We start from the raw sequence: 115343 nt of genomic DNA on the forward strand, positions 1-115343 counted from the left end.
GAGCAGTTGACTTTTAATCAATTGGTCGCAGGTTCGAATCCTGCACGACCCACCAGCCTGAATAGATTTGCAGTACATCCCGCAAGGGGTCGTTAGCTCAGTTGGTAGAGCAGTTGACTTTTAATCAATTGGTCGCAGGTTCGAATCCTGCACGACCCACCAATGTAAAAAAGCGCCCTAAAGGCGCTTTTTTGCTATCTGTATTCCGCATATTTTGACCTTGCAGGTCGGCTCCGGCGAAGTCGCCATCCGATGCGTGCTACGCACACCTATTTCCGGTGACTTTTTCTCGCAAATTCGCTATCTTGTTTAGTATACAAAACACATTTGCCGTCCGTTTTGCTATGTCATGCAAAAGAAAGGCAATAATGTTAAGCCAGTAAAACGAGAAGCCATAATGAGCGTGATGTTTGATCCAGAAGCCGCAATCTATCCCTTCCCGCCAAAGCCTGTCCCGCTGAGTCAGGATGAGAAGCAGTTTTACCGTGAGAAGATCAAACGTCTTCTCAAAGAGCGAGATGCAGTGATGGTTGCACATTACTACACCGACCCGGAAATCCAGCAACTGGCGGAAGAGACCGGGGGCTGCATCTCTGACTCTCTGGAGATGGCACGCTTTGGTGCCAGACATCCTGCTTCCACGTTACTGGTCGCAGGCGTTCGCTTTATGGGTGAAACCGCAAAGATTCTCAGCCCTGAAAAAACCATTCTGATGCCAACGCTACATGCGGAATGTTCACTCGACCTCGGCTGTCCGATTGATGCGTTCTCGGCCTTCTGCGATGCCCATCCGGACCGTACCGTGGTGGTCTATGCCAATACCTCTGCCGCAGTGAAAGCGCGGGCAGACTGGGTCGTGACGTCAAGCATCGCCGTTGAACTGATTGAGCATCTGGACAGTCTGGGCGAGAAAATCATCTGGGCGCCTGACCGCCATCTCGGCAATTACGTGCAGAAGCAGACCGGCGCTGACGTGCTTTGCTGGCAGGGTGCCTGTATTGTTCATGATGAATTTAAGACGCAGGCGCTCTCGCGCATGAAGGCGCTTTACCCGCACGCTGCGGTCCTTGTTCACCCGGAATCACCGCAGTCCATTGTCGACATGGCGGATGCCGTGGGATCCACAAGCCAGCTTATCAATGCTGCCAGGACGCTGCCGCACAAGCAGCTCATCGTGGCAACCGACCGCGGTATCTTCTATAAGATGCAGCAGGCCGTGCCTGAGAAAGAGCTGCTTGAAGCACCAACGGCGGGCGAGGGGGCGACGTGTCGTAGCTGCGCGCACTGCCCGTGGATGGCGATGAACGGCCTGAAAGCTATTGCTGAGGGGCTGGAGAAAGGCGGAGCAGCGCATGAAATCCATGTGGATGCTGCTCTGCGTGAAGGTGCGTTAATTCCGCTTAACCGCATGCTGGATTTTGCGGCTACACTACGTACTTAATTCAATACGCCCTGGGGAAAAGATGGATTTTTTTAGCACACAGAACATTCTGGTTCATATACCGATTGGTGCAGGTGGCTATGACCTGTCATGGATTGAGGCCGTGGGTACGCTGGCTGGGTTATTGTGTATCTGGCTGGCAAGTCTGGAGAAGATCAGCAACTACGCGTTCGGGTTAATTAACGTTACGCTCTTTGCGATTATCTTCTTCCAGATCCAGCTGTACGCCAGCCTGCTTTTGCAGTTGTTCTTCTTTGCGGCGAACATTTATGGTTGGTACGCGTGGTCGCGGCAGAACAGCCAGCAGGAGGCAGAGCTGCAAATCCGCTGGCTGCCCTTACCGAAAGCTATCGCCTGGTTTGTCGCCTGCGTTGTCGCCATTGGTTTAATGACCGTCTATATCAACCCGGTGTTTGCATTCCTGACCCGTGTCGCGGTGTCGGTTATGTCTGGCCTCGGGCTGAATGTCGCTATGCCATCACTCCAGCCGGATGCTTTCCCGTTCTGGGACTCCTGCATGATGGTGCTGTCGATTGCGGCGATGATCCTGATGACCCGTAAATACGTTGAGAACTGGCTGCTCTGGGTCGTCATTAACGTCATTAGCGTGGTTATTTTTGCACTTCAGGGCGTCTATGCGATGTCGCTGGAGTATCTGCTGCTGACCTTCATTGCCCTGAACGGGAGCCGGATGTGGATTAACAGCGCGCGTGAGCGAGGCTCTCGCGCGCTTTCGAACTAATGATGGTGATGATGTGAATGTCCGGACTGCGCCTCGTTCAGGTGGCAGTCCGGGCCGTTACAGGGCTGGTACTCCATCTGGATGGTGGCGTGGCCAATCTCATAGTGATGTTCGAGAAAGTGCTGGATGCGCTCAAGCAGGCCATCATGGTCATGGGTAGGGATCACCTGGACGTGCAATGTCATGACCGGTTTCTCACCCACCAGCCAGACGTGAACATGATGCACATTGCGCACTTCGGGTACGGAACGACGCAGGTTGCGTTTAAGCTCGGCAATGTCCACGGATGCCGGCGCCCCTTCAAGCAGTTCATTCACGCTCTCCTTCAGCAGCCGCCAGGCACTGCGCAATACCAGACACGATACCAGCACGGAAAGAATCGGGTCGACGGGCGTCCAGCCGGTATAAAGGATCACCAGCGCGGCCACAATGGCGCCGACGGAACCCAGTAAATCGCCCATAACATGCAGAGCCGCAGCGCGCACGTTGAGGTTCTTTTCCCCGCTGCCGCGATGCAAAATCCAGAACGCCAGAAGATTCGCCAGCAGACCTGCTACGGCGATAACCATCATTGTCGCTCCGGCGACCGGCTGAGGGTGACGAAAGCGCTGTATGGCTTCCCAGACGATAAGAAGGGTGATAACCACCAGAGCAATAGCGTTAACAAACGCCGCCAGGGTGGTCAGTCGCAGCCAGCCAAAGGTATGACGCGCGTTAGGCGGACGACGGGCAAACTGCACGGCCAACAGGGCAAAGAGCAGGGCGGCGGCATCGGTAAGCATATGTCCGGCATCCGCCAGAAGCGCCAGAGAGCCGGAAACCAGGCCACCAATGACCTCGATAACCATAAACGTTGCCGTGACGCCGAAGGCCAGCATAAGGCGTTTAGCGTTGTCATCGCCAGAAGATGGGGTGTGTGAATGCGTGTGCGCCATATCAGCTTTCCTTTTTGTTATTGTTTTTAGTGTAGCGTTTTTAATGGCTTACTCCAAAAAGAAAGGAGAGCCAGAGCTCTCCTTTTACGTTTACATCCGTCACGGATTATTGGGTTGTGCCATCCGTTTTGGTATTGGCATCGTCGCCCACTTTGTCATTCGAATTCGGACACTTACCGTCTTTGCACATGGTGTTCTTATGCATCTCATCGGTACTCATCGTGTCATGATTCATGGTGCCAGAGCCGCTACTGTCCGGATGCAACATCGTGCCTCCGGTATTGGTGTTCCCGGTATTGATCTGGCTGTTATCGACATTATTCGGGGCGATATTCTGTTTTGCATCAGGGGCGACCTGTCCCGCCGCCGCCGCGGCATTCGCGTCACCGTTGTTATCTGTTGAGCCCGTCTCAGCAGCAAGGACGCTGCCGCTTGCCAGGGTGAGGGAGGCTGTGAGGAAGAGGGTTGCCAGTTTCGTCATTTTCATCTTGGTGCTCCTGTTCTTGTCGTTACGCTGGATAACATTTTCCAACAGTGCATCTTTTTCAGAGGCGAAAGATTCCGTCATACGGACTTACGTCAGTATGGAATCGCGTTTAATCAAACAAAAGTGGTTGTTACAGTTAAAAAGCTTAGGTTAGATCTCGTTTTTCGCTATTTTGTGGCGATTTTTAGGTGAATTCCAGGAATTATCTGCGTGAAGTGTAAAACCGTGTTTACACTTTCTGGTCGGCAAGTTAGATTGAAAGGATTGCTTTCATTACTAAAGATATGGCAGAGCTGGAAAGAAAATGAATTATCAGAACGACGATTTACGTATTAAAGAGATCAATGAGTTATTACCTCCTGTAGCACTCCTTGAGAAATTCCCCGCCACTGAAAATGCCGCAAACACGGTGTCTCATGCTCGTAAAGCGATCCATAAGATCCTGAAAGGTAATGACGATCGTCTTCTGGTGGTGATTGGCCCTTGTTCAATTCACGATCCTGCTGCGGCCAAAGAGTACGCAGCAAGGTTGCTTCAGCTTCGCGAAGAACTGCAAGGCGAGCTGGAAATTGTCATGCGTGTTTACTTCGAAAAGCCGCGTACGACCGTTGGCTGGAAAGGGCTGATTAACGACCCGCATATGGATAACAGTTTCCAGATCAACGACGGTCTGCGTATTGCGCGCAAACTGCTGCTGGAGATCAACGACAGCGGTTTGCCGGCTGCCGGTGAGTTCCTCGACATGATTACGCCGCAATATCTGGCGGATCTGATGAGCTGGGGCGCAATCGGTGCGCGTACTACAGAATCTCAGGTTCACCGCGAACTGGCGTCAGGTCTCTCGTGTCCGGTTGGTTTTAAAAACGGTACCGATGGCACCATTAAGGTGGCAATTGACGCCATCAATGCCGCCGGGGCACCGCACTGCTTCCTGTCCGTCACCAAATGGGGTCACTCCGCCATTGTGAATACCAGCGGTAACGGTGACTGTCATATTATTCTGCGTGGCGGTAAAGAGCCGAACTACAGCGCAAAACATGTCGCAGACGTGAAGGTCGGGCTGGAAAAAGCGGGTCTGCCACAACAGGTGATGATCGACTTCAGCCATGCCAACTCCAGCAAGCAGTTTAAAAAGCAGATGGAAGTCGGCGCCGATGTTTGTCAGCAGATTGCCGGCGGTGAGAACGCGATCATTGGCGTGATGATCGAAAGCCATCTGGTGGAAGGTAACCAGAATCTGGAAGGCAGCGAGCCGCTGGTCTATGGTAAGAGCGTCACGGACGCCTGCATCGGCTGGGACGATACGGATGCGCTTCTGCGTCAGCTGGCGAATGCGGTAAAAGCGCGTCGCGGCTGAGTTTCCGGAGCCAAATAAAAAAGCGTGGATTGCTCCACGCTTTTTTTATGTCCAGCGAAAATTATTTCGCTTTACCTTGGTTCGCTACAGCCGCGGCTTTTGCAGCGATCTCATCAGCGTTGCCCAGATAGTAATGTTTGATTGGTTTGAAGTTTTCGTCGAACTCATACACCAGCGGAACGCCAGTTGGGATGTTCAGTTCGAGGATCTCGTCTTCACCCATGTTGTCCAGGTATTTCACCAGCGCACGCAGGGAGTTACCGTGAGCTGCGATGATCACGCGCTCGCCGCTTTTCAGGCGTGGCAGAATGGTTTCGTTCCAGTAAGGCACAACGCGGTCGATGGTCAGCGCCAGGCTCTCGGTCGTTGGCAGCTCAGCATCCGTCAGTTTCGCGTAACGCGGGTCGTGGCCCGGGTAGCGCTCGTCATCTTTGGTCAGCTCTGGTGGGGTTACCGCGAAGCCGCGACGCCACTGTTTAACCTGCTCGTCACCGTATTTTTCAGCGGTTTCCGCTTTGTTCAGACCCTGCAGCGCACCGTAGTGACGCTCGTTCAGTTTCCAGGATTTCTCAACCGGCAGCCAGGCCTGATCCAGTTCGTCCAGAACGTTCCACAGAGTATGGATGGCACGTTTCAGCACAGAGGTGTAAGCAAAATCAAAGCTGAAGCCTTCAGCCTTCAGCAGTTTACCTGCTGCTTTTGCTTCGCTTACGCCTTTTTCTGACAGATCAACGTCGTACCAACCGGTAAAGCGGTTTTCGTTGTTCCACTGGCTTTCGCCATGACGCACCAGGACCAGCTTAGTTACAGCCATATCGTACTCCTCATAAGCTTTATTGAATGATAACAATTCTCATTATATTGCCGTGACAGTGCCAGCAGCAACGCTTAACCCTAACCATAGCGAAAATAGTCTCTGAGTGTAAGATGCTTGTGAATCCAGGGTTATGATTTTGTCTGCGATCGGCGCTATTTTCAGCAAGACGGAGAGAAAAAGCCCTCCGCAAGGAGGGCTGGGAATTATGAATGCGGGATGAAATGATATTCTGTCACGCTAACGTACTCTTCACCCGGGCGCAGCACACAGTCCGGCTGTGGCCATTCTGGATGGTTCGGGCTGTCCGGCAGGAACTCGCTTTCCAGCGCCAGCCCTTGCCAGTCGCTGTACTCTTCATGTTCGCGTGCCGTGGTGCCGCCAAGGTAGTTGCCTGAATAGAATTGCAGGGCAGGGGCCGTGGTGTAGACCGTCATCTGCAGTTTCTCATCCGCAGACCAGACCTGCGCGGCAGGCTGAGTCACATCGCCTTTCGCCTGCAGCAGAAACGCGTGGTCATAGCCTTTCACCTTGCGCTGATCGTCATCGCTCAGGAAATCCTGCGCGATGGTTTTTCCGCTGCGGAAATCAAAGCTGGTACCGCTGACGGCCTTGAGCCCCTGATACGGGATCCCCATTTCATCCACCGGCAGATAGGCATCTGCCAGGATCTGGAGCGTGTGATTACGCACGTCGCACTGGTTGCCGTCCAGGTTGAAATAAGCGTGGTTGGTCAGATTGACCGGGCACGGCTTATCAACTTTCGCGCGATATTCAATGGCGATACGGTTATCGTCAGCCAGCGTGAAATGCGCGAACGCGGTGAGGTTACCGGGGAATCCCTGGTCACCGTCACGCGAGTCCAGTGAGAACAGCACTTCGCGGTCGTTTTGCTGAACGATTTTCCAGCGGCGCTTATCGAACCCTTCAGGTCCACCGTGTAACTGGTTTTCGCCCTGACTGGAAAGCAACGAGTAACGCTCGCCATCAAGTTCGAAAGCGCTTTTCGCGATGCGGTTAGCATAACGGCCGACAGACGCGCCAAGATAGGCGGACTGATTGACATACTGCTCAGGCGACGCGCAGCCAAGCAGGGTTTCACGTACGCTGCCATCAGGCATTGGTACGCGAGCGGATAGCAAAGTGGCACCCCAGTCCATTAACGTAACCACCATTCCTGCGCTGTTGCGCAGGGTTAACAGGCGATACGGCAGGCCATCCGGGGCAAGGGTTGGCGTTTCGTTTAGCACTGTCCTGCTCCTTGTGATGCTTTACACACGTAGAAAGTTTCTTTAATACCTGTTTTCGCTTCGTACTGTTTTTCCACCGCCTGCTGGACGGCAGGGACGAGCTCTTCCGGCATCAGGGCAACAATGCAGCCACCGAAGCCGCCGCCGGTCATGCGCACACCGCCTTTATCGCCAATCGTGGCTTTGACGATGTCCACCAGGGTATCGATTTGCGGAACGGTGATTTCAAAATCATCGCGCATGGAGGCGTGAGATTCTGCCATCAGTTCACCCATACGTTTCAGGTCACCTTTCGCCAGCGCGGACGCCGCTTCAACGGTACGGGCATTTTCCGTCAGCACATGACGAACACGTTTCGCCACTACCGGATCCAGTTCGTGCGCCACTTTATTGAACTCGTTGAGCGAAACGTCACGCAGCGCAGGTTGCTGGAAGAAACGTGCGCCGGTTTCACACTGCTCGCGGCGGGTGTTGTACTCGCTGCCCACCAGCGTGCGTTTAAAGTTGCTGTTAATAATTACCACAGCTGCGCCTTTTGGCAAGGGAACGGCTTTGGTGCCCAGAGAGCGGCAGTCGATAAGCAAGGCATGCTCTTTTTTACCCAGCGCAGAGATCAGCTGGTCCATGATGCCGCAGTTACAGCCCACAAACTGGTTTTCCGCTTCCTGACCATTCAGGGCGATTTGTGCCCCGTCCAGCGGCAGATGATAAAGCTGCTGGAAGACGGTACCCACGGCGACTTCCAGCGACGCGGATGAGCTTAATCCGGCACCCTGAGGCACGTTTCCGCTGATGACCAGATCAGCGCCGCCCACGTTTTTATTACGTTTCTGCAGGTGTTTTACCACGCCGCGCACGTAGTTAGACCATTGCTGGCTGTCGTGGGTAACGATGGGTGCATCGAGGGAAAACTCATCCGTCTCATTATTGTAATCCGCTGCAATAACGCGGACTGTGCGGTCATCGCGCTTAGCGCAGCTAATGACGGTCTGGTAATCAATGGCGCACGGCAGAACGAAACCATCGTTATAGTCGGTATGTTCACCAATCAGGTTCACGCGGCCAGGCGCCTGAATGACATGGGTGGCAGGGTAGCCAAATTTCTCAGCAAACAGGGATTGTGTTTTATCTTTCAGACTCATTTTTTAGACTCCTGATTCGCGATAATGGACGTCACTCACAGCACGCAGGCGTTCTGCAGCCTGTTCTGCCGTCAGGTCACGCTGGGTTTCTGCCAGCATTTCATAGCCCACCATGAATTTACGTACCGTCGCAGAGCGCAGCAGCGGCGGATAGAAATGGGCATGCAACTGCCAGTGTTGATTCTCTTCACCGTTAAACGGAGCGCCATGCCAGCCCATTGAGTAGGGGAAGGAGCACTGGAACAGGTTGTCATAACGGCTGGTCAGTTTCTTCAGTGCCAGGGCGAGGTCATCGCGCTGTGCGTCGCTCAGATCGGTGATGCGCAGAACCTGTGCTTTTGGCAGAAGCAGCGTCTCAAAAGGCCATGCTGCCCAGTAAGGTACGACGGCCAGCCAATGCTCGGTTTCCACCACCGTTCGGCTGCCATCGGCCAGTTCACGACGGGTGTAATCCACCAGCATCGGCGATCCGTTTTCCGCGAAATAGGCTTTTTGCAGACGGTCTTCACGCTCGGCTTCGTTTGGCAGGAAACTGTTGGCCCAGATCTGACCGTGCGGGTGCGGGTTAGAGCAGCCCATTGCCGCGCCCTTGTTTTCGAACACTTGTACCCACGGGTAGGTCTGACCCAGCTCAGCAGTTTGCGTCTGCCAGGTGCTGACGACCTCTTTCAGCGCGTCAACACTCAGCTCCGGCAGCGTTTTGCTGTGGTCGGGCGAGAAACAGATAACACGGCTGGTGCCGCGCGCGCTTTCACAGCGCATCAGCGGGTCCTGGCTATCCGGCGCGTCGGGCGTGTCGGTCATCAGGGCGGCAAAATCGTTGGTGAAAACGAAGGTGCCTTTGTAGTCCGGGTTTTTATCGCCCGTCACACGCGTGTTGCCCGGACACAGGAAGCAGTCCGGGTCGTGCTGGGGAAGCGTCTGTTTTGCAGGCGTCTCTTGCGCCCCCTGCCAGGGACGCTTGGCGCGATGCGGAGAAACCAAAATCCATTGCCCGCTTAGCGGGTTAAAACGACGATGCGGATGATCGACGGGATTGAACGAAGTCATGACGGATCCTTAGTCCGGATAACCTTGTGGATGGCGAGACTGCCAGTGCCAGGTATCCTGTGCCATTTCATCAAGCGTGCGGGTGACACGCCAGTTAAGCTCTTTATCGGCTTTGGAGGCATCGGCCCAGTAAGCCGGGAGGTCGCCTTCACGGCGCGGTGCGAAGTGATAGTTCACAGGTTTACCGCAGGCCTTACTGAAGGCATTCACGACGTCCAGCACGCTGCTGCCGATCCCGGCGCCGAGGTTATAAATATGCACGCCTGGCTTATCGGCCAGCTGCTGCATTGCCGCCACGTGGCCGTCGGCCAGATCCATGACGTGGATATAATCACGCACACCGGTACCGTCTTCGGTTGGATAATCATTACCGAAAATAGCCAGAGACTCACGGCGGCCAACGGCCACCTGGGCGATGTACGGCATCAGGTTATTCGGGATGCCCTGTGGATCTTCACCCATATCGCCTGACGGATGGGCGCCAACCGGGTTGAAGTAGCGCAGCAAGGCGATGCTCCATTCAGGCTGTGCTTTTTGCAGATCGGTGAGGATCTGCTCCACCATCAGTTTGCTTTTGCCATACGGGCTTTGCGGCGTACCGGTCGGGAAGCTTTCAACGTAAGGGATTTTTGGCTGATCGCCGTAGACGGTTGCGGAAGAGCTGAAGATAAAGTTTTTGACGTTCGCTGCGCGCATGGCGGAGATCAAACGCAGGGTACCGTTGACGTTGTTGTCGTAATACTCCAGCGGTTTCGCGACGGATTCACCCACCGCTTTCAGGCCGGCGAAATGGATCACCGTCTCAATGGCATGGTCGTGAAGGATCTCGGTCATCAACGCTTCATTGCGGATGTCGCCTTCCACGAAGGTCGGTTGTTTACCGCCAAGACGTTCAATCACAGGCAGCACGCTGCGCTTACTATTGCACAGGTTGTCGAGGATGATGACATCATGACCGTTTTGCAGCAGCTGCACGCAGGTATGACTACCAATGTAACCGCTACCACCTGTTACCAGAACTCGCATATTTCGCTCCATTGGGCTTATGGTATGTAATAACCATAGCATAACAGAGACGCGAAAAGTGTGACATGGGATAAAATAGTGGAATCGTTTACACTGCTTTTAAAATCCGTTTTTTGGCGGCAATGCGACATTGTAGATCAAAGGGATAGTGAAGTCTTTGTGCAGGTTATCCGAAAAAACGGAGGGGCAGAGCCCTCCGGAGTTAATCGATTTTGCTCAGCAGGTACTGATAGCGTTCACCGTCGGGCACAAACTCGAGGCGATGCGTAATGCAGGACGGGGCATCTTCGGCATGATGGGAAACGAACAGCAGCTGCGTTTCGCCTTCGCTAATCAGGACATCCACAAAACGGCGGATCAGCTGGCGGTTTAATGGGTCCAGCCCCTGTAGCGGTTCGTCGAGGATCAGAAGGGTCGGGTGTTTCACCAGCGCGCGAACGATCAGCGCCAGACGTTGCTGTCCCCACGAAAGGCTATGAAACGGCGCGTCAGCGACCCGGTTATCCATCCCCAGAATATCCAGCCACTGCTGGGCCAGCTTATGCTGTTTGTCCGAGACCGCCTGATAAATGCCGATGGAATCAAAATACCCGGACAGGATCACATTGCGCACCGTGGTGCTGACCCGGTAATCCAGATGCAGGCTGCTGCTGACATAGCCGATATGCTTTTTGATATCCCAGATCGTTTCACCGCTTCCGCGGCGGCGGCCAAACAGGGTGAGATCGTTACTGTAGCCCTGAGGGTGATCGCCGGTGATCAGGCTCAGCAGCGTTGATTTTCCCGCGCCGTTGGGGCCAACAATTTGCCAGTGTTCACCCGGGTTGACCGTCCAGTTGAGATGATTAAGGATCGGTCGATCGTCATACGCTACCACGCCATCACGCAGCACGATGCGCGGCTGGTGGGGATCTAACGCGTGGCGGGCAGAAGGTGCGTCCGGTTCCGGCAGCGTGATGCCGTCCAGGTTTTCACTGTGCGCCAGTTGGGCAATTAACGCCTGCTTAAGTAACGCCGATTTTTCGCCGGTTTCAGTCAGGTTGCAGTCAGCGAGCACGCCGGCGTTCTGAATAAACTCAGGAATTTCATCAAAACGGTTAAGCACCAGTACCAGCGTATAGCCCTGCTGGTTAAGCGAGCCGAGCAGGGTGGCCAGCTGTGCGCGGGACTGCACGTCGAGACCGTCGAACGGTTCATCCAGAATCAACAGTTCCGGCTCGCTCATCAGCGCCTGACACAGCAGCGTTTTCCGGGTCTCACCGGTCGAAAGGTATTTAAAGCGCCGGTTCAGCAGGGAGGTGATGCCAAACTGTTCTGCCAGATACGCACAACGGGCAGGATTGTTGACCTCATCCTGAATAATGTCTGCCGTCGTGCGGCCCGTATCCTCTTCACCCGGGCTGAGTAAATCGGTGTTATTGCGCTGCCATTCATCGCTCACCAGCTTTTGTAGTTGCTCGAATGACAGGCGCGTCAGGCGCGTAAAGTTACACTGGTATTCACCTTTAAGATGCGCGAGCTCTCCGCTCAGCGCACGGGCCAGCGCTGATTTCCCGCTTCCGTTTGTACCGACAAACGCCCAGCTTTCACCGGCGCGTATTGTTAAATCAGAAATCGTCAGCGTTCGGGTGTCGCTAAGACGAAACGTGCCTTGCGAAATATGCAATGATGACATGACTTATCCCATTTTTTGCAGCAACAGATGTCAGGGATACTCACTGTCGACACGCTTGTCAATGTGCTCAGCACAATGTGGCGATAATCACCCGGTCGGCGTTGAAATATGCGGTCACCACAGCACCTTCTTCTAATTCTGCGGCATCGCTGAGGGGAAGGGTTGCGCAGAGTTCTTGCCCGTCCGGCAGGGTCATCAGTACTTCACACTGCTCTTCACCGCGTTCAACGTGGCGGATGGCACCGCGTAGCTGGTTATCAGCGGCTTTTGCTTTTTCGGCATCGGCAGTGATATTCACCCATGGCGCTTTCAGTAACACCAGCACCTCTTTACCTTCATTCAGCGCCAGTCGGTCTGCGCTTTGTGCGGTAATCGCGGCTTTCAGACGGGTTGTTCCATCGGCAAGCAGGATCTCAATATGACGCTGCACCTGGGCGTTATCGCCCGCCATCACCGTACCAAACCACTGGTTACGGGCGCTGGTTTGCAGCGAAAAGCGGGAAATGGCAGCCAGCAGGCTGTCCAGCGGGAGATTATCGTCGTCACTTAACACATCAAATGCTTTTTGCTGGATCTGCGCCAGCAGATCATACAGTTGAACCAGGCGCTGGCCGTAACGTGTCAGGATCGCACCTCCACCGCCTTTGCCGCCCGTGGCCCGGTCAACCAGCGTTTGCTCGCTCAGGGTGTTCATGTCGTTGATGGCATCCCAGGCGCTTTTATAGCTAATGCCAGCGTTCTTAGCCCCCTGGCTTATTGAACCGGTTTGTTCTATTTGTTTAAGCAGGGCGATACGTCGCGGATCGGCGAAAAGCTTCTGCTGTAGTCGTAGAGTGAGGAGAATTTCGGCCTGCATAACACTGTCCTGGCAAAAAGTGCATTGTGACCCAAATGGCGAAGGTCGCAAAGGGCACCGCACAAAAGGGGATGTTTTTCTCACTTTTCAGGGTAGAATAAGCCATTCACAATATCTGGAGAAAACCATGTTGGAATTGTTGAAAAGTCTGGTATTCGCCGTGATCATGGTACCAGTAGTGATGGCCGTTATCCTCGGTGCCATCTACGGCCTGGGTGAAGTGTTCAACGTATTTTCGAACATTGGTCACAGAGACCAGGCTAAAAAGCAGCATTAATTTCCCCCCGAAACGCCCGGCTTGCCCGGGCGTTTTGCTCTCAAGTATTTCCCTTTCTCGCCGATATTATTTAAAGCATCAGCTTGCTGTACCCCTTGAGCGGTACGATTTAACGCTGGGATCTCCCCGGAGTTACCGTTATATTAGTGTGTATATAACGATACTCACAGGAGCTACAAATGGCACGTACATGGGTACGCCTTTTCGCAGGGGCAACGCTGACACTTTCGCTGAGCGGACTCGCGCTGGCTGACGAGGGTAAAATTACCGTCTTTGCGGCAGCGTCGTTGACTAACGCGATGCAGGATATCGCGACAGCGTATAAAAAAGAGAAGAACGTCGAGGTGGTCTCCTCTTTTGCTTCTTCATCGACGCTGGCACGTCAGATTGAAGCGGGAGCGCCGGCCGATCTGTTCATCTCTGCAGACCAGAAGTGGATGGATTACGCGGCTGAAAAGAAATCGATTGATGCGACTACCCGCGAAACATTGCTGGGGAATAGCCTTGTCGTGGTGGCGCCGAAAGCCAGTCAGCAAGGCGAAATCACTATCAACAACGAGACCCCCTGGACCCGGTTGCTGAACGGAGGACGCCTGGCCGTTGGCGATCCGGAGCATGTACCGGCGGGGATCTACGCCAAAGAAGCATTGCAAAAACTGGGTGCCTGGGAGACGTTATCGCCCACACTGGCTCCGGCTGAAGATGTGCGCGGTGCTCTGGCGCTGGTTGAACGTAATGAAGCGCCGCTGGGGATAGTCTACGGGTCGGACGCCGTCGCCAGTAAAGGGGTGAAAGTGGTTGGTACGTTCCCGGAAGACTCCCACAAGAAAGTGGAATATCCTGTTGCGATTGTTGATGGACATAAAAATGCGACCGTGACGGCCTTCAGCGAATACCTGAAGGGACCCGAAGCGTCCGCAATCTTTAAACGTTACGGATTTACGACTCACTAATGATATTGACCGATCCTGAATGGCAGGCTGTCCTGCTGAGCCTGAAAGTCTCTTCCCTGGCGGTTGCGCTGAGTTTGCCCTTTGGGATCTTCTTTGCCTGGTTACTGGTTCGCTGTAAGTTTCCCGGCAAAGCCCTGCTGGATAGCGTTCTTCATCTTCCCCTCGTGTTGCCACCGGTGGTGGTTGGCTACCTGCTACTGGTGTCGATGGGGCGGCGCGGTTTCATTGGCGAATGGTTATATGACTGGTTTGGGCTGACGTTTGCGTTTAGCTGGCGAGGGGCGGTACTGGCGGCGGCGGTGATGTCATTCCCGCTGATGGTCAGGGCCATTCGCCTGGCGCTGGAAGGGGTTGATATCAAACTGGAACAGGCTGCCCGCACGCTGGGTGCCGGGCGCTGGCGCGTCTTTTTCACCATCACGCTCCCGCTTACGCTGCCGGGCATTATTGTCGGCACGGTACTGGCGTTCGCCCGCTCGCTGGGTGAGTTTGGTGCCACGATTACCTTTGTGTCGAATATCCCCGGTGAGACGCGAACGATCCCGTCAGCAATGTACACCCTGATCCAGACGCCGGGTGGAGAAGGTGCCGCGGCGCGGCTGTGCATTATCTCAATTGTGCTGGCGCTGGTCTCGCTGCTGGTTTCGGAATGGCTGGCGCGACTCAGTCGCGAGCGGATGGGGAAATAGTCATGCTCGAACTTCAGTTCACCCAGACGCTGGGAAATCATACCCTGACCCTTAACGAGACGCTGCCTGCGAGCGGCATTACCGCCATCTTTGGCGTATCAGGTGCAGGGAAAACCTCATTGATCAATGCCATCAGCGGACTGACGCGACCGCAGTCCGGACGGATTGTGCTCAACGATCGTGTCTTAAACGACGTTGAGAACAAAATTTACCTGGCACCGGATAAGCGGCGAATTGGTTATGTTTTTCAGGATGCGCGATTATTTCCGCATTACAGCGTGCGCGGTAATCTTCGCTACGGCATGGCCAAAAGCATGGCCGCGCAATTTGATAAGCTGGTGGCGCTGCTGGGCATTGAGTCACTGCTGGACCGTCTCCCTTCATCGCTTTCTGGTGGTGAAAAACAGCGCGTGGCGATAGGCCGCGCGTTGCTCACCGCGCCAGAACTGCTGTTGCTCGACGAACCGCTGGCCTCGCTGGATATTCCGCGAAAACGTGAACTGCTGCCCTATCTTCAGCGACTGGCGCGTGAAATCAATATCCCGATGCTCTACGTCAGCCATTCGCTGGATGAGATCCTGCATCTGGCCGATAAAGTGCTGGTACTGGAAGAGGGCAGCGTTAAGGCATTCGGTCATCTGGAAGAGGTGTGGGGCAGCAGCGTGATGCACCCGTGGTTACCGAAGGAGCAGCAGAGCAGCATCCTTAAGGTGAGCGTGCTGGAACATCACCCGCACTATGCGATGACCGCGCTGGCGCTGGGCGACCAGCATCTGTGGGTCAACAAAATCGACAAACCGCTGCAGTCTGCGTTGCGTATACGTATTCAGGCTTCAGATGTCTCTCTGGTGCTGCAAGCGCCGCTGCAGACCAGTATTCGCAATATCCTGCGCGCGAAAGTGGCGGAGTGTTTTGATGATGACGGTCAGGTTGAAGTGAAGCTCGAAGTGGGCAGCAAGACGCTCTGGGCGCGCATCAGTCCGTGGGCCAGAGATGAGTTAGGGATCAAGCCTGGCCTGTGGCTTTACGCACAAATCAAGAGCGTCTCCATCACCACCTGATTACAGCAGGTGGGTATAAATATACTGCGCGATGCTGTCGGTGGTGTTATCACCAATCACGACGTTAGCACGCGCTTTTACCGCATCGTCGGCGTTGCCCATTGCCACGCCTGTACCGGCGGCCTCCAGCATGCTGATGTCGTTGTAGTTATCGCCAAAGGCAATCACATCCTGCATTGACCCGCCCTGAGACTCCACGAACTGTGCCAGACGTTTGCCTTTGCTGTTGCCTTTGCGGGCGATATCGACCTGGTCGTGCCAGGACCACTCGCACTCCAGACCCAGCGTTTGTTCAACGTGCGTCGCGAAGGCATTCAGTTTGGTGGTATCTTCATCCGTCAGCGCAAATTTCCAGATAGCATCGACATCCTGAGCCGCCTGGCGCAGGGAGGAAACCTGGGTAAAGACCGGACGCTGCGCTTCAGGCAGAGACAATGCCCAGTTGCTGGTGCGGATCACGTGGCCTGTCGGACGTTCATACACCATTGCGTTATCCACATACATCAGGCCGTGAATGGCATGCTCATCAAGCAGATCAATCAATTGCAGCGCCTGAGGCACGGGCAGCGGATCGGATTCTAAAACCTTTTTTGCTTGATAATCATACAAATAAGTGCCATTACAACAAATTGCAGGTGTATCTAACGCCAGTGCCTGATAAAAAGGATGAATGGCAACGTGATGTCGACCCGTTACGATAAGGAGTTGATATCCCACTTCCTGCGCGCGTTTGAGTGCTTCAAGGGAAGAGGGGAGAAGGGTTTTCTGCGGAGTAAGTAAGGTACCGTCTAAATCCAGAGCTATTACACGCGAGGTCATTTGTTTTTCCGGGTTAATATTGAATTTACGTTCTGAAGGGATGGTACACCGAGAGGCAAAGGCTTCAAAATTCCCGATGACAATTCAGCATTCACCGTCAAAAGTTAACTACTTTCATGCGCAGTGAGGAGTGAATATTCATGAAACAAACCGTTTATACCGCCAGTCCTGAAAGCCAGCAGATCCACGTCTGGCGTTTAAATACCGAGGGTACCCTCACGCTGGTTCAGGTTGTTGATGTGCCAGGTCAGGTGCAGCCGATGGTTATCAGCCCGGATAAACGTTTCTTGTACGTGGGTGTGCGCCCGGAGTTTCGCGTGCTGGCCTACCGCATCTCGCCGGACGACGGCGCGCTGACTTACACTGCGGAAGCACCTTTGCCGGGCAGCCCAACGCATATCTCCACCGATCGCAAAGGCAACTTCATCTTCAGCGGCTCTTACAATGCGGGCTGTGTCAGCGTAACGCGTCTGGAAGCGGGCCTACCGGTTGAAACCGTGGAGGTGGTTGAAGGGCTGGAAGGTTGCCACTCGGCGAATATTTCTCCGGATAACCGTACGCTGTGGGTCCCTGCGCTGAAACAGGATCGTATCTGCCTGTTTACCCTGAGCGATGACGGTCACCTGGTGGCGCAGAATCCTGCAGAAGTGACCACCGTTGAGGGCGCGGGCCCGCGCCATCTGGTGTTCCACCCGAACCAACAGTACGCCTATGTGGTGAACGAGCTGAACAGTTCTGTGGACGTATGGGAACTGAAAGATCCTAACGGCAAGATTGAGTGCGTGCAGACGCTGGATATGATGCCGTCTGACTTCTCTGACACCCGCTGGGCGGCTGATATTCACATCACACCGGATGGGCGTCATCTGTATGCCTGCGACCGTACCTCCAGCCTGATTACGGTATTCAGCGTTTCTGAAGACGGTAGCGTGCTGGCGATTGAAGGTTTCCAGCCTACCGAAACCCAGCCACGCGGGTTTAATATCGATCACAGCGGTAAATACCTGATTGCGGCGGGGCAAAAATCCCACCACATCGCGCTGTACGAAATCAAAGGTGCGCAGGGGCTGCTGGAAGAGAAAGGGCGTTACGCCGTCGGCCAGGGGCCAATGTGGGTGGTGGTAAACGCACACTAAAAGGCTTAAAACAAAAAACCTCGCATTTGCGAGGTTTTTTTATGCCCGGTGGGCACCGGGCGAGTAAAGCAAAAGACATCAACGCATTCTTTTATTGCTTAGGCTCAGCAACCACTTTGCTACCCAGACCGCGGTTGTTGTATTCCCACATGCGGTTGAAGTTAGCGTCATTCAGGTTGCGCTGCACGTTACCTTTATCATCCACGCTACCGGTATTGCCGGAGAAAGGACGTTTGGAGATAGCGGCATCGGCCCATGGCTTAGCCATGTTGAAACCTTCGTTGATCACGCTGTCACGAATAACAACCTGACCGTTGGTGGCAGAGTCCACATCCAGCGAGCGGCCCAGCTGCGCGACGCCGTCACCGGACGCGTTAAAGCGGCTGTTAACGGCCAGGAAGCCGTAGAACAGGTTAGATTGCGTGGCCGGGGCAAAAACATAACCTTCCTGCTGAGTGCGTGAATTCACCACGCGGAAATCGGTGTTCTCAAACACCACCGCGCCGCGACCGGAGACCAGATCCACGTCACCTTCAACGTAGCTGTTAGTGACCAGCGTACGGGTCAGACGGTTATTCTGCAGCGTGTTCTGAACACCGCTGTTCGTCACGAAGAAGGTGTTCTGACGGCCGAGAATATTCACGTTGTTGATCTGCACTTTATCGCCATCGCTACGCAGTGCAACGGCCTGGTGGTTACCCGCATCAACGCTATCGCCCAGGGTATTCTGAATGGTCAGGTTCTGCAGCTGCAGGCCATTATTCTGAGACCAGACGACCGCAGAACACATCACGCCGATGGTAGCTGCACGCTTGCTCTGGCAGTTGTCAAACATGTACCACGCCGGTTTGCCTGGCATGTATTTACCCGCCGGGTTGACCAGGCGACGCCAGGTGTTGCTGTCGATTTCAGAATCAATCGCCAGACCAATTTTCACGTCGACCGCTTTCTCGCCCGTCCCGTAAAGGGTGATGCTGCCCGGTGCTGCCGGAACGTAAACGGTGCCTTCATATTCCCCAGGCAGGATCGCGATGTACTGGCGAGAGGCGCTGTGTTTGGTGATAGCCGCGTCAACCGCAGCCTGAATCGTCGTGTGCGTCACGCCCTGCGTGCCTGCCGGACCGACAACGAAGTCAGGTTGTTTCGGCAGGTTAATAGAAGACGGTGTCCACGGCGCAGCGTTAGGGTCCATCGCCGAGAAGTAGTGTGCACGGTCAAAGTTCTTCGCTTCATCAGCGGACAAAATCGGACGAGAGGCGGTACCCGGTGCAACCTGCTCAGAAGGCTGCTGGTCCGGTGGGGTAGAACTGCATGCGGATAATGTCACGCCAAAGGCGAGCGCTAACGCCAGACGGGAAATCCTGGAAATGTTCAAGGTAAAGCTCCTGGGTATGCAAGTCTTAACGGGATAGACGAAATAGCCTGCTTTTTTATACTAAGTTGAGCGAAACGGGAAGATAAAAAGGGTAAAAGATGCATTTTTTACCCGCGGGAGGCGGGAAAGTCATCACAAATAAATAACATTTTCCGCCAGAGCGGTTGACAGCAGGGGGCAGATGAAAATAAATGTCTATACAACTCATGACAAGTGGAATGCCCATGCAGCAGCTTCATCCCGACGATGTAATATGGCGCAATGCGCGACTGGCGACAATGATCCCGGACGACAGCACGCCTTATGGCCTGAAAGCGCAGCACGCCCTGGTGGTGCGCGGCCAGACGATTCTGGCCGTTATTCCCGAATCTGACATCCCTTCCAGCCACCGTCACTGTGTCGATCTGCACGGTCGTCTGGTCACCCCCGGGCTGATTGACTGCCATACCCACCTGGTGTTCGGTGGCGATCGTGCGGCAGAGTGGGAGCAGCGTCTGAACGGCGTCTCTTATCAAACCATCAGCGCGCAGGGCGGCGGGATTAACGCGACCGTGACGGCGACGCGGAGCAGTTCGCCCGAGACCCTGCTCAGACTGGCGCAACAGCGTCTGCAGCGGCTGATCGATGAAGGGGTGACCACGGTTGAAATCAAGTCGGGATATGGTCTCAACGCCGAAGCGGAAGAGAAGATGCTGCAGGTCGCCCGCCAGCTGGGCCAGAACAATCCGGTAGAGATCAGCCCAACGCTTCTGGCTGCGCATGCGGTTCCGGCGGAATACCGCCATGACGCGAACGCGTATCTCACCACGGTGTGCGAGCAGATGATGCCCACGCTGTGGCAAAAAGGCTTATTCGAAGCCGTGGATGTGTTTTGCGAAAATGTCGGCTTCACGCCAGCGCAAACCGAGCGGCTTTTCCGCGCTGCCACTGCCCTGGGGATTCCGGTCAAAGGACACGTGGAACAGCTTTCAAATCTTGGCGGCGCGGCGCTGGTCAGCCGCTTTAAGGGGCTTTCCGCCGATCATATTGAATATCTCGACGATGACGGTGTTCAGGCGATGGCGCACAACGGCACGGTTGCGGTATTACTGCCGGGGGCATTCTATTTTCTTCAGGAGCGCCAGCGTCCGCCGGTTGAACAGCTCAGAAAAGAGGGCGTTCCCATGGCTGTCGCCACCGACTATAACCCCGGCACCAGCCCGTTCGCGAGTATTCATCTCGCGATGAATATGGCCTGCGTGCAGTTTGGCCTGACGCCTGAAGAGGCCTGGGCTGGCGTGACGCGACATGCTGCCCAGGCGCTGGGACGCGGGGCCACGCACGGGCAGCTGCAGTCTGGATTCGTGGCTGACTTTGTCGTCTGGGATGCACATCACCCGGTCGAAATGGTCTATGAGCCGGGACGCAATCCGTTGTATCAACGTATTTTCCGTGGGGAGAGCGTATGAGACTCTGGCGGCCGGTTGCCGAGACCGTCTGGCAGGGGCGTGACGACAGCGCCGAGGCCAGCAATGCAAAACGTATTTTTCAGACCCTGCGACAGACGCCGGTATTTACCCCTCAGTCATCCGGCATCGCTTTGATAGGGTTTGAATGTGATGAAGGGGTAAAACGCAATCAGGGCAGGCCCGGCGCCGTACAGGCCCCGGAGGTGCTTCGCAAAGCGCTGGCGAACATGGCAAGTCATCATGGACATGACCGGCTGGTGGATATGGGATCGGTGTATGTCGAGGGCGATAACCTGGAAGCGGCTCAGCGGGCGTTAAGCGATGCCGTGCAGGCCTGCCAGCAGTCCGGCATGCGTACGCTGGTTTTTGGCGGGGGACACGAGACCGCCTGGGCGCATGGCCGCGGGGTTCTGGATGCTTTCCCGAACGTGCGCGTGGTGGTGATAAACCTGGATGCACACCTTGACCTGCGCAAGGCGGACCACGCGACCTCCGGCACGCCGTTTCGTCAGCTGGCACACTACTGTGCGGAACAGGCGCGCGATTTTCAGTATGCCTGCCTGGGCGTCAGCCGGGCGGCGAACACGCAGGCGCTGTGGGATGAAGCTGAGCGACTAAACGTCACGCTGGTGGAAGACCTTCATTTCAGGCGAGATGCGTTATCGGCTCTGGACAAGGTCCTGGCCCAGGCCGACCGCGTTTACCTCACCATTGACCTCGATGTTTTGCCTGCTGGCGAAATGCCAGCCGTCTCAGCGCCCGCGGCGTTAGGGGTACCCGCGCTGGATCTTCTGCCGGTGATTGAACACATCTGCCGCAGTGGAAAACTGCAGGCTGCCGATCTGGTAGAATTTAACCCGCAGTACGATCGGGACGGACAGGGGGCAAAGCTTGCCGCCCGTCTGGCCTGGCAAATTGCTCACTGGTGGGCATAACAACGTTTAAGGAGTCAGGATGTTTTCACGCTCACCGCTGTCGCAGTCCAGCCCTCCCGCGCCTTTCTACGAAAAGGTGAAGCAGGCTATCAGCGAAAAAATCGCAACCGGCGTCTGGCGGCCGCACGATCGCATTCCGTCCGAGGCCGAACTGGTCGCACAGTTTGGTTTTAGCCGAATGACCATCAACCGGGCGCTGCGCGAGCTGACCGATGAGGGCCTTCTGGTGCGTCTGCAGGGGGTCGGGACCTTCGTCGCGGAGCCGAAAGGGCAATCGGCACTGTTTGAGATCAGAAGTATTGCCGATGAGATAGCCTCGCGTAACCATCAGCATCACTGTGAAGTGCTGGTGCTCGAAGAGACACAGGCCAGCGCCGAGCAGGCCGTGGAGCTGAATGTCAAAGAGGGAAGCCGCATCTTTCATTCCGTGATGGTGCATTATGAAAACGACATCCCGGTGCAGATTGAAGATCGCTGCGTGAACGCCGATCGGGTGCCCGAGTACCTGGATCAGGATTACACCCAGACCACGCCGCATGCCTATCTTTCGCTCATCGCGCCGCTGACGGAAGGGGAGCACATCGTGGAAGCCGTTCGCGCTACGCCGCAGGAGTGCGAACTGTTGCGGATCAAAGAGCACGATCCTTGCCTGCTCATTCGTCGCCGTACCTGGTCTTCGTCGCATATTGTGTCGCATGCCAGACTGCTGTTCCCGGGAAATCGATACCGGCTGCAGGGCCATTTCATGTCGTAAGGGTCATACGTTTTAAAAGCGTGATAGCTAACGCAATATAACAAAATTGTATCTTTTTTGTTAAATCCGACCTTGTGTGTGCTTGTCTATACAAGTATATCTGAATACATCATCTGTCCCGTATGAGGAGCACACAATGTCGTCAGGTAAATACCGCCAGCAGGATGTCCGCGCCGCGCGCGGCACCACACTTACCGCCAAAAGCTGGCTCACCGAAGCCCCGCTGCGCATGTTGATGAATAACCTCGATCCTGAGGTCGCGGAGAACCCCCACGAGCTGGTGGTGTATGGCGGCATAGGCCGCGCCGCGCGCAACTGGGAGTGCTATGACGCGATTGTTGAATCCCTGACTCATCTGGAACATGACGAAACCCTGCTGGTGCAATCCGGCAAACCGGTCGGCGTGTTCAAAACCCACAAGAATGCACCGCGCGTGCTGATCGCCAACTCTAACCTTGTCCCGCACTGGGCGACCTGGGAACACTTTAACGAGCTGGACGCCAAAGGGCTGGCGATGTATGGCCAGATGACGGCGGGAAGCTGGATCTACATCGGCAGTCAGGGGATTGTGCAGGGCACCTACGAAACCTTCGTGGAAGCCGGTCGTCAGCACTATAACGGTTCGCTGAAAGGTCGCTGGGTACTGACTGCCGGTCTGGGGGGAATGGGGGGCGCACAGCCGCTGGCCGCGACCCTTGCCGGTGCCTGCTCCCTGAACATCGAATGTCAGCAGAGCCGCATTGATTTCCGTCTGCGTACCCGTTACGTCGATGAACAGGCTGAAAACCTGGATGACGCGCTGGCACGCATCAAAAAATACACGTCAGAAGGCAAAGCGATGTCGATTGCGCTCTGCGGCAACGCGGCTGACATTCTCCCTGAACTGGTGGCCCGTGGTGTACGCCCGGATCTCGTCACCGACCAGACCAGCGCGCACGACCCCCTTCACGGCTATCTGCCATCGGGCTGGACGTGGGAAGCGTATCAGCAAAACGCCGAAAGTGACCCGGAAGGCACGGTGCTCGCCGCTAAACGTTCCATGGCGGAGCACGTGAACGCCATGCTGGCCTTTAGCCAGATGGGCATTCCGACATTTGATTACGGCAACAATATTCGCCAGATGGCGAAAGAGATGGGCGTGAGTAACGCCTTCGACTTCCCGGGGTTTGTGCCTGCCTATATTCGCCCGCTGTTCTGTCGCGGTATTGGTCCGTTCCGCTGGGTGGCCCTGTCCGGCGACCCGGAAGATATCTACAAAACTGACGCCAAAGTGAAGGAGATCGTCGCCGATGACGAACATCTGCACCACTGGCTGGATATGGCTCGCGAGCGCATTAACTTCCAGGGCTTGCCGGCGCGGATCTGCTGGGTCGGGCTGGAGTGGCGACAAAAACTGGGTCTGGCCTTTAACGAAATGGTGCGCAGCGGTGAAGTCTCCGCGCCGATTGTTATCGGACGCGACCATCTCGACTCGGGCTCTGTTGCCAGCCCGAACCGCGAAACCGAAGCCATGCGCGACGGCTCCGATGCCGTGTCCGACTGGCCACTGCTGAATGCCTTACTGAATACAGCCAGCGGGGCGACCTGGGTGTCGCTGCATCACGGTGGTGGCGTAGGGATGGGCTTCTCCCAGCACTCGGGAATGGTCATCGTGTGTGATGGTACGGATGAAGCGGCAGCGCGTATCGCTCGCGTGCTGCATAACGACCCGGCAACCGGCGTAATGCGCCACGCGGATGCCGGTTACGAGATTGCGATTGAATGTGCCAAAGAGCAGGGCCTGAACCTGCCGATGATCCCTGCCACACAAGGAAAGCATTAATGAACGCCTTAACCCTCACTCCCGGCTCACTGACGCTCAAACAGCTGCGTAACGTCTGGCGTCAACCGGTCACGCTCTCACTTGATGAAAGCGCCCACGCCGCGATTAACGACAGCGTTGCCTGCGTTGAAGCCATTATTGCCGAAGGACGTACCGCCTACGGCATCAACACCGGATTTGGTCTGCTGGCGCAGACGCGTATCGCCACGCACGATCTGGAAAATTTACAGCGCTCGCTGGTGCTTTCGCATGCGGCGGGTGTCGGTCAACCGCTGGATGATGACATTGTCCGCCTGATGATGGTGCTCAAAATCAACAGTCTGGCACGTGGGTTCTCCGGAATTCGCCTCAGCGTGATCGAGGCGCTGATGGCGCTGGTGAATGCGGAAGTCTATCCGTGGATCCCGGCAAAAGGTTCCGTCGGTGCATCCGGCGATCTTGCGCCGCTGGCCCATATGTCGCTGCTGCTGCTCGGTGAAGGTCAGGCTCGCTGGAAGGGCGAGTGGCTCCCTGCGAAAGAGGCGCTGAAAAAAGCCGGGTTAACCCCGATAACGCTGGCGGCGAAAGAGGGGCTGGCGCTGCTTAACGGGACCCAGGCCTCGACGGCGTTTGCGTTGCGTGGTCTGTTTGAAGCCGAAGATCTTTTCGCCTCCGCGGTCGTGTGCGGTGCGCTGACCACCGAGGCGGTGCTTGGCTCACGTCGTCCGTTTGACGCCCGTATCCACGAGGTGCGCGGCCAGCGCGGGCAGATTGACGCCGCGGCGATGTACCGTCACCTGCTGACCGAGACCAGCGATATTGCAGACTCTCACCATAACTGTGACAAGGTACAGGATCCGTATTCGCTTCGCTGTCAGCCCCAGGTGATGGGAGCCTGTCTGACGCAGCTGCGCCACGCGGCAGAAGTGCTGCTGGTGGAGGCGAATGCGGTGTCTGATAACCCGCTGGTGTTCGCTCAGGAAAACGAAGTGGTCTCCGGGGGGAATTTCCACGCCGAGCCTGTGGCGATGGTGGCGGATAATATCGCGCTGGCGATTGCGGAAGTGGGGGCCTTATCCGAACGTCGCATCGCGCTGATGATGGATAAACATATGTCCCAGCTGCCACCGTTCCTGGTCCGCAACGGCGGGGTTAACTCCGGTTTTATGATTGCCCAGGTGACGGCCGCGGCGCTGGCGAGCGAGAACAAGGCCCTGTCGCATCCGCACAGCGTGGACAGTCTGCCAACGTCAGCGAACCAGGAGGATCATGTCTCGATGGCCCCGGCCGCTGGACGTCGTCTGTGGGAGATGGCCGCCAACACCCGTGGCGTGCTGGCGGTGGAATGGCTGGCCGCATGTCAGGGCGTTGATCTGCGTGAAGGTCTGAAGTCCAGCCCGCTGCTGGAACAGGCGCGTCATCTGCTGCGTGAACAGGTCGCGCATTACAATGATGACCGTTTCTTTGCGCCGGATATTGATAAAGCGATCGCGCTGCTGGAGAAGGGAAGCCTGGTGGGCTTACTGCCTTCGGTGCTCTAAGATTTGCCCGGTGGCCCGGACACGTTCAGGCCACCGGTTTTTTTACGAATACATCGCCGTGATCGATGCGCTGCCCAGCGAATGAAAATGGACGTTAAAGCCGACCATTGCGCCACTCGCGCCCTCATCCACCTCAATCTTGTCCACATCCAGCGCGTGAACCGTGAAGATATAGCGGTGCGTTTCCCCTTTTGGCGGCGCGGCGCCACCGTAACCCGCTTTGCCAAAATCGGTTCGGGTCTGGATAGCGCCTTCAGGCAGCGCCACCAGGTCAGAGCCGGAACCTTGCGGCAGAACGCGCGTATCCGCAGGCAGGTTCGCCACTATCCAGTGCCACCACCCTGAGCCTGTAGGGGCATCCGGGTCATAGCAGGTGACAACAAAGCTTTTGGTTCCCGCCGGAACATCGTCCCACGCCAGATGCGGAGAGATATTATCCCCCTGATAACCCATGCCGTTAAAAACGTGGCGTTCAGGCAGTTTTTCCCCGTCGCGCAGATCTTTACTGATGATTTTCATACGATTTACCTCGGTACCCGATTATGCAAAAAGTGTAATGCATAAACAGAGTACCGACGTTAACGCTCAGGGTTAAATCGCAAAATGTGCGGGAATGTTAACGGCGTCAACTACCGCAGCCGTTAACTGACGTAGCTGAGCCGGCGAGATAACATAAGGTGGCATCAGATAGATAAGCTTGCCGAAAGGACGCACCCACACCCCCCGTTCCACGAAGAAACGCTGCAGCGCCGCCATGTTAACCGGATGGGTAGTCTCAATCACGCCGATGGCACCCAGCACGCGCACATCCGCCACGAATTCAGCCGCTGACGCTGCGCTCAGCTCCTGGCGAAGCTGCGCTTCAATCGTCGCGACCTGCGTTTGCCACTCGCCGCTCTCGAGAATGGCCAGGCTTTCGCTCGCCACCGCGCAGGCCAGCGGGTTGCCCATAAACGTCGGGCCGTGCATAAAGCAGCCCGCGTCGCCGTCGCTGATGGTGTCGGCAACGTGGCGCGTTGTCAGCGTGGCGGACAACGTCATGGTGCCGCCGGTCAGCGCTTTACCCAGACACAGAATATCCGGTGCGATCCCCGCATGCTCGCAGGCGAACAGCTTGCCGGTGCGGCCAAAGCCGGTGGCGATCTCATCGGCAATCAGCAGAATGCCCTCGCGATCGCACATCTTACGAATGCGCGTCAGCCACGCCGGGTGGTACATCCGCATCCCGCCTGCACCCTGCACAACCGGCTCAAGAATAACGGCGGCAATCTCATGGCGGTGGGCAGCCATCAGCCGCGCAAAACCGACCATGTCCATTTCATCCCACTCCCCGTCAAAACGGCTTTGCGGTGCCGGGGCAAAGAGGTTCTCTGGCAGATAGCCCTTCCACAGGCTGTGCATGGAGTTATCCGGATCGCACACCGACATCGCGCCGAACGTGTCGCCGTGATAGCCGTTGCGGAAGGTGAGGAACCGCTGGCGGGCCTCACCTCTGGCGTGCCAGTACTGCAGCGCCATTTTCATCGCCACTTCCACGGCAACAGAACCGGAATCTGCAAGGAAAACGCACTCCAGCGGGGCCGGGGTCATCGCGACCAGACGCCGGCACAGGTCAACCGCAGGCTGATGGGTGATACCGCCAAACATCACGTGCGACATCTGGTCAATCTGCGCTTTCATCGCCGCATTCAGACGCGGGTGGTTATACCCGTGAATAGCCGCCCACCAGGATGACATGCCGTCCACAAGCGACTCACCGCTGCTCAGGGTCAGTTCGCATCCGTGAGCCGAGGCGACCGGGTAAACGGGTAGGGGGCGGGTAGTGGAAGTGTAAGGGTGCCAGATATGCTGCTTGTCGAAGGCGAGATCGTCCTGGGTCATAATCGACTTGTAAACCATTTTGAAAAGTTTTAGGTTTACGAGTATAAACCGATCTGAAAATTAACAAAACCCTTTGGAGAAGCCCCATGGCTCACCACGCACGCTGGACGATGTCGCAAGTTACTGAATTATTCAATAAACCTTTCCTTGAGCTGATGTTTGAAGCCCAACAGGTGCATCGTCAGCACTTCGATCCACGCCATGTGCAGGTCAGTACGCTGCTGTCGATCAAGACCGGCGCATGCCCAGAAGATTGCAAATACTGCCCGCAAAGTGCGCGCTATAAAACCGGGCTTGAATCTGAACGACTGATGGAAGTGGAGCAGGTGCTCGACTCCGCCCGTAAGGCGAAAAATGCAGGCTCAACCCGATTCTGTATGGGCGCGGCATGGAAAAACCCGCACGATCGCGACATGCCGTATCTGGAGCAGATGGTGAAAGGGGTGAAAGAGATGGGGCTGGAAGCCTGCATGACCCTTGGCACGCTGAACGAAGAGCAGGCGCAACGCCTTTCCGCAGCGGGGCTGGATTACTACAACCACAACCTCGACACCTCCCCTGAATTTTACGGCAATATCATCACCACGCGGACCTATCAGGAGCGTCTCGACACCCTGGATAAAGTGCGTGACGCCGGCATCAAAGTCTGTTCAGGCGGGATTGTGGGACTGGGTGAAACGGTGAAAGACCGTGCGGGTCTTCTGCTGCAGCTGGCGAACCTGCCCACGCCGCCGGAAAGCGTGCCGATCAACATGCTGGTGAAAGTTAAAGGTACGCCACTGGCGGATAACGAAGACGTGGATGCATTTGATTTTATCCGCACCATTGCGGTCGCGCGTATCATGATGCCGACCTCCTACGTGCGCCTCTCGGCGGGTCGTGAGCAGATGAGCGAGCAGACGCAGGCGATGTGCTTTATGGCCGGGGCCAACTCCATCTTCTACGGCTGCAAACTGCTGACCACCCCGAACCCGGAAGAGGACAAAGACGTCCAGTTGTTCCGCAAGCTGGGGCTGAACCCGCATCAGACCGACGTCCTGACGGGGGATAACGAGCAACAGCAGCAGCTGGAGCAGCAGATTTTCAACGCCGATACTGACCAGTTCTACAACGCGGCAACCGTATGACCTGGCAGGCACGTATCCATTCCGCGCTCGAAGAACGGCGGGCGGCAGATGCCTTTCGCGTTCGCAACGTGGTAGAAAACGGCGCAGGCCGTTTTCTCACCCGCGAGGGCCGGCAGTTTTGCAATTTCTCCAGCAATGATTATCTCGGGCTGAGCCAGCACCCGGCAATCGTCCGCGCCTGGCAACAGGGGGCGGAGCGGTTTGGCGTCGGCAGCGGCGGTTCGGGGCATGTCAGCGGCTACACCACGGCGCATCAGGCGCTGGAGGAGGCCCTTGCCGACTGGCTGGGGTATCCGCGTGCGTTGCTGTTCATTTCAGGTTTTGCCGCCAACCAGGCGGTCATCGCTGCGCTAATGGGCAAGGACGACCGCATTGTTGCCGACCGCTTAAGTCACGCCTCGCTGCTGGAAGCGGCAAGTTTAAGCCCTGCGCAGCTCCGCCGCTTTGCCCATAACGATGCGGCTCAGCTTGCTGGCCTGCTCGATAAGCCCTGCACCGGACAGCAGCTGGTGGTCACAGAAGGGGTGTTCAGCATGGACGGCGACAGCGCACCGCTGCGTCCGCTGCATGAGACGGCGCAGCGACAAAACGCCTGGCTGCTGGTTGATGATGCCCATGGTATTGGCGTGATGGGTGAGGAAGGGCGCGGTAGCGTCCATCAGCAAAACGTGAAGCCGGAACTGCTGGTGGTGACTTTCGGGAAAGGTTTTGGCGTGAGCGGGGCGGCCGTGTTGTGCAGCGAGTCTGTCGCCGACTATCTGCTGCAGTTCGCCCGTCATCTCATTTACAGCACCAGTATGCCGCCCGCACAGGCCGTGGCGCTGTCTGCATCACTGGCGGTGATCCGCAGCGCTGAAGGTGCGGAACGACGGGCGCGTCTGGCGGAACATATTCGGCGTTTTCGCCAGGGGTTACGCCATCTCCCGTTCCAGAGCACCGATTCGCAGAGCGCAATCCAGCCGGTGATGGTGGGGGAAAACGGTCTGGCTCTCACGCTGGCGCAGACGCTTCGCGAGCGGGGGATATGGGTGACGGCTATTCGTCCACCAACCGTACCGCCAGGCACTGCCCGGCTGCGTCTGACGCTCACGGCGGCGCACGAAGCAGAGGATATCGAGGCACTTCTGGAGGCGCTGCATGACACCCGTGAATAAACAGGCGATCGCGGCGGCATTTGGCCGGGCCGCGCGCAGCTATTCGCAGCACGATGAACTCCAGCGTCAGAGCGCGCAGGGTCTGCTTGCTTTACTCAACGAGACCCGGTTCTCTCAGGTGCTGGACGCCGGGTGTGGGCCGGGTGCCAATAGCCGACACTGGCGTGCGGCCGGCAGCGAGGTGACGGCTATCGATCTGTCGCCCGATATGCTCGAGGAGGCCCGTCAGCAGCAGGCCGCGCACCACTATCTGGTTGCCGATATTGAGTCCATTCCGCTGCCGGATGCGCGGTTTGATCTGGTCTGGAGCCATCTGGCGGTACAGTGGTGCAGTAGTCTCCCGCAGGCATTAAACGAGCTTTATCGCGTGGCGCGCCCGGGCGGATGCGTGGCCTTCACCACGCTGCTGGAAAGCTCTTTACCGGAGCTCAATCAGGCGTGGAAAGCGGTGGATGAACAACCTCACGCTAACCGTTTTTTGCCGCACGAGCAGGTCATCCACGCGCTGGCGGGGTGGCGCTATCGCTGTGCTGAGCAGACCATTACGCTGAATTTCGACGATGCCTTCAGCGCCATGCGCTCCCTGAAGGGCATTGGCGCGACCCATCTGCATGCGGGGCGTGAAAAGAAACCTCTTACCCGCGGCCAGTTGCAGCGTCTGGAGCTGGCGTGGCCGCAGCAGCGGGGGCAGTTCCCGCTCTCATATCAACTTTTTCATGGGATTATTGAACGTGACTGAACGTTATTTTGTCACCGGAACAGATACCGAAGTGGGCAAGACGGTTGCCAGCTCAGCGCTGCTGCAGGCGGCGCGCATGCAGGGAAAAACCACCGCCGGATACAAGCCTGTCGCCTCCGGCAGCGAGATGACGGCGCACGGGTTACGCAATACCGACGCGCTGGCGCTCCAGCGTAACAGCACGCTTGAACTTGCCTATTCAGCGGTGAATCCGTATACCTTTGCCGAGCCCACCTCGCCGCATATTATCAGCGCCGATGAAGGTCGCCCGATTGATTTTGCCGTGCTTTCTGCCGGGTTACGCGCCCTTGAACGCCAGGCTGACTGGGTGCTGGTGGAGGGCGCCGGTGGCTGGTTTACGCCACTTTCGGCGGACCAGACCTTTGCTGACTGGGTGCAAATCGAGCAGCTGCCGGTAATCCTGGTGGTAGGGGTCAAACTCGGCTGTATCAACCATGCGATGCTGACTGCCCAGGCCGTTCAGCAGGCCGGGCTGCGCCTGGCCGGCTGGATAGCCAACGACGTGGTTGCGCCGGGCAGGCGACATCAGGAGTATCTGGCAACGCTGAAGCGGGTGCTTCCTGCGCCGTTTCTTGGGGAGATCCCGTGGCTGGCTGACACTGCCGGGTGCGCTGAAACCGGGCATTACCTCGATCTCAGCGTCTTGCCTCCAGCGACATCCAGTGGGCGATAAGCTCGTCGTCCAGCTCGTTAACGTGGCCCTGGGCCACGTTACGCCCGCGATACAGCATGCAAAAGCGCTCCGCGACCCGGCGGATAAACGACAGCTGCTGCTCAGCTAACAACACCGTCATTCCCAGTTCCCGGTTTAACCGCACCAGCAGCTGGCTCAGCTTCTGGGCGAAGCTGTGGCCCGCGCCATGCATCGGTTCATCCAGAATCAGCATCCGCGGACGGATGACCAGTGCATTGGCCAGCGCCAGCTGATACTGGTCGTCTGGCGAAAGCGTGTTGGCCCGGGTTTGTCGCAGCGCATAGAGTTCCGGAAAGAGGTCGTAAACGTCACTTTTCGCTTCAGGGTCTGGTTTCCCTGTCGCCCGCATGGCGATATGCAGATTTTCATCAATGGTTAACTGGGAGAAAATCCGCCTGTCCTGCGGGACATAGCCTATTCCCGGGCCAGCGAAGGGTTCTGGCGTCTGGCTAAGCAAATCTCGCGGCGGTGCACCGGCTTCGTGCCAGATGATGGTGCCGCTGTCGACAGGCACTTTCCCGGCGATGCAATTCATCAGGGTCGTTTTGCCCATCCCCGGCAGGCCAACAACGCCTGTACACATGCCTTTGGGAAAATCTAAATCCACGTTCCATAGCGTATGTTGGCTTCCGTAAAACTGGTTAACTGCACGCAGACTCAACATCTTTCTCTCCTTAAAAATCTGTGTGGATGAGGCTCATTGTGGGATGTGCAAAACTCCTGCCAGAAACCCTAAATTGATTAAAAAAGAGACTTTTTTAGGAATTTATCCGGGATAAGCGGTGTGTGATTACCCCCCTTTGCACATCCGCGGTGCCGGACGTGATGAGTTGTGGTGCAGGGTTAAAATGGTGGAAATGTGAGCAAGATCGCATCGGTTGGTTATGAATGACACAACTGTTTATCAGCAAAAAATAGCTATAAAAAATTTTTGCTGCCGTTTCGTGGGAAAAGTCGGGAATTTGCTGAGCGGCGGTCTGCACGGGCTGGAAGCAGTTATCCACTATTCCTGTGGATAACCATGTGCATTAGAGTTAGAAAACACGCGATAAGCGAGAGAAGACGCGGGTTACGACCAAATTGGCGCGAAACGCGGCTTTAGAAAATATCGCTTAATATTTAATTGGTTAGATAAAAGCAATTGCCGTAATGAAAGTGTCACCTGTTGCCATAAAACTATCATTACCTGGCTTGACAAATGTTAAAAAAGAAAAAGTTCTGGGGATAACCCGTCCTGACTGGTGTTTTATGTTGTCACGGTCCAAATTTTGACCGCTATCGCGCTAATCACCCTGCCGGTACTCTAAATATCCTGACATGCTACTGGTTTTTCATCCAGTGTTTTTTACTGGCATTCCTGGCAGCAACGAGTAAAATTACTCACCTGCCGCTTATAACGTCATCAGGTTGTCGCCCATGAGTAAACCGTTCAAATTGAATTCTGCATTCCGTCCTTCCGGCGATCAGCCTGAGGCGATCCGACGTCTCGAAGAGGGGCTGGAAGATGGGCTGGCGCACCAGACGCTGCTGGGGGTAACCGGTTCGGGCAAAACGTTTACCATTGCCAACGTTATCGCCGATCTGCAGCGCCCCACGATGGTGCTGGCCCCAAACAAAACCCTGGCCGCTCAGCTTTACGGTGAGATGAAAGAGTTCTTCCCGGATAACGCCGTGGAATATTTTGTCTCCTACTACGATTACTACCAGCCTGAAGCGTATGTCCCGAGCTCTGACACCTTCATTGAGAAAGATGCCTCGGTGAACGAACACATTGAGCAGATGCGTCTGTCGGCGACGAAGGCGCTCCTTGAGCGTCGCGATGTGGTGGTGGTGGCGTCAGTGTCGGCTATCTACGGTCTGGGCGATCCGGATCTCTATCTCAAGATGATGCTGCACCTGACCCAGGGGATGATCATCGATCAGCGCGCTATTTTACGCCGTCTGACAGAGCTGCAGTACACCCGTAACGATCAGGCGTTCCAGCGCGGTACCTTCCGCGTGCGCGGCGAGGTGATTGATATCTTCCCGGCAGAGTCGGACGATATCGCCCTGCGCGTTGAGCTGTTTGACGAAGAAGTTGAACGCCTGTCGCTGTTTGACCCGCTGACCGGCCACGTCGAGTCGGTTGTTCAGCGCTATACCATCTACCCGAAAACGCACTACGTGACGCCACGCGAGCGTATCGTGCAGGCGATGGAAGAGATCAAAGTTGAACTGGCAGACCGCCGTAAGGTGCTTCTGGCGAATAATAAGCTGCTGGAAGAGCAACGCCTGAGCCAGCGCACCCAGTTTGACCTGGAGATGATGAACGAGCTGGGCTACTGCTCCGGTATCGAAAACTACTCACGTTTCCTCTCCGGGCGTGGTCCGGGCGAGCCACCGCCGACGCTGTTTGACTATCTGCCGGCAGACGGTCTGCTGGTGATCGACGAATCTCACGTGACTATCCCGCAAATTGGCGGGATGTATCGCGGTGACCGGGCGCGTAAAGAGACGCTGGTGGAGTATGGTTTCCGTCTGCCATCGGCGCTGGATAACCGTCCCATGAAGTTTGAAGAATTTGAGGCGCTGGCACCGCAAACCATCTACGTCTCGGCTACGCCGGGCAACTACGAGCTTGAAAAATCGGGCGATGAGGTGGTTGACCAGGTGGTGCGTCCGACCGGGCTGCTGGATCCGATTATCGAGGTGCGTCCGGTCGCCACTCAGGTTGACGATCTGCTGTCAGAAATCCGTATCCGCGCGGCCATCAACGAGCGCGTGCTGGTAACGACGTTGACCAAGCGCATGGCGGAAGATCTCACCGAGTATCTTGAGGAGCACGGTGAGCGGGTGCGTTACCTCCACTCGGATATCGATACCGTCGAGCGTATGGAGATCATCCGCGACCTGCGTCTGGGCGAGTTTGACGTGCTGGTGGGTATCAACCTGCTGCGAGAAGGCCTGGATATGCCAGAAGTCTCGCTGGTGGCGATTCTGGATGCCGACAAAGAAGGCTTCCTGCGTTCTGAACGCTCCCTGATCCAGACCATTGGCCGTGCCGCGCGTAACGTTAACGGTAAAGCGATCCTTTACGGTGACAAAATTACCCCGTCAATGGCGAAAGCAATTGGCGAAACGGAGCGTCGTCGTGAGAAACAGCAGCGTTACAACGAAGAGCACGGCATTACGCCGCAGGGCCTGAACAAGAAAGTGGTGGATATTCTGGCGCTGGGTCAGAACATTGCGAAGACCAAAGCGAAAGGGCGCGGGAAAGCGCGTTCAGTGGTTGAGCCGGATACCGTCGAGCTGACGCCAAAAGCGCTGCAGCAGAAAATCCACGAACTGGAAGGGCAGATGATGCAGCATGCGCAGAACCTCGAATTCGAAGAGGCCGCGCAAATCCGCGACCAGCTGCATCAGCTGCGCGATCTGTTTATCGCCGCCTCCTAGGTAAAAGCAAAATGACAGCCGCAGGCTGTCATTTTTTTAGTGGTTGCACTCTCCCGTGGGAGAGTGGTCGGGTGAAGGCTAATCTCTATCCCAGGTCCTGAATCGCCTTCTCCAGCGCTTCACGCAGCAGGTGACGGTCGTGGCGATATTTGATATCGCTCGCTTCCAGCGGCTCCTGCACCACCACGCGATCGCCAATTCCTGATACATCAACTTTCGGGCCGACCACCACGCCATCGATGATTTTCTTCCCGACGTACTGCTCCATCAAATTCAGTTTGTCCGCCAGCGACAGGCTGGCCGCCGCCGGGCTCAGCTCACGGCCTAAATTGCCGATGTAAACCATGGGGGCGGGCGTTCTGCGCAGGGCCTGTGCCAGCTCTTTGACCAGTAAAATGGGCATCAGACTGGTGTAAAAACTGCCCGGCCCAATCAAAATCAAATCCGCTTCGCCGATGGCCTCAATGGCTTCACGCGTGGCGGGCACGCTTGGGTAGGTCATCAGCTCTTTTGGCGGCACGGTAAGCTGGTCGATGTTTACTTCGCCATAAACCTCGTGCCCTTCCGCATCGATCGCCATTAAATCGACCGGTTGTTCGGACATTGGGATCAGGAACGCGTCAACCTTGAGCAGGTTTCGGATCAAATTGATGGCTTCCAGCGGGCGCACTGACAGGTGATCCAGCGCTTTAAGCATCAAATTTCCAAGGTTATGGCCGGAAAGTTCGCCGTTACCGCCAAAACGGTACTCAAACATCGCCGAAGCGACGCTCGGCTCGGTAATTAGCTGGTTCAGACAATTACGCATATCGCCCCAGGCGATACCCCCTTCCGCGCGTCGAATACGCCCGGTGGAGCCGCCATTATCCGTGGTTGTCACTATCCCTGTCAGCCTTGAGCCAAGTGAAGACAGAGAAGACATCACTCGCCCCAGACCATGGCCTCCGCCAAGAGCGACAACACGGTCAAGATCCGCAAAAGTGCGATTGCGCATACACATTCCTTATCACGTTCGATCTGCGTAACACTACCCTAACTACCCCTAAAAGACGATGCCTCACCCGGCGCAAAATGACGTATATCAATGTGAATATGCTGTTTTTAGGTATTCTGTAGCGAAAATACACGATTATGTCGTTATGTACATGGTTATATAGCGTTAAGTGATAATGGCGAAGGGAAGATTTCCGCGCTACTATCGCCATAACCACGTTTTCAAATTTGAAAACATACACTCGAGCCCTGGCGCCTGTGTCGAAAGATATGGCGTCCTGGCCGTGGCGAATATGCCACCAGGGTACAGAAAGAAATGACTGTGCCTCCCGTCTCTGGAAAGGTGTACATGGCTTCACAACTTACTGATGCATTCGCGCGTAAGTTTTTTTACTTACGTCTGTCGATTACCGATGTGTGCAACTTCCGTTGCACCTACTGTCTGCCCGATGGCTACAAACCGGGCAGCGTCACCAATAACGGCTTTCTCTCCGTGGACGAAGTGCGCCGCGTCACGCGCGCATTCTCTGAACTCGGCACGGAAAAGGTCCGCCTGACCGGAGGGGAACCCTCTCTGCGTCGTGATTTCCCCGATATCATTGCTGCGGTGCGTGAGAACGATCGTATCCGTCAGATTGCGGTCACCACCAACGGGTACCGCATGGCCCGTGACGTTGCAACCTGGCGCGACGCGGGCTTAACCGCCATCAACGTCAGCGTGGACAGCCTCGATGCCCGCCAGTTTCATGCCATTACCGGCCAGGATAAATTCCGCCAGGTGATGGATGGAATTGACGCGGCGTTCAGTGCCGGGTTCCAGAAGGTCAAAGTCAATACGGTGCTGATGCGTGACGTCAACCATCACCAGCTTGATACCTTCCTGGCGTGGATCAAATCCCGCCCCATCCAGTTGCGTTTTATCGAGCTGATGGAAACTGGCGAGGGCAGTGAGCTGTTCCGTCGGCATCACATCTCCGGGATGGTGTTGCGAGATGAGCTGCTGAAACGCGGCTGGATCCACCAGATCCGTCAGCGCAGCGACGGCCCGGCGCAGGTTTTTTGTCACCCGGATTACGAAGGGGAAATCGGGCTTATCATGCCGTATGAGAAAGACTTCTGTGCCAGCTGTAACCGTCTTCGCGTCTCCTCCGTTGGTAAGCTGCATCTGTGCCTGTTCGGGGATGGCGGTGTCGACCTTCGCGATCTGCTGGCGGAAGACGCCCAACAGGCCGCGCTTGAAGCGCGGATTTCTGAAGCTCTGACGCACAAAAAACAGACCCACTTCCTGCATCAGGGCAACACCGGCATTACTCAGAACCTGTCCTACATTGGCGGGTAATCAGGCTTAAGAAGGAACCAGAAGATGAGTCAGGTTAGCGCGGAATTTATCCCGACACGCATTGCTATTCTTACCGTTTCCGACCGCCGCGGTGAAGAGGATGACACCTCCGGCCACTGGCTGCGCGATGCGGCACATGATGCCGGGCACAGTATTGTTGATAAGGCGATCGTGAAAGAGAACCGTTATGCCATTCGTGCACGGGTCTCTCAGTGGATTGCCAGCGATGAGGTGCAGGTGGTGCTGATCACCGGTGGCACCGGTTTTACCACAGGCGACCAGGCTCCCGAGGCGCTCGTCCCGCTGTTTGACCGGGAAGTGGAAGGCTTTGGTGAAGTGTTCCGCATGCTCTCGTTTGAAGAGATTGGCACCTCCACGCTGCAGTCGCGTGCGGTGGCCGGTGTGGCGAACGGCACGTTGATTTTTGCCATGCCAGGCTCGACAAAAGCGTGTCGCACCGCGTGGGAAAATATCATTGCGCCGCAGCTGGATGCCCGTACCCGTCCGTGTAATTTCCATCCCCATTTAAAGAAATAAGTTATGTCGCAACTGACCCACATTAACGCCGCTGGCGAAGCACATATGGTGGATGTCTCCGCCAAAGCCGAAACGGTGCGTGAGGCGCGTGCTGAAGCCTTCGTGACCATGTTGCCAGAGACCCTGGCGATGATTATTGACGGCAGCCATCACAAAGGCGACGTCTTTGCCACCGCCCGCATCGCCGGGATCCAGGCTGCGAAACGCACCTGGGACTTAATTCCGCTCTGCCACCCGCTGATGCTGAGCAAGGTGGAAGTTAACCTGCAGGCGCAGCCGGAGCACAACCGCGTGCGCATCGAGTCGCTCTGCCGCTTAACCGGGAAAACCGGGGTTGAGATGGAAGCCCTGACGGCGGCCTCTGTCGCCGCGTTGACTATCTATGACATGTGCAAAGCGGTGCAGAAAGATATGGTGATTGGCCCGGTTCGTTTGCTGGCGAAAAGCGGTGGTAAATCCGGTGATTTTAAGGTGGGCAACCATGATTAAGGTGCTCTTTTTTGCTCAGGTCCGCGAGCTGGTGGGCACCGACAGCCTGACGCTTGATGCCCACTTTGACACCGTTGCCGACCTGCGTGCGCATCTTGCCGCGCAAAGCGACCGCTGGGCGCTGGCGCTGGATGAAGGCAAGCTGCTGGCCGCGGTTAACCAGACGCTGGTGGAGCTGACTCATCCGCTGACGGCCGGGGATGAAGTGGCCTTCTTCCCGCCGGTGACAGGAGGCTAAGATGGCTGAAACCCGAATTCTGGTAGGTCATGATCGTTTCAGCGTGGGTACAGAATATGACTGGCTGGCAGAGCGTGACGAAGACGGTGCGGTTGTCACCTTCACCGGCAAAGTGCGTAACCATAATCTCGGCGACAGCGTAAAGGCGCTGACGCTGGAACACTATCCGGGCATGACGGAGAAATCCCTCGCGGAGATCGTTGAACAGGCGCGTGGCCGCTGGCCGCTCGGGCGAGTGACGGTTATCCACCGTATTGGTGAAATGTGGCCTGGCGAGGAAATCGTTTTTGTCGGCGTGACCAGTGCCCACCGTAGTAGCGCGTTTGCAGCCGGGGAGTTCATTATGGATTACCTCAAAACCAAAGCGCCATTCTGGAAACGTGAAGCGACGCCGGAAGGCGACAGGTGGGTTGAGTCGCGTGACAGCGACAAAGAAGCCGCCAGTCGTTGGTAGTCGGTTTGCGTGGATGTGTTAGTCTTAACGTGTGTGTCTACTTAATCAGGAGTGAATCATGGACCGATTTCCGCGTTCCGATTCAATAGTACAGCAGACCCGTACCGGGCTGCAGACGTATATGGCTCAGGTTTATGGCTGGATGACGGTCGGTTTACTGCTGACCGCCTTTATCGCATGGTATGCAGCCAACACGCCTGAGCTGATGATGTTTATCTTCTCAAGCAAAATCACCTTCTTTGGGCTGATCATCGCGCAACTGGCGCTGGTCTTTGTTCTCTCCGGCCTGGTGCAGAAGCTGAGCGCCGGAATGGCGACCACGCTGTTTATGCTCTATTCGGCACTGACGGGGCTAACGCTCTCCAGCATCTTCATCGTGTATACCTATTCCTCCATCGCCAGCACGTTTGTGGTCGCTGGCGGGATGTTTGGTGCGATGAGCCTCTACGGCTACACCACGAAGCGTGACCTGAGCGGTTTCGGCAGCATGCTGTTTATGGGGCTGATTGGGATTGTGCTGGCGTCGCTGGTAAACCTGTGGCTGAAGAGTGAAGCGCTGATGTGGGCGGTGACCTATATCGGGGTGGTGATCTTCGTCGGTTTGACGGCCTACGACACTCAGAAGCTGAAAAATATTGGCGAACAGATTGACGTACGCGACAGCTCAAACCTGCGCAAATACGCGATTCTGGGCGCCCTGACGCTGTATCTGGACTTTATCAACCTGTTCCTGATGTTGCTGCGTATTTTAGGCAACCGTCGTTAAGGGTATTTCCCTTACCCGACCTGCGTTGCGCAGGCCGGGTAAGTTCCCTCGCCAGACCTCACTTCGCTAACGCTTTCTCATTCTTCGCCCGCAGTTTCTTCGCCCGACTCTCCAGCACCAGATAACATACCGTTGCCAGCGCCAGCGGCAGGAAGTAATAGAGCATACGGTAGGCCAGCAGGGCGGCAATAATCGTACCCTGTGAAACATGCTCTCCGGCGAGCAGGGCGATAAATACCGCCTCCAGCACCCCAATCCCCGCCGGAATATGCACGATCACACCGGCAATGCTGCTGACCAGCAGCACACCCAGCACAAAGAAGTAATTCACATCTTCACCAATGAGCATCCAGATAATCGCCCCCATCGCCATCCAGTTGGCGCTGGACACGGCCATCTGCAGGACCGCGAATTTCCACGAAGGCAGTACCAGTTTTTGCCCCTTGATGGTCATGTGTCGGCGTTTGGCAAAGGCGCAGGCCCAAAGATAGAGCGCAATGATGAGCAGTAATGCAAAGCCTAAAATCCGCAGCGTGGTTTCATCGATGTACCAGTGCGCAGGCAATTGCACTACGCCGATGGTGAAAATCACCCCGCCGAGCAGAATGTAACCCAGCCAGTTGGTGGTGATGCTGAGGGAAAAAATGCGCGTAATGGTCCCACCCGGCAGGCCGAGGCGCGAGTAAAGGCGATAGCGCATGCCGATCCCGCCCACCCAGGTACTCAATGTCAGGTTAAAGGCGTAACAGATAAACGACACCAGCATGACCTGGCGCTTCGCAAGCTTATGGCCGCAGTAGGCGCGGCCCAGCAGGTCATAGCAGCCGTATATGAGGTAGCTTACAATCACCAGCCCCACCGCGCCCAGCAGCACCAGCCGGTTGTAGTTGCGGATAACTTTCCACACCTCTTCCCAGTCAACTTTCTGGGCGTAAACCACCAGCAGAACCGCGACGGCGATGAAAAACAGCCAGGTGAGGATCTTTTTAGCCAGCCGCCAGCGTGGATGTGATTTCGACATCAGGTTTTCCCTCCATCTTCCGCTTCAACGCGGTCCTGGGTTTCCATTTCGGGCTGGACAGGCGGATCCACCAGCGCAAGTTTTGGCGTGTGCGCCGGCAGCCAGCCCACCATCGCCGGGAAATGACGCAGAAAGTGGAACACCACCACGCTAATGCCCAGATTCCACCAGGTGCGTTTGGGCACCATGGATTCGTCCACGCGCACGCAGTCGTTCACGATCAACGCCTGCAGGTTATCCCTGAGAGTCTGGTTGAACTGGCGATCGTGGATGATCAGGTTAGCTTCAAGGTTCAGTGACAAACTCAGCGGGTCGAGATTGCTGGAGCCCACGGTGGCCCAGTGATCGTCCATCAGGGCTACTTTGCCGTGCAGCGGCCGGCGGCGATATTCGTAAATTTGTACGCCACCTTTCACCAGATAGTTGTACAGCAGCCGGGCACCGATTTTGACAATCTGCATGTCCGGCTCGCCCTGAACAATGAGCTTCACGCGCACGCCGCGTCGGGCCGCATTGCGCATGGCATGCAACAGGCGATAGCCCGGGAAAAAGTAGGCGTTGGCGATAATCACTTCGCGCTTCGCATTCGCCAGCATCTTCAGGTAATGCCGCTCAATGTCGTCCCGGTGCTCACCGTTATCCCGCCAGACAAACAGCGCCTGCGCTTCACCGGGGTGACGGTTCTCTTCCGGACGATGATGGCGGCGCTGCCACCAGCGCCGGGCAGCCTCTTTACCGGGCAGGTTTTCCAGCTCAAAGAGCAGGATATCCTGCACCACCGGTCCTTCAATGCGAATCGCGTAATCCTGCTTGGCTTCCGGGCCGTAATCGGACATATGTTCAGCGGAGTAGTTAATGCCGCCAACAAACGCTACCGTCTCATCCACCACCACAATTTTGCGGTGCATCCGGCGGAAAAGATTGGTACGCATGCCGAAAAGGCGAGGGCCAGGATCGTAATAACGGAACACGACGCCTGCTGAGGTGAGCTCATTGACGAACGCATCACTGAGGTCCGGTGAGCCATAGCCATCCAGCAGCACTTCGATTTTGACGCCACGCAGGGCAGCACGCAGCAGCACGCTGTGCAACTGCTTACCGACGTCGTCTTCGAACCAGATAAACGTCTCAAGGATCACTTTCTGCTTTGCGTGGTCAATCGCGTCAAACACCGCGGGGTAATATTCATCCCCGTTGACCAGCAGCGTGATCCGGTTGCCTTCCTGCCATGAACATTTCATAAGTGGATCTCCGCGCTGAGCGGCGCATGGTCGGAAAGATGTCGCCACTTAAGTAACGCCAGTGCGGTCGGGCTGCTGGCATGGGCGTTTTTTACGTAGATTCTGTCGAGTCGCAAAAACGGGAACCGTACCGGAAAGGTGCGTGCAGGCCTGCCGTTTGCACGGGTGAAAATCTCCTCAAGCCCCGCATCAACCTTCAACGGATGGTTAGCCCGCTGCCGCCAGTCGTTGAAATCACCGGCCACGACCACGGGTTCACCTTCGGGCAGGGCATTGGTCCATTCGGCCAGCATTTTTAGCTGTGCCTGGCGATGGGCTTCGCGCAGGCCCAGATGAACACAACCCACGTGCACCGGGAACGCCAGGTCCGGCGGGGCGATACGGCAGTAAAGTAGCCCGCGTTTTTCACTTTCACCCACAGAGACGTCGCGGTTCTCGTAATGTTCGATGGGAAAACGTGACAGCACCGCATTACCGTGATGCCCTTCCGGGTACACCGCGTTGCGCCCGTAGGCGTAATCACTCCACATGGTGTCGGCCAGGAATTCGTAGTGCGGGGTGTCCGGCCAGTTTTCAAAGTGAAGCGGATGCACTTCGTGCGCGCCCATGACTTCCTGAAGGCAGACAATGTCCGCGCTGACGGTGCGTACCGCGTCGCGCAGCTCCGGTAAAATGAAGCGGCGGTTAAATGCTGTGAAGCCTTTATGAATGTTTATCGTCAGCACTTTAAGCGAGAAATGCTGCATTTTTTTGGTCATACGTTCCTTCCAGTGTGACTATCCCGATGAAAATAAAGTGTAGTAGGCGTCACAAAAAGATGCGGTGTTACGGAATTTTCCGTAAAGTGCGGTAGTCTGATTAAGCAGAGAAAAATCCTTCAGGAGAGAAGCCATGAAGTGGCAACAACGCGTTCGTGTCGCAACTGGCCTGAGTTGCTGGCAGATAATGTTGCATTTACTGGTCGTGGCCGTACTGGTGATGGGCTGGATGAGCGGCACGCTGGTGCGGGTCGGCTTAGGGCTATGCGTCCTCTATGGCGTCACCGTGCTGTCGATGCTGTTTTTACAGCGCCACCACGAAGCACGCTGGCGTGAGGTGGGTGATGTGCTCGAAGAGCTCACCACCACCTGGTACTTTGGTGCGGCGATGATTGTGCTTTGGTTGCTGTCGCGTGTGCTGCAAAACAACCTGCTGCTGGCCCTGGCCGGTCTGGCAATCCTCGCAGGGCCTGCCGTGGTCTCGTTACTGACCAAAGAGAAAAAGCTACGCGATGTTTCGTCTAAACATCACGTACGCCACTGAGCCCGTCGTGGCCGCTATGATCAGTAGCGGCCACAAACTTCCCCAGACAATGTCCAGACTCGCATCCTTCAGATAGATCTGCTTGGTGATATCCGTGAAGTGCCGAATTGGGTTTATCCACGTCAAATCCTGTAACCATACCGGCATGTTCTCGACGGGCGAGACGTAGCCCGAAAGCAAAATCGCCGGCATCATAAAGACGAACACGCCAATAAATGCCTGCTGCTGGGTAGAGCAGAGCGCGGAAATCAGCAGTCCAAACCCGACCAGCGACAGCCCGTAAATCACCATCGTGAAGTAGAACAGCGCCAGCGAACCGGCGAACGGGATCTGGTAGGCCCATATTCCCACGCCCAGCACGATGGTGGCCTGGAAGGTCGCGACAATCAGCGCCGGAACCGCTTTGCCGACGAAAATTTGCCATGTTGCGAGCGGGGAAACCAGCAGCTGATCGAGCGTCCCCTGTTCGCGCTCACGGGCGACGGAGAGCGACGTTACGATCATCACTCCGATGGTGGTGATCATGGCGATCAGCGATGGCACCACGAACCATTTGTAATCCAGATTCGGGTTATACCAGTTGCGCACCACCAGCTCGCTGTTGTTGGGTTTCGGTTTCCCGTCCATCAACTCCTGTTGGTAATCTTTCACCACTTGCTGAAGATAGTTGGCTGCAATCTGTGCGCTGTTGGAGTTGCGCCCGTCGAGGATTAACTGCATTGGTGCCGTCTGGAAGGTATCCAGGTTGCGGGAAAAATCGGCCGGAAAACGCACCAGCAATAACGCTTTTTGCGTATCGATGGTGGGCTGGATCTCCTGCGGGCTTTTCAGCAGCAGGATGTGGGTAAAAGCCTTCGCCCGGGCGAAACGCTGCGTCAATTCGACGGAATGTTTGCCGTTATCTTCGTTGTAGATAGCAATGGTGGCGTTAGTTACCTCCAGCGTGGCGGCAAACGGGAAGAGCAACACCTGAAGCAACACCGGTAATACCAGAATGGCGCGCGTCTGCGGCTCGCGCAGCAGCGACTGCAGCTCTTTGCGTATCAATGTCCATAAACGGTGAAACATGTTCGCTCCTTAATCCAGACGCCGTTTGGTCTTTATCCACGTCAGCCCAATAAACATCGTTGCCGATGCCAGCAAAAACAGCGTGTTGATGATCAGCACCACCGGAATATTCCCCGCCAGGAACAGGCTTTGCAGCGTACTCACGAAGTAGCGCGCCGGAATAATGTAGGTCACGGCACGGATCACGGCGGGCATGCTGTCTATCTGGAAAATAAACCCGGACAGCATAATCGACGGTAAAAAGGCGGCGTTCAGGGCCACCTGCGCGGCGTTGAACTGGTTACGGGTGATGGTGGAGATAAGCAGCCCCATCCCGAGGGTGCTCAGTAAAAACAGACTGGTGATAAAGAAGAGCACCACCAGCGATCCGCGGTACGGCACGCCGAGGATAAACACCGAGACCAGCATGCAGAGCAGCATCGCCAGCATGCCGAGGAAGTAGTAGGGGATAAGCTTACAGAGCAGCAGTTCAACCCGTGTGACCTCGGTAGACAGCAGCGCCTCCATGGTGCCGCGTTCCCACTCGCGGGCAATCACCAGCGAGGTCAAAATGGCGCCAATAACCGTCATGATGATGGTCACCGCACCCGGGATAATAAAATGCTGGCTAATGGCCGCAGGGTTAAACCAGTAGCGCGTCTGCACGTCGATCAGCGGTTCGAAGGTTTCCCCGCGATCTTCGGCGCGCTGCATTTGCCACAGCTGCCAGATGCCCTCCACATAGCCTTGTACAAAGTTCGCGGTGTTTGGCTCGCTGCCGTCGGTGATCACCTGCACCGGCGCACTGGCATCGGTGCGCGCCATGTTGGCGGCAAAATCCACCGGGATCACCACCAGCCCGCGTATCTTCCCGGCCTGCATCATCTGGATTAACGCCTGCCGGTTGTCGCTGATGGTGGCGTCGATGTAAGGGGAGCCGGTCATGGTGTGGGTGAAATCAAGCGCCTCTTCGCTCTGCTGCTCCAGCAAAATCCCGACCCGCAGTTTGCTGGAGTCGAGGTTGATCCCGTAGCCAAAGATAAAGAGCAGCAGCAGGGGGATCACCACAGCGATCAGCCAGCTGCTGGGGTCACGCACGATCTGGCGCGTCTCTTTGATACACAACGCACGCACCCTGCGCCATGAAATGGCGTTATTGCGCATGGGCATTCTCCTTATCCCAGTCATGGATGAGGGTAATAAACGCCTGTTCCATGGTCGGGTCCGGCACCTCGTCATCGGCGGCCTGTTCTTTCAGGTCGTCCGGCGTACCGTGGGCAATCAGCTTGCCGCGATACACCAGCCCGATGCGGTCGCAGTATTCCGCCTCATCCATAAAGTGGGTGGTTACCATGACCGTGACCCCTTTCTCCACCATGCTGTTAATATGCAGCCAGAACTCGCGGCGGGTGAGGGGGTCAACGCCGGAGGTCGGCTCATCGAGAAACAGGATATCGGGCTCATGCATTAATGAGCAGGCCAGCGCCAGCCGCTGCTTGAAACCGAGCGGCAGTTCGTCGGTGGCATGGGAAGCAATGCCCGTCAGGCCAAAGGCCTCGCTCATGCGGTGGATTTTCTCGTTCTGCGCGCGGCCCCGCAGGCCGTACACGCCGGAGAAAAAGCGCAGGTTCTGCTCGACCGTCAGGTTGCCATACAGCGAGAATTTTTGCGCCATATAGCCCAGATGCTGACGCGCCTTGCCGGAGCTGACCTTCAGGTCCATGTCGAGCACCAGCGCTTTCCCCGAGGTCGGTACCAGCAGGCCGCACATCATCTTAAAAGTGGTCGATTTCCCGGCGCCGTTTGGCCCGAGCAGGCCAAAAATCTCACCGCGTTTCACCGCGAAATTGACGTTATCGGTGGCGGCGAAATCCCCAAACTTTTTGGTGAGGGATTTGGCTTCAATCACCGTTTCACCCGGCGTGCCTTCAACCGTGTGCAGGATCGCGGCGAGGGGGGATTCTGATGTCCCTGCGCCGCCGAGCAGATCGATAAACGCATCTTCAAAGCGTGGCGCGGTCTCCTCCATCTCAATTTCAGGCATTCCCGGTGCACGGCGTATATCGTCCGCGGTCGCCTCTTTCGTGAGGATCACGCGCACCGAACGGCCCTGAATCATTCCGTCGCTGACCTGAGGCAGCTTTAGCACCCGCTGCAGCAGCTGACGGTTGGAGGCCTGGGCGCTGTGCAGCAGGAAGCTGCGTCCAGCCATGCTCTGCGTCAGCGTGGTCGGCTCTCCCTGATAAAGCAGTTCACCTTCGTTCATCAGCAGAACGTCACGGCACTGTTCCGCTTCATCAAGGTACGAGGTGCTCCAGAGGATCAGCATCCCATCGCCGGCTAACTCATGCACCATCTGCCACAGCTCGCGGCGCGAAATCGGGTCGACGCCCACGCCGGGTTCATCGAGCAAGAGAACCTTCGGCTCGCCCACCAGCGTACAGGCCAGCCCCAGCTTTTGTTTCATCCCGCCGGAGAGCTTGCCCGCCAGCCGGTCGGTGAAGGGGCCAAGCGAGGTAAATTCCAGCAAACGGGCAAAGGTCTTCTGACGGGTTTCGCCAGTGACGCTGCGCAGGTCAGCATACAGATTGAGGTTTTCCATCACCGTCAGGTCTTCATACAGACCAAACTTCTGCGGCATATAGCCCAGCATGGCATGGAGCGCGCCATCGTCTTTAATCGGGTCGAGTCCGAGCACGCTGGCGGTTCCTTCATCAGGCTTTAACAAACCCGCCAGCATCCGCATCAGCGTCGTTTTGCCTGCGCCGTCCGGGCCAACCAGCCCGGTCACATAGCCTTTCTGAACGGTACAGTTCAGCGGGGCGACGGCAGGTTTTTCCATCCCCGCGAAGCGTTTGACCAGATTGTTGAGCTGAATAACCGCGTCATTCATGTCGTTCCCCGTCGCTGACTTTTACGGTGACAGGCATGCCCTGGCGCAGCGCGTCGTCGGCATCGGTCACGATGATGCGCAGGCGATAAACCAGGTCGGTACGCAGATCCGGCGTTTCAACCGTTTTAGGCGTGAATTCAGCCGTCGGTGACACAAAGCCAACTTTGCCATGATACGGTTTATCCGGCCGACCGTCGGTGTAGAGCAGCAGCTCGCGTCCCGGCTGCATCTGGCCGAGATTAGGTTCATCAATGTAGGCGCGCACCCATACCGGACGCGTCAGAGAAAGCGTCAGGACGGTGCTTCCCGCGCTTAACATGCTGCCCGGCTCCACGGCGCGGGTCATCAGCGTGCCGTCAGACGGGGCAATGAGCGTGGTGTCGTGCAGATCCAGTTCCGCCTGCGCCAGCTGCGCCTGCGCCTGTTCCAGGCTGGCTTTTGCCTGCGCGATGTCCTGCGGGCGGTTACCGGTGTGGTACTGGCTTAATTTATCCTGGGCGGATTTCAGCGTCGCCTGGGCCTGGTCGCGGGAGGAGCGGGCGTTTTCCAGGTCGTTGGCGGAAATGGTGCGGCTTTTCCACAGCCCCTGCTGACGGGCATAGAAGTTTTGCGCGTAGTCATAGGCGGCCTGCGCCTGTTTGACCGCGGCGGCGGCCTGAGCAATCTCTTCGTCACGGTAGCCGGCCAGCATCAGGTCATATTGCGCCTGCGCCACGGAAACGCCTGCTTTCGCCTGCATCAGCGCGTTCTCGTACGGGGCCTTGTCGAGCATCCCCAGCATCTGACCGGTTTTGATGGTATCGCCTTCATCAACGGTGAGGGAGGCCAGGCGCCCCCCGACGCGGAAACTCATATTCACGGTGCGAATATCGACGTTACCGTACAGCGTCAGGCCTCTGTCCTGGTGACTTTGATACCACAGCCAGCCGCCGATACCTGCGGCAAGCAGAACAACGACCACCAGAATGATGGCGACAGGTTTTTTCATGACTTCAGGCTCCTTTGCGTTAAGCCTTGCAGGATCAGATCGAGATGACAGGTGATGACCTGGCTAATCTGCGCGGCTTTATCCTCATCAAATTGTGTCCAGCCGGTGCGTAACAGGATCGTTTCGCGCCCAAGACGGAAGGCGAGAATTTCACCCAGCAGGGCGTGGGTATGCAAAATAGTCTCGGTATCGTCGGCGTCTCGTCCGGTATAGGCCGCGATCAGCCGGGTCAGGTGCGTATGCATTGGGGCAATCACCTGATCGTGCACTCGCTGGTAAGCCGCTGTAGGGGAGAGCTGCTCACGGGAGATGAACTTACTCAGGCTCAGCGTCTCGTCGTGGGTCAGCAGGCGAATCATATTGTCGCAGGCGCTGATAATCAGCTGCCTGATGGCGGCGCGATCCGGCGATGGCTGGCTCAATAGCCCGCTGGCCTCTTCAACGTGTGGCCGAAAATGGTTACCGATAAAGTCGGCGATCCACTGGGCACAGGCGAGGTACAAATCCTCTTTTGAGCCAAAATAGTAGGTAATGGCCGCAATGTTTTGCCCGGCCTGCGCCGCGATGTCCCGCGTGGTGGCGTGCAGACCATATTCGCCAAACTGCGCCAGCGCGGCGGCAATAAGCTGGTTTTTGGCCTGTTCACCTTTCGATGTCGTTGGGTTCGTATTCATGGCGGTTTTAAAAATTAATCAATCGATTGATAAACATTATGCCCGGTTGCCCTTTTTGTCCAGTGACCACACGGCGGGAAATCTTTCGTCAACGCAGCGCTGCGGGATATTTTATGCGCCACGTCACAAAACCTGCTACACTCCGCTGCTTCACGACATTGTGGTTTTTGTCCTTCCCTATTCGTTATATCTCCCTGAAAACTACACCTGTGATGGTCGGGGCGGTTCGGAGTTTTTATGTCTTTTGATTCCCTTGGCCTGAACCCTGAAATTTTGCGCGCTATCGCAGAGCAGGGCTACGTCGAGCCAACCCCAATCCAGCAGCAGGCTATTCCGGCCGTTCTGCAGGGCCGCGACCTGATGGCCAGCGCCCAGACCGGTACCGGTAAGACCGCGGGTTTTACCCTGCCGCTGTTAGAACTGCTGGTAAAAAATCAGCCGCACGCCAAAGGACGTCGTCCGGTGCGTGCCCTGATCCTCACCCCAACGCGTGAGCTGGCGGCCCAGATTGGTGAGAACGTGCGTGAGTACAGCCGCTATCTCAACATTCGCTCGCTGGTGGTTTTCGGTGGAGTAAGTATTAACCCGCAGATGATGAAGCTGCGCGGTGGCGTGGACGTGCTGGTGGCAACGCCGGGTCGTCTGTTGGATCTTGAGCACCAGAATGCCCTGAAGCTTGATAGCATCGAAATCCTGGTGCTGGACGAAGCTGACCGCATGCTGGATATGGGCTTTATCCACGACATTCGTCGCGTGCTGGCTAAGCTGCCACCGCGTCGTCAGAACCTGCTGTTCTCTGCCACCTTCTCTGATGAGATCAAGGCGCTGGCGGAAAAACTGCTGCATAACCCGCTGGAAGTGGAAGTGGCGCGCCGCAACACCGCCTCTGAGCAAATTACCCAGCACGTGCACTTCGTTGATAAAAAGCGTAAGCGGGAACTGCTCTCCCATATGATTGGTCAGGGCAACTGGCAGCAGGTGCTGGTCTTTACCCGTACCAAGCACGGTGCTAACCATCTGGCGGAGCAGCTGAATAAAGACGGTATCCGCAGCGCGGCGATCCACGGCAACAAAAGCCAGGGGGCACGTACCCGCGCGCTGGCTGAATTTAAATCCGGTGACATTCGCGTCCTGGTTGCCACCGACATTGCTGCCCGCGGTCTGGACATTGAAGAGCTGCCGCACGTCGTCAACTACGAGCTGCCAAACGTACCGGAAGACTATGTTCACCGTATCGGTCGTACCGGTCGAGCGGCGGCAACCGGTGAAGCGCTCTCGCTGGTGTGTGTGGATGAACACAAACTGCTGCGTGATATCGAACGTCTGCTGAGAAAAGAGATCCCGCGTATCGAAACCCCGGGCTATGACGTGGACCCGTCCATCAAGGCGGAGCCTATTCAGAATGGCCGTCAGGGCGGCGGCGGTGGTCGTGGTCAGGGTGGCGGGGGGCGCAGTCAGCAGCCGCGTCGTTCTGAAGGCGGTGCACCGAAAGCCGCGGGCAAACCTCCGCGTCGTAATACAGAGGCTAAGCCAGGCGGTGAAAGCCCATGGCGTAGCGGCGAGGGGAAACCGGCAGGGGAAGGGCAGCGCCGACGCCGCCCGCGTAAACCTGCTAACCCGCAGTAGTCTGGAAGCCCGGTCGTAAAGCCGGGCTTTTCTTTTGCGGCAGCGGAAAGAAAGTGCCACAATAGTGGCTGTTTATACAGTATTTCAGGTCCTCCGATGGCTTTAACCGCGGCGCTCAAAGCGCAAATTGGCGCCTGGTATAAGGCGCTACAACAGCAGATCCCCGATTTTATCCCCCGAGCGCCTCAGCGGCAGATGATTGCTGATGTGGCAAAAACGCTCTCCGGGGACGACGGACGACATCTGGCGATTGAAGCCCCGACGGGTGTCGGGAAAACCCTTTCGTATTTAATCCCGGGCATTGCCATCGCGCGGGAAGAGCAAAAAACGCTGGTGGTCAGCACCGCTAACGTGGCCCTGCAGGATCAAATCTTCAGCAAAGACCTGCCGCTGCTGCGCAAAATTATCCCTGAACTGCGATTTACAGCCGCCTTTGGCCGCGGGCGTTATGTGTGTCCGCGCAATCTCGCGGCTCTCGCCAGCAGTGAGCCCTCTCAGCAGGATCTGCTGGCCTTCCTGGATGATGAACTGACGCCGAACAACAAAGAGGAACAGGAGCAATGCGCGAAGCTAAAAACCGAGCTCGACAGCTACAAGTGGGATGGCCTCCGCGATCACACCAGCCATGCCATCAGCGATGATTTGTGGCGCAGGCTCAGCACCGATAAAGCCAGTTGCCTTAACCGCAACTGCCACTACTACCGCGAGTGCCCGTTCTTTGTCGCACGGCGGGAGATTCAGGAAGCGGAGGTGGTTGTCGCTAACCACGCGCTGGTCATGGCCGCGCTGGAGAGTGAGGCCGTCCTGCCGGAGCCCAAAAACCTGCTGCTGGTGCTCGATGAAGGCCACCATTTGCCGGATGTGGCGCGGGATGCGCTGGAAATGAGCGCCGAAATCACCGCGCCGTGGTTCCGCCTGCAGTTGGATCTGTTCTGCAAGCTGGTGGCAACCTGTATGGAGCAGTTCCGCCCGAAAACCACGCCGCCGCTGGCGGTGCCCGAGCGGCTGAGCGAACATTGCGAAGCGGTCTACAGCCTTATTGCTTCCCTGAATAACATCCTCAATCTTTATCTCCCGGCGACCCAGGAAGCAGAGTACCGCTTTGCGATGGGAGAGCTGCCCGACGAAGTGATGGAGATCTGCCAGCAGCTGGCGAAGCACCTTGAAAAGCTGCGCGGGCTGGCGGAGATGTTCTTAAACGATCTCAGTGAGAAAACCGGTAGCCACGACGTGGTGCGTTTGCACCGCATTCTGCTGCAGATGAACCGTGCGTTGGGCATGTTCGAAGCCCAGAGCAAGCTCTGGCGTCTGGCCTCGATGGCGCAGGCGTCCGGTGCGCCGGTCACCAAATGGGCAACCCGTGACGTGAAAGACGGACAGGCGCACCTGTTTTTCCACTGCGTGGGGATTCGTGTTGCCGATCAGCTGGAAAAGCTTATCTGGCGCAGCGTGCCGCACGTGGTAGTGACTTCCGCGACGTTGCGTTCCCTGAACAGTTTCTCCCGTTTACAGGAGATGAGCGGGCTGAAAGAGAAAGCTGGCGATCGTTTTGTGGCGCTGGATTCGCCGTTTAACCACTGTGAACAGGGCAAGCTGGTCATTCCGCGCATGAAGTATGAGCCGCTTATCGACAACGAAGAACAGCACATTGCCGAAATGGCAGCGTATTTCCGCGAGCAGCTGGAGAGTGAAAAATATCCCGGCATGCTGGTCCTGTTTGCCAGCGGAAGGGCGATGCAGCGTTTTCTGGAGCACGTTACCGACCTGCGATTGCTGTTGCTGGTGCAGGGCGATCAGCCCCGCTACCGGCTGGTAGAGCTGCACCGCAAACGCATTGATAACGGGGAACGTAGCGTGCTGATCGGGCTGCAGTCATTCGCGGAGGGGCTGGATCTGAAGGGGGATTACCTGACGCAGGTGCATATCCATAAAATCGCCTTCCCGCCCATCGACAGCCCGGTCGTCATCACCGAAGGTGAATGGCTCAAAAGCCTCAATCGCTATCCGTTCGAGGTCCAAAGCTTACCCGCGGCGTCGTTTAATCTGATTCAGCAGGTGGGACGTCTGATCCGTAGCCACAGCTGCTGGGGAGAGGTGGTGATTTATGACAAACGTCTGCTCACCAAAAATTACGGCCAGCGGTTACTCAACGCTCTGCCTGTTTTTCCGATTGAACAGCCGGACGTGCCCGACGTTAAAAAACGTCCGGCAAAACCTGCCGCCGGACGGCGTAAAAGCATCCGTACGAAGGGGCGCGGGCCTACTGGTAAGTAAAGGTCACCTGGACCACACTGTTAAACGTGCCGGCGGTGACGGGCAATGCGCTGGCATAATAGCGGGCAGCCAGAGGAAACGTTGCCGTGTGGTCCGCTGAGTTAACCGGAACGTTAAAGGCTGCCTGCGGGGCAATGAGTATATTGTCCTGGCGGTCTGCCAGTTCCAGAGCCAACCCTTTCGCACTGCCGATATTGGCGAATTTTGTCGGGTGCGTACTGTCGGCCTGACCATAGAAAAAGGCGGTCGCCAGCGCAAGTGTGGGAGGGCAATGTGAGACCGAGAGTGTAAAGTCTTTCCACGCGCCGGTATCGCCCACATTTTTAAAATCCCCTGATACCGCCTGGCCTAAATCCACCGTCAGGTTGCGGCTGGCGCTGTCAATAATGCAGGTGTTGGCGTAAATATTGCCTGTCATCTGGATCTGAATATCGTCCGCCTGTGCCCGGGCAATCAAGCCGAGAATCAGGATCGCAAGTGTCTTTTTCATGTTGGTCACTTATAAGCCAGAGTGATCGTCGCCACGGTATTGGCCGGCCCCGGTGTCACCACGTTGCTGACCTGTTCGTAACGAACCTCGAACGGTATTCGCAGGGTTTCGTTGGCGATGGCCTGGCTTCGGGTGCTGACATAGGTGTCAAAGGTGGCGAGATGGTCATCAAAGAGCATTCTCACGCCCACGCCGGTTGCCATGCCGTTCTGCTGAGTCAATTTGATCACCCCTTCGAATGCCGTTTCGTAGCCGTTTGCGCTGGTCACCTTTAGCTCAGGCTGGACGGTGCTGTCGCAATTAATCGTGACGTCAAAGTTTTGTGCAGGGCTGGATAGCAACCCGATACTGATAAAATCACTGACGGGAAAATCGCCCAGGTTCACGGTGAGATTTTTGGGCAGGACAGAGCAGGTAACCGTTTCGAGATTCACATTGCCCGCATAGGAAATCGTATTGGGATCGCTGATGCCTTCATGCTGATAAACCCCGACGCCAAATTTAGACTCCGCCTGAGAAAGCGAACCTGATTTGACCGTATTGCTCGTTTTCACCAGTTCCAGTGTGACATTAAAGTTAAAGGCCTCAGAAATGTCGTTGGAGACATAGCCCAGCGGCGTGCCGCTTGAATTACAGTAAATTCCCCCGGCACCGGTAATTCGCTGGCCTTTGTCATTCATCAGCGCTACGCCAATTCCTTCCAGCCCTGATTCATACACCCCAGAAAGACCGGGGATCTCCAGACCTGCGCCGTAATAGCACGCAACAATCGGAAGCCCGAAGTCAGAAGGGTTATAGCAGTTGCCCGCCACGTGAACGGTCTGTTCGGTGCCCGGAATGGTGGCACCTACCGGCAACGTGCTCGAGACGGATACGGAGGTCACATTAATCTGTTTTGGCAGATCGGATGAGGTACAGAGCGCGTTAGCATGAGGCATAAATAACGCGGCGGTTCCCAGGACCAGGAAGAAAAAGCACTGTTTAATCATTTGCATAATGGTTTGCCTAACGGTGAATCAGTGGCACTGCGCAGCAGCGTTAAGGATGTTGGTTTTCTCTGTCTCATCCGTAAGGACGTAGTCGGCCTCGCAGTGCTCGCTCGCATCCTGTCCCCAGGTGACGGCGAGATGCCCTTGCTTTGGCAGGCCGGAGAGATAGGTCTGGCCGTCATTGCCGACAATAAATTCGCTGTCCTTATCCTCCGTTGTTACCGTCGCACCGAAGGGCAGCGGTTTACCGTTGTGCGTCAGCGTCATCAGGACCCGGCTGCCCACGCGGGTATTAAAGCTGGCGCGCACCACGGCCCCGCGTGTCGGGGTCACAACGTACGCCGCGTGCGTCACGTCGGCCTCGTCGGGCAGGGTTTCGGTATCCAGCGCAATGGTATTGTGGCGATAAGGGGTAACAAACGGCACGATGGTATAGCCGCGGAAGTCGGTCTCAACGCCCGTCTGATTGGCGATATGCGTACCGTGTGTTCCCGGTGCTTTCACCAGGGCGATGGTCTCTCCGAGCGGCTGGCTCAGGGTTATGCCGTTGGCGTGCACGATCGCGCCACCCTGCAGCCCGACGTTTACGGTTTGCTGATATTTATCCTGGCTTACCCCGCCGCTCACTTCGCCATAGGTCGCTTTATAATCGGCGTTCATGCTGGTGGAGTTTCCGCTACCGGTGCTGCTCAGCCCCTCCTGAATATTCCAGTTCAGGTTGTCTCCCTTCAGCGCGGTACCGTTAAGGCCGATGTTCTGCGTCGTACCGTCTTTGGTGTTGTTGAGGTTGTAGGTGGCCCAGGTGTTATGCATCCAGCGATCCAGTGGAACGGAGACGTTTAACGAGAACTGGTTGTCGTTCATCACATCGTCACCGTTCGCATCGCTGTCCTGGGTGTTTTTGTTCATGCTGTAGCTCAGGCTGTAGCTGACGCCGTGCCAGCTGTTGTTGTAGCTGACGCTCATGGAGGTCATATCCTGGCTCTGGCTCCAGTAGGTCTCTTTGACCAGGCTCAGGGTGACAGAGCCCCAGCCCGCGGGCAGCGTCTGGTCGACGGTGGCTTCTGTTCGGGCACGTCGCTGTTGCGGCGCAGACCCGTCGTCTGAACGGGTGTAAGACTCCATCGTGTCTTCCAGGGTGTAAAACCCTTTGCTGTTGTAGCGATAGCCCGCCAGGGAGAAGTGAGTGCCCGAGGCGACAAAATCTTTGCTGTAGCGAACGCGCCAGGATCGGCCTTTGCTGGTCTGCTGTTTTTTCAGCAGCGCTTTGGCGCGGGTGACATCAAGGGAGAAAGCACCCAAATCGCCCAGGTTTTTCCCGACGCCCAGCGCCCGGGACTGATAATGGCGACTCTGCTGCGCACCACCGTAGGCGGTGAAACCCAATGGCATGCCGTAGATGGCGCTGCCCTCGGCAAACGGGGTTTGTTCGACGTCTTTGTCGTAAGACCGGTAACGCCCGGCGGTCACGCTGTAGCGGAGATTCTTTTCACGCTGCAGTACCGGGACCGAGGCGTAAGGCACGACAAAGTGACTTTCGCTGCCGTCGGTCTCTTTCACGGTGACCTGCAGATCGCCGCTGCTGCCGGTGGGATAGAGATCGTTAATTTCAAACGCACCGGGTGCAACCGTGTTCTGATAAATGACGTAACCGTTCTGACGAACCATCACCAGCGCATTGCTGTGGGCAGTGCCGCGAATAATCGGCGCATAGCCTTTTTCACTGTCCGGGAGCATGTCGGTATCGGATTTCAGCTCAACCCCGGTATAGGGCACGCTGTCGAAAACGTCCGACGGGGAAGTGCTTTGCCCGACGGTCATATCGCTTTTCATCGCCACGATATCGCGTTGAGCATAGGTGTAGACGGAGGAGAACCTGTGCTCTTCCTCGTTGCCCGTTGTACTGCGATTCCACGTGGAATAATTGCGTATGCGCCAGGCGCCCACATTGAGGCCCGGGCGCAGGTTAACGTACTGGCTGCTGTTATCCTGCTCTCCCTGTACACGGGCATGGCTCTGGCTGGCGGTGGCGCTGTAGTTCAGCAGACCTGCGGTGATCCCTTCGTCGAACGTTTTCGGGTCGATATACCCGCGCGGGACCTGGCCCAGCGCCGTTTGTGGAATACTGAGCAACAGTTGCTGATGACGAACCTGAAACGTTGCGGATGCCGCGGGAATGGCGCTTATATCGGCGCACAGGCCTTTAGCCATCAGCGCCGGATACTGCCGGGTTTTGATCCCAAGGTTTTTTAGCTCATCCAGGCTAAAGCAGGGTTGAAGAGAATGATTGCCCTGCGCGTCTTTTATTAATTTGAACGTGACATCACGGGTATCAATTTTATTATTGTTGATGAAAATGTTGACCTGATATTTCCCGGGGGCTTGTCCCGGTCCTTTTTCATAAACAGACAGGTCGGTTTTCCCCTGTTGAGGATTATCAATATCCAGTAATGCCGGGTTGAAATAATCATCAGCCATAACCTGCTGCGCAAAGCTCGCCAGTGCCAGGCCACATAAAATGACCAGCATTGAAGAAAGGCGATGGATGAACGGCTTTTTATGGCTGTACATGATGATATTAATAGCCTGAGTGGGTGTTAATGAACGGATGCCGACCAGGTCTGACTGATGCTGCCGTAATCAGTAATAATGGAGTAGGTGACGGTCGACCCGCTGGCATTATCGGGTAAGGCAAAGTGCGTTTCCGTTTTGGGGACTGCCCAGGTGGCTTTATCCACTTTATGGCCGTTAAGCATCACCGTCTGGAAATTCATATAGAAAGGCGTCGGGTTATTCACAACCAGGTCGTGACCTTCACGATGCCACTGAAGCTTGTCCGCCACAGCGTCGGGTTTGCCTGTTATTGCTGACGGGCGATACAACAATTTAATGCGTGTATTAATGGCAATCTGCAGGGTATTTACCCCCTCGACGTGCTTTGATGAGGGAATAGCTTTGATATTAAGCCAGTAGAGAGACTCACGATCCTCGGGCAAATTTCCGCCGGTGCGCACGACACGCAGGACGTTATCCTCTTTTGCATCGAGACGAAACAGCGGTGGGGTGATCAGGAAGGGGGCTTTAGCCGGGTTTTTACCGCCAGAATCAACCCAGGACTGTACCAGATAATCCGTGGCATCTGGGTTTGAAAGACCCAGAGACGACTCCTTTTTGTCGCCCTGATAGACCAGGCGTGTGCCATTAATAACGACACCGGCATGGGAAGTGGCGGCTACCAGTAAAAGAGCACTCAGTAAATAACCGTGGCGCATAAAGGTATCTCGATAAAAGAAGAGATATTAACTCCCAGAACAGAGCTAATATCTCAGAATGGATAATATCAGTTATAAATAACGGTGAAGGTCGACACGGCGTTTGCCAGGCCTGCGGTGATTGCGGCCTGGGTCTGAATATAACGGGCTCCAAACTCCAGGTTATTGACCGCCGTACCGGAGGCTAACGGATATTGCTGAGAGGGCGTATACAGACTCACCGGTTGCTCAGACGCGTCCACCAGTTGAATAGCGACACCTGTTGCAGCATCTACATCCGGCGTTAATGCAAGCGTAGTGTTGTTATCCGGATCCGGCGTGCCACCGAAGTTAATGGCGGCGGAAGTCACGGTCTCCGGACAATTCTTTAATTGAATATCAAACTTCGTTGATGTGCTGGTAGATCCAGTCCCGGTAAATACCGTTTTAGACACTTTGCCTAACTGAACATTTAATGGATTACTTAACCCGTTCACTACCTGACAAGCAGAATCAATAATTTCACCGGTGAAGTTAATCTGACCTTCACCGTTTGTTGCCGCAAATGCGGATGCAGAACATCCTGCCGTTGCGGCGATAAATAAACTTATAGCAACCTTGTTCATAACAAATCCTGGTATGTTTCTGGTGAGAACGTTGCCTGGACGTTTTCACCGTTGACCTTAAATGATTTTCCGTTGGTTATTTAATCAGAAACGGGTGGGGTAAGAATCTTCAACGGCAATCACAAATAATTGAAATAGTGCTTGAGTTTCTTTTTTCATCATAAAAACAGAAGGATGATCCGGTTCAAAAACACTAACGGCCAGACGTTCTTCAGGGCTATATTGTTAACAAGATGAAGCTGTCAGGAGAGATGTCGTGGATTATCGCAAAATTATCAAAGAGGTAGGACGAGGGAAAAATCATGCCCGCGATCTGGACCATGAAACCGCTCGTGCGCTCTATACCCATATGCTCAACGGTGACGTACCCGACCTTGAAATGGGCGGTATCCTGATAGCGCTGCGTATCAAAGGAGAAGGCGAAGCGGAGATGCGTGGCTTCTACGAAGCAATGCAGGCGCAGACCCTGCGCTTAAACGCGCCAGTGGCAAAACCGATGCCGATTGTGATCCCGAGCTATAACGGGGCACGCAAGCAGGCCAACCTGACGCCGCTGCTCGCTATTTTATTGCACAAGCTGGGCTTCCCGGTGGTGGTGCATGGCGTAAGCGAAGATCCAACCCGCGTGCTGACCGAAACGATTTTCGGCATGCTGGGTATCGAACCCACACGGCATGCCGGCCAGGCACAGGCGAAGCTTGATGGCCATCAGCCGGTTTATATCCCTGTCGGAGCCCTTTGCCCCCCGCTGGAGAAGCAGCTTGATATGCGCTGGCGCATGGGCGTGCGTAACAGCGCGCATACGCTGGCGAAACTGGCTACGCCGTTTGGCGAAGACGCGGCTCTGCGTCTTTCCAGCGTCTCTCACCCGGAGTACGTGACGCGCGTGGGGAAATTCTTTGAAGACATAGGCGGCAGGGCCTTGTTGATGCACGGCACGGAAGGCGAGGTGTATGCTAACCCGCAGCGCTGCCCACAGATGATGCTGATTGATTCCGCTGGCACGCGCGCCATTCTCGAGCGAGGGGAAGAGCGTTCCGACGCGATCCTGCCTGACGCAAAAGATCCGCATACCACCGCCCACTGGATTGAGCAGTGCCTGGCCGGAAAGGTTCCGGTACCGCACGCGATCAAGCTGCAGATGGCCTGTTGCCTGCTGGCGACCGGTGAAGTTGAATCCGTAGAGGCAGGGATGGAACGCGTCGGGAAGACGTTTTAAGCCCAAAAAAAAGCCCGTCCAGTGGCGGACGGGCAAGCAAGGGTAACAACAACAGGGTCAATGAGGGTTGGAGCAGCTCACCAGAGGGTATGGCGAGGGTGGAGCATTCAGTCAATTACTTATAGATAACCGCAGTACCGCTCAGTTTGTTATTGGTGTTAGCGGAGGTGATGGTGTATCCGCTTGCACCGGCAGCAGCAGCTTTCTCAGCCAGTTTCGCTTCCAGACCGTCCAGAGTGGTCGCGCCTTCAGCACTTACCACACCGAGTTTGTTCATGCTCTGCGCCTGAGATGGAGAAACAGGTTCTGCAGCAAAAGCGCCGAAAGACAGAGCGGACAGGGCAACAGCAGCAACAGCATATTTGATGGTTTTCATAATTAATCTCTCGCAGGTGATTCTGTTAAGGGGACGATGTTCCGTCGATGTGATAAGTATCACGTTTTTTTATGCGAGAGAAAATCGAAGAGAATTGACGTGGTTGCTCAAAAAAATTGAATGACAAATAACTTATTGAATATTAATAAATTCAGAGGACGACTTTACACTTCTTGTAGCTGCGCTTTACAGAAGCGACGAGAAGGGCACATTTTGCTACGCGGTTCGCAAAAAACCGTGAGCGTAAAGGTAACCGCTTGCGCCGTTAACTTCGGTAAAGGAAAGTCAACGTAGCTGGCTGTCTTTCGATCCCCTGCGATTATATCCTGAGTGCGCGCTATTTTTCGAATCTTTCTCCTGCTGGCAGGCGATACATAACCGTACGCCCGGTATGGCTTTGCGCCGCGCTTCCGGGATCACTTCTCCGCACTCTTCACATTCATAGAGACTTTCACCGCGCGGAATTTCACCGCGAGCGCGTGCAACCGCATCTTCAATTGTACTGTTGATTTGTTCGTTAACGGCGTCATCATTCGCCCAACCGGAAGCCATGGTTTACTCCTGGAATCTGTTAAACCCTGTTTTTAATATGGGGTGAAAAAACGTGCAGTCAAGGCAGAGAGGAACTGCATCTGTCAGGCAGATGCAGTTTGTTTATAGAAAGAGACGTTATTTATAAATGGTCGCCGTGCCATACATATGGTTATCCCCGCCCGCGGCGTTAACCACGAAACCTTTAGCCCCTTCCTGGCGGGCTTTTTCGGCGAGTTTATTCTGGAGATCGTCAAGGTTACTTGCGCGGCTTACCGAGACGGTGCCCGCAGGCTTAAGCTGGCTGGTGTCTGTATTGTCGGTCAATGACTGTACCGCCATGGCAGAGAATGACGCGGTAGCCAGTGCACCCGCGAGAACAACAAGGGTCAGGTATTTTTTCATAATCACATCCTCATGAGGAAACAACAGGTGATTCCCTTTAAGTTTAGAAGCCTGGCGAGTGTGATTTAGCGCAAAAATTTGATGATGATCTGCTTATTTTTTGAACGATAAAAACTGACGTTTTACTGACAGATCATAGACATAAAGGTGTTTGATTTATGACGGGTTTTTGAGCGTCGCAGAGAAATATTTACCGTTGAGCCTGCAAAGGGTATCTTACGCCGCTGTTTAAAGGAGAAAGCCATGACTTCCCAAAAGCCGGGATTGCACCCACGAAATCGCCATCGTAACCGCTATGACATGAATGCGTTGTGTCAGAGCTGTCCTTCGCTGCAGGACTACATTGTGCAGACACCTGCCGGTGAACCTTCGGTCAACTTTGCCGATCCGCAGGCGGTTAAAATGCTCAATAAAGCCCTGCTGGCACACTATTACGGTGTGGCGCACTGGGATATTCCGGAAGGCTTTCTCTGCCCACCCGTGCCGGGGCGGGCCGATTATCTCCACCATCTTGCCGATCTTCTCGCTGACGATCGCAACGGTGTCATCCCTGAGCAAGCATCCGTGCTTGATATCGGTACCGGGGCGAACCTGATTTATCCGTTGATTGGCGTTCATGAATATCACTGGCGCTTTACCGGCAGTGAAATCGGTAATGAGGCGTTTTCCAGCGCACAGGCGATTATCAACGCCAACCCTGGGTTAAGCCGGTCTGTCCGCTTGCGTCGGCAGAAAGATGCCGCATCGATCTTCAACGGGATTATCCACAAGAACGAAAGCTACGATGCCACCCTGTGTAACCCACCGTTCCATGACTCCGCGGCCACCGCCCGTGCGGGCAGCGAGCGCAAACGCCGCAATCTAGGTCAGGCGGAAGATGCCGCGCTGAACTTTGGGGGGCAGCAACAGGAACTGTGGTGCGAGGGGGGAGAAGTGGCATTCATCCTGCGAATGATTGAGGAAAGTAAAGTATTTGGCCGTCAGGTTAAATGGTTCACGACGCTGGTATCCCGTGGGGATAACCTGCCCCCCCTCTACCGTGCACTGACCGATGTGGGTGCCGTTAACGTGGTGAAAAAAGAGATGGCGCAAGGCCAGAAGCAGAGCCGCTTTATCGCCTGGTCATTTATGGACGCTAACAAGCGCAGTAAATAACCCACAGGCAGGCCGGGTAAGGCGACGCCGTTACCCGGTCCCCACGCTATAAGGTGGGCTCCTGTGGCGGTGTGGGGGACGCCGGTGAGGGTAATACCTGATAGGTCTGCACCGGCATCCGCACCGCGGCCAGGTCAAAGTGTTTTTTCACCATACTGTCGAGCGCAAAGCGCACCGTCCACTGCTTCAGTGGCTGCGTGGTGAACGACACGCGCAGGGTAAATGCCGTGTTCGTCAGGCCGACAATACCGGCAAACGACGGCTCTCCAATCACCAGCCCGCGAATATCCTCCATCGCCATCATCTCTTCCACGGCGTCCCGTAGCGCCTGTTTCGCTTTATCTGCATCTTCATGACGGTCAACGTCGTAGTTGGCCACTACCGAGCCAATGCCTCGGACAAAGTTAGCGAAGGTGGTTATCGATGACCATGGAATTATGTGGTACGCCCCGGTGTCCTGGCGCACGCCGACGGAGCGAATGGACATGCGCTCTACCGTGCCGGTTAACGGCCCAATCGTGACCAGATCCCCGGTGTTCATCCCGTTCTCAAACTGGATAAAGACACCGGTGATTATATCCTTCACCAGGGTTTGCGAACCAAAGGAGATAGCCAGCCCCAGCGCGCCGGCACCTGCCAGCAGCGGCGCGATGTTCACGCCGATTTCCGAGAGCACAATCATGATGGTAATGGTGCTGATAATAACCGCCAGCGCATTGCGAAACAGCGTCAGCAGGGTGCGGGCACGGGCGCTGGGCAGGGGGCGGCCGTGAATGTCGGAGACCAGACGGTTCTCGATAAGGCTCGCCAGCAACGTCCAGCCAACCGCAGAGAAGAAGAGGATCAGCGCGATGCGAATTAAAATATCGACGGTCTTTTCGCCCGCGCCGTTGTGCAGCCAGTTCCAGAAGTCAAACAATCCCCATGCGTTAAGCAACAGCATAATCGCCACGCAGACGGTGAGAATGCGCGCCACTTTCAGTGATACCGAGATCCAGCCGTTGACCCTTTTTTGCAGTTCCGGATAACTGCGCTGCACCTGTGGCGAGAGGGTGAAGGTTTTCGATAGCCAGCGCGACAGCAGGCCAGAGACAAATGCCGCAATGCCAATGATGGCCAGGCTCTTGAACGTCGCCCCCATCATAAATTTCAGGCTGTTGCCCGGGTCGAACAGCGAGAAGAAGCACAACACGATAAAGTAGGCGCTCGCCAGCCAGTGCCACACCAGCGCGAAGGCGCGGATAAAGAGACTGAAAAACGACAGGGAACGATCGGCCAGATGCAGCAAGCTTTGGGTAATGGTCTTTTTGTTATGGAAGATAAGGTACAACGCCCAGACGGTAATGCAGATCATAATCAGCACATTCGCCAGGGCGCCAAACTGCACGTTGACCTGGTTGGAGATGATCGGCACGGCAACCAGCAGACCGTAACCAATCAATCCACTGAGCACACTGAGGCGCAGCGCCCAGTATCTGGCGCTCTCATCCCGAATCGAGAAGGGACGAAGATCCGGTACGTGCGGGCAAAATATCAAACGCAGCAGCGCCTTAAAGAACTCGATCAGCGCAAAGGCGTTGAGGAAGAGCGCCTGCTGGAAAGCGATGGTTTTATTGCCGGCGTTAAGCCTGTCGGCCAGGACCTGGCCCATAAACAGCGTCAGCGCCAGCAGCAGTAAATCGATGATAAACGCCGACGCTATCATCAGCGGCAGGTGTAACCAGCTGCTTTTCTGCTGGTTCTTCTTGCGCCCCCATTGCCCCATCTTACGGTAGAGCGGCCATGCGCACAGGCGTACCAGCCAGTAAAACAGAAATACAGCGCCCGCCAGCATCAAAAACTGCGTGGCGGCTGTCGTAAACGTATGGGGATTAAACGGTTTATGGGGCGAACCAATCAGGTTGCGATAGAGCTGGGCAAAGCGCGAGGAGAGCTCGCTTCCATAGTGACGGCTCACGTCGGTGACATTTTCCAGCACCGTTTTTTGTTCTTCCACTTGCGGAGGGGTAATTGTCGGCACCGGTTCCTGCGGCGGCGTGGCGGCGACTTTTCGCAACTGTCCGATTAACTCCTGCCGGGAGGTATCGTTTTCAAGCACATCGGCAAGGGCACTGTAGGCGGCTTTTTTCTGTTCAACATCCGGCTCTGGGGGCGGTGTCGTTTGCTGTGTGGCGGTCGTGCCGGTGGTGACGCCGGGGATGGAAACGGCGAACGATGGCGCACAAAACAGGCTAAGCAACAGCAAGATCCACGGCACGGCATCCTCCGGTGAAAATAATGAACAAAAAGATAAGTATAGAGGGCGAGGCGCGCGGGAGGATTTTTGGGAACAATCTGGCGTAAAAAAGCCGGGCATGCCCGGCTCAGAATGGCGTAGCTGAAGCGCTATCAGGAGACGTGCTGCAGGAACTCCTGCAGGCGCTGGCTCGGTGGATTGGCGATCAGCGCTTGTGGGTTACCGTCTTCAGCGATACGGCCCTTATCAATAAAGATCAGGCGGGAAGCCACTTTCTCAGCAAAGCCGATTTCGTGGGTCACGATAACCATCGTCATCCCTTCTTCAGCCAGATCCTGCATGACTTTCAGCACTTCGTGACGCAGTTCCGGGTCAAGCGCCGAGGTTGGCTCATCGAACAGCATCATCTTCGGTTTTACCGCCAGTGCGCGGGCGATAGCCACACGCTGCTGCTGTCCACCGGACAACTCAGAAGGGTAGTGATGAGCCCGTTCCGCGAGGCCGACTTTAGCCAGCAGATCTTTAGCCAGCGTTTCCGCCGCCGCTTTGCTGGCACCACGTACGCGCAGTGGACCAAACATTACGTTTTCCAGCGCCGTCAGGTGCGGGAACAGGTAGAACTGCTGGAACACCATGCCGGCTTCCTGACGAATCAGACGGTCGTCGACTTTCGGGTCATTCACCTTCAGGCCATCGACAATCAGATCGCCGCTGGTGATCTCTTCCAGCTTGTTGATGCAGCGCAGCAGGGTCGATTTACCGGAACCGGATGGCCCGATAATGACCACCACTTCACCCTGTTTGATGTTCAGATCGATATTGTGCAGCACCTGGGTTGGGCCAAAGTGCTTAGAAACGTTTTTAAATTCAATCACAGGATTTTCATCCTTCTTTCAAGACGACGCAGAACGAAACTCAGAACCAGAGTGATGATCAGGTAGACAACGGCTACCGCACTCCAGATTTCCAGCGCACGGAAGTTGCCCGCAATGATCTCCTGGCCCTGACGGGTCAGCTCAGCAACGCCGATAACGATGAACAGCGACGTATCCTTAATACTGATGATCCACTGGTTCCCCAGCGGTGGCAGCATGCGGCGCAGGGCCAACGGCAGAATGACGTGGCGGATCGTTTCGCGACGAGAAAGGCCTAACGCCAGACCCGCTTCACTGAAACCTTTATGAATCGACAGGACCGCACCACGGGTAATTTCCGCGATATAGGCACCTGAGTTGATCATAATGGTCACGACAGCGGCGCTGAACGGGTCAATGCGCAGGTCGGTGAAAGCCATTGGCAGGGCGAAGTAGATGAACATGACCTGAACGACAATTGGGGTGCCGCGGATCACTTCGATGAAAACCAGTGCGATGTGGTTTGCAATCCAGCCGCCGTAGGTGCGGGCGAAACCGGCGACAAGACCGATAATCAACCCACCAACCAGACCGAGGACCGAAATCCACAGGGTCATTTTAGCGCCTTCAAGCAAGATAGGAATGGCAGGCCAGATGGCGCTCCAGTCAAACTGCATGATAGTTTCCTGTTACTGTTACCGTGTTTCTAAAATAGCAGGGGCGAAAGGTCGCCCCCGAGTGAACGTCATTTTTAAGAATTATTATTTAGGCTCGGTACCGAACCATTTTTTATAGATTTCGTTGTAGGTGCCGTTCTCTTTCAGGGTTTTCAGCGCGCCGTTAACTTTCGTACGCAGGTCGTCGCTGCCTTTCGGGAACGCAATACCGTACTGCTGAGCTTCCAGAGAATCACCGACGGCTTTGAACTTGCCGTTGCCCGCCGTTTTGATGAAGTACAGGATGTTAGGGGTATCGTGCAGCACCGCGTCAGCACGGTTGGTACCCAGCTCCATGTAGGCGTTATCGATGTTCGGGAACTGACGCAGGTCTTTGGTTTTGATGTTTGCTTTCGCGTAATCAACAGAACCGGTACCGCCTTTCACCGCGACGACTTTACCGTCGAGGTCTTTCACGCTTTTTACATCGTTATTATCGGCTTTCACCATCACCAGCAGGCCGCTTTTGTAGTAGCCGTCAGAGAAGTCGATCGCTTTTTTACGTTCTTCAGTAATGGTGATACCGGCCAGGGCCAGATCAACGTTTTTCGTTTGCAGTGCCGGGATGATGCCGCTGAAGTCCATTGGCTTCAGGGTGTAATCCAGTTTGAGTTCTTTTGCGATAGCAGCCCACAGATCAACATCAAAGCCAACGTACTTATCACCCTGTTTGAATTCAAACGGAACGAACGCCGTGTCGGTCGCCACAACCAGTTTGTCGGCAGCCTGGGAAGAGACCGCAAAAGCCAGGGTAAGTGCAGCCAGTGAAACTTTTAATACAGACTTCATAGCATTTCCTTTTATATCCACGGGGCGATCCCCTGCGAGAACGAGTGGCACAATGAAAAAATCGTGCCAACTTTACAAGCTGTTGTTTTACAAAGGGGATGATGTCATGCATTGCACAGAAAACGGGGCAATGAACTTTTATTGCACCAAAGTGGAGCGCCGTTTTGGTGCGCGTCATTTGGCTCAACAGACGAAGCGTTATTTAGCGTAAATTCTGACGAAAAAACAATCTTCCGTTAACGGTTGTGTGAGGTGATTATTACAATTTTTTCACTTTTGCAGCGTCTCAGGCCAAAAACGTGCACCATAGATGTGCAAAACCCTCACCGGAGGGCGAGGGTTGTATAGGAAATTCTTATGAATTATTCGATGTTGGACTCTATGAACCACAGGAACTGGTCCAGGTCGCGGGAAGCGGCGGTGAAGATATCAGCAGTATCTTCGTCTTTCGCTTCACCGATAGCTTTACGCACATCATTAGCCACTATCGCATAGCGGTCTGCCAGCTCTTTCAGGTGATCCTGAACGGTATGGATATCCAGCGGATAACTTTTCAGTGGCGTCTTGCTGTTAATCACCTGCGTGGTACCCAGTGCCACACCGCCTAACTGTACGGCACGTTCGGCCATGGTATCGAGGTGGGTAACCAGTGCTGTGCGGAAGCCATCCAGCATTTCATGAACGGCAATAAAGTTTGCACCGCGCATATTCCAGTGGGCCTGTTTGGTGATCAGCGAAAGATCGATGAACTGGATCACCTGGCGATTCAGCAACTCAATGGTCGCTTTTTTGTCGCTATCCGATACATCGTTACGGGTATAAAGCAGATTAGACGCTTTCGTTTTCACCAGTTTAGCGGTACTCATAATCTCATATCCTCTTGATGTTTGTGTCCCAGGTAATTGCGGGATTAAGTATAGCACCGGATTTTTTCCCTGCGGGGAGGCTCTGCCTATTAGTTTAATAGTGAGAAGGACGTTGTGTTTACAATGTTATGAAATTAAAGGGATTATTTAAAATTGATGCAGATCAATCCTAATTCAGGAAAACGTTATCGACAGCGGGGGAAATATTTCACGAAGAGTGCAAAGTATGTAAAAAAATATTTTAAACGGGAAACTGGCCTTTATTCTGCATGGCTATAAAGCCACGCAGAATATAGGGCGCTAATTGAGGTCAATTTTCTCAACTTTAGGTTCCGGGCGCATCGTTAGCGTTGAGCCCATTGAGGCGGCGATAATCGAACACAGGGCCAGCGTCTGGGTGAAGGTCAGGGTTTCCCCGAGGAAGACCATCCCTGACAGGGCGGCGAGCGCGGGCTCCATGCTCATCAGCGTGCCGAAAATGCGCGTCGGCAGGCGCGTAAGGGCTATCATCTCTAAAGAGTAGGGGAGTGCTGTGGAAAGAATGGCGACCGCCAGCCCGATGGGCATGACTGACCATTGCCAGATGGACTCGGTGGCCTGAGCCATACCCACCGGCACAAAGATGATAGCGGCAATCAATGAACCGAGTGCCACCGTCGCCGGGCCATGCTCTTCCCCGGCGCGCTGTCCGGTCACTATATAGATAGCCCAGCAGGCACCCGCCCCCAGAGCCAGCGCCGCGCCCGTGAGATCAATCTCTGAGACGCTCTGACCCAGCGGCAGTAGGAACCACAGGCCAAGAACGGCTAAAATTACCCAGATAAAGTCAATGGGACGACGGGACGAGAAAAGCGCTACCGCCAGCGGGCCAGTAAACTCCAGTGCCACGGCAATCCCCAACGGAATTGTCTGGATGGAGAGATAGAACATGTAGTTCATCGCTCCCAGGGACAGCCCGTAAAAAAGCAGCGGTAAGCGTTGTTCTTTTTTAAAGCGTAAACGCCAGGGTTTGAAAATCACCACCAGGATCGCGGTTCCGAGGGCAATACGCAGGGCCGTGACCCCAGGCGCACCGACCAGCGGAAAGAGGGATTTGGCCAGCGAGGCACCGCTTTGAATGGACAACATGGCGATGAGTATGACGACAACCGGCAACCAGACCGACGACGAGCGGGATAACCCAGGCATCCTTTCTCCTGTCAACTTATGTCAAATGAAGTAAAGGTTGCAGTGTAAAGGAAATAAGCTGCAACGGTTGAGAGACCGTTGAAAAAAAAACGTGTAAATTCCGTAAAATGGTTAAGCGCTGGTGGATTTATCGCCTGTCAGATTAGGAATAATCTGGATGAATGTAACGGCGCAGACGCGCAGTATGAGCGTTTTATAGCGAAAATTGTATGTGATTTGAATGAGATAGCTGACGCTGGAAACGTTCTGTTACAGGAAAGGTTCAGTTAGACATCACGAATCACAAAGAGTTTCGCAAATTTTTTTGATATATTTAAAACTTACGGACTTACTTGAAGCACATTTGAGGTGGTTATGAAAAAAATTGCATGTCTTTCAGCACTGGCCGCTGTACTGGCTGTTTCCGCAGGTACCGCTGTAGCTGCTACTTCTACTGTAACTGGTGGTTACGCTCAGAGCGATATGCAGGGCGTGATGAACAAAGCTAACGGTTTCAACCTGAAGTATCGTTACGAGCAGGATAACAACCCACTGGGCGTGATCGGTTCTTTCACCTACACCGAGAAAGATCGTTCTGAAAACGGCGCATACAACAAAGGCCAGTACTACGGCATCACCGCTGGTCCAGCTTACCGTCTGAACGACTGGGCAAGCATCTACGGTGTTGTAGGTGTTGGCTACGGTAAATTCCAGCAGACCGAAAACCAGGGTCTGAACCGCACTGCAAGCAACAGCGACTACGGCTTCTCCTATGGCGCGGGTCTGCAGTTCAACCCAATCCAGGACGTCGCTCTGGACTTCTCTTATGAGCAGAGCCGTATCCGCAACGTTGACGTTGGCACCTGGATCGCGGGCGTAGGTTACCGCTTCTAATCACTTCGGTGAGCCAGTAAAAAATCCGCCCAATGTGGCGGATTTTTTTTACGTTAACCCCTCGCCTTGCAGGAGAGGGTAGCAGATTGCCCGGATTATTTACTCTTAATATCGAAGATATCGGTTCCCAGATGGTTATAGTCAACTTTCTGTAACTTGAAGTTGGTAACGTAAACTGGGGGAGCCTTCTTGTTAGAGACAAACGGGTACGCATTTTTTATCTGCTGTGCCGAAATCCCCGTCCACTGCGAGAAGAAGGTCAGGAAATCATTGGCCGAACGCCGCGCTTTAATAATGCGATGCGTTTTATCATCACTCGACACAACCATAAACGGTACCTGGAAGTTCTGCTGGAACTTGTCGTCGTGCGCCAGATACTGCACCTCTTTACCGCGCTCTTTAAACGCCAGCCCGTGATCCGAGAAGTAGACCATCGAGAAACTGTCACCCGTATTGCGTAACTGATCGTACAGTTTGCTGAGCAGGTCGTCGGTTTGCGTCATGGTGTACAGATAGCATGAGGTCTCCTTGGACTGCACAAACTCTGCGTATTTACCGCCGGTCCGATCGCAGGCCTGCGGGTGAGACCCCATCAGGTGCAGAACAATCAGCTGCGGCTGGGTACGCGGAGAGGCAAAGACCTGCGCCGTCATTTTCAGCAACGCTTCATCTTTCGTATTCTTGTCCGCTTCAAAATCACCGTTCTTCAGGAACTGCACTTCGTCGGCGCGTCTGGCGATACTGGCAATGGCCGTATCGTATTCGCCAATTTGCCCCTGATTGGAGAACCACCAGGTCTGGAAACCTGCCCGGTTCGCCAGGGTAACAAAGTTATCCTGAAACTGGGGTTTGTCATCGACCACCCGGTTCAGCGTCAGGCCGAGAGATTTCTGCGTTGAGCCGCTGGCCGCAACATAATCGGTAAACAGGGTGCCTTTGACCGAACTGGCGAACGGCGTGTTGTCCCAGTGTCCGCCAAATGCTCCCATGGCGTCGCGACGTGCACTTTCACCAATCACCACCACATAGGTGTGATATTTGGGCTTCACGGCCAGCACGTTCCAGGTGTCTTTCATATTTGAAAGCTCAGCCATACGTGCCTGTTCGTCGAGCACCTCTTTATTGTTAACGACGACGTCTTTCACAAAACGGAACACCGGATAGCCGGTATCCTTCAGCTTGAACACCCCACCCCAGGCCAGGTTTTGTACTGGTGCGACAAAGAACGCCACCACGCTGAACACCAGGCACAGGTGCTCAATTTTTCCCCACGTTTTTTTCTCTTCCGGTTTACGGCGAACGGCTATCACGCCAAGGGCAAAGATAAAGAGGCCGACCACGTAGCTGTACCAGGGGAAGATCGTCAGGATCTCTGTCGACTCTTCCATATTGGTCGAGTGCAGCGCCAGCAGGGTATTAAAGTTCGGCGAGCCGTAAGCCTGACCAAACGGGAAATAGAGTGCAGCGACCAGAGAACAGATTCCGACTAACGTTTTTTGCGCGCGCGGAGCCGTTAGCCACAGCACATGCAATATGCAGGTAAAGGCCACGGCATAGAGCAGGCTAAAGGGATAGCCAAGCGCAAAGTTAATCAGTAATGACTGCAAAAAGTAAAATCCCGTCCACGGGCTTAAGGCCCGGCTACGGGTAACAACGGTGTCTATCAGGGTTAAATTCATAGGTCACTATCATGGATAAAAACGCCATGTGCTCACCCTGGCGTCAAGGGTCATAACCTGCCTGACAGTGCGTGGAGAGGGAATGAGGGTCCGCTTCAGCGAGCCGCAAATTGTGCAGGGCTGCAAGAAGATAGTGCGAGCGCTAAATAATAGCAACAGTTGCTAAGCAGATGTTTTGCGAAGGGGATTGCAAATCCGTAAAAAAGATCGGGAATAGGGCGGCTGAAAGCCAGTGTACAGAGGGTTTGTGACGGAAAAATGAAGCGGCGTACCGCAACGCCGCTTAGTGGGAAGGTTTGTCGTCCTGATGCGGGGGTTTGTTGTTAAACATATCGCACAGCATGTTCAACAGCATCAGGCGTACTTTAAAGGGAGAGTGGGTAAACACGTTCATACACCTCTTGAATTCGTTCATGAGACCTCCTGATTTTTGATCCCTTCGATCCGTGAAGGGTGACTGCATTACATACAGATATAGCACAGGCTATATTGTATAGCTATGGCTATTTCGTTAATTTTTTGTGCTTGTAGAGGGATGGTTTACAATGTGCGCTCTCGATACCGGGCGCTGGAAGCGTCACCCCACTGAGGAAGTACAATGAACCGTCGCGCAGGTAAGCCAACAATCAGAAAAACGACGCAACTGGTGAATGTTGAAGAACATGTCGAAGGTTTTCGCCAGGTACGTGAAGCGCATCGTCGTGAGCTGATTGATGACTATGTTGAACTGATTTCCGATTTGATTCGCGAGGTCGGGGAGGCGCGCCAGGTGGATATGGCTGCACGGCTGGGCGTTTCCCAACCGACAGTGGCAAAAATGTTAAAACGTCTGGCCTCCGTGGGCCTGATTGAAATGATCCCCTGGCGCGGCGTCTTTCTGACGCCGGAAGGGGAGAAACTCGCCCAGGAGAGTCGCGAGCGCCACCAGCTCGTCGAAAACTTCTTACTGGTGCTGGGCGTAAGCCCGGAAATTGCCCGCCGGGACGCGGAAGGAATGGAACACCACGTCAGCGAAGAGACGCTGGTTAAGTTTCGCGAATTTACCCTTAAATATGGTCCCTCCGCTGAATGAACATCCCCGGACTGCAGGCCCTGGCACGCGATCGTTTCTTCCATCTCTTATTCATCATTGGCGCAGTACTGAGCATCTTTGTGCCGTTTGCGCCACACACCTGGCCTGCGGTGATTGACTGGCGCACCATCATTACCCTCAGTGGCCTGATGATGCTCACCAAAGGGGTAGAGTTGAGCGGCTATTTTGACGTCCTGGGACGTAAAATGGTGCGCCGCTTTGCCACTGAACGCCGTCTGGCGCTGTTTATGGTGTTCTCTGCTGCGGTGCTGTCGACGTTTCTGACCAACGACGTGGCGCTGTTTATCATCGTGCCACTCACGCTCACGTTGCGTAAGCTCTGCGAGATCCCGGTTAGCCGGCTGATCATTTTTGAGGCGCTGGCCGTTAACGCCGGTTCGCTTCTGACCCCTATCGGCAACCCACAAAATATTCTCCTGTGGGGACGCTCCGGGCTGTCGTTTGCCGCTTTTACCTGGCAGATGGCTCCGCTGGCGCTGGTGATGATGGTGTCGCTGCTGGCGGTCTGCTGGTTCGCGTTCCCGGTCAAAAAACTGCAGTATCACAGCGGTACCACGGGCCCGCAGTGGCAGCCGCGTCTGGTGTGGAGTTGTCTGGCGCTGTACATCGTTTTCCTGTTCGCGCTGGAACTGAAGTATGAACTGGCGGGCGTACTGCTCGTCGCCGCCGGTTTTTTATTCCTGGCGCGGCGCGTGCTGGTCAGCGTGGACTGGACGTTATTGCTGGTCTTTATGGTGATGTTTATTGATGTGCATCTGCTTATCCAGCTTCCGGTACTGCAACACGTTCTGCACAGCGTCAGCGGCCTGTCGCAGCCGGGATTGTGGCTCACGGCGATTGGTCTGTCACAGTTCATCAGCAACGTGCCTTCCACCATTTTACTCCTCAACTACGTTCCCCCTGACACGCTGCTGGCGTGGGCGGTGAATATCGGCGGGTTTGGGCTGCTGCCCGGTTCGCTTGCTAACCTGATTGCCCTGCGTATGGCTAACGATCGTCGTATCTGGTGGCGTTTCCATGTCTGGTCGATCCCGATGCTGATTTGGGCCGCGGCGATCGGTTTCGGAATTTTCCTTCTCATATAGTGCGCAATTTGTCAGTTTTTCCTGGCAAACGTATAGCAACGTCCTAGCTTTAGTGAACGGCATAGTGTGATGCCGCTCACTGACAGGACTGTTGCTGACCTATGGCTGAAGATCAAAACCTGCCTGCTGACGAGCAGGAAAACAACACTAAACAGCGTAAGCGCCCGGGCAAAAAACCGTTAATCATCCTTGGCATTGTCGTGGTGGTGATGGTTATCGTGGCGCTGGTCTGGTGGTTTTTAACCCGTAACGAAGAGACCACTGACGACGCCTTTACCGACGGTGATGTGGTGACGATTGCCCCGAAAACGGCAGGCTATGTCACCGAGCTGCGCGTGCGCGATAACCAGCGGGTGAAAAAGGGTGACCTGCTGGTGGTTATCGATCCGCGTGATACCACTGCCCAGCGCGATCAGGCGCAGGCCCAGCTTGGGCTGGCGATAGCCCAGCTGCATCAGGCTCAGGCGCAGCTGGCGCTGTCAAAAGTCCAGTATCCCGCTCAGCGTGATGAAGCCAAAGCGCAGGTGATTAAAGCGCAGGCCGATCTGGCCAATGCGCAGGCGGAGTATCGCCGCCAGCGAGGCGTTGACCCGCGAGCGACCACCCAGCAAAGTATTGATACCGCCAATGCCCAGCTGCGCAGTGCCCAGGCGGGCCTGGCAAGTGCGCAGGCGCAGCTTGAAGTGGCGGAGCAGGTACAGCTGCAGATCCGCCAGCAGGAAACCAATGTGGAAGCGCGTCAGCGCCAGGTCGATCAGGCCAAAGCGCAGCTGGAAACCGCGACGCTGAACCTCTCTTACACCGAAGTCCGCGCCCCGTTTGACGGTTTTGTCACTAAACGCAACGTCCAGCCCGGCACCCTGGTGCAGGCGGGTACTGCGCTGTTTTCACTGGTCTCGCCGAATGTGTGGGTGGTGGCGAACTTTAAAGAATCGCAGCTCGAACGCATGAAGTCGGGCGATAAGGTCGAGGTGTCCGTAGATGCCTGGCCGGATATGGCGCTCGAAGGCCATGTCGACAGTATTCAACAGGGCAGCGGCTCGCGTTTCTCCGCCTTCCCGTCGGAAAACGCTACCGGTAACTTTGTCAAAATCGTTCAGCGCGTGCCGGTGAAGATCGTGATTGATAAAGGGCTGGATCCCAACAAACCGCTGCCGCTTGGGCTGTCGGTGGCACCGAAGGTGACAGTGGAATGACGGATCACAGCCACGACAACTGGCGACCTGCCAGTAATCCGTGGGCGGTGGCGATTGTGGTCACGCTGGCGGTGTTTATGGAGATCCTCGACACCACTATCGTTAACGTGGCACTCCCGCATGTGGCCGGGTCGCTCTCGTCCAGCTACGACGAATCCACCTGGGTATTGACCAGCTACCTGGTGGCAAACGGCATAGTGCTGCCGATATCGGCTTTCCTGAGCCGGGTTTTTGGCCGCAAGCAGTTCTTCCTGATCTGCATCGTGATGTTCACCGTCTGTTCGTTCCTGTGCGGGATCGCCACCGAGCTGTGGCAGATCATTCTTTTTCGCGTAATGCAGGGCTTTTTCGGCGGCGGGCTGCAGCCCACGCAGCAGTCGGTGCTGCTCGACTACTTTAAACCCGAGGACCGGGGTAAAGCGTTTGGTCTGTCGTCAATCGCCATCATCGTTGCGCCGGTACTTGGCCCGACGCTGGGCGGCTGGATCACCGATAACTACTCCTGGCGCTGGGTTTTCTTCATCAACATTCCGGTGGGGATTGTAACGGTGCTGGCGATCTACCAGCTGCTGGAAGACCCGCCATGGGAAAGCAAATCGAAAGAAAAGCTGTCTATCGACTGGACGGGGATTGGCCTGATCGCGCTGGGGCTGGGCTGCCTGCAGGTGATGCTCGACCGGGGAGAAGATGAGGACTGGTTTTATTCGAACTTTATTCGCACCTTCGCCGTGCTGACGCTCATCGGCATTATTGGAGCGATTTACTGGCTGGTGTATGCCAAAAAACCGGTGGTAGATCTGCACTGCATGAAAGATCGCAACTTCGCCATCTCCAGCCTGCTGATGGCGGGCATGGCGATGATTCTGTACGGCAGTTCGGTGGTGATTCCGCAGCTTGCACAGCAGGATCTGGGCTACACCGCCACCTGGTCCGGGCTGGTGCTTTCGCCGGGCGCCGTGTTGATCGTATTGACTATCCCGCTGGTGCTGAAGCTGATGCCGGTGGTGCAGACGCGCTGGATTATCGCTTTTGGTTTTACCTGCCTGGCGGTGTCGTTCTTCTGGTCACGTACGCTGACCCCGGATATCGATTTCGAAACGCTGGTGTTGTTCCGCAGCGCCCAGTCGATAGGGCTTGGGTTCCTGTTTGTTCCTCTCACCACCATTGCTTTTATTTCGATACCGAGGCGGCTGAACGCCGATGCGGCGGCGCTGTTCACCATGTTTCGCAACGTGGCGGGCTCAATTGGCATCTCGCTTTCTACGGCGGCCATTACCGAACGTTCCCAGGCGCACAGCGCGCATCTGGCCTATCACGCGTCACCGTTTAATGAACAGTTCCAGCTGGCGATACGCGAAAGCGCACAGGCGATCCAGAACTTCACCACTCAGGTCGGGGACCCTACCGGTATCGCCACCGGGCGCATGTACCAGACCATGATCGAGCAGTCGCGCTTCCTGGCGTATATCGACGTGTTCACCATTCTGAGCGTGGTAGCCATGTTACTGATTCCGTTTTGTTTGTTGCTCTCGCCGGTTAAGAGCGAGGGGAGTGCAGGAGCACATTGATGATACACAGACGTTTAACCCCCCTGATGATCATGCTGCTGGCAGGCTGTGCCGTGGGGCCAGATTACCAGCCGCCGGCGTCGCAGACCCCGACACACTGGAACGATCCGGGTGACAGCGGCGTGAAGTCAAAAACGGCCTCGACGGCAACCAACCCACGCTGGTGGAAAACCTTCGGTTCACCGCAGCTGGACAGCCTGATAGAGCGCGCGATCGCGGGAAATTTATCCCTGCAGCAGACGGTGTTGCGTATTGCCGGGGCGCGCGAACAGATTAACCAGGCGGGTGGGGCGTTTTACCCTTCCGTAAACGGTAATCTGCAGGCCACGCGCCAGCAGCTTGGGCTGGAGGGAGAGCTGAAATCCCACGGCGTGTACGACCAGCTTGATAACGTGGATCCTGAACTCAGGGGCGCGCTAGGACCGCTGACGCAGCCGATCAATCTTTACCAGGGGAGCTTCGATGCGCAGTGGGAAATCGACCTGTGGGGCAAGGTGCGCCGACAGGTAGAGGCTGCCGAAGCGCAGCAGAAAGCGGCGATAGAGCAGCGTAACGACGCGCTGGTGTCGCTGGAGGCGGAAGTGGCGCGCGCATGGCTGCAGCTGCGGGGGGCGCAGAGCATCATTGCCACGCTAAACACCCAGATTAAGAGCGCGCAACAAACCCTGGAACTCACCGAAAGCCGCCAGCGGGGCGGGCTGTCACCGCAGATGGACGTTGAAAACGCGCGTGCCCAGTTGGGGAACCTCGAAGCGCAGCTTCCTCAGTATCAGGCCCAGGCACGGCAGGCAATGAATGGCCTCGCGATTTTACTCGGCAAGCCGCCGGGGGCGCTGGATGCGGAGCTGCAGTCGGCGCAGCCGATGCCCGCCCTGCCGGATATCGTACAAACGGGTATCCCCTCTACGCTGGCCCGTCGTCGTCCTGACGTGCGCGAGGCGGAAGCCAACCTCCACGCCGCCACGGCGCAGATTGGCGTTTCCGTGGCGCAGCTGTTCCCGAGCTTTACCCTCTCCGGGCAGTTCGGCCTGCGAAACAGCGAAACCAACTGGCTGACGGACTGGAGCAGCCACTTCTACAGCTTCGGCCCGCAGGTCTCGATACCGATTTTCCAGGGCGGAAGACTGGTCTCGAGCGTGAAGGTGGCGCGTGCGCAGCAGGGCGCGGCAGTGCTCGACTACCGCCAGACGGTGCTCACCGCGCTCGGGGACGTAGAGAATGCGCTGGTGAGCTACCGCACCGATCAGCAGCGTGAAGCCGGCCTTGCTAAAACCATCGATGCGTTGCAAAACGCGTTTGATTTGGCAAGCGACAGCTACCGGCAGGGGATCGCCAGCTTTATTGACGTGCTGGATGCCCAGCGGCAGCTGGCGCAGGCGCAGCAGCAACGCGCGCAGGCGCAGGTACAAAGCGCTCTCGATCTGGTGGCGCTCTACAAAGCGCTGGGCGGCGGCTGGGAGCCGTATCAGCAGGTGCAATTACCGGATTACAAGGTCTTTGGTGAGGCTCCGCGCGGATAAGATTCAGAGGATTGGGCAAGAAACGGACAGGAACACCACATTCGCGATGGCTATGGGGCGGGTATAACTATCGGGTACCCATCGAACGACATGCGAGGATTATCTTATGCGTTATCAAAAACTGGGCAATACCGGTCTGTTTGTGTCTGAACTGTGCCTTGGCACCATGACCTTCGGCGGAGAAGGCGGCATGTGGGGCAAGATTGGTCAGCTGCAGCAAAGTGAAGCCGAGCAGCTGGTGGGCCGTGCACTGGATGCCGGAATTAATTTCATCGATACCGCGGATGTGTATTCGGAAGGGCGCTCGGAGGAGATCACCGGCCAGGCGCTGAAGAACCTGAAAATTCCGCGCGAAAACGTGGTGGTTGCCACCAAAGTGTTTGGCGAAACGGGCACGGCCGGGGTGAACTCCCGCGGCAGTTCGCGCTATCACATCATCAGTAGCGTCAAAGAGAGCCTGCGCCGTCTGCAGCTCGATCATATCGATCTGTATCAGCTCCACGGTTTTGACCCGGCAACCCCGGTCGAAGAGATGCTCTACGCGCTGGATAACCTGGTGCAGCATGGGCACGTGCGTTATATCGGCGTCTCTAACTGGGCGGCGTGGCAGATTGCCAAAGCGCTGGGCATTTCCGAACGCCTTGGACTGGCGCGTTTTGCTTCGCTGCAGGCGTATTACACCATCGCCGGGCGCGATCTTGAGCGTGAACTGATACCGATGATGCAGAGTGAAGGCGTCGGGTTGATGGTCTGGAGCCCACTGGCAGGTGGTCTGCTTAGCGGAAAATATGGCCGTGACGGGCAGAGTGAATCTGGCGGTCGCCGCCTGGAATTTGACTTCCCGCCGGTGAATAAAGAGCGTGCTTTCGATTGCGTGGATGTGATGCGCACTCTGGCCGAGCGCAAGGGGGTCTCTGTGGCGCAAATTGCGCTGGCGTGGTTACTGCATCAGAAGGCCGTAACCAGCGTCATTATTGGTGCCAAACGTGTCGACCAGCTGGACGACAACATTGCCGCCACCGGGATCCGTTTAAGCGAAGACGAGCTTAAACAGCTTGATGCCGTCAGCGCGCTGCCGCGCGAGTACCCGGGCTGGATGCTGGAGCGGCAGGGTGAATATCGCCGTCATCAGCTCGCACAACAATAACCGTCCTTCCCCCGGTCTCGCTTCGCTGACCGGGTTTTTTTCCCGCCTTGCTCACAAAAAACGATCCTCCTCTTTGATTGATTTTTCGTCTTCGCCTATATGACTAGTCATGAAATTTTAAATGACTAGTCATATAGGGAGCGATCATGAATCAATTTCTGCCAGCCAATTTTTTATGGGGCAATTCCGTATCCAGTATGCAGACGGAGGGAGCCTGGAATGAGGGAGGAAAGGGAATGTCGGTATATGACATTCGCGAAGCCGGGGAGAACGTTTCTGACTGGAAAGTCGCGACCGATTCCTACCACCGCTATCGGGAAGATTTCGACCTGATGCAGGATCTGGGCATGAACTGCTACCGCTTTCAGATCGCCTGGAGCCGCGTATGTCCACAGGGCGACGGTGACTTCAACGACGAAGGTATCGCCTTTTATGACCGCTTTATTAACGATTTAATTGCCCGCGGCATTGAGCCGATGATCTGCCTCTACCACTTCGATATGCCGCTGGCGCTGGCGCAGGAGTACAACGGTTTTAACGATCGCCGTGTGATGGACGCGTTTATCCGCTACGGCAAAAAAATGATCGACTGTTACGGCGACCGGGTGAAGTACTGGCTGACGTTTAACGAGCAGAACATCTTCCACATGCCGGAAGCCTTCCGGATCTCGGGCTATATGAAAGGCGAGAAAACCCTGCGCGAGCTGTATGAACTGCAGCACCACACCATGGTCGCGCATATGACCCTGACCGAATACCTGCACCAGACCCGTCCGGGGCAGCTGATGGGCGGCATGCTGGCGCACCAGCTGGTCTATCCGGCGACCTGTAAACCGCGTGATATCTTCTGCGCCCAGCAGTATGACGAATTCCTCAACCAGAACCTGCTGCGCGTCTTTGCCGGCCAGGGTTACAGCCCGGCGGTGATGGCGGTCGTGGAACAGCAAGGTTTTGCGGATATCTACCGCGCTGAGGATCTTGCGCTGCTGGCGCGTACCAAAAACGACTATATGGCCTTCAGTTACTACGCCAGTAAAACCCTCGACAGCGATGCGATCCCCGAAGGAACGCCGGTCAACGATTACCTTCTGCACGGTGATAAAAATAACCCGTACCTGAAAGCGACCGAATGGAACTGGCAGATTGATCCGCTGGGCTTTCGCACCATCATCACCCGCTATTACAACGACTGGCGTATGCCGGTATTCCCGATTGAAAACGGTATTGGGGTGATCGAGTCCTGGGACGGTGTGAATCCGATTGAAGATACCTACCGTATTGACTACCACCGGGCGCATATCGAGGCGATGAAACAAGCCATGTTTGAGGATGGCGCAGAGGTGATCGGTTACCTCGGCTGGGGCTTAATCGACATTCTGAGTTCACAGGGAGACATGCGTAAGCGTTACGGCGTGGTCTATGTGAACCGTGAAAACCACGACCTCAAAGACTTGAAGCGCGTACCGAAGAAGAGCTACGCATGGTTGAAACAGGTTATCCATACCAACGGACGCGAGATGTAAGCCGTACGCTGCCGGGCCGTTTTTGTGACTGATTGAAGGGAAATATCCGCTATGTCTGAAACAAAAATAACACCGCATATGCAGTCTTTTGTCGACAGATTTGTTGAGTTCTCGGCGCGCCTGGCAAACCAGGTGCACCTGCGTTCCCTGCGCGATGCCTTCGCCACGGTCATGCCCATTTTCATCCTTGCCGGTCTGGCGGTGCTGGTGAATAACGTGGTATTTCCATGGATTTTTGAAGGCGACACGCTGGCGCATTTTAAGGTGTGGGGCGAGGCGATTATTAACGGTACGCTGAATATCGCCGCGCTGTTGCTGGCACCGATGATTGCCTGGTCGCTGGCACGCAACAAAGACTTCGACAACCCGGTCTCGGCAGTGGTTATCGCCATCAGCAGTTTTATCATTATGATGCCGATGCGCTTACAGCTCACGCCCGTCGGCAGCGACGCCACGGTGAACGTCACGCAGGTGCTGACGTTCTCCAATATTGGCTCAACCGGCATTTTTGCCGGGGTGCTGATTGGTCTGCTCTCAACGGAACTGTTTATCGCCATTTCTCGTCTGAAAGCGCTGCACATTTCTTTAGGTGAAAATGTACCGCCGGCGGTCAGTAAATCGTTTACCGCGCTGATCCCGACGATCCTGACGCTTTCCCTGTTTGCCATACTGGCCGCGCTTCTGGCGAACGTGTTGCACACGGATCTCATCCATCTGATCACCACTTTTATTCAGCAGCCGCTGCGCCTGATCAATACCAGCCTGCCGGGCACGATTTTTATCTATAGCTTTGGTAACTTCCTGTTCACGCTTGGGATCCATCAGTCAGTGGTTAACAGCGTGGTGCTGGAGCCGTTTCTGCTGATCAACACCAACGAGAATATGCTGGCCTTTGCCAACGGTCAGCCTGTCCCACATATCATCAATAATATCTTTGTACCGACCTTTGGTATGGTGGGGGGCACCGGCAGCACGATTTCCCTGTTGATTGCCATTTTCGTCTTCTCACGGCAAAAATCGGCGAAACAGGTGGCCCGTTTGTCGCTGGCGCCGGGTCTGTTTAACATCAACGAGCCGGTCATTTTTGGCCTGCCGATTGTGTTCAACCTGCCGCTGATGATCCCCTTTGTGCTGCTACCTGCCATAGGTATCTGGTTTGCGTGGCTCTGTACTACCCTGGGGTTAATGTCGCGCTGTGTGGTTATGATCCCGTGGACAACTCCGCCCATTCTGAGCGCCTGGCTGGCAACGGCAGGGGACTGGCGCGCCGTGGTCGTGCAGTTGGCAATCATTGTATTTGGTGTATTCTTCTACCTGCCTTTCCTCAAAATTGCCGAGAGAGTGGCATTAAAAAACAGCGGGACAGAAAACTAACAGAAAGGAAGGACGATGGCGGCGAAGTACATCACCATAGCGCGGGAAATTAAGAAACGCATTATTAGCCAGCAATACGCCGCCAACGAACCGCTCCCGGACCAGTTTGCCCTGGCGGCGGAGTTCAGCACCAGCCGGATGACCATACAGCAGGCCATACGCCAGTTAATTGTGGAAGGGCTGATCTATACCCGTCAGGGGCAGGGGACGTTTATCCGCAAAAATTTCCTGCAACTCTCGCAGTGGGATCTTTCCGGCAGCGACTACTTCGGCGCAACAAAAACCTGGGAGCATCTGGGCACCGTTTCCAGCGTCGTGGTCCATTTCGAGCTGCGCTTTCCGAACGAGAAGGAGCAGGCCTCGCTGATGATTAACGCCGATGCGCCTGTCTATGACTTTGTTCGTCTGCGTCTGCTTAACGGTGAGCCGATGTCGCTGGACTCCACCGTAATGCCGCTTAATCTGGTGCCCGGTCTGAATAAAAGCCATCTTGAAGGCTCCGTGTTCCGCTACGTGCAGGAGACGCTGGGGCTGAAAATTATGGGGTCGTACCGGGTGGTGCGGGCGCTAAAACCGAACGCGCTGGATATGCAACACCTTATCTGCGAGCAGACCGATCCGGTGCTGGAGGTGGAGCAGGTTATCTATCTGGAGGATGGCACACCGCTTGAGTATGCCCACTGTCACTACCGTTACGACCACGGCGGGATAGTTATCGTCAATAACGGATAAAAAAAAGCGGGCATCAGAGCCCGCTTTTTTATTCTCAGACCCGGTCAGCAAAGCGCCACCGGGCAGAGGGTCAGTTCAGACGCACTGGCATACCAGAACGGTTCTGAACGGCCTGGTCAACAATCGCTGTCTCTACATCCGGCTGAGAGGTCACGGACTGCACCGCGCTGTTCAGCGTAACCGGAACGATTTCGTTGTTGTTGATCTGGTCTTCGCTGGTGGACAGCGGGTTATGTACTTCAATGTAACGGCTGCCATCCGGCTCAGACGTCGCTTTAACCGGTTCGTTGATGAACTGGACGCGGGTTCCGACCGGCACGTTTTCGAACAGGAATTTGATGTCTTCGTTACGCAGACGTACGCAGCCGTGGCTTACGCGCAGGCCGATACCGAAGTTGGCGTTGGTCCCGTGAATCGCGTACAGACGGCCAATGTACAGCGCGTACAGACCCATTGGGTTATCCGGGCCTGCCGGTACAACAGCTGGCAGGGGTTCACCCGCAGCGATGTACTCTGCGTGCATTTTGGCGGTTGGCGTCCAGGTTGGGCCTGCTTTCTTACGCTCAACTTTGGTCGTCCAGTTCATTGGGGTGTCTTTACCCAACTGGCCGATACCGATTGGCAGCACGATAACCGTGTTGGTGCCTTTCGGATAGTAATACAGACGCATTTCCGCGCTGTTGATGACAATACCTTCATGGACGGTATCCGGCAGGATCAGCTGCTGAGGAATGTTCAGCACGGTACCGGCTTTAGGCAGATACGGGTCAACACCCGGATTCGCTTCCAGCATGTTAGACAGGCCCAACTGGTACTGCGCCGCGAAATATTCCAGTGGCTGAGCGTTACCTTCAGGCACCGTGACCACCTGGTTTTGACCAACCAGACGGCTACCGTCTGTCGGCAGCGGATAAGTCACCGCAGAAGCGGTTTTGCAAAAACCTACTACGGCTAACGCCGCCGCAAAAAGCGTTGTTAATTTCATGTTCATGTTGTGCGAGGTATCTAAGCCATTCCGGCGATGAGTTGATAAGTCTGAATCTTGATGGGAGCGCATTATATGTGCATTCCCGCTAACAGGGAATTCAGATGTGTACGAAATCACATTTTTTTCGATTTTGTTAAAGTTTAGCGGATTGCCGCAACGCGGGATCTCAATTCGGAATTGTGGCATAATGCCGTGTTTATCACACTTTTCGCAGGAATCTCCCCGTGTTAGTTACCAGCAACGTCACTATGCAGTTTGGCAGTAAGCCGCTGTTCGAAAACATTTCCGTCAAATTTGGCGGCGGCAACCGTTACGGCCTGATTGGCGCCAACGGTAGCGGTAAATCTACTTTTATGAAAATCCTCGGCGGTGATTTAGAGCCGACGCTGGGCAACGTTTCGCTCGATCCAAACGAGCGCATCGGTAAGCTGCGTCAGGATCAGTTCGCCTTTGAAGAGTTCACCGTCCTTGACACCGTTATCATGGGACACGCGGAGCTGTGGGAAGTGAAGCAGGAGCGCGATCGCATATACGCGCTGGCGGAGATGAGCGAAGAAGATGGCTACAAAGTGGCCGATCTCGAAGTGCTGTACGGCGAAATGGATGGCTACTCTGCGGAAGCGCGTGCGGGCGAGCTGCTGCTGGGTGTGGGTATTCCGGTAGAACAACATTACGGCCCGATGAGCGAAGTCGCGCCAGGCTGGAAACTGCGTGTTCTGCTGGCGCAGGCGCTGTTCTCTAATCCGGATATCCTGCTGCTCGACGAACCAACGAACAACCTGGATATCGACACCATCCGCTGGCTGGAGCAGACGCTGAACGATCGCGACAGCACCATGATCATCATCTCGCACGACCGTCACTTCCTGAACATGGTGTGTACACACATGGCGGACCTGGACTACGGCGAGCTGCGCGTTTATCCGGGCAACTACGATGAGTACATGACGGCAGCCACGCAGGCGCGTGAACGTCTGCTGGCGGATAACGCCAAGAAGAAAGCCCAGATTGCTGATCTGCAGTCTTTCGTCAGCCGCTTCAGCGCGAACGCCTCTAAATCTCGCCAGGCGACCTCTCGTGCGCGCCAGATTGACAAGATCAAGCTTGATGAAGTGAAAGCGTCCAGCCGTCAGAACCCATTCATCCGCTTCGAGCAGGACAAGAAACTGTTCCGTAATGCGCTGGAAGTGGAAGCCCTGGCTAAAGGTTTTGAAAACGGTCCGCTGTTTAAAAACTTTAACCTGCTGCTGGAAGTGGGCGAGAAGATCGCCATTCTGGGTGCCAACGGCGTGGGTAAATCCACCCTGCTGAAAACCCTGGTCGGCGAACTGCAGCCAGATAACGGTACCGTGAAGTGGTCTGAAAACGCGCAGATTGGTTACTACGCACAGGACCATGAATACGAGTTCGAAAACGACCTGACCGTCTTCGACTGGATGAGCCAGTGGAAGCAGGAAGGCGATGACGAGCAGGCGGTGCGCAGCATTCTGGGTCGTCTGCTGTTCAGTCAGGACGACATCAAGAAGCCTGCTAAAGTGCTGTCCGGTGGTGAAAAAGGGCGCATGCTGTTCGGCAAGCTGATGATGGAAAAACCCAATATCCTGGTGATGGATGAACCGACTAACCACCTGGATATGGAATCTATCGAATCGCTGAACATGGCGCTGGAGATGTATCAGGGGACCCTGATCTTCGTCTCTCACGACCGTGAATTCGTCAGCTCGCTGGCGACCCGCGTGATCGAAATTACGCCTGAGCGCGTGGTGGACTTCACCGGTAACTACGAAGATTACCTGCGCAGTAAAGGTATCGAGAGTTAAAAAAAGCCCGGTGGCGATACGCCTACCGGGCCTGTGTTTGATGCCCTCTCCCTGTGGGAGCGGGCATCAGGCCGTACTAGACCACCCATTCACTCCCTTCAATACCATTCACCAGCAGCGTGCGTTTTTCCCCGGCCGGTAACGATATCTTCAGCGCTTTCCACGCCGGACGATAATCTCCCCGCGCACTGACCTTCAGGTTGATGGTGGCACCGTCGCATGCCATGTCCCATTCCACCCACAGCGCATTGCCGTTCTGATAGCCCCAGCTTTCACCATCGTCTTCAAACAGCAGGCCCGCGGTTGAACCGACGCCTTTCACCGGGAACAGTTTCAGCTCACGGGTAGTGTCTTTTTCCGCGCTGACATGCGTAATGCGTTCGCTGAGCGGCAGACCCGCACCGGCACGTACCAGCAGCGGCAATTTCTCCAGCGGCGCATCACGTACGATCCACTGCCCGCCAGCGAACCACTCGTGGGTGTAAAAATCGTACCAGCCCGTTTCGTTATCCGGCAGCCAGACGCGTCGCTCGCGCTGCCCGGCCTCCACCACGCTGGCCACCAGCAGGTCGCGACCCAGCAGGAAATCATCGTTCTCTTCAAACGTCTGCGCATCGTGTTCGTGGTCGAGGAAGGTCGGGCGTAGCATCGGTTCGTCGTCAGCATGCGCCTGCCAGAGCAGGGTATAAAGGTACGGCAGCAGACGATAACGTAATTCAATGGCACCACGAATAGCCGGCGTCACGCCCGGATACATCCACGGCTCGTTAACGGTGTGGTCATCATTCCATGAGTGAATAGTAAAGCGCGGATGCATCACGCCGTTTTGCACCCAGCGTACGAACAGTTCCGCGTCGGGTTTGTCGCCAGAAAAACCACCGACATCATGCCCCACATTAAACAGCCCGGACAGGCTCATTCCCAGACCCATGCGGGTGTTATAGCGCAGGGTATCCCAGCTGGTACGGTTATCGCCGCTCCAGGTCTGGACGTAACGCTGCATGCCCGCGCAGCCGGAGCGGGAAATGAGATACGGACGTTTTTCCGGGGCAAAACGCTGCTGCGCTTCCAGCGAGGCACGCATCATCAGCAGCGGCATCACCGGGCGAATGTGCTTGATCGCGATTTCCTTGCCAAAGCCGTGGCAGCGGGCTTCGCCATCCCACACTTCATATTCGTTGTTGTCGTTCCAGGTGGAGTCGATCCCCATCTCAAGAAGCTGCGTGGTTACCCCTTCCTGCCACCATTTCACCGTCTGTGGGTTGGTAAAATCGAGGTGAGAACCTTCGTCATCCCAGAAGCTGGAGCGTTCTGGCGCGTCGGTTTCTGAATCGCGGATGAACAACCCGTTTTCCGCAACTTCGTTATAGCGCGGGTGATCCTGCAGCAGGCATGGCTTGATGTTGGCCGCCAGCTTTAACCCCGCGTCATGGAAGGCCTGGGTCATCACCTTCGGCTGCGGCACCTTGTCGTGGTTCCAGTTAAAGACGTAGCGCTTGCCGTTAATCGAGGTATAGCCCGAAGAGAGCTGGAACGAGTCGCAGGGAATAGCATGTTCTTCGCACAGACGGATAAAGTTCATCAGCTGGTTCTGCGCATCCGGCGCGTCGGTGTAATGCATGGTCGAACCGCTGTAACCCAGGCTCCATTTCGGCCCGAAGAGCGTTTTCCCGGTTAGACGCACGAAGGCTTTGGTCACGTCCAGCGCCCGTTTGCCCGTGAACAGGTAGTAATCGATGTCGCCCGCTTCCGCCTGCCAGCGACGATAGGCGGTGTGATAGTTGTCAATCTCGTTGCCCAGATCCAGCCAGCAGCTGCTCAGGTTGTCGTAGAAGAGCCCGTAGCTCACGTCATCGCGACGGGTGAGGGTGAACGGAATATGTTTGTACAGAGGATCGGTGCTGGCCGCGTTGTAGCCCATTGCATCGAGGTTGCGCATCTCGTAGCGTTTACCGTTACGCTGCAGATCGCCGGCTTTCTCACCCAGACCGTAGAAGCGTTCATCCTTGCGGCGGCTCAGGTAGTGCGCCGCACCGTCGCCATGGGCATTCAGCAGATAGGCACTGGTTGGACGGTCGTTGACCAGCGGCTGCCACTCACCCGCCTCATTGCGGTAGTGCCACTCCAGCCACAGCGGCTGATGCACGGTCACACGCAGCTGTTCGGTGGCAACCGTCAGTACGTCGTCCTGCTGCGTTAGCGTCCAGGCGGGGCAGGTGAAACCACTCAGGTCGTCGCGGCGGCGACCTTCCCACGGCACATCTTGCTGCGGGGCGATGCTCCAGGTGCGATCCAGCGTCAGCTCACCTTTGCGTTTAATCAGCACGCGGAACAGATTTTCTTCCAGCACATACAGGCACAGACGATGCTGGTTATCGACCAGCAGTTCCAGATGATTTGCCGACTGCTTATCAACGGTCCAGTTTTTCAGGGTTTTCATACGCAATACATCCACTATCAGGCGCGCTTGGCGCGACGTTCAGCAATAAATGCCACCAGGAAAACAGCGCCAATCAGGTCAAAGAACCCCATGGCAATAAAGAGCGGGTTAAAGCCGATTTTGTCGGCGGTCACCCCAATTAACAGGGAGAACAGGAAGCTGGCGATCCAGGCCGCCGAGCCGCGCATGCCGTTAACGGTCGCCATCTGACCTTTATCAAATGACTCCACGACCAGGGCGCTGAGCATGCAGGAGATGATCTGATGCCCGAAACCGCCGATGGAGATCAGCACGATGGTGATATACGGGTCGCGGGTAATGGCCACGACGGCCAGGGAGATCATCAGGAATGCGCCGGTGACGGAGCTGGCCACCACCGAGTTCACACGGCTGCAGCCGAACAGTCGGGCATACAGACGGGTGAGGTAGCCGCTTGCCACGCTGCCGAGGTCCGCGGCAAGGAACGGCAGCCAGGCAAACATCGCAATCTGCTTCAAATCCATGCCGTGCTCTTTGGCGAGATACAGCGGAACCCAGAAGCTCAGCACGGCCCAGGCCGGTTCGGCCATAAACGCCGGAAGGGCGATACCGTAGAAGCGCTTATTTTTGGAGACATTTTTCAGCGCGGTGAGGAAGGGCAGTTTTACCGCAGGCGGTTCGTTATCCTGCTTGATAAACGCCAGCTCGTCCTTGCTCAGGTTCGGATGCTGTTCCGGGTTGTGGTAAAAAGCCCACCAGAGGATCACCCACAGCAGCGCCAGCACGCCGGTAAACATAAACGCGCCCTGCCAGCCAAACGAGGCGTGGGCAAAGTAGATGATGGGCGGTGCCAGCATCGCGCCAATGGAGAACCCTACGCCCGCCCAACCGGCCGCGACAGGACGTTCCGATTTTGGGAACCACTCGCCAATGGTTTTCGCATTCGCCGGCGTGGCGGCCGCTTCAGAAGCACCCATAAAGAAGCGCAGAATAGCCAGGTGCAGCCAGCTGCCCGCCCCGGCGTGGAAAATACACATCAGCGCCCAGATCCCGGCGCAGACCATAAAGCCAATCTTCAGACCAATCACGTCGATCAACCAGCCGCACAGAGGCTGGAAAATGGTGTAGGCAATCTGAAATGCCCCGACGATCCAGGAGTATTGCTCGGTGGTGATCCCAAGGCTCTCTTTCAACTCAGGGGCGAGAATACCCAGCGAGTTTCGGGTGATGTAGTTAACGGTGACGCCCAGTAAGAACAGCACCAGCACATACCAGCGCAGGTTCTTAATGACGCGACGGGTTTTGCTTGTCGCAACGGTGTTATTGATGTCCTGACTCATTTTACTCTCCACAAGACGGACGGTAAGGGGACGGAGGTTCAGGTGTCACACAGATTTTTATGGCTTTGATTTCTATCCGTTTTAATTCAGAAGTTGCTATACAACTAGTATGGAAGTGGTGTGACAAATTCACCTTAAGGGAGAAAATGAGCGGGCAATAGTGGATTTTGTGCAAAATTTCTCATCAATGACATAAATCATCTGGCATGATGCTTTTCATGCCAGTTACTGCCTGATGAGTACGCTATGAAAATTTTTTCATTTCGCAAATGGAGCCAGATCACAAAATGGACAAAAGGCTAAAAATCACCGAAATTGCCGCCCGCACACAGCTCTCCATCAGCACCGTGTCGCGGGTGCTGGCAGGAAAAGCGAACACCAGTGAAAAAGCGCGCGCCAGAGTACTGGCTTGTGCGCGGGAGTTGGGGGTGATGGACGGTCTGGCGGCGGGGCGTCTGCTGCTCAACAGCCTGGTGGTTTTTGCGCCACAGCGCGCCTTTGACGAGCGGTCCGACATCTTTTACTACCGCGTGATCCAGAGCGTGAGTAAAGGCCTTGCTTCCCACGATGTCCGTCTGCGTTATTGCGCGCTGGAAGAGAATGACAGCGACGCACAGCTTTTTCTGGCACGGATGAACGAGCCGGAGACACAGGCCGCTATTCTTCTCGGTATCGACGATCCGCATATCCACGATCTGGCGGTGGATGTGGGTAAACCCTGCATGCTGATTAACTGCCGCGACCGGCATATGCGCCTGCCTGCAGTGGCACCGGACCACCGCTCGATAGGTGAGCGGGCCGCGGACTATCTGTTTGAAATGGGACACCGTGAGGTGATGAATGTCCTCTGCCTGCGGCGTTACACCATGGAACTGCGTCTGGCCGGGATCCGCGATGCGTGGCAGTCTCACAACCTGAAATTCAACGATAAACGCGATCTGCTGGTGGCTCCGAGCTTCAGCGCGCGTGAAACGGAAGAGCTGGTCACCTCCTGGCTCCGTCAAATGCAGGGTAAGGATCTGCCCACCGCATTTTTGGTCGGCGGCGATTTTATGGCGGCGGGCACCATCAGTGCGCTGCAAAAACAGGGCTTGCGCGTGCCGCAGGATATCTCGGTGATGAGCATTGACGGGTTTAATCTGGCGGCCATTCAGGATGTTCCGCTCACGGCGGTGCACGTACCGCGCGATGAACTGGGAACCGAAGCGGTGCATATGCTTCAGCAACGGCTGATGCGCCCGGATGCGCCGGTGGGAACATTATTGCTTAACGGCACGCTGGCCGTGCGGGGATCTGTCCGGCGGATACGTCAGGGGAAACGACGTACCGCCGTGGAGCGGGAAGGGTTATACGACAGTTAAGCCATGCCCAGTGCACGCTTGCCGTGAATATTCAGATCGTTCACGGTAAAGCGGTCCTGCCAGTTTTTTTCATAATCTTCGCGCGGGAAATCGCCCGGCGATGCACCGGTTTCCAGCGCTGCTTTCACTTTTTTCGCATAGGTGAGGTTTTTCTCGCACATCGGGGCGGCAGGGATATACATTACGTTGCCCCAGCCTTGCTGATTTTCCACCGGTGCAACGGAGTGGATCACGTCACAGTGCCACCACACGGAATCGCCTGCTTCCAGTGCAGGGATGCTGCTCAGCGCTTCGATTAACAGCGGATGCCATTTCTCGGAGACCGGCAGGACACGTCCCGGCGCGACGCCGCAGAGTTCATCTTCCGGGACATCATCCAGCAGCGGACGCAGCAGAATGTAGGCCATCGCTTCCGGAATAGGCACCACATGCAGCAACCCCTGACCCGGGATCATATCTGACAGCGCCGTCCAGCCCTGGAAGGTGCGGAATACAGAACATTTTGTGGTGTTATCCACGGTGTACTCTTCCACTTCGGTACGGTGTGCGGCGTTCCACGGATCGTATTTATCCACGTTGCCGTCAAAAACGCGGGCAAAGACCTGCTGATAGGCCGGCAGCAGCCAGCGCTCCAGCGCGCCGGAATCGGTATGCGCGCCCAACCCTTTAGAGGTGGTACCCGGTGGGCGACGACGAATACGGTCCGGATAAATGACGCTGACGTCCGGATCGAACCACTGTTTGCCATTACTCTCGAATGTCCATAAACGGTTCAGGAACGACTGTACCTGCGCCATCTCTTCACTCTGTCGGGCCTGCATTTGCGCCTGCGACCAGTAGATAGGGTAAATTTCCGGACGTGAGGCGGTTAAGGTACCAAAGAAGTTATCGCCCGGACCTTTATAGACCTCATCAAACCGGTTGAGATCGAGGTAGTCGAGCATCGATTGATCCCACGCCAGCGCCTGCTCGCGAGGGAAGTGACCCTTAATCACTGCGCAGCCACGGCGTTTGACCGCGTCACGCTGTGCCTGGGTGATCGTCCCGTTTTTCACATCCGCAAACGGGATAACCGGCCAGACGGTTTCACCTTTGTTCTTCAGGGCATTAATTTCCGCCACGCGGGTCGCGATTTTATCGCTGAGCGTGTCGAATACCGCCTGAACGTCTCCGATCTGCGCACGTAATTCACGCTTCAACTGACGAATCGCTGCTTTATGGTCCGCAGGCAAACTTTCACTGGTAAACGTCATAACTGCCTCGCATCTTTCATTCGAAAGTAAAAATATCTACAAGTGATACTTTAAGTTAAAAATTAGTTAATGCAAGTTTAAATGTTTGACGTGTGCCACAGGATGGAAAAAGAGTGAGGTGCCGGAGCAGTGCTCCGGCAAGAGAGAGATTACGCGTCGAACGGGGAGTGGTCGTCAAGCACGGCCTGAATCACATTCAGTGCGCCCTGGTGGTTGTTGTCATCCGTGCTGTAGCGGCAGATCGTTTTAATGCTCTGCGCCGCGTTGCCCATGGCAAAATTGTATTTCACCAGCTTCAGCATTTCCGCATCGTTGCCGCTGTCCCCGATTGCCACGCACGCCTGCGGGGAGATTTTCCAGCGCTTCAGCAGACGGCTAATACCGTTGGCTTTGTGCAGGCCCGGGATAATTAAATCGACAAACCCAAAACCGCTGGTGACGGGTTTCATAATCCCGTCGAGGGAGACGTGCAGTTTGTCGACAAGATTCGGGATATCGCTGTCCGGCAGATTCAGGGAGAATTTGAACAGCACGTCGTCAATTTCGCGGTAATCACGGATGCGTTTTAAGCGGTGGTAGTGCTTTGACATGAGCGCCACAAACGCGTCCGGCGCCCGTTCGCTGACGTAGGCGCTCTCCAGCCCACAGGCCACAAAGTTGAGCGCGTTGTCTTTCAGCAACTCGCCAATGACAATTTGCGACTCATGGCGGGTCAGTTCACCGTGAAAAATCTGCTCACCGTGATCGAACACCAGCGCGCCATTTTCCGCCACGAAGGAGATCTGATCTTTCAGTTCCGGGAAGAAGGAGATGAGCTGGTAATACTGGTTGCCGCTGGCGACAACAAATTCAATATCACGGGCTTTAAGCTGCTCAAACTGTGCCTGAAAGCGGTCGCGGTCGTACTGCTTGGCATCATCAAGGAAAGTTCCGTCCATATCGGTGACGATAACTTTTACGGTCATACTGTGCTCCTGAGTCACTGCGTTTGAAACATTCTAATAACAAGGTGACGGAGAGCACAAATTTAATTTCATTCGAAAGTCAAAGCAAAGCGGCAACCGAAATTGCCGCTTAAAGACAGGTTCCCTCTCCTTGATGGGAGAGGGCATAAGTCTGAAGAGAGTTAAAGCGTGTGCTCGGTACGCGCAATAATATCGTCCTGCGCATCCGGCGACAGGGCGGTAAAGAACGCGGAGTACCCTGCGACGCGCACCACCAGGTCACGATACTGGTCCGGGTGTTTCTTCGCTTCCAGCAGCGTTTCACGCGAAACGATGTTGTACTGAATATGCCAGCCCTTGTGCACTTCAAAGAAGGTACGCAGAAGCACCATCAGTTTCTGACGGTCACTGTCATTTTCCAGCGTCGACGGATTGAGCTTCTGGTTTAACAGTACCCCGCCGAGGATCGCTTCGGTTGGCAGTTTGCCGACAGAGCCAATTACCGCCGTAGGGCCGAGGTGGTCAGTACCGGAGGCCGGGCTGGCTCCTTCTGCCAGCGGAGTATGCGCCTTACGTCCATCCGGGGTTGCCATCGTTGCCGCGCCAAACGGCACGTTCGCGGAGATAGATGACGTGCCGGCATAGTAGTTACCGCCAATCGGACCACGGCCATAGCGCGGGTTATGGTACTGCTTCAGCTCGGCGATATAGGTTTCGTAGGCACGGGTCAGCAGCATATCCACGCTGTCGTCATCGTTACCGTATTTTGGCGCGCCGTTGATCAGCCGCTGACGCAGCTGCTCGTGGGTCAGCCCGTCGAAATCATCGGCCAGGGCGGCGGCCAGCTGTTGCTGACCTATCGTACCCTGTTCGAAGACCAGTTTTTTCACCGCGGCCAGGCTGTTGCCCAGGTTAGCAATACCCACCTGCAGGCCTGACACCCAGTCATACTTCGCGCCGCCTTGTTTGATGCTTTTCGCGCGTTCTATACAGTCATCCACCAGCGCTGAGCAGAGAATATCGGGGACGTTCTCTTCCAGCATCGTGTCCACCACATACTCAATCTCGATAGATTTGCGGGTGTAGTAGCGGATCTGGGTATCCCACGCCGCCATCACCTCTTCGAAGTTATCGAAGTTACCGACAGAGAGTGCTTTCTCCTGTGGCAGGAATACCTTACCGCTGGTGGCATCGCGGCCGCCTTCCAGCGCTGCCAGCATCACGCGGGCGAAGTTGATAAAGCTCATGCCGGTGCAGCGATAACCCCATTTGCCACCCACTGCGGTTTCGATGCAGCCAATTGCGGCATAGTCATAGGCGTCCTCTTTTTCGACGCCGAGCTTGATAAATTCCGGAATAACAATCTCATCGTTGTTGAACGCGGGCATACCAAAGCCGCAGCGGATCACCTGCACGCAGGCGTCGAGGAAGTCATTGCTCATGCCCGCATGATAACGCACGCTCAGGTTTGGCTGCGTGGAGCGCAGGCGACCGCAGGATTCCAGAATCGCGTAGCTGAGCGGGTTGACCGCGTCCATAGGCTCACCGTTGATCAGCGTCTGTCCACCAATGGTGACGTTCTGATACAGCGGGCTACCCGCTGAAGCTTTGGAGTGCGAACCGGAGCGGATTTTGTTCACTTCCAGCAGCTTCAGCCAGCAGCTGTGCAGAAGCTCGATGGCATGTTCGCGGTCGAGGCTCTGGTTCAGCTCCACATCGCGGCGGTAGTACGGATAGAGGTACTGGTCCATGCGGGCAAACGAGACGGAGTGGCCGTTGGACTCAATTTGCAGAATAAGCTGGATGAAGTAGCACAGCTGCAGCGCCTGCCAGAAGGTTGTTGGCGGCTGATGGGCAATCACATCACAGTTTTCTGCCATCGCCAGCAGCTCGTCGCGACGGCTTACACGGGATTCGGTTGCCGCCATTTCACGCGCCAGCGCGGCGAAACGTTCGATGTGCAGGCTGACCGCTTCCAGCACAATATCGATCGCTTTCAGGAACTGTTCCCCGTGAAGGTCGTCGAGCACCGTCAGGTTGATACGCGAACGACGCTCGGCCACTTTGTCGCGCAGACCATCGAGACCTTTCTCCAGCAGCAGCGGGAAGTTAACCGCCAGGTGTGCGTCGCCGGAGGTCATGTTACCTTCCGCTTTGATAATGCCGGTTTCCAGCAGCCCTTTTTGCTCATCGGTGAACATGCCGTAGCAGCGATCCTGCACCGTCTGGCCGCGCCACCATGGGCAGATCTCATGCAATACGCGCTTGTTTTCTTCGCTCACCGCAAAGCCTGCACCCGGACGGTCCGCCAGATCGTCAATCTCTTTTTCAATCCACGAGACGGTGTATTCCGGGAAAATTGGCGCGGCGCGGACTTCACTGGCCTGGTTACCGATGATCAGCTCCTCGTGTTTTATCCAGATGGTGCGCTGCGCGAGGTGATGCGCCAGCGCCAGCGCGCGACGCACCGGGATCGGCTTGTCCATATGCTGCTGGTACATCTCGGTGTAATGCAGGGCGCGCTCGGTACAGACCGGCGGCTTCACGATATGCACGAGGGCCGTTTTGTGTGCTTTTATGCGCTCGCTAAGGGTGCTGAGATTCAGGGTCGTCATAAGTTTATCCTCGTAAGGTCGCGGTTAACCCTTTCTGGCAGGCGTACTGCTGTGCGAAGTCCAGAAGCGCAGGATCATCCAGCGGTTTATCAGGGGCAGAGTAGGGTTGGCCGAGCAGGGTATATTTGTTCATGCCCAGCGTGTGGTACGGCAGAAAATGGATCTCGCGGACGTTGAGTTCGTCTGCGGCAAAGTTAGTGATGGCGGTAATCGACGCTTCATCGGCGTTGAAGCCCTGAATCAGCGGTACGCGGATGGTGACCTGTTTACCGGCGGCGGCCAGGCGTTTCAGGTTATCAAGGATCCGTTTGGCTGAACCGTCGGTCCACTGTTTGAACGTCCTGCCATCAACGTGTTTCAGGTCCGCCAGGAACAGATCGACATACGGTAATGACGGTGCAATATAATGCCATGGCACGTGGAGACAGGTTTCCACGGCGGTATGTATGCCTTGCTCATGGCTCGCTTTAAACAGGGCATGAGCCAGATCGGGATTCATAAACGGTTCACCGCCGGACAGGGTTATCCCACCGCCGCTGCGGTCATAGAACGGCTTGTCGCGCAGTACGGTGGACATAATCTCTTCAACCTGTTTTTCTTCACCACAGACGGTGAGCGCCTGCGTCGGGCAGCAGTCGGTGAGGGCGTCGAGAGTCTCTTCGTTAAGCTTTTCACGGTGGATAACCAGCCCATTCAGCGCACGATCGATAATGCCCGGCGCCGCTTTCTGGCACAGGTCGCAGCCTTCCAGGCACAGTCGCGCGTCAAAGAGCACATCCCGGTGGCGGGAGCGGCTTTCCGGATTCTGGCACCAGCGACAGCCCAGCGAGCAGCCTTTCAGGAACACCACGGTACGAATACCGGGGCCATCGTGGGTAGAGTAACGCTGAATATTGAAGATCATGTTTTCGCCTCTCATCTTGCATATGAAGATTAAATTACTTTCGAATGAAAGTTATCTTGATGCAGGTCAACTCCTGAGCAGGTTTTGTCGTGATAGGGTAAGTGCAGGCTAAATTTGAGGGTTACATCATGGAACTTTATCTCGATACTTCCGACGTCGCGGCAGTGAAACGGCTGGCGCGTATCTTCCCGCTGGCGGGCGTGACCACGAACCCCAGTATCGTGGCGGCAGGGAAAACGCCACTCGAGGCGCTGCTACCGGCGCTGCAGGATGCGCTCGGTGGGAAAGGTCGCCTGTTCGCGCAGGTCATGGCGACTACCGCTGAAGGGATGGTGGAAGAGGCGCGTAAACTGCGCACCATTATCAACGACCTGGTGGTTAAAGTGCCGGTAACGGCGGAAGGTCTGGCGGCGATCAAAATGCTGAAAGCGGAAGGGATCCCGACGCTGGGTACGGCGGTGTACGGTGCAGCACAAGGGATGCTGTCCGCGCTGGCGGGCGCTGAGTATGTTGCCCCTTACGTTAACCGCGTGGACGCGCAGGGCGGGGACGGGATCCAGACGGTGGTTGAACTGCAGCAGCTTCTGACGCTGCATGCCCCGCAGTCAAAAGTGCTGGCCGCGAGCTTCAAAACGCCGCGTCAGGCGCTGGACTGCCTGCTGGCAGGTTGTGAATCCATCACCCTGCCGCTGGATGTTGCTCAGCAGTTTATTACTTCGCCTGCGGTGGATGCGGCAATAGTAAAGTTTGAGCAGGACTGGCAAGGGGCGTTTGGCAGCACGACGCTCTGATACGGTTGCCGGGTTATGCTAACGCTTGCCCGGCAACCATTTAGCGTCCGCATACCTCACAGCCGGGGTTGCGCATCAGTTTCATCTCGCGGAACTGGCAGGTCATCGCGTCATACATCACGATTTTCCCCGCGGCAGGCGTCCCGTAATGCGCCAGCACTTTGATCGCTTCCATGGCCTGCAACGAACCTATAACGCCGACTAACGGAGCCATGACGCCCGCCTCCACGCAGGTGAGGGCGTTCTCGCCAAACAGACGGCTCAGGCAGCGATAGCACGGTTCGCCCCCGGCGTAGGTAAAGACGCTGATTTGGCCTTCCATGCGAATGGCGGCACCGGAGACCAGCGGCGTTTTGTGGGCAAAACATCCTGCATTCAACTGATTGCGAATGGTGACGTTATCGGTGCAGTCCAGCACCAGATCGTGTCGTGCTATCTGTGCCGACAGCGCCTCATCATCCAGCAGGGCGTCAATCAGGGTGAACTTCACGTGAGGATTGATGCGCGCCAGCGCCGCCCGGGCCGATTCCACTTTTGGCTGGCCGAGGGTCGCGTCGCTGTGCAGTGTCTGGCGCTGAAGGTTCGACACTGACACGGTATCAAAATCCAGCAGCGTCATATTGCCCACCCCCGCCGCGGCCAGGTACTGGGCCGCAGCGCAGCCCAGCCCCCCCAGCCCCACGACCAGCACCCGTGCTGCCTTAAGCGCTTCCTGACCGTCGAAATCAAAACCGCGCAGAACAATCTGGCGGTTATAGCGCATCATCTCCTGGTCGCTGAGTTCAGCCGTCATGTTAGCCTCCGAAGAGGTGGTTAAAGCTTTCCACCTCAACCCATTCACCCGGCTCCACGCTGCCGCGTTCACGCTCGAGAACGATAAAGCAGTTGCCCTGGCTGAACGAGCTGAAGATGTGCGAGCCCTGGTGTCCGGTGGTGCTCACTTCCAGCTCGCCTTCAGCGTTGCGCGTCAGAATACCGCGCTGGAAATCAAGACGGCCCGGTGATTTCTTCAGGCGCGTCGCCGCACGTACGCGCTGGCGAACCGGCAGCGGGTGGGCCTGGTTACCAGACAGTTTTGCCAGCAGCGGAATGACCAGCTGGTAGAAGGTCAGGGCGGCGGAAACCGGGTTACCCGGCAGGCCGCAGAACCAGCTGTGTTTCAGCTGACCAAACGCGAACGGTTTGCCCGGCTTGATGGCCAGTTTCCAGAAGCCGATCTCCCCCAGCTCTTCAAGAATGGTTTTGGTGTAATCCGCTTCACCTACGGAAACGCCGCCGGAGCTAATTACCACGTCCGCCGACCGGTCCGCTTCAATAAACGCGGCGCGCAGTTTCTCCGGATCATCCGGAATGATGCCAAGGTTAATGACCTCACACCCCAGCTGTTCAAGCATCAGGTGTACCGCGAGGCGGTTAGTGTCGTAAATCTGGCCGTCCTGCAGTGGCTGGCCCGGAAGCTGGAGTTCATCGCCGGTGGAAAAGACCGCCACGCGTACCTTACGGATAACGTCAATTTCTGCAATGCCGAGCGAGGCCAGCACCGGCAGTTCGCCCACCGTCAGTTTCTGCCCGGCGGCAAATACCGTTGCGCCACGCGTGATGTCTTCACCGGTACGACGGATATTCTGTCCCGCTTTAACACTCGCGGTGAAGCGGACGCCCGCTTCCGTTTGTTCGGTCTCTTCCTGCATCACCACCGCTTCGCAGCCTGGCGGTACGGGGGCACCGGTCATGATGCGTATGCAGCTACCCGCAGGCCACTCACCGTTAAACGGCTGACCGGCAAATGCCTTACCCGCCACGGGCAGCGCCGTATCCGTCCGGATATCCGCCAGGCGTACCGCGTAGCCGTCCATTGCGGAGTTATCGAACCCGGGCACGTTAAGCGGAGAGACGATATCGCGCGCGGCAATACGACCAAAACAGCGCACCAATGGCAGCGTCTCGTGGTCGTGCAGGGGGGAAATTCGGTCAAGCATCTGCGTGAGTGCCGCCTCAAGCGGCATCAGTCCGGCGGTAAAATCCATGGTGGGCTCCTGCGGAGTAACGACGAAAGCGTCCATTATGGCAGAAAAGTGCCACTAACTGTATGACCCGATGGGTGTACGCTTTACATCACAGTTGCGTCTTTCTATATTCAAAAATCATCTGAAGTTTCAGCGACGATAATGATATTTATAGAAAAAGCCGCAAATCAGGCTAACGGGTGATGGGAATGGTTAATGCGGTAATCGCAATTCATGGTGGCGCCGGGGCAATCACCCGTGCCCTGCTCAGTCCCGAGCAGGAAAAACGTTATATTGATGCGCTGTATGCCATTGTGGAAACGGGCCAGCGGATGCTGGAGGCGGGCGAGAGCGCGCTGGATGTGGTTACCGAGGCGGTACGTCTGCTGGAAGAGTGCCCGTTGTTTAACGCGGGCATTGGTTCAGTCTTTACCCGCGATGAAACGCACGAGCTGGATGCCTGCGTCATGGACGGTGTCACCCTTAAAGCGGGCGCCGTCGCGGGGGTGAGCCATCTGCGTAATCCGGTGCTGGCCGCGCGTCTGGTGATGGAGGCGAGCCCGCATGTTCTTCTGACCGGGGCCGGGGCAGAGACGTTTGCCGCGGAACATGGCATGACGCCAGTTTCTCCCGATCTGTTTTCAACGCCGGAGCGTTATCAACAGCTGCTTGAGGCGCGCTCGGCAAACGTGACGCAGCTTGACCATACCGCGCCGCTCGATGAGCGCAGCAAAATGGGCACGGTAGGGGCGGTGGCTCTTGATAAAGCCGGGAATCTGGCTGCGGCCACGTCGACCGGCGGTATGACCAACAAACTGCCGGGCCGGGTAGGTGACAGTCCATTACCGGGGGCAGGGTGCTATGCCAATAACGCCACGGCGGCAGTGTCGTGCACCGGAACCGGTGAAGTGTTTATTCGCGCCCTCGCGGCGTATGACATCACCGCGCTGATGGATTACGGCGGGTTAAGCCTGGCCGAAGCCTGTGAACGCGTGGTGATGGAGAAACTGCCCGCGCTGGGGGGTGTCGGTGGGTTAATTGCGGTGGATCGTGAGGGCAACGTGGCATTGCCGTTTAACAGCGAAGGTATGTACCGCGCGTGGGGTTATGCCGGTGATGAACCCAGTACGGGGATCTATCGTGAATAAGGGGGCAAAGCGTGCCGCACAGTGAAGAACTGGACAACCGTGAAGTGCTGGCTGTCCATCAACTGAATATTGCGTTTCAGGAAGAGCGGCAGTTCATCCCCGCAGTACAGAATTTATCGTTCTCGCTCAACCGCGGCGAAACGCTGGCGATTGTAGGCGAGTCCGGTTCAGGGAAATCGGTCACCGCACTGGCGCTGATGCGTCTGCTGGAACAGACCGGCGGACAGGTCAACTGCAAAAAAATGCTGCTGCGCCGGCGTAACCACCAGGTCATTGATTTGAATGAGCTGAGCGCCTCACAGATGCAGAGCGTGCGCGGGGCCGATATTGCGATGATCTTCCAGGAGCCGATGACTTCGCTGAACCCGGTCTTTCCGGTCGGGGAACAGATTGCCGAGTCCATCCGCCTGCATCAGGGGTTGAGCGGTGATGAGGCGCTTCGTGAAGCGAAACGCATGCTCGACCTGGTACGCATACCGGAAGCGCAGGCCATTCTGGGGCGCTACCCGCATCAGCTTTCCGGCGGTATGCGTCAGCGCGTCATGATTGCGATGGCGCTCTCCTGCCGTCCCGCGGTGCTGATTGCCGACGAACCCACGACGGCACTGGATGTGACTATTCAGGCGCAAATTCTGCAGCTTATCAAAGTGCTGCAGCAGGAGATGGAGATGGGGGTGATTTTCATCACCCACGATATGGGCGTGGTCGCCGATATTGCCGATCGCGTGCTGGTCATGCATAAGGGCAACGCCGTGGAAACCGGCACGGTTGAGCAGATTTTCCATGCGCCGGTTCATCCATACACCAAAGCGCTGCTGGCGGCGGTCCCGCGGTTGGGGGCGATGAACGGCAGCGATTTACCGCGCCGGTTCCCGTTGATTTCTCTCGAAGCGGTAGGCCAGCAGGAAGATGAAATCGAGCAGGATACCGTGGTACCCGGAAAGCCGATTCTGGAAGTGCGCGATCTGGTGACCCGTTTTCCCCTGCGCAGCGGAATGTTTAACCGCGTGAAGCGCGAGGTGCATGCGGTTGAAAACGTCAGTTTTGATTTATGGCCAGGCGAAACGCTGGCGCTGGTGGGAGAGTCAGGCTGCGGCAAATCCACCACCGGGCGGGCGCTGCTCAGGCTGGTGGAGTCCCAGGAGGGCAGCATAACCTTTAACGGGGAACGCATTGATACCCTTCCGGACAGCAAACTGCAGGCGGTAAGACGAGATATCCAGTTTATTTTCCAGGATCCGTATGCCTCCCTCGACCCGCGCCACACGGTGGGGTATTCGCTTATGGAGCCGCTGCGGGTGCATAACCTGCTCGACGGTGAAGCCGCGCAGCGTCGGGTGGCCTGGCTGCTTGAGCGCGTGGGGCTGAAGCCAGAACATGCCTGGCGTTATCCACACGAGTTTTCTGGCGGTCAGCGGCAGCGTATTTGCATTGCCCGCGCGCTGGCACTTAACCCGAAAGTGGTGATTGCAGATGAATCCGTCTCGGCGCTGGATGTCTCTATCCGGGCGCAAATCATTAATTTACTGCTCGACCTGCAGCGGGATATGGGGATTGCCTTCCTCTTTATCTCACACGACATGGCGGTGGTTGAGCGTATCAGCCACCGTGTCGCGGTGATGTTTATGGGACAAATTGTGGAGATAGGACCGCGCAGGGCGGTATTTGAAAATCCACAGCACCCTTACACACGCAAGCTTATCGCCGCAGTGCCGGTTGCCGACCCTGAGCATCGCCACGGCCAGCGTGTGCTGCTGCAGGACGAAATGCCGAGCAATATTCGTAAACGGGGCGAGGCGGTGGAGCGCGTGGCGCTGCGCGAGGTTGGCCCGGGGCATTTTGTGGCCCCCCCGCGTCAGGACAATGCATTCTCGCGGTTATAACTTAAAACAGGCAGGAGAACACAATGGTTAAATTTGTAGCGCGCAGATGGTTACTCGCCGCGAGCGTGACGGCAGCCCTGGCCGCCGCGCCGGCGTTCGCTGCCAAAGATGTGGTGGTCGCCGTCGGTTCCAATTTCACCACGCTGGATCCGTATGATGCCAACGACACGCTCTCCCAGGCGGTGGCGAAATCGTTCTATCAGGGGCTGTTTGGCCTGGATAGCGAGATGAAACTTAAAAATGTGCTGGCGGAAGGGTATACCGTTTCCAGCGACGGGCTGGTGTATACCATTAAGCTCAGAACCGGCGTGAAGTTCCAGGACGGTACAGATTTCAACGCGGAGGCGGTGAAGATAAACCTCGATCGCGCCAGCAACCCGGAAAATAGCCTCAAGCGCTACAACCTGTATAAAAACATCGCCAGCACCGAGGTGGTCGACCCGACGACGGTGAAGATCACCCTGAAAGAGCCGTTCTCGGCGTTTATCAATATTCTGGCGCATCCTGCCACGGCGATGATTTCGCCTGCCGCGCTGAAAAAATACGGCAAAGAGATCGGGTTCCATCCGGTGGGGACCGGCCCCTACGAGCTGCTCACCTGGAACCAGACCGACTTTGTGAAGGTTAAGAAGTTTGCGGGTTACTGGCAGCCGGGCCTGCCGAAGCTGGACACCATTACCTGGCGTCCGGTGGTGGACAACAACACCCGCGCGGCGATGCTGCAGACCGGTGAGGCGCAGTTCGCGTTCCCGATCCCCTATGAGCAAGCCGCCATTCTGCAGAAAAACAGCAAGCTGGAGCTGGTCGCCAGCCCGTCCATTATGCAGCGCTATATCAGCATGAACGTGACGCAAAAGCCGTTTGATAACCCAAAAGTGCGTGAGGCCATCAACTACGCCATTAACCGCCAGGCACTGGTAAAAGTCGCCTTTGCTGGCTATGCCACGCCGGCTACCGGCGTGCTGCCTCCGGCGATCGCCTATTCGCAAAACTATCAACCGTGGCCTTACGATCCGGCCAAAGCGCGTGAGCTGTTAAAAGAGGCGGGCTTCCCGAACGGCTTTAGCACCACGCTCTGGTCGTCGCATAATCACAGTACCGCTCAGAAGGTGCTGCAATTTACCCAGCAGCAGCTGGCTCAGGTAGGTATCAAGGCACAGGTCACCGCGATGGATGCCGGTCAGCGTGCGGCTGAGGTGGAAGGGAAAGGGCAGAAAGAGAGCGGCGTACGGATGTTCTACACCGGCTGGTCGGCCTCTACCGGTGAAGCGGACTGGGCGCTGTCGCCGCTGTTTGCCTCACAGAACTGGCCGCCGACCCTGTTCAACACGGCCTTCTACAGCAACCCGAAGGTGGATAAAGACCTGGCGGATGCCCTGAAAACGACCAAACCGGAAGAGAAAGCACGCCTGTATAAAGAGGCGCAGGATATCATCTGGAAAGAGTCACCGTGGGTACCGCTGGTGGTGGAAAAACTGGTTTCCGCGCATAACAAAGCGCTGACCGGGTTCTACATCATGCCGGATACGGGCTTTAGCTTTGATGAAGCAGATTTAAAATAATACTCATGCCCGCAGGCCACCGCCTGTGGGATGAGAGGGAAAGGCATGCTGAATTATGTTTGTAAACGCCTGTTGGGGCTTATCCCGACGCTGCTGATTGTGGCGGTGCTGGTGTTTTTGTTTGTTCATATGCTGCCGGGCGATCCGGCACGTCTGGTTGCAGGGTCAGATGCGGATGCAACGGTTATCGCGCTGGTGCGAAAACAACTGGGCCTCGACCAGCCTTTGTATATGCAGTTTCTCCACTATATTGGCAACGTTCTGCAGGGTGACTTTGGCACTTCTATGGTGTCCCGTCGTCCGGTGTCGGAAGAGATTGCCAGCCGCTTTATGCCCACGTTCTGGTTAACCATTGCCAGCATGAGCTGGGCGGTGCTGTTTGGTCTTGGCGCAGGAATTGTCGCTGCCGTCTGGCGCAACCGCTGGCCGGATAAGCTCGGTATGGCTCTGGCCGTCACGGGCATTTCCTTCCCGGCATTTGCATTGGGGATGCTGCTGATGCAGATATTCTCCGTGGAGCTGGGCTGGCTGCCGACGGTCGGGGCCGACACCTGGAAACACTACATTCTGCCCTCAATGACGCTGGGCGCGGCTGTTGCTGCCGTGATGGCCCGCTTTACCCGCGCCTCGTTCGTTGACGTGCTGAGCGAAGATTATATTCGCACCGCCCGGGCGAAAGGGGTCAGCGAGAAATGGGTCATCCTCAAACACGGCTTTCGTAACGCGATGATCCCGGTGGTGACGATGATGGGGCTCCAGTTTGGTTTCCTGCTGGGCGGCTCGATTGTGGTGGAGAAGGTCTTTAACTGGCCGGGGCTGGGACGTCTTTTGGTGGATTCAGTCGAAATGCGTGATTACCCGGTTATTCAGGCCGAAGTCCTGCTTTTCTCACTGGAATTTATTCTTATCAACTTAGTGGTGGATGTGCTCTACGCCGCCATTAACCCGGCCATCAGGTATAAGTAAAATGCGATTGTTGAACTGGCGTCGTCAGGCCATGTTAAACGCTATGCCGGGGCTAAAACCGGACCATATCCGCACGCCGTGGTCTGAATTCTGGCGGCGTTTTCGCCGTCAGCCGGTCGCCATGACGGCGGGGCTGTTTGTCCTGCTGCTGATTGTGGTGGCGGTCATTGCGCCGTGGGTAGCACCGTTTGATGCGGAAAACTATTTTGATTACGACCGTCTCAATGATGGACCGTCGATGCTGCACTGGTTCGGCGTGGACTCGCTTGGGCGCGACATCTTCAGCCGCGTGCTGGTGGGGGCGCAGATCTCTCTCGCCGCCGGGGTTTTTGCGGTACTGATTGGCGCGGCAATCGGCACCGTGCTGGGTCTGGTCGCCGGATATTACGAAGGCTGGTGGGACCGCATCATCATGCGTATCTGCGACGTGTTGTTTGCCTTCCCGGGCATTCTGCTGGCGATTGCGGTAGTGGCGATAATGGGCAGCGGTATGGCTAACGTCATTATTGCGGTTGCGGTCTTCTCAATACCGGCGTTTGCGCGTCTGGTACGAGGCAACACGCTGGTGCTCAAACAGCAAACCTTTATTGAGTCTGCGCGCAGCATGGGGGCCAGCGATGCCACTATCCTGTTCAGCCATATTCTGCCGGGGACGGTGTCGTCTATCGTGGTCTATTTTACCATGCGTATCGGCGTGTCGATTATCTCGGCGGCCAGCCTGTCGTTTCTGGGGCTGGGTGCGCAACCGCCTACACCGGAGTGGGGCGCGATGCTGAATGAAGCAAGAGCGGACATGGTCATTGCACCGCACGTGGCCATCTTCCCGAGCCTGGCCATTTTCCTGACCGTGCTGGCGTTTAACCTGTTGGGTGATGGGTTACGCGATGCGCTGGATCCGAGGATTAAGGGGTAGGATGGAAACCCTCTCCCGGCGGGAGAGGGTGAAGGGAAGGGTAAACGCCGTTAAACCCGGCTTCCCCACAAATCATACTCGTCGGCGTTTTCAACTTTCACACGGACAATATCGCCCGGCTTAACGCTGGTTTCGCCGTTCAGGTAGACCGCGCCGTCGATTTCAGGGGCGTCCGCCATGCTGCGGCCAATTGCGCCTTCTTCGTCCACTTCATCGATGATGACCAGAATTTCGCGGCCCACTTTTTCCTGCAGACGTTCAGCAGAGATCTGCTGTTGCAGCTGCATGAAGCGGTTCCAGCGCTCTTCTTTCACCTCTTCCGGAACCTGATCCGCCAGTTCGTTGGCGGTCGCGCCTTCGACCGGGCTGTATTTGAAGCAGCCTACGCGGTCCAGACGTGCTTCTTTCAGGAAGTCGAGCAGCATCTGGAAATCTTCTTCGGTTTCGCCCGGGAAGCCCACGATGAAGGTGGAACGCAGGGTCAGGTCCGGGCAGATTTCACGCCACTGTTTGATGCGTGCCAGCTGGCGATCGACGGAGCCAGGACGCTTCATCAGCTTCAGAATACGCGGGCTGGCGTGCTGCAGCGGGATATCCAGATACGGAAGAATTTTCCCTTCTGCCATCAGCGGGATGACATCGTCAACGTGCGGATACGGGTAGACGTAATGCAGACGTGTCCAGATACCCAGTTTGGCAAGCTGTTCGCACAGGCCAACCATGCTGGTTTTCACCGGCTCGCCGTTGTGGAAACCAGAGCGATGCTTCACGTCGACGCCATAGGCCGAGGTATCCTGGGAAATGACCAGCAGCTCTTTAACGCCTGCGTCTGCCAGACGTTTGGCTTCTGCCAGCACTTCACCAATCGGACGGCTGACCAAATCGCCACGCATGGACGGGATAATGCAGAAGGTGCAGCGATGGTTGCAGCCTTCGGAAATTTTCAGGTACGCATAGTGACGCGGGGTCAGCTTCACGCCCTGTTCTGGCACCAGGCTCAGGAACGGATTGTGCTTAGGTTTAGGGACATAGTGATGAACATGCTCCAGTACCTGCTCGTAGCTGTGCGGGCCGGTGATCTCCAGCACTTTCGGGTGCACTTCGCGGATCTGGTCCACTTTCGCGCCCAGACAGCCGGTCACAATCACTTTGCCGTTTTCCGTCAGGGCTTCACCGATGGCTTCCAGTGACTCCTGAACCGCGCTGTCGATAAACCCGCAGGTGTTAACGATCACCATGTCGGCGTTGTCGTAGCTTGGCACCACGTCATAGCCCTCGGTGCGCAGTTCGGTCAGGATGCGTTCAGAATCCACCAGGTTTTTTGGGCAGCCCAGGGAGACGAAGCCGATTTTAGGCTGGTGCGTAACATTGCTCATAGGTTAAAAATTCATCAATTATGGAGTTATCAGGGCGGGATTTTACAGCGTTCCGCGGGGGATTTATACACTCTTTGCGAGGCAGATGACCGGCAAGAAGGTTGTAACATTGTAAATAATGTTAATCAGTTAAGAATTATTGATCTCAGGCATTAAACTGTACAAAAAATAACCTTATTCTGAATGTGCACAATGGCTGACAGAGGAGGAAAGAGCATGTCCGTTGACAGACTAAAACGCGATCTGCTTAACAAGCTGATCAATGCCCGAATCGACCTTGCCGCGTACCTGCAGTTGAGGAAGGCAAAAGGGTATATGTCAGTCAGCGAAAGCGAACATCTGCGTGATAATCTCTTTGAACTTTGCAACTTCATGCGTGAAAAAGCACCCGTCCTGAAAGCGGAATACGCCGAAAGCGAACTCGTTGCGCTGCGCCGCGCCGCCGAGGTGCTCTCCATTGCAGGGGTATGTTTGATGAACGGACGCCACGACTGCCCGAATTTTATCGCTGTTAACGCGGAGAAGCTTGAAAACTGCCTGACTACGCTCTCTCTATGCATCATGTGTCTGAACAAGCACGAGACGCTTGAACAACACTGACACCGGGGGAGGCAACTCCCCCTTCTGATTAAGCTTTTGTAAAAGTGATAACGTGCCCGGACCCAGTGGCTAACCTTTATGCCATAAACCGATAAAGGAGCGCGTTATGCATCGATCTTCGCTGATTTTCCTGCCTGCGTTATTTTTCCCGATTTCTCTCCTCGCCGCCCCTGACGCGGTAAAAGTCGACGTTGTGCAAAACCGGCTCGATCATCCCTGGTCGATGGCGTTCCTGCCGGACAATAAAGGGCTGCTGGTGACCCTTAAGGGAGGCCAGTTAAAGCACTGGCAGGCCGGAAAAGGGCTTTCCGACCCGATCGTCGGCGTACCCAAGGTCTGGGCAAACGGCCAGGGCGGGTTGCTGGACGTGGCACTCGCCCCGGATTTTGAAAAATCGCGCCGCGTCTGGCTGAGCTATGCCGAGGCGGGGAATGACGGCAAAGCGGGAACGGCGGTTGGCTATGGCCGCTTAAGCGATGATCTCTCCCGAATTGAAGGTTTCCAGGTGGGCTTCCGTCAGATGCCGAAACTGTCCACCGGTAACCATTTCGGTGGTCGACTGGTCTTCGACGGTAAAGGCCATCTGTTTATTGGTCTGGGTGAGAACAACCAGCGTCCGACGGCGCAGGATCTGGATAAACTGCAGGGCAAAGTTGTGCGCCTGACGGAGGACGGCAAAGTGCCTGCCGATAATCCGTTTGTGAACACTCCCGGCGCACGGCCCGAAATCTGGTCTTACGGCATTCGTAATCCGCAGGGGATGGCGATGAACCCCTGGAGCGACACGCTATGGCTTAACGAGCACGGCCCGCGCGGCGGGGATGAAATCAATATCCCGGAGAAAGGCAAAAACTACGGCTGGCCGCTGGCGACGCACGGTATCAACTACAGCGGCCTGAAGATCCCGGAAGCCCAGGGCGAGCACGTCGAGGGAACGGAAAAGCCGCTGTTTGTCTGGAAAGTGTCCCCCGCCGTGAGCGGGATGGCGTTTTACAACAGTGACGTATTCCCGCAGTGGAAAAACACGCTGTTTGTCGGGGCGCTGAAGGAGAAAGACGTTATCGTGCTGAGCGTGGAGGGCAACACGGTCACCGAGAAGGGGCGAATTTTAGGTGACAGAGACCAGCGCATTCGCGATGTGCGGGTGGGGCCGGATGGGTATCTGTATGTCCTGACCGATGAGACGGACGGGCAACTGTTGAAAGTCAGCCCGTCCGGATCGTAATCACGTCACCGGGATCATCACCACGTGACGGTATGCCGGGCGCTCGCTCAGTTGCTTCAGCCAGCGCTCAAGATGCGGGCGCGGCGTCCAGGTAACGTCAATATTAGTCAGGTTCCAGATGAAGGGCGCAACGGCAATATCGCCTACGCCGAAGCGTTCGCCTGAGAACCACGGATGCTTCGCCAGTTCGTCGTCCATCATCGCAAACAGGTTTTCACAGGTGTCCTGAGCTGCATGAATGGCAGGATAGTCGCGGTCAGCTTCGGGGGTTCTGACAAGCCCCATCAGGATCACGCGGTGTGCGGGGGAGAGCGTCTGGTTTGCCCAGTCCATCCACTTTTCACCCTGAGCGCGTTGGGCCGGACTGTCCACCCACAGACGGCTCTGACCATACTGTGCCGCGAGGTAACGCACGATGGTGTTGGACTCCCACAGCGTCACGTCGGTTTCTTCGTCGCGCAGCAAGGGCACCAGACCGTTTGGGTTCATGGCCAGATAGTCGGCATCTTTATTTACCCCAAACTGTAACCCTGCCATCACCTGCTTAAACGGTAAATCCAGCTCCTCCAGTGTCCAGAGGACTTTCTTAACGTTGGTTGAATTGTTCCTGCCCCACAGCGTAATCATAGAAACTCCCGAAATAGTCAAACAACCTGAGATGTGAATCAACGCCAGCGATTTGCCATGGTGAGATAAACCTAACAATTACGCAACAGAAGACAAAAAAATCGCCTGAATCAAAGCGTATCTGAATGTTATTGCATAAACTTTAATAACTTTACCTTGGTTAGGTTTCTTTAACCGTTTTAGTGCGCTATTACTCATCGCTTCTTGCGACACGGTGATGTGACGTAATTTTTGAATGGACACTCGGGTGGCATTTATGACGCGAAAAATGACTTCTCTGCGCAGCCTGGCGGCAGGCTCTGCGCTCCTTTTCCTGTTTGTACCAACTCTCTACGCAGCGGAACAGGCTGCGCCCGAAGCGCCGCCTGTGGATGCGCGCGCCTGGATCCTGATGGATTATTCCAGTGGTAAAGTGCTGGCGGAAGGCAATGCGGATGAGAAACTTGACCCGGCAAGCCTGACGAAAATCATGACCAGCTATGTGGTGGGTCAGGCGCTGAAAGCGGGCAAAATCAAGCTTGACGATATGGTCACCATCGGGAAGGACGCCTGGGCGACCGGCAACCCGGCGCTGCGTGGGTCATCGGTGATGTTCCTCAAACCCGGCGATCAGGTGTCAGTATCTGATTTGAATAAAGGGGTCATTATCCAGTCCGGTAACGATGCCTGTATTGCGCTGGCCGATTACGTTGCGGGCAGCCAGGACTCCTTTATTGGCCTGATGAACGGCTACGCGCAAAAACTGGGCCTGACCAATACCACCTTTAAAACCGTGCACGGCCTTGATGCGCCGGGTCAGTTCAGTACCGCGCGCGACATGGCGCTGTTAGGCAAAGCGTTGATCCATGACGTGCCGGATGAATATGCCATCCACAAAGAGAAAGAGTTTACCTTCAACAAAATCCGCCAGCCGAACCGTAACCGTCTGCTGTGGAGCAGCAACGTCAACGTCGACGGTATGAAGACCGGCACCACGGCCGGCGCGGGTTATAACCTGGTCGCTTCCGCAACTCAGGGCGATATGCGCCTGATCTCGGTCGTGCTGGGCACCAAAACCGACCGCATTCGTTTTAATGAATCAGAAAAATTGCTGACCTGGGGTTTCCGCTTCTATGAAACCGTCACGCCCATTAAACCGGATGCCACGTTCATCAGCCAGCGCGTCTGGTTTGGTGACAAGAGTGAAGTGAACCTGGGGGCGGGTGAAGGCGGGTCGGTGACCATTCCCCGTGGCCAACTGAAAAACCTGAAAGCCAGCTACACCCTGACCGACAGCCAGCTCACCGCGCCGCTGAAAAAAGGCCAGGTGGTCGGGACGATTGATTTCCAGCTTAATGGCAAATCGATTGAACAGCGTCCGCTGATTGTGATGGAAGCGGTAGAAGAGGGCGGTTTCTTTAGCCGGATGTGGGACTTCGTCATGATGAAATTCCACGGATGGTTTGGCAGCTGGTTCAGTTAAGCCTCCATTGTCGGGTGGCATCGCGCCACCCGGCATGACCTCTGCACCTGACTCAGTACATCAACTTCACCTGCTGCGCTTTCGCGTAGGCCACGGTCTCTTCATCCGGACGGCAATCGCTGACGATGGCGTCAAAGCGCGACAGCTCACCCATTCTTGCCGGACGAACCTTGCCAAACTTGCTGTGATCGACCACCAGCACATGGTACTGCGCGGCGCTTAATGCCCAGTGCTTGACCGGCAACTCTTCCAGGTTAAAGCAGGTTGCTCCCTGACGGACAGTGACCCCCGCTGCGGAATAAAACGCGATATCCGGACATACGTTGCTGAGCGTATCCTGCAGATTCAGCGGCTTAAAGATGGCATTGCTGGCGTGAAACTCACCGCCACAGAGGATCACCCGGCACTCGGGTTTCTCCTGCAGTGCCAGAAAGGTATTCAGCGAGTAACACACCGCCGTAAACGGAATGCTGCTGTCGATCGCTTCGATTATCCACGGCGTGGTGGTGCCGCAGTCAAAAAAAAGTGTCTGATGCGGCTGCACCAGCGAGGCCGCAAGCCGGGCGGCTTTGCGTTTCTCTTCCACCAGGCGCGTCTTTTGGTCGCTGATCAGATAATGGCTGGCGCTACGCGGCTCAAGCACAATGTACCCGCCCAGCAGCACGACAGGCGCGCTCTCGCTGTTCAGATCCCGGCGAATGGTCATCTCAGAGACCCCGAGGAGACTGGCGGCTTCCTTAAGATGAAGCTTATCACTGCGCTTCAGCGCCTGTATCAGCTGAGCAATGCGGTCATCGCGACGTGTTTCCATAGTTCCTCGGGATAAAAAAGTGAACCCCCGCAGGGCGGGGGTTCAAGTGTAACCTGTCAGGCTGGGGTTAGTCACGTATCCAGCCTTTGCGGATCGGGATAGCAAAAAGGGTGCGATACAGATAAGACAGGCCGCGGTAGAGCGCTTCACCGAAGAGATTCCACAGGATCGCTGCGCTGACGCAGCCGATGAGACCGACCAGCAATCCCCCCACCATATCCATCGGCCAGTGGACGCCGAGATAAACGCGAGACCAGGCGATAGCCCCGGCCACCACCATCAGCACCGCACCCGACCACAGACGATGCCAGAACAGGAAGGCCAGCGCGAAGGTAAAGATAACCGTCCCGTGATCGCTTGGGAACGAGTCATCCGGGGCATGGTGCAGGAACGTATACCCCGCGTGGTCGACGAAGGGGCGGTCGTGCGGGAACGTCAGGCCCAGAATGTAGCTGACCAGCACGCTGATCCCGAGGGCCATCGCCATCTTAATTACCAGCTGACGCTGCGCCTTCACCTGGCTTCTCGGCCCCCACAGCCAGAGGATCGCCGCCAGCACCGGCACGATACTGATCAGATCTTTTGCCAGGAAGGTGGCGAAATCAATCATCCACTCTGGCGAGGCCGGAGTGGCGTTGATGAGATAAAACAGCTGGTAATTCAAATTCTCTAACATAGCGTTGTCACTCTTTAGCAAACCAGGTGGAGACCAGACCGTAGACCACCAACTGGGAAAACCAGACCCACCACCCAGCCCACAGGTTGTGAGAGAAAAAATGCGCCCCGCGCATGACCTGGCCGTAACCCATCGCCAGACCTAAAACGACGCCCAGTACGACGAAGCACCAGGCAAGACGCGGACGCTCGCGCCAGAAGGCAAAGAACAGTCCCATCACCATAAAGCCGCTGGAGGCATGACCGCCGGGGAAACAGCGCCCCGGACCGCTGTCAGCGGGAGCGGCACTGAACAGCGGATAAGAAACGGCCTTACCGCCATACTCCACCAGATCCCACGGGCAGCTGTGATGGCTTATGCTTTTCAGTACGCCAACCACCAGCGCGCCAAGCCCCATCAGCAGCGCGGCCGTGACCAGTCTCGCATTGCGCCTGAACGCGCCATAAATGAGCGAAACAGCACCTGCGGCGATGGCGATGTACTTCGCCAGTCGATGGTTCAGCAGGTCCAGCAGGTGGTCTTGCTGCAGTGGAAAACGGTGAGCAGCCGCGTCATACCATAAACCGGTGATCCATCTGTCGAGCGTTTCATCGCGTGATAGCCAGGTAAACAGCACGGCAAGGGCTATCAGTATTAAAAGCTGATAACCATAAAAGCGGGGCGGTAGACGGTAAAGTCGTTTTGTCTTATTTGTCTGTAAGTTAGACAATTCTGAACGGCTGGAAGTGGGTGCCATAATCCGGAGTCGTTGACGAGAAATGGGGCTATCATAAATCTGTCAACTTAAGGAAACCTTAAACAAAGACGATATGTGCTTTATTTCTGTTTCTTCTGGATAAATCACTATCTCGGGCCAGGGCATTTCATTACACTCGTCGCGATTTTGTCACGATAAAGAGATTGCATGTTAAACCGTTCTTCTTCTGGTTCACGTCTGGGTCGTCAGGCGTTGCTTTTCCCCTTATGTCTGGTGCTCTACGAATTCTCTACTTACATCGGCAACGATATGATCCAGCCCGGCATGCTGGCCGTTGTCGAACAGTACAACGCAGGGATCGAATGGGTACCAACCTCCATGACCGCCTATCTGGCTGGCGGCATGTTTTTGCAGTGGCTGTTAGGGCCGCTGTCGGATCGTATTGGCCGTCGTCCGGTGATGCTGACGGGCGTGGTGTGGTTTATCGTGACCTGCCTCGCCACGCTGCTGGCGCAAAATATTGAGCAATTTACCCTGCTGCGCTTCCTGCAGGGGGTGAGCCTCTGCTTTATCGGTGCTGTCGGGTATGCCGCCATCCAGGAGTCGTTTGAGGAAGCGGTGTGTATCAAGATTACCGCGCTAATGGCGAACGTGGCGCTGATCGCGCCCCTGCTGGGGCCGCTGGTGGGCGCTGCCTGGGTACACGTTGCGCCGTGGGAAGGGATGTTCGTGCTGTTTGCCGTGCTGGCCGCCGTCGCTTTCTTTGGCCTGCAGCGCGCGATGCCGGAAACCGCTACCCGTCTGGGTGAGAAACTGTCGCTAAAAGAGCTGGGCCGGGATTACAAAGAAGTGCTGAAGAACGGCCGCTTTGTGGCGGGCGCGCTGGCGACGGGGTTTGTTAGCCTGCCTCTGCTGGCGTGGATTGCCCAGTCGCCGGTCATTATCATCAGCGGCGAGCAGCTCAGCAGCTATGAGTATGGCCTGCTGCAGGTGCCGATTTTTGGCGCGCTGATTATCGGTAACCTGGTGCTGGCGCGTCTCACATCCCGCCGTACGGTGCGTGCCTTGATCATTATGGGCGGCTGGCCCATTGCTGCCGGGCTGGTTCTGGCGGCGGTCGCGACAGTGGTGTCGTCCCATGCGTATCTGTGGATGACCGCAGGATTAAGCGTTTACGCGTTCGGTATCGGTGTGGCGAATGCCGGACTGGTGCGCCTGACCCTGTTTGCCAGCGAGATGAGCAAAGGTACGGTGTCAGCGGCGATGGGCATGTTGCAAATGCTGATTTTCACCGTCGGTATCGAGGTGAGCAAACACGCCTACGCATTTGGCGGCAACGGTCTGTTCAGCCTGTTTAATCTGGCTAACGGCGTGCTCTGGGTTGGGCTTATCGTGGTGTTCCTGAAGGATAAACGCGTCGGGAATGCTTTACAGCCGTAAGCCGTTTTCCCTCTCCCGGCGGGAGAGGGCCATGGTGGCGTCAATGAAACGGCGCTTCGCCGTTCAACACCTTATCAATTACATCCAGCACGCCTTCGTCGTTATTGTGCGGGGCTTCAAAGCGCGCCACCGCCTTAATATGCGGCCTGGCGTTTGCCATCGCAAAGCTGAACCCTGACTGGCGCAACATTTCTACGTCATTCCCGCTATCGCCAAAAGCCACCACTTCGCTGTCATTAATGCCCCAGCGCTTTTGCAGTATTCGCAGACCGTTGGCTTTATGCACCCCGGGGATGATGAGGTCGATACTGCCGTGGCCGGTCGTGACGGGCACCATAATGTCGTTCAGCTTTTCGTGCAGCATCGCCTGAATACGCGGGATGTCGTCGTCAGAGACGTTAAGCCCGAATTTGAAGAAAATATCGTTCAGGTTGCCGAAATCACTCACCATTTCGAGACGGTGGTAGTACTTTGCCGCGATATCCTTAAAGCCGTCGTCATAGTGCTTCAGCGTATAGGCGCTGCTTTTTCCGCAGGCGATAATCTCAATGCCCGGCACATCGTTTAACACGGCGGCAACGGTGTCGAAGTGCGTCTTCGACAGTTCACCGTTAAAGACATCTTCCCCGGCGCTGACCACCCAGCCGCCATTTTCCGCGACAAACGCAATTTCATGGGCAATCTCCGGGAAAAAGGAAATCAGCTGGTAGTACTGGTTGCCGCTGGCAACCGCAAAGCGAATGCCTTGCGCTTTCATTCGTGCATATTGCGCCAGAAAACGCGGGCGGTTATAGGTTTTGGCATCGCTCAGAAACGTGCCGTCCATGTCGACGGCGATCAGTTTAACGCTCATATCCCTTCTCCAGTGTCGTTTGTTCCGTTTCCGGCTTCGCTACCGCACGCGCTACCAGCGCTGCGATGATCACTAACCCTAACACCACCAGCATGGCGCTGCGCAGCCCGTAGTGCTCACCGAGGAAGCCGAGCAGCGGTGGCCCCACCAGGAAGGCGAGGTAGCCCGTGGTGGCCACCACGCTGACGCGGGTCGGTGCATCCGGACCAGTGTCGCTGGCGGCTGAAATGGTGAGCGGGAAGCCAAGCGATGCCCCCAGACCCCAGAGGATCACCGACACGCCGGCAATCCAGTCCACGTCCACAAAGATGATCATCGCAATCCCCAGCCCGCCCAGCAGGGCGCTGGCACGCACCACCGCCACGCGGCTGTAGCGGTCAATAAACCAGCCGCCGGTAAAGCGCCCAACGGTCATCCCGAGGGTGAAACCGGCGTAGATCAGGGAGCCGGAGGTTGGACTAAAACCGTGGCCGTCAACCATCAGCAGCGGCAGCCAGTCGTTAGCGGACCCTTCCGCAAAGGCCATCGCCAGCACCACCACGCCGATCAGCATCAGCTGAATGTCGCGGTAAAACGGCAGCCCTTTTTCCGCGGTGGCGTGTTCGTCAGAGGTGTTCTTGCCGGTGCCGTCAGGGATCGCCCGGATACCGGTCAGAATGGGGATAATACATACCAGTGCGGCCAGCAG

At 56.0% G+C, this 115343-nt stretch carries 106 protein-coding genes, 1 tRNA gene and 1 riboswitch (1 of these 108 running past the window's edge); of the genes, 52 read left to right on the plus strand and 55 right to left on the minus strand.

Annotated features, from left to right (window positions below; all coding sequences use genetic code 11):
- The first annotated feature begins 86 nt into the window (after nt 1–86).
- The 3 genes from QRN24_RS19785 to pnuC all read left to right on the plus strand — a co-directional run bounded on the left by QRN24_RS19785 (nt 87) and on the right by pnuC (nt 2183).
- Nucleotides 87–162 (plus strand) — tRNA-Lys (locus QRN24_RS19785).
- Between the two features lie 235 nt (nt 163–397).
- Nucleotides 398–1441, plus strand: coding sequence for a quinolinate synthase NadA (nadA, locus tag QRN24_RS19790; RefSeq protein ID WP_284942979.1), 1044 nt, complete (start codon nt 398–400; stop codon nt 1439–1441).
- A gap of 22 nt (nt 1442–1463) precedes the next feature.
- Nucleotides 1464–2183 (plus strand): nicotinamide riboside transporter PnuC, encoded by a 720-nt coding sequence (pnuC, locus tag QRN24_RS19795; protein WP_020884957.1) that lies wholly within the window; start codon nt 1464–1466, stop codon nt 2181–2183.
- Here pnuC and zitB read toward each other — a convergent pair.
- Nucleotides 2180–3118, minus strand: coding sequence for a CDF family zinc transporter ZitB (zitB, locus tag QRN24_RS19800; RefSeq protein WP_193163075.1), 939 nt, complete (start codon nt 3116–3118; stop codon nt 2180–2182). The genes pnuC and zitB overlap by 4 nt on opposite strands.
- Before the next feature lie 106 nt (nt 3119–3224).
- Nucleotides 3225–3605: a YbgS-like family protein gene (locus tag QRN24_RS19805; protein WP_025204646.1), complete on the minus strand. Its 381-nt coding sequence runs from the start codon at nt 3603–3605 to the stop codon at nt 3225–3227.
- A 304-nt stretch (nt 3606–3909) separates the two neighbouring features.
- Between QRN24_RS19805 and aroG the strand changes: the two genes are divergently transcribed.
- Complete coding sequence (gene aroG, locus QRN24_RS19810) at nt 3910–4962, plus strand: 3-deoxy-7-phosphoheptulonate synthase AroG (RefSeq protein WP_014169194.1); 1053 nt, start codon at nt 3910–3912, stop codon at nt 4960–4962.
- Between the two features lie 61 nt (nt 4963–5023).
- Here the strand turns inward: aroG and gpmA are convergent, their stop codons facing one another.
- From gpmA to modE, 7 genes are all read right to left on the minus strand, one after another.
- Nucleotides 5024–5776, minus strand: coding sequence for a 2,3-diphosphoglycerate-dependent phosphoglycerate mutase (gene gpmA, locus QRN24_RS19815; protein ID WP_020884954.1), 753 nt, complete (start codon nt 5774–5776; stop codon nt 5024–5026).
- Nucleotides 5777–5982: 206 nt separating this feature from the next.
- A complete protein-coding gene (galM, locus tag QRN24_RS19820) occupies nt 5983–7026 on the minus strand; it encodes a galactose-1-epimerase (RefSeq protein ID WP_032677707.1) in 1044 nt (347 codons plus the stop codon).
- Entirely contained in the window at nt 7020–8168 is a 1149-nt protein-coding gene (galK, locus tag QRN24_RS19825; RefSeq protein WP_014169197.1) for a galactokinase, read from the minus strand. The genes galM and galK overlap by 7 nt, the downstream gene beginning before the upstream one ends.
- Before the next feature lie 3 nt (nt 8169–8171).
- Nucleotides 8172–9218, minus strand: a complete 1047-nt coding sequence (gene galT / locus QRN24_RS19830) for a galactose-1-phosphate uridylyltransferase (RefSeq protein WP_014169198.1) — start codon at nt 9216–9218, stop codon at nt 8172–8174.
- 9 nt (nt 9219–9227) lie between these two features.
- A complete protein-coding gene (galE, locus tag QRN24_RS19835; RefSeq protein WP_020884951.1) occupies nt 9228–10244 on the minus strand; it encodes a UDP-glucose 4-epimerase GalE in 1017 nt (338 codons plus the stop codon).
- A 202-nt stretch (nt 10245–10446) separates the two neighbouring features.
- Nucleotides 10447–11919, minus strand: a complete 1473-nt coding sequence (gene modF, locus QRN24_RS19840) for a molybdate ABC transporter ATP-binding protein ModF (protein WP_014169200.1) — start codon at nt 11917–11919, stop codon at nt 10447–10449.
- Nucleotides 11920–11986: 67 nt separating this feature from the next.
- Complete coding sequence (modE, locus tag QRN24_RS19845) at nt 11987–12775, minus strand: molybdenum-dependent transcriptional regulator (RefSeq protein ID WP_025204643.1); 789 nt, start codon at nt 12773–12775, stop codon at nt 11987–11989.
- Between the two features lie 127 nt (nt 12776–12902).
- Here modE and QRN24_RS19850 point away from each other — a divergent pair, with 127 nt between their 5' ends.
- The 4 genes from QRN24_RS19850 (at nt 12903) to modC (ending at nt 15755) form a co-directional block, all read left to right on the plus strand.
- Nucleotides 12903–13052: an AcrZ family multidrug efflux pump-associated protein gene (locus QRN24_RS19850; protein ID WP_020884948.1), complete on the plus strand. Its 150-nt coding sequence runs from the start codon at nt 12903–12905 to the stop codon at nt 13050–13052.
- Between the two features lie 179 nt (nt 13053–13231).
- On the plus strand, nt 13232–14005 hold the full coding sequence (modA, locus tag QRN24_RS19855) for a molybdate ABC transporter substrate-binding protein (RefSeq protein WP_284942980.1): 774 nt from the start codon (nt 13232–13234) through the stop codon (nt 14003–14005).
- On the plus strand, nt 14005–14694 hold the full coding sequence (gene modB, locus QRN24_RS19860; RefSeq protein WP_014169203.1) for a molybdate ABC transporter permease subunit: 690 nt from the start codon (nt 14005–14007) through the stop codon (nt 14692–14694). Before modA ends, modB begins: the two co-directional genes overlap by 1 nt.
- A 2-nt stretch (nt 14695–14696) precedes the next feature.
- A complete protein-coding gene (gene modC / locus QRN24_RS19865) occupies nt 14697–15755 on the plus strand; it encodes a molybdenum ABC transporter ATP-binding protein ModC (protein ID WP_219372818.1) in 1059 nt (352 codons plus the stop codon).
- Here the strand turns inward: modC and QRN24_RS19870 are convergent, their stop codons facing one another.
- Complete coding sequence (locus QRN24_RS19870; RefSeq protein ID WP_219372819.1) at nt 15756–16574, minus strand: pyridoxal phosphatase; 819 nt, start codon at nt 16572–16574, stop codon at nt 15756–15758. It lies immediately after the preceding gene.
- A gap of 140 nt (nt 16575–16714) precedes the next feature.
- On the opposite strand from QRN24_RS19870, the gene pgl reads away from it, so the two are divergent.
- The gene (pgl, locus tag QRN24_RS19875; RefSeq protein WP_050737375.1) at nt 16715–17710 is read left to right on the plus strand and encodes a 6-phosphogluconolactonase; all 996 of its coding nucleotides are present in this window, start codon (nt 16715–16717) and stop codon (nt 17708–17710) included.
- 91 nt (nt 17711–17801) lie between these two features.
- Here the strand turns inward: pgl and QRN24_RS19880 are convergent, their stop codons facing one another.
- Nucleotides 17802–19085 carry a putative acyl-CoA thioester hydrolase gene (locus QRN24_RS19880; RefSeq protein WP_014169207.1) on the minus strand — a complete coding sequence of 428 codons (1284 nt, stop codon included), beginning with the start codon at nt 19083–19085 and terminating at the stop codon, nt 17802–17804.
- A gap of 224 nt (nt 19086–19309) precedes the next feature.
- Between QRN24_RS19880 and hutI the strand changes: the two genes are divergently transcribed.
- From hutI to hutH, 5 genes are all read left to right on the plus strand, one after another.
- Nucleotides 19310–20533: an imidazolonepropionase gene (gene hutI, locus QRN24_RS19885; protein ID WP_284943060.1), complete on the plus strand. Its 1224-nt coding sequence runs from the start codon at nt 19310–19312 to the stop codon at nt 20531–20533.
- Complete coding sequence (gene hutG, locus QRN24_RS19890; RefSeq protein WP_284942981.1) at nt 20530–21468, plus strand: formimidoylglutamase; 939 nt, start codon at nt 20530–20532, stop codon at nt 21466–21468. The genes hutI and hutG overlap by 4 nt, the downstream gene beginning before the upstream one ends.
- 19 nt (nt 21469–21487) lie before the next feature.
- Complete coding sequence (locus QRN24_RS19895) at nt 21488–22222, plus strand: histidine utilization repressor (RefSeq protein WP_014169210.1); 735 nt, start codon at nt 21488–21490, stop codon at nt 22220–22222.
- Between the two features lie 136 nt (nt 22223–22358).
- Nucleotides 22359–24044, plus strand: coding sequence for a urocanate hydratase (hutU, locus tag QRN24_RS19900; protein ID WP_032677715.1), 1686 nt, complete (start codon nt 22359–22361; stop codon nt 24042–24044).
- Nucleotides 24044–25564 carry a histidine ammonia-lyase gene (hutH, locus tag QRN24_RS19905; RefSeq protein ID WP_284942982.1) on the plus strand — a complete coding sequence of 507 codons (1521 nt, stop codon included), beginning with the start codon at nt 24044–24046 and terminating at the stop codon, nt 25562–25564. The genes hutU and hutH overlap by 1 nt, the downstream gene beginning before the upstream one ends.
- 42 nt (nt 25565–25606) lie before the next feature.
- On the opposite strand, the gene QRN24_RS19910 is transcribed toward hutH, so the two are convergent.
- Both QRN24_RS19910 and bioA read right to left on the minus strand, forming a co-directional pair.
- Nucleotides 25607–26083 (minus strand): kinase inhibitor, encoded by a 477-nt coding sequence (locus QRN24_RS19910; RefSeq protein WP_014169213.1) that lies wholly within the window; start codon nt 26081–26083, stop codon nt 25607–25609.
- A gap of 72 nt (nt 26084–26155) precedes the next feature.
- Entirely contained in the window at nt 26156–27445 is a 1290-nt protein-coding gene (bioA, locus tag QRN24_RS19915) for an adenosylmethionine--8-amino-7-oxononanoate transaminase (RefSeq protein ID WP_040016968.1), read from the minus strand.
- A gap of 86 nt (nt 27446–27531) precedes the next feature.
- Between bioA and bioB the strand changes: the two genes are divergently transcribed.
- From bioB to bioD, 4 genes are read left to right on the plus strand one after another with little or no spacing between them, the layout of a single operon-like run.
- Nucleotides 27532–28572, plus strand: a complete 1041-nt coding sequence (bioB, locus tag QRN24_RS19920; RefSeq protein ID WP_014169215.1) for a biotin synthase BioB — start codon at nt 27532–27534, stop codon at nt 28570–28572.
- The gene (bioF, locus tag QRN24_RS19925) at nt 28569–29726 is read left to right on the plus strand and encodes an 8-amino-7-oxononanoate synthase (protein WP_149376161.1); all 1158 of its coding nucleotides are present in this window, start codon (nt 28569–28571) and stop codon (nt 29724–29726) included. The genes bioB and bioF overlap by 4 nt, the downstream gene beginning before the upstream one ends.
- Nucleotides 29710–30465, plus strand: a complete 756-nt coding sequence (gene bioC, locus QRN24_RS19930) for a malonyl-ACP O-methyltransferase BioC (protein WP_047357125.1) — start codon at nt 29710–29712, stop codon at nt 30463–30465. The genes bioF and bioC overlap by 17 nt, the downstream gene beginning before the upstream one ends.
- Nucleotides 30458–31159: a dethiobiotin synthase gene (gene bioD / locus QRN24_RS19935; protein WP_032670604.1), complete on the plus strand. Its 702-nt coding sequence runs from the start codon at nt 30458–30460 to the stop codon at nt 31157–31159. Before bioC ends, bioD begins: the two co-directional genes overlap by 8 nt.
- On the opposite strand, the gene QRN24_RS19940 is transcribed toward bioD, so the two are convergent.
- Complete coding sequence (locus QRN24_RS19940; protein WP_014169219.1) at nt 31122–31844, minus strand: ABC transporter ATP-binding protein; 723 nt, start codon at nt 31842–31844, stop codon at nt 31122–31124. The genes bioD and QRN24_RS19940 overlap by 38 nt on opposite strands.
- A gap of 752 nt (nt 31845–32596) precedes the next feature.
- On the opposite strand from QRN24_RS19940, the gene uvrB reads away from it, so the two are divergent.
- Entirely contained in the window at nt 32597–34612 is a 2016-nt protein-coding gene (uvrB, locus tag QRN24_RS19945; RefSeq protein ID WP_020884934.1) for an excinuclease ABC subunit UvrB, read from the plus strand.
- A gap of 85 nt (nt 34613–34697) precedes the next feature.
- Here uvrB and yvcK read toward each other — a convergent pair whose 3' ends face one another.
- Nucleotides 34698–35606, minus strand: coding sequence for a uridine diphosphate-N-acetylglucosamine-binding protein YvcK (yvcK, locus tag QRN24_RS19950; protein WP_020884933.1), 909 nt, complete (start codon nt 35604–35606; stop codon nt 34698–34700).
- 226 nt (nt 35607–35832) lie between these two features.
- A riboswitch (molybdenum cofactor riboswitch) is annotated at nt 35833–35967 on the plus strand.
- Here yvcK and moaA point away from each other — a divergent pair.
- From moaA to QRN24_RS19980, 6 genes are all read left to right on the plus strand, one after another.
- A complete protein-coding gene (gene moaA, locus QRN24_RS19955; RefSeq protein WP_032681391.1) occupies nt 35955–36944 on the plus strand; it encodes a GTP 3',8-cyclase MoaA in 990 nt (329 codons plus the stop codon). (Overlaps the previous riboswitch by 13 nt.)
- A gap of 24 nt (nt 36945–36968) precedes the next feature.
- Nucleotides 36969–37481, plus strand: a complete 513-nt coding sequence (moaB, locus tag QRN24_RS19960) for a molybdenum cofactor biosynthesis protein B (protein ID WP_020884931.1) — start codon at nt 36969–36971, stop codon at nt 37479–37481.
- A gap of 3 nt (nt 37482–37484) precedes the next feature.
- Nucleotides 37485–37970, plus strand: coding sequence for a cyclic pyranopterin monophosphate synthase MoaC (gene moaC, locus QRN24_RS19965; protein ID WP_079231253.1), 486 nt, complete (start codon nt 37485–37487; stop codon nt 37968–37970).
- Nucleotides 37963–38208, plus strand: a complete 246-nt coding sequence (gene moaD / locus QRN24_RS19970; RefSeq protein WP_284942983.1) for a molybdopterin synthase sulfur carrier subunit — start codon at nt 37963–37965, stop codon at nt 38206–38208. Before moaC ends, moaD begins: the two co-directional genes overlap by 8 nt.
- A 1-nt stretch (nt 38209) precedes the next feature.
- Nucleotides 38210–38662, plus strand: coding sequence for a molybdopterin synthase catalytic subunit MoaE (moaE, locus tag QRN24_RS19975; RefSeq protein WP_014169225.1), 453 nt, complete (start codon nt 38210–38212; stop codon nt 38660–38662).
- Between the two features lie 58 nt (nt 38663–38720).
- Complete coding sequence (locus QRN24_RS19980) at nt 38721–39428, plus strand: Bax inhibitor-1/YccA family protein (RefSeq protein WP_014169226.1); 708 nt, start codon at nt 38721–38723, stop codon at nt 39426–39428.
- 58 nt (nt 39429–39486) lie between these two features.
- On the opposite strand, the gene QRN24_RS19985 is transcribed toward QRN24_RS19980, so the two are convergent.
- The 3 genes from QRN24_RS19985 to QRN24_RS19995 are packed head-to-tail and all read right to left on the minus strand — an operon-like array spanning nt 39487 to nt 42448.
- Nucleotides 39487–40449, minus strand: a complete 963-nt coding sequence (locus tag QRN24_RS19985; RefSeq protein WP_020884928.1) for a lysylphosphatidylglycerol synthase domain-containing protein — start codon at nt 40447–40449, stop codon at nt 39487–39489.
- Entirely contained in the window at nt 40449–41690 is a 1242-nt protein-coding gene (gene clsB / locus QRN24_RS19990; protein WP_014169228.1) for a cardiolipin synthase ClsB, read from the minus strand. Before clsB ends, QRN24_RS19985 begins: the two co-directional genes overlap by 1 nt.
- Nucleotides 41687–42448, minus strand: a complete 762-nt coding sequence (locus QRN24_RS19995; RefSeq protein WP_284942984.1) for an endonuclease/exonuclease/phosphatase family protein — start codon at nt 42446–42448, stop codon at nt 41687–41689. Before QRN24_RS19995 ends, clsB begins: the two co-directional genes overlap by 4 nt.
- A 133-nt stretch (nt 42449–42581) precedes the next feature.
- Between QRN24_RS19995 and QRN24_RS20000 the strand changes: the two genes are divergently transcribed.
- Entirely contained in the window at nt 42582–42992 is a 411-nt protein-coding gene (locus QRN24_RS20000) for a YbhQ family protein (protein ID WP_014169230.1), read from the plus strand.
- Here the strand turns inward: QRN24_RS20000 and QRN24_RS20005 are convergent.
- Genes QRN24_RS20005 through cecR form a run of 5 tightly spaced genes read right to left on the minus strand, consistent with a single transcriptional unit; the run spans nt 42954 to nt 48594 of the window.
- Nucleotides 42954–44060: an ABC transporter permease gene (locus QRN24_RS20005; RefSeq protein WP_014169231.1), complete on the minus strand. Its 1107-nt coding sequence runs from the start codon at nt 44058–44060 to the stop codon at nt 42954–42956. The genes QRN24_RS20000 and QRN24_RS20005 overlap by 39 nt on opposite strands.
- A 9-nt stretch (nt 44061–44069) precedes the next feature.
- Complete coding sequence (locus QRN24_RS20010; RefSeq protein WP_020884927.1) at nt 44070–45203, minus strand: ABC transporter permease; 1134 nt, start codon at nt 45201–45203, stop codon at nt 44070–44072.
- A complete protein-coding gene (locus tag QRN24_RS20015; RefSeq protein WP_284942985.1) occupies nt 45193–46932 on the minus strand; it encodes an ATP-binding cassette domain-containing protein in 1740 nt (579 codons plus the stop codon). Before QRN24_RS20015 ends, QRN24_RS20010 begins: the two co-directional genes overlap by 11 nt.
- Nucleotides 46925–47920, minus strand: coding sequence for a secretion protein HlyD (gene hlyD / locus QRN24_RS20020; RefSeq protein WP_014169234.1), 996 nt, complete (start codon nt 47918–47920; stop codon nt 46925–46927). The genes QRN24_RS20015 and hlyD overlap by 8 nt, the downstream gene beginning before the upstream one ends.
- A complete protein-coding gene (gene cecR, locus QRN24_RS20025) occupies nt 47917–48594 on the minus strand; it encodes a transcriptional regulator CecR (RefSeq protein WP_284942986.1) in 678 nt (225 codons plus the stop codon). Before cecR ends, hlyD begins: the two co-directional genes overlap by 4 nt.
- 237 nt (nt 48595–48831) lie before the next feature.
- Between cecR and rhlE the strand changes: the two genes are divergently transcribed.
- Together rhlE and dinG are read left to right on the plus strand one after the other, a co-directional pair.
- Nucleotides 48832–50220 (plus strand): ATP-dependent RNA helicase RhlE, encoded by a 1389-nt coding sequence (rhlE, locus tag QRN24_RS20030; RefSeq protein ID WP_020884924.1) that lies wholly within the window; start codon nt 48832–48834, stop codon nt 50218–50220.
- Between the two features lie 96 nt (nt 50221–50316).
- Entirely contained in the window at nt 50317–52494 is a 2178-nt protein-coding gene (gene dinG / locus QRN24_RS20035) for an ATP-dependent DNA helicase DinG (protein ID WP_284942987.1), read from the plus strand.
- Here dinG and QRN24_RS20040 read toward each other — a convergent pair.
- From QRN24_RS20040 to QRN24_RS20060, 5 genes are all read right to left on the minus strand, one after another.
- Nucleotides 52481–52984 carry a fimbrial protein gene (locus QRN24_RS20040; protein ID WP_025204629.1) on the minus strand — a complete coding sequence of 168 codons (504 nt, stop codon included), beginning with the start codon at nt 52982–52984 and terminating at the stop codon, nt 52481–52483. The genes dinG and QRN24_RS20040 overlap by 14 nt on opposite strands.
- Before the next feature lie 5 nt (nt 52985–52989).
- Nucleotides 52990–53979, minus strand: coding sequence for a fimbrial protein (locus QRN24_RS20045; RefSeq protein ID WP_106503853.1), 990 nt, complete (start codon nt 53977–53979; stop codon nt 52990–52992).
- A 21-nt stretch (nt 53980–54000) separates the two neighbouring features.
- A complete protein-coding gene (locus QRN24_RS20050; RefSeq protein ID WP_284942988.1) occupies nt 54001–56544 on the minus strand; it encodes a fimbria/pilus outer membrane usher protein in 2544 nt (847 codons plus the stop codon).
- A gap of 26 nt (nt 56545–56570) precedes the next feature.
- Complete coding sequence (locus QRN24_RS20055) at nt 56571–57245, minus strand: fimbrial biogenesis chaperone (RefSeq protein WP_050737361.1); 675 nt, start codon at nt 57243–57245, stop codon at nt 56571–56573.
- A 68-nt stretch (nt 57246–57313) separates the two neighbouring features.
- Nucleotides 57314–57850: a fimbrial protein gene (locus tag QRN24_RS20060; RefSeq protein WP_284942989.1), complete on the minus strand. Its 537-nt coding sequence runs from the start codon at nt 57848–57850 to the stop codon at nt 57314–57316.
- A 256-nt stretch (nt 57851–58106) separates the two neighbouring features.
- On the opposite strand from QRN24_RS20060, the gene ybiB reads away from it, so the two are divergent.
- Nucleotides 58107–59069, plus strand: coding sequence for a DNA-binding protein YbiB (ybiB, locus tag QRN24_RS20065; RefSeq protein WP_032677728.1), 963 nt, complete (start codon nt 58107–58109; stop codon nt 59067–59069).
- Nucleotides 59070–59184: 115 nt separating this feature from the next.
- Here the strand turns inward: ybiB and ybiJ are convergent, their stop codons facing one another.
- The 3 genes from ybiJ to mcbA form a co-directional block, all read right to left on the minus strand.
- Entirely contained in the window at nt 59185–59445 is a 261-nt protein-coding gene (gene ybiJ, locus QRN24_RS20070; protein WP_020884917.1) for a DUF1471 family protein YbiJ, read from the minus strand.
- A 285-nt stretch (nt 59446–59730) separates the two neighbouring features.
- Nucleotides 59731–59997, minus strand: coding sequence for a DksA/TraR family C4-type zinc finger protein (locus tag QRN24_RS20075; protein ID WP_014169247.1), 267 nt, complete (start codon nt 59995–59997; stop codon nt 59731–59733).
- Nucleotides 59998–60114: 117 nt separating this feature from the next.
- On the minus strand, nt 60115–60381 hold the full coding sequence (gene mcbA / locus QRN24_RS20080) for a DUF1471 family periplasmic protein McbA (RefSeq protein WP_032677729.1): 267 nt from the start codon (nt 60379–60381) through the stop codon (nt 60115–60117).
- Between the two features lie 243 nt (nt 60382–60624).
- Between mcbA and rlmF the strand changes: the two genes are divergently transcribed.
- Entirely contained in the window at nt 60625–61536 is a 912-nt protein-coding gene (rlmF, locus tag QRN24_RS20085) for a 23S rRNA (adenine(1618)-N(6))-methyltransferase RlmF (RefSeq protein WP_020884914.1), read from the plus strand.
- 46 nt (nt 61537–61582) lie between these two features.
- Here the strand turns inward: rlmF and ybiO are convergent, their stop codons facing one another.
- The 6 genes from ybiO to rhtA all read right to left on the minus strand — a co-directional run bounded on the left by ybiO (nt 61583) and on the right by rhtA (nt 68185).
- Nucleotides 61583–63793: a mechanosensitive channel protein gene (gene ybiO / locus QRN24_RS20090; protein WP_047366371.1), complete on the minus strand. Its 2211-nt coding sequence runs from the start codon at nt 63791–63793 to the stop codon at nt 61583–61585.
- 131 nt (nt 63794–63924) lie between these two features.
- Nucleotides 63925–64647 carry a glutamine ABC transporter ATP-binding protein GlnQ gene (glnQ, locus tag QRN24_RS20095; RefSeq protein ID WP_014169252.1) on the minus strand — a complete coding sequence of 241 codons (723 nt, stop codon included), beginning with the start codon at nt 64645–64647 and terminating at the stop codon, nt 63925–63927.
- Nucleotides 64644–65303, minus strand: a complete 660-nt coding sequence (gene glnP, locus QRN24_RS20100; protein ID WP_014169254.1) for a glutamine ABC transporter permease GlnP — start codon at nt 65301–65303, stop codon at nt 64644–64646. Before glnP ends, glnQ begins: the two co-directional genes overlap by 4 nt.
- 84 nt (nt 65304–65387) lie before the next feature.
- A complete protein-coding gene (glnH, locus tag QRN24_RS20105) occupies nt 65388–66131 on the minus strand; it encodes a glutamine ABC transporter substrate-binding protein GlnH (RefSeq protein WP_014883108.1) in 744 nt (247 codons plus the stop codon).
- Between the two features lie 362 nt (nt 66132–66493).
- The gene (gene dps, locus QRN24_RS20110) at nt 66494–66997 is read right to left on the minus strand and encodes a DNA starvation/stationary phase protection protein Dps (RefSeq protein WP_010428924.1); all 504 of its coding nucleotides are present in this window, start codon (nt 66995–66997) and stop codon (nt 66494–66496) included.
- 300 nt (nt 66998–67297) lie between these two features.
- Entirely contained in the window at nt 67298–68185 is an 888-nt protein-coding gene (rhtA, locus tag QRN24_RS20115; RefSeq protein WP_284942990.1) for a threonine/homoserine exporter RhtA, read from the minus strand.
- A 354-nt stretch (nt 68186–68539) separates the two neighbouring features.
- Between rhtA and ompX the strand changes: the two genes are divergently transcribed.
- Nucleotides 68540–69058, plus strand: a complete 519-nt coding sequence (gene ompX, locus QRN24_RS20120; RefSeq protein WP_020884910.1) for an outer membrane protein OmpX — start codon at nt 68540–68542, stop codon at nt 69056–69058.
- Nucleotides 69059–69153: 95 nt separating this feature from the next.
- On the opposite strand, the gene QRN24_RS20125 is transcribed toward ompX, so the two are convergent.
- Nucleotides 69154–70737 carry a phosphoethanolamine transferase gene (locus QRN24_RS20125; RefSeq protein ID WP_284942991.1) on the minus strand — a complete coding sequence of 528 codons (1584 nt, stop codon included), beginning with the start codon at nt 70735–70737 and terminating at the stop codon, nt 69154–69156.
- Between the two features lie 283 nt (nt 70738–71020).
- Nucleotides 71021–71152, minus strand: a complete 132-nt coding sequence (gene mntS, locus QRN24_RS20130; RefSeq protein WP_020884908.1) for a manganase accumulation protein MntS — start codon at nt 71150–71152, stop codon at nt 71021–71023.
- 183 nt (nt 71153–71335) lie between these two features.
- Here mntS and mntR point away from each other — a divergent pair, with 183 nt between their 5' ends.
- The 9 genes from mntR to QRN24_RS20175 all read left to right on the plus strand — a co-directional run bounded on the left by mntR (nt 71336) and on the right by QRN24_RS20175 (nt 81975).
- Entirely contained in the window at nt 71336–71809 is a 474-nt protein-coding gene (mntR, locus tag QRN24_RS20135; RefSeq protein WP_014169260.1) for a manganese-binding transcriptional regulator MntR, read from the plus strand.
- Nucleotides 71806–72915: an anion transporter gene (locus tag QRN24_RS20140; RefSeq protein WP_040016987.1), complete on the plus strand. Its 1110-nt coding sequence runs from the start codon at nt 71806–71808 to the stop codon at nt 72913–72915. The genes mntR and QRN24_RS20140 overlap by 4 nt, the downstream gene beginning before the upstream one ends.
- Nucleotides 72916–73016: 101 nt before the next feature.
- A complete protein-coding gene (locus QRN24_RS20145; RefSeq protein WP_284942992.1) occupies nt 73017–74111 on the plus strand; it encodes an HlyD family secretion protein in 1095 nt (364 codons plus the stop codon).
- Nucleotides 74108–75679, plus strand: a complete 1572-nt coding sequence (locus QRN24_RS20150) for a DHA2 family efflux MFS transporter permease subunit (protein ID WP_014169264.1) — start codon at nt 74108–74110, stop codon at nt 75677–75679. The genes QRN24_RS20145 and QRN24_RS20150 overlap by 4 nt, the downstream gene beginning before the upstream one ends.
- Nucleotides 75679–77199: an efflux transporter outer membrane subunit gene (locus QRN24_RS20155; protein WP_025204620.1), complete on the plus strand. Its 1521-nt coding sequence runs from the start codon at nt 75679–75681 to the stop codon at nt 77197–77199. The genes QRN24_RS20150 and QRN24_RS20155 overlap by 1 nt, the downstream gene beginning before the upstream one ends.
- Before the next feature lie 106 nt (nt 77200–77305).
- Complete coding sequence (locus tag QRN24_RS20160; protein ID WP_014169266.1) at nt 77306–78346, plus strand: aldo/keto reductase; 1041 nt, start codon at nt 77306–77308, stop codon at nt 78344–78346.
- A gap of 146 nt (nt 78347–78492) precedes the next feature.
- Nucleotides 78493–79869: a glycoside hydrolase family 1 protein gene (locus QRN24_RS20165; protein WP_032681380.1), complete on the plus strand. Its 1377-nt coding sequence runs from the start codon at nt 78493–78495 to the stop codon at nt 79867–79869.
- A gap of 51 nt (nt 79870–79920) precedes the next feature.
- Nucleotides 79921–81243 carry a PTS sugar transporter subunit IIC gene (locus tag QRN24_RS20170; protein WP_108648541.1) on the plus strand — a complete coding sequence of 441 codons (1323 nt, stop codon included), beginning with the start codon at nt 79921–79923 and terminating at the stop codon, nt 81241–81243.
- A 15-nt stretch (nt 81244–81258) separates the two neighbouring features.
- Nucleotides 81259–81975 (plus strand): GntR family transcriptional regulator, encoded by a 717-nt coding sequence (locus tag QRN24_RS20175; RefSeq protein WP_014169269.1) that lies wholly within the window; start codon nt 81259–81261, stop codon nt 81973–81975.
- A gap of 70 nt (nt 81976–82045) precedes the next feature.
- Here QRN24_RS20175 and ldtB read toward each other — a convergent pair whose 3' ends face one another.
- Nucleotides 82046–82966, minus strand: coding sequence for a L,D-transpeptidase (ldtB, locus tag QRN24_RS20180; RefSeq protein WP_025204618.1), 921 nt, complete (start codon nt 82964–82966; stop codon nt 82046–82048).
- A 221-nt stretch (nt 82967–83187) separates the two neighbouring features.
- Here ldtB and QRN24_RS20185 point away from each other — a divergent pair, with 221 nt between their 5' ends.
- On the plus strand, nt 83188–84783 hold the full coding sequence (locus tag QRN24_RS20185; protein WP_014169271.1) for an ABC-F family ATPase: 1596 nt from the start codon (nt 83188–83190) through the stop codon (nt 84781–84783).
- A gap of 76 nt (nt 84784–84859) precedes the next feature.
- Here the strand turns inward: QRN24_RS20185 and QRN24_RS20190 are convergent, their stop codons facing one another.
- Nucleotides 84860–87223 carry a glycoside hydrolase family 31 protein gene (locus QRN24_RS20190; RefSeq protein WP_063156229.1) on the minus strand — a complete coding sequence of 788 codons (2364 nt, stop codon included), beginning with the start codon at nt 87221–87223 and terminating at the stop codon, nt 84860–84862.
- 17 nt (nt 87224–87240) lie between these two features.
- Nucleotides 87241–88542 carry an MFS transporter gene (locus QRN24_RS20195; protein WP_020884899.1) on the minus strand — a complete coding sequence of 434 codons (1302 nt, stop codon included), beginning with the start codon at nt 88540–88542 and terminating at the stop codon, nt 87241–87243.
- Between the two features lie 287 nt (nt 88543–88829).
- On the opposite strand from QRN24_RS20195, the gene QRN24_RS20200 reads away from it, so the two are divergent.
- Complete coding sequence (locus QRN24_RS20200) at nt 88830–89903, plus strand: LacI family DNA-binding transcriptional regulator (RefSeq protein ID WP_025204616.1); 1074 nt, start codon at nt 88830–88832, stop codon at nt 89901–89903.
- Here the strand turns inward: QRN24_RS20200 and QRN24_RS20205 are convergent.
- From QRN24_RS20205 to QRN24_RS20220, 4 genes are all read right to left on the minus strand, one after another.
- Complete coding sequence (locus QRN24_RS20205; protein ID WP_284942993.1) at nt 89900–91156, minus strand: DUF1479 domain-containing protein; 1257 nt, start codon at nt 91154–91156, stop codon at nt 89900–89902. The two genes, QRN24_RS20200 and QRN24_RS20205, sit on opposite strands and share 4 nt — an antisense overlap.
- Nucleotides 91157–91305: 149 nt before the next feature.
- Entirely contained in the window at nt 91306–92121 is an 816-nt protein-coding gene (locus QRN24_RS20210; protein ID WP_025204614.1) for a Cof-type HAD-IIB family hydrolase, read from the minus strand.
- Nucleotides 92122–92282: 161 nt separating this feature from the next.
- Nucleotides 92283–94715 (minus strand): formate C-acetyltransferase/glycerol dehydratase family glycyl radical enzyme, encoded by a 2433-nt coding sequence (locus QRN24_RS20215; RefSeq protein WP_284942994.1) that lies wholly within the window; start codon nt 94713–94715, stop codon nt 92283–92285.
- A 4-nt stretch (nt 94716–94719) separates the two neighbouring features.
- Nucleotides 94720–95619, minus strand: coding sequence for a glycyl-radical enzyme activating protein (locus QRN24_RS20220; RefSeq protein WP_047955262.1), 900 nt, complete (start codon nt 95617–95619; stop codon nt 94720–94722).
- Nucleotides 95620–95747: 128 nt separating this feature from the next.
- Here QRN24_RS20220 and fsa point away from each other — a divergent pair, with 128 nt between their 5' ends.
- Nucleotides 95748–96410, plus strand: a complete 663-nt coding sequence (gene fsa / locus QRN24_RS20225; RefSeq protein WP_284942995.1) for a fructose-6-phosphate aldolase — start codon at nt 95748–95750, stop codon at nt 96408–96410.
- A gap of 40 nt (nt 96411–96450) precedes the next feature.
- Here the strand turns inward: fsa and moeB are convergent, their stop codons facing one another.
- Nucleotides 96451–97203: a molybdopterin-synthase adenylyltransferase MoeB gene (gene moeB / locus QRN24_RS20230; RefSeq protein ID WP_040017000.1), complete on the minus strand. Its 753-nt coding sequence runs from the start codon at nt 97201–97203 to the stop codon at nt 96451–96453.
- 1 nt (nt 97204) lies between these two features.
- Nucleotides 97205–98437: a molybdopterin molybdotransferase MoeA gene (gene moeA / locus QRN24_RS20235; RefSeq protein ID WP_047742394.1), complete on the minus strand. Its 1233-nt coding sequence runs from the start codon at nt 98435–98437 to the stop codon at nt 97205–97207.
- 188 nt (nt 98438–98625) lie between these two features.
- Between moeA and iaaA the strand changes: the two genes are divergently transcribed.
- The 5 genes from iaaA to gsiD are packed head-to-tail and all read left to right on the plus strand — an operon-like array spanning nt 98626 to nt 104888.
- On the plus strand, nt 98626–99564 hold the full coding sequence (gene iaaA / locus QRN24_RS20240; protein WP_040019005.1) for a beta-aspartyl-peptidase: 939 nt from the start codon (nt 98626–98628) through the stop codon (nt 99562–99564).
- A gap of 11 nt (nt 99565–99575) precedes the next feature.
- Nucleotides 99576–101447 (plus strand): glutathione ABC transporter ATP-binding protein GsiA, encoded by a 1872-nt coding sequence (gsiA, locus tag QRN24_RS20245; protein ID WP_284942996.1) that lies wholly within the window; start codon nt 99576–99578, stop codon nt 101445–101447.
- 23 nt (nt 101448–101470) lie between these two features.
- A complete protein-coding gene (gene gsiB / locus QRN24_RS20250; RefSeq protein ID WP_020884890.1) occupies nt 101471–103009 on the plus strand; it encodes a glutathione ABC transporter substrate-binding protein GsiB in 1539 nt (512 codons plus the stop codon).
- 45 nt (nt 103010–103054) lie between these two features.
- A complete protein-coding gene (gene gsiC, locus QRN24_RS20255) occupies nt 103055–103975 on the plus strand; it encodes a glutathione ABC transporter permease GsiC (RefSeq protein ID WP_020884889.1) in 921 nt (306 codons plus the stop codon).
- 1 nt (nt 103976) lies between these two features.
- Nucleotides 103977–104888, plus strand: coding sequence for a glutathione ABC transporter permease GsiD (gene gsiD, locus QRN24_RS20260; RefSeq protein WP_020884888.1), 912 nt, complete (start codon nt 103977–103979; stop codon nt 104886–104888).
- A gap of 50 nt (nt 104889–104938) precedes the next feature.
- Here the strand turns inward: gsiD and rimO are convergent, their stop codons facing one another.
- Entirely contained in the window at nt 104939–106264 is a 1326-nt protein-coding gene (gene rimO / locus QRN24_RS20265; RefSeq protein WP_014169287.1) for a 30S ribosomal protein S12 methylthiotransferase RimO, read from the minus strand.
- A 216-nt stretch (nt 106265–106480) separates the two neighbouring features.
- On the opposite strand from rimO, the gene bssR reads away from it, so the two are divergent.
- Nucleotides 106481–106864, plus strand: coding sequence for a biofilm formation regulator BssR (gene bssR / locus QRN24_RS20270; RefSeq protein ID WP_020884887.1), 384 nt, complete (start codon nt 106481–106483; stop codon nt 106862–106864).
- A gap of 106 nt (nt 106865–106970) precedes the next feature.
- The gene (locus tag QRN24_RS20275; protein ID WP_284942997.1) at nt 106971–108089 is read left to right on the plus strand and encodes a PQQ-dependent sugar dehydrogenase; all 1119 of its coding nucleotides are present in this window, start codon (nt 106971–106973) and stop codon (nt 108087–108089) included.
- On the opposite strand, the gene QRN24_RS20280 is transcribed toward QRN24_RS20275, so the two are convergent.
- Nucleotides 108090–108716: a glutathione S-transferase family protein gene (locus QRN24_RS20280; RefSeq protein WP_032681369.1), complete on the minus strand. Its 627-nt coding sequence runs from the start codon at nt 108714–108716 to the stop codon at nt 108090–108092.
- A 256-nt stretch (nt 108717–108972) separates the two neighbouring features.
- On the opposite strand from QRN24_RS20280, the gene dacC reads away from it, so the two are divergent.
- On the plus strand, nt 108973–110178 hold the full coding sequence (gene dacC / locus QRN24_RS20285) for a serine-type D-Ala-D-Ala carboxypeptidase (protein ID WP_020884884.1): 1206 nt from the start codon (nt 108973–108975) through the stop codon (nt 110176–110178).
- Nucleotides 110179–110230: 52 nt separating this feature from the next.
- Here the strand turns inward: dacC and deoR are convergent, their stop codons facing one another.
- The 3 genes from deoR to QRN24_RS20300 form a co-directional block, all read right to left on the minus strand.
- Nucleotides 110231–110989: a DNA-binding transcriptional repressor DeoR gene (gene deoR / locus QRN24_RS20290; protein ID WP_014169292.1), complete on the minus strand. Its 759-nt coding sequence runs from the start codon at nt 110987–110989 to the stop codon at nt 110231–110233.
- A 67-nt stretch (nt 110990–111056) separates the two neighbouring features.
- Nucleotides 111057–111665 carry an undecaprenyl-diphosphate phosphatase gene (gene ybjG / locus QRN24_RS20295; RefSeq protein ID WP_032681367.1) on the minus strand — a complete coding sequence of 203 codons (609 nt, stop codon included), beginning with the start codon at nt 111663–111665 and terminating at the stop codon, nt 111057–111059.
- Between the two features lie 7 nt (nt 111666–111672).
- Nucleotides 111673–112401 (minus strand): phosphatase PAP2 family protein, encoded by a 729-nt coding sequence (locus tag QRN24_RS20300; RefSeq protein ID WP_284942998.1) that lies wholly within the window; start codon nt 112399–112401, stop codon nt 111673–111675.
- Nucleotides 112402–112569: 168 nt separating this feature from the next.
- Between QRN24_RS20300 and QRN24_RS20305 the strand changes: the two genes are divergently transcribed.
- Nucleotides 112570–113802 carry an MFS transporter gene (locus QRN24_RS20305; protein WP_040017011.1) on the plus strand — a complete coding sequence of 411 codons (1233 nt, stop codon included), beginning with the start codon at nt 112570–112572 and terminating at the stop codon, nt 113800–113802.
- 40 nt (nt 113803–113842) lie between these two features.
- Here the strand turns inward: QRN24_RS20305 and QRN24_RS20310 are convergent, their stop codons facing one another.
- Both QRN24_RS20310 and QRN24_RS20315 read right to left on the minus strand, forming a co-directional pair.
- Nucleotides 113843–114655 (minus strand): Cof-type HAD-IIB family hydrolase, encoded by an 813-nt coding sequence (locus QRN24_RS20310; RefSeq protein ID WP_232946444.1) that lies wholly within the window; start codon nt 114653–114655, stop codon nt 113843–113845.
- Nucleotides 114645–115343 carry the 3' portion of an MFS transporter gene (locus QRN24_RS20315; protein WP_032677755.1) on the minus strand. 516 nt of this gene lie beyond the right edge of the window, so 699 of the gene's 1215 nt are visible here — the last part of the coding sequence; its start codon lies beyond the right edge, outside the window — the gene reads right to left on this strand; its stop codon occupies nt 114645–114647. The genes QRN24_RS20310 and QRN24_RS20315 overlap by 11 nt, the downstream gene beginning before the upstream one ends.

Origin of the sequence: Enterobacter sp. MEB024, assembly GCF_030209635.1 — a bacterium.
Classification (GTDB): Bacteria; Pseudomonadota; Gammaproteobacteria; order Enterobacterales; family Enterobacteriaceae; genus Enterobacter; species Enterobacter ludwigii.

Coding starts and splice junctions, on each gene's coding strand:
- moaE (WP_014169225.1), top strand. CDS start 38,210: ATGGCTGAAACCCGAATTCTGGTAGGTCATGATCGTTTCAGCGTGGGT.
- moaC (WP_079231253.1), top strand. CDS start 37,485: ATGTCGCAACTGACCCACATTAACGCCGCTGGCGAAGCACATATGGTG.
- rlmF (WP_020884914.1), top strand. CDS start 60,625: ATGACTTCCCAAAAGCCGGGATTGCACCCACGAAATCGCCATCGTAAC.
- pgl (WP_050737375.1), top strand. CDS start 16,715: ATGAAACAAACCGTTTATACCGCCAGTCCTGAAAGCCAGCAGATCCAC.
- QRN24_RS20310 (WP_232946444.1), bottom strand. CDS start 114,655: ATGAGCGTTAAACTGATCGCCGTCGACATGGACGGCACGTTTCTGAGC.
- QRN24_RS20195 (WP_020884899.1), bottom strand. CDS start 88,542: ATGAGTCAGGACATCAATAACACCGTTGCGACAAGCAAAACCCGTCGC.
- yvcK (WP_020884933.1), bottom strand. CDS start 35,606: ATGCGCAATCGCACTTTTGCGGATCTTGACCGTGTTGTCGCTCTTGGC.
- glnP (WP_014169254.1), bottom strand. CDS start 65,303: ATGCAGTTTGACTGGAGCGCCATCTGGCCTGCCATTCCTATCTTGCTT.
- galK (WP_014169197.1), bottom strand. CDS start 8,168: ATGAGTCTGAAAGATAAAACACAATCCCTGTTTGCTGAGAAATTTGGC.
- QRN24_RS20010 (WP_020884927.1), bottom strand. CDS start 45,203: ATGCGCAATAACGCCATTTCATGGCGCAGGGTGCGTGCGTTGTGTATC.
- QRN24_RS20165 (WP_032681380.1), top strand. CDS start 78,493: ATGAATCAATTTCTGCCAGCCAATTTTTTATGGGGCAATTCCGTATCC.
- QRN24_RS20125 (WP_284942991.1), bottom strand. CDS start 70,737: ATGAATTTAACCCTGATAGACACCGTTGTTACCCGTAGCCGGGCCTTA.
- modE (WP_025204643.1), bottom strand. CDS start 12,775: ATGCAGGCCGAAATTCTCCTCACTCTACGACTACAGCAGAAGCTTTTC.
- QRN24_RS19850 (WP_020884948.1), top strand. CDS start 12,903: ATGTTGGAATTGTTGAAAAGTCTGGTATTCGCCGTGATCATGGTACCA.
- QRN24_RS20015 (WP_284942985.1), bottom strand. CDS start 46,932: ATGAATGACGCGGTTATTCAGCTCAACAATCTGGTCAAACGCTTCGCG.
- modB (WP_014169203.1), top strand. CDS start 14,005: ATGATATTGACCGATCCTGAATGGCAGGCTGTCCTGCTGAGCCTGAAA.
- QRN24_RS20055 (WP_050737361.1), bottom strand. CDS start 57,245: ATGCGCCACGGTTATTTACTGAGTGCTCTTTTACTGGTAGCCGCCACT.
- hutG (WP_284942981.1), top strand. CDS start 20,530: ATGAGACTCTGGCGGCCGGTTGCCGAGACCGTCTGGCAGGGGCGTGAC.
- galE (WP_020884951.1), bottom strand. CDS start 10,244: ATGCGAGTTCTGGTAACAGGTGGTAGCGGTTACATTGGTAGTCATACC.
- QRN24_RS20190 (WP_063156229.1), bottom strand. CDS start 87,223: ATGAAAACCCTGAAAAACTGGACCGTTGATAAGCAGTCGGCAAATCAT.
- cecR (WP_284942986.1), bottom strand. CDS start 48,594: ATGAATACGAACCCAACGACATCGAAAGGTGAACAGGCCAAAAACCAG.
- QRN24_RS19980 (WP_014169226.1), top strand. CDS start 38,721: ATGGACCGATTTCCGCGTTCCGATTCAATAGTACAGCAGACCCGTACC.
- QRN24_RS20300 (WP_284942998.1), bottom strand. CDS start 112,401: ATGGCACCCACTTCCAGCCGTTCAGAATTGTCTAACTTACAGACAAAT.
- hutU (WP_032677715.1), top strand. CDS start 22,359: ATGTCGTCAGGTAAATACCGCCAGCAGGATGTCCGCGCCGCGCGCGGC.
- QRN24_RS20150 (WP_014169264.1), top strand. CDS start 74,108: ATGACGGATCACAGCCACGACAACTGGCGACCTGCCAGTAATCCGTGG.
- QRN24_RS20160 (WP_014169266.1), top strand. CDS start 77,306: ATGCGTTATCAAAAACTGGGCAATACCGGTCTGTTTGTGTCTGAACTG.
- QRN24_RS20220 (WP_047955262.1), bottom strand. CDS start 95,619: ATGATCTTCAATATTCAGCGTTACTCTACCCACGATGGCCCCGGTATT.
- QRN24_RS20200 (WP_025204616.1), top strand. CDS start 88,830: ATGGACAAAAGGCTAAAAATCACCGAAATTGCCGCCCGCACACAGCTC.
- QRN24_RS20000 (WP_014169230.1), top strand. CDS start 42,582: ATGAAGTGGCAACAACGCGTTCGTGTCGCAACTGGCCTGAGTTGCTGG.
- ldtB (WP_025204618.1), bottom strand. CDS start 82,966: ATGAACATGAAATTAACAACGCTTTTTGCGGCGGCGTTAGCCGTAGTA.
- moaA (WP_032681391.1), top strand. CDS start 35,955: ATGGCTTCACAACTTACTGATGCATTCGCGCGTAAGTTTTTTTACTTA.
- QRN24_RS20050 (WP_284942988.1), bottom strand. CDS start 56,544: ATGTACAGCCATAAAAAGCCGTTCATCCATCGCCTTTCTTCAATGCTG.
- moeA (WP_047742394.1), bottom strand. CDS start 98,437: ATGGATTTTACCGCCGGACTGATGCCGCTTGAGGCGGCACTCACGCAG.
- fsa (WP_284942995.1), top strand. CDS start 95,748: ATGGAACTTTATCTCGATACTTCCGACGTCGCGGCAGTGAAACGGCTG.
- ybjG (WP_032681367.1), bottom strand. CDS start 111,665: ATGTTAGAGAATTTGAATTACCAGCTGTTTTATCTCATCAACGCCACT.
- QRN24_RS20075 (WP_014169247.1), bottom strand. CDS start 59,997: ATGGCTTCCGGTTGGGCGAATGATGACGCCGTTAACGAACAAATCAAC.
- ompX (WP_020884910.1), top strand. CDS start 68,540: ATGAAAAAAATTGCATGTCTTTCAGCACTGGCCGCTGTACTGGCTGTT.
- QRN24_RS19940 (WP_014169219.1), bottom strand. CDS start 31,844: ATGTTGAGTCTGCGTGCAGTTAACCAGTTTTACGGAAGCCAACATACG.
- QRN24_RS19910 (WP_014169213.1), bottom strand. CDS start 26,083: ATGAAAATCATCAGTAAAGATCTGCGCGACGGGGAAAAACTGCCTGAA.
- hutH (WP_284942982.1), top strand. CDS start 24,044: ATGAACGCCTTAACCCTCACTCCCGGCTCACTGACGCTCAAACAGCTG.
- bioF (WP_149376161.1), top strand. CDS start 28,569: ATGACCTGGCAGGCACGTATCCATTCCGCGCTCGAAGAACGGCGGGCG.
- zitB (WP_193163075.1), bottom strand. CDS start 3,118: ATGGCGCACACGCATTCACACACCCCATCTTCTGGCGATGACAACGCT.
- QRN24_RS20205 (WP_284942993.1), bottom strand. CDS start 91,156: ATGACGTTTACCAGTGAAAGTTTGCCTGCGGACCATAAAGCAGCGATT.
- dps (WP_010428924.1), bottom strand. CDS start 66,997: ATGAGTACCGCTAAACTGGTGAAAACGAAAGCGTCTAATCTGCTTTAT.
- modF (WP_014169200.1), bottom strand. CDS start 11,919: ATGTCATCATTGCATATTTCGCAAGGCACGTTTCGTCTTAGCGACACC.
- QRN24_RS20305 (WP_040017011.1), top strand. CDS start 112,570: ATGTTAAACCGTTCTTCTTCTGGTTCACGTCTGGGTCGTCAGGCGTTG.
- moeB (WP_040017000.1), bottom strand. CDS start 97,203: ATGACGGCTGAACTCAGCGACCAGGAGATGATGCGCTATAACCGCCAG.
- mntR (WP_014169260.1), top strand. CDS start 71,336: ATGAACCGTCGCGCAGGTAAGCCAACAATCAGAAAAACGACGCAACTG.
- gsiD (WP_020884888.1), top strand. CDS start 103,977: ATGCGATTGTTGAACTGGCGTCGTCAGGCCATGTTAAACGCTATGCCG.
- dinG (WP_284942987.1), top strand. CDS start 50,317: ATGGCTTTAACCGCGGCGCTCAAAGCGCAAATTGGCGCCTGGTATAAG.
- rhtA (WP_284942990.1), bottom strand. CDS start 68,185: ATGCCTGGGTTATCCCGCTCGTCGTCGGTCTGGTTGCCGGTTGTCGTC.
- QRN24_RS20280 (WP_032681369.1), bottom strand. CDS start 108,716: ATGATTACGCTGTGGGGCAGGAACAATTCAACCAACGTTAAGAAAGTC.
- QRN24_RS20140 (WP_040016987.1), top strand. CDS start 71,806: ATGAACATCCCCGGACTGCAGGCCCTGGCACGCGATCGTTTCTTCCAT.
- aroG (WP_014169194.1), top strand. CDS start 3,910: ATGAATTATCAGAACGACGATTTACGTATTAAAGAGATCAATGAGTTA.
- ybiJ (WP_020884917.1), bottom strand. CDS start 59,445: ATGAAAACCATCAAATATGCTGTTGCTGCTGTTGCCCTGTCCGCTCTG.
- pnuC (WP_020884957.1), top strand. CDS start 1,464: ATGGATTTTTTTAGCACACAGAACATTCTGGTTCATATACCGATTGGT.
- gpmA (WP_020884954.1), bottom strand. CDS start 5,776: ATGGCTGTAACTAAGCTGGTCCTGGTGCGTCATGGCGAAAGCCAGTGG.
- hutI (WP_284943060.1), top strand. CDS start 19,310: ATGCAGCAGCTTCATCCCGACGATGTAATATGGCGCAATGCGCGACTG.
- deoR (WP_014169292.1), bottom strand. CDS start 110,989: ATGGAAACACGTCGCGATGACCGCATTGCTCAGCTGATACAGGCGCTG.
- modA (WP_284942980.1), top strand. CDS start 13,232: ATGGCACGTACATGGGTACGCCTTTTCGCAGGGGCAACGCTGACACTT.
- bssR (WP_020884887.1), top strand. CDS start 106,481: ATGTCCGTTGACAGACTAAAACGCGATCTGCTTAACAAGCTGATCAAT.
- mntS (WP_020884908.1), bottom strand. CDS start 71,152: ATGAACGAATTCAAGAGGTGTATGAACGTGTTTACCCACTCTCCCTTT.
- QRN24_RS20175 (WP_014169269.1), top strand. CDS start 81,259: ATGGCGGCGAAGTACATCACCATAGCGCGGGAAATTAAGAAACGCATT.
- QRN24_RS20275 (WP_284942997.1), top strand. CDS start 106,971: ATGCATCGATCTTCGCTGATTTTCCTGCCTGCGTTATTTTTCCCGATT.
- QRN24_RS19895 (WP_014169210.1), top strand. CDS start 21,488: ATGTTTTCACGCTCACCGCTGTCGCAGTCCAGCCCTCCCGCGCCTTTC.
- uvrB (WP_020884934.1), top strand. CDS start 32,597: ATGAGTAAACCGTTCAAATTGAATTCTGCATTCCGTCCTTCCGGCGAT.
- QRN24_RS20145 (WP_284942992.1), top strand. CDS start 73,017: ATGGCTGAAGATCAAAACCTGCCTGCTGACGAGCAGGAAAACAACACT.
- QRN24_RS20170 (WP_108648541.1), top strand. CDS start 79,921: ATGTCTGAAACAAAAATAACACCGCATATGCAGTCTTTTGTCGACAGA.
- QRN24_RS19985 (WP_020884928.1), bottom strand. CDS start 40,449: ATGTCGAAATCACATCCACGCTGGCGGCTGGCTAAAAAGATCCTCACC.
- QRN24_RS20005 (WP_014169231.1), bottom strand. CDS start 44,060: ATGTTTCACCGTTTATGGACATTGATACGCAAAGAGCTGCAGTCGCTG.
- moaD (WP_284942983.1), top strand. CDS start 37,963: ATGATTAAGGTGCTCTTTTTTGCTCAGGTCCGCGAGCTGGTGGGCACC.
- modC (WP_219372818.1), top strand. CDS start 14,697: ATGCTCGAACTTCAGTTCACCCAGACGCTGGGAAATCATACCCTGACC.
- bioB (WP_014169215.1), top strand. CDS start 27,532: ATGGCTCACCACGCACGCTGGACGATGTCGCAAGTTACTGAATTATTC.
- QRN24_RS20060 (WP_284942989.1), bottom strand. CDS start 57,850: ATGAACAAGGTTGCTATAAGTTTATTTATCGCCGCAACGGCAGGATGT.
- QRN24_RS20155 (WP_025204620.1), top strand. CDS start 75,679: ATGATACACAGACGTTTAACCCCCCTGATGATCATGCTGCTGGCAGGC.
- dacC (WP_020884884.1), top strand. CDS start 108,973: ATGACGCGAAAAATGACTTCTCTGCGCAGCCTGGCGGCAGGCTCTGCG.
- bioA (WP_040016968.1), bottom strand. CDS start 27,445: ATGACCCAGGACGATCTCGCCTTCGACAAGCAGCATATCTGGCACCCT.
- QRN24_RS20045 (WP_106503853.1), bottom strand. CDS start 53,979: ATGCAAATGATTAAACAGTGCTTTTTCTTCCTGGTCCTGGGAACCGCC.
- hlyD (WP_014169234.1), bottom strand. CDS start 47,920: ATGAAAAAACCTGTCGCCATCATTCTGGTGGTCGTTGTTCTGCTTGCC.
- iaaA (WP_040019005.1), top strand. CDS start 98,626: ATGGTTAATGCGGTAATCGCAATTCATGGTGGCGCCGGGGCAATCACC.
- gsiB (WP_020884890.1), top strand. CDS start 101,471: ATGGTTAAATTTGTAGCGCGCAGATGGTTACTCGCCGCGAGCGTGACG.
- QRN24_RS20215 (WP_284942994.1), bottom strand. CDS start 94,715: ATGACGACCCTGAATCTCAGCACCCTTAGCGAGCGCATAAAAGCACAC.
- QRN24_RS19870 (WP_219372819.1), bottom strand. CDS start 16,574: ATGACCTCGCGTGTAATAGCTCTGGATTTAGACGGTACCTTACTTACT.
- QRN24_RS19805 (WP_025204646.1), bottom strand. CDS start 3,605: ATGAAAATGACGAAACTGGCAACCCTCTTCCTCACAGCCTCCCTCACC.
- QRN24_RS19995 (WP_284942984.1), bottom strand. CDS start 42,448: ATGACCAAAAAAATGCAGCATTTCTCGCTTAAAGTGCTGACGATAAAC.
- bioC (WP_047357125.1), top strand. CDS start 29,710: ATGACACCCGTGAATAAACAGGCGATCGCGGCGGCATTTGGCCGGGCC.
- mcbA (WP_032677729.1), bottom strand. CDS start 60,381: ATGAAAAAATACCTGACCCTTGTTGTTCTCGCGGGTGCACTGGCTACC.
- rhlE (WP_020884924.1), top strand. CDS start 48,832: ATGTCTTTTGATTCCCTTGGCCTGAACCCTGAAATTTTGCGCGCTATC.
- nadA (WP_284942979.1), top strand. CDS start 398: ATGAGCGTGATGTTTGATCCAGAAGCCGCAATCTATCCCTTCCCGCCA.
- clsB (WP_014169228.1), bottom strand. CDS start 41,690: ATGAAATGTTCATGGCAGGAAGGCAACCGGATCACGCTGCTGGTCAAC.
- gsiC (WP_020884889.1), top strand. CDS start 103,055: ATGCTGAATTATGTTTGTAAACGCCTGTTGGGGCTTATCCCGACGCTG.
- glnH (WP_014883108.1), bottom strand. CDS start 66,131: ATGAAGTCTGTATTAAAAGTTTCACTGGCTGCACTTACCCTGGCTTTT.
- rimO (WP_014169287.1), bottom strand. CDS start 106,264: ATGAGCAATGTTACGCACCAGCCTAAAATCGGCTTCGTCTCCCTGGGC.
- QRN24_RS20210 (WP_025204614.1), bottom strand. CDS start 92,121: ATGACCGTAAAAGTTATCGTCACCGATATGGACGGAACTTTCCTTGAT.
- moaB (WP_020884931.1), top strand. CDS start 36,969: ATGAGTCAGGTTAGCGCGGAATTTATCCCGACACGCATTGCTATTCTT.
- galT (WP_014169198.1), bottom strand. CDS start 9,218: ATGACTTCGTTCAATCCCGTCGATCATCCGCATCGTCGTTTTAACCCG.
- QRN24_RS20040 (WP_025204629.1), bottom strand. CDS start 52,984: ATGAAAAAGACACTTGCGATCCTGATTCTCGGCTTGATTGCCCGGGCA.